Genomic DNA, 113219 nt, shown 5'->3' with positions numbered 1-113219 from the left:
GGACCGGCTCGTCCTGGACGGTGTCCGGCCGGTGGTGCGCGGGCTCTCCGGCCGCGTCGACTCCGTCCACTACCTGCGGCACTGGCTCCGAGGGCCGCACGTGCGGCTCGTGGTCCGCTGCCCGGACGACGTCCTGGAGACGTTCGTGCGCCCGGTCGTGGAGGAGCACGTCGGCCGGTTCCTCGCCGAAGCGCCCTCGACCGCCGGGCTCGATCCGCAGGACCACCTGGCGATGCACCGTCGGCTGGCCGAGCTGGAGGCGGTGGGCGAGGACCTGCTCCCGTGGTACCCCGACAACTCGATCCACTGCCTTCCCGAAGCGGACCCCTCGCCGTCCGCCCGGCTGCTGGCGGACTTCTACACCGACACCAACGAACTGGCCTTCCGCATGACCGAGGACGCCGCGGGGGGTTCGCGGCGGTTGGCGGTCGCGTTCGACCTGATGCTCTCTGTGGCGCACTCCCTGTCGGGGGTCGGGCTCGCCCGAGGAGCGCTGTCCTTCCGTTCACACGCTGAGGCGTTCCTGCACGGGTTCCCGGAGGGCCAGGGGCTGCGCCGGGCCTGGGACGGGCACTACGACCGGTCGGCGGCGAGGCTCGTCGCCCGGGTCCGGGCCGTCGCCGCCGCCCTGGACGGCACGGGACCGGCCGTGCCGTACGTCCGGGAGTGGGCCGACGTCCTGCGGCCGTTCCAGGACCGGGCCAGGGACCTGGCCGCCTCCGAACGCCCGCCGGAGCAGGCCCCGCCGCCCGGCACCACCGCCGAGTTCGCCGACCTGACGAGGATCAGCCCCTTCCACCGGGAGATGTTCGCCAGCGACGCCTGGCAGGAGCAGACCGAGGCGACCGAGTGGTTCCTCGGCTACAAGCTGGTGCTCAACTACACCTACCTGCACCTGACCCGGCTCGGCATCAGCCCGACCGAGCGATTCCTGCTGTGCCATCTGGTCGCGGGCGCGGTGGAGGAGGCGCACGGGATCTCCGCGGTGGAACTGATCAGGACCCTCGCCGACCCGTCGCTGCTGGATCCCGCGGAGGCGGAACGGTGACCGGGACGGACACCGCCGGAGCGATCACCGAACACCTTTCCCTGGTCCCCGGCGTCTACAGCGCGACCGCCCCCGACGGCAGTCTGCGGCTGCTGGCCGGATCCCGGGGCGTCGACCTCGGCAGCGCGGACGAGTGGAAACGCGACCTTCTGCGACGGCTCGCCGCGCGGCCGTGCCAGGCGGGGGAGCTGGCGACGCCCGACGGCGGGGGCGGCGGGGGCGGCGGGCTCCTCAACGCGCTGCGCGCCGGAGGCTGGTTGCGGACGGAACTCCGGGAGGAGACGGGGGAGCCGCTGTACGCCCTGCTGCCGACCGGCCCGCAGCGGGCACCCGCCGCCGACACCGTTCCGAACGCTCTCGCGCTGTCGCCGTTCGCGGTCATCCGCCGCGAACGGGACGGGTCGCACCTGGTCGTCGAGTCGCCCCTGGCCCAGGCCCGCGCACACCTTCACGACCCCGCCCTGCTGGGCCTGCTCGACGGCTCCCCGGGCCCGTTGGCCGAACGGATCCGCCAGGACCTCTACCAGTGCGGGCTGGCGGAGCCGGTCGGGGCCGACGGACACAGGGAGTTCCACCTGCGCCAGTGGAGCGCTCACGAACTGTGGTTCCACCAGCGCAGCCGGATCGGCCGACGCGACCAGATCGGCGAAGGGTACGGCCGCACCCGGTGGGCGGCGGGGCTGTTCGAACCGCTGCCCGACCGGCCCGACCCCTACCCGGGGCCCGTCGTCGAGCTCCCCGTGCCCGACCTGGCGGAACTACGGCGCCGCGACCCCACGCTCGCCGCGGTCGTCGAGGACCGCCGCTCCGTCCGCGTCCATGACGACGACGCCCCGATCACGCTGGAGCAGCTCGGCGAGTTCCTGTACAGGTGCGCGCGGATGCGCACCACCGTCGGCCACGAGGGCGGAGAGGCGTCCGGGCGGCCGTACCCGTCGGGCGGATCGGTGTACGAGCTGGAGCTGTACCCGGTCGTGCGCCTCGCCTCGGGGGTCCCGGCGGGCGTCTACCACTACGACGGCCACGACCACTTGCTCCGGCTCGTCCAGGAGCCCGGCCCCGGCATGTCCCGGCTGCTCGCCACGGCCCGCCAGGGCACCTTCGAGCGGCTCGACCCGCAGGTGCTGTTCGTGGTGACGGCCCGTTTCGGGCGGCTGATGTGGACCTACGAGCAGATGCCGTACTCCCTCGTCCTCAAGCACGTCGGAGTGCTCTACCAGACGATGTACCTCGCCGCCACGGCCATGGGGCTGGCCGCCTGCGGGCTCGGCGGCGGCGACCGCCGGACCCTCAACGAGATGACGGGCACTCCCTACACCGCCGAGAGCGCGGTGGGCGAGTTCCTGCTCGGCAGCCGCCCCGCGGCACGATCGAGAGCGACCGGAGACCATGGGCCTGCTGCTGCGTCCTGACACCTACTACACCAGCTCGGACGACGCGCTGTACCTGCTGACCTATGACGGCCCCGTCGTCGTCGGCGGCGGCAGCGCGCATCCGCTGCTCACCCGGCTGGCGCCCCACCTGGACGGCAGCCGTTCCCTGGACGAGCTGACCGCCGGCCTGACCGGGCCGCGACGGGACATGGTGCGGCAGCTGGTGACCGTGCTCCTCGACAAGGGCGCGATCACACAGCACGACCTGGAACGCCGCCCCGGACCGGCCGGCGGCTACCGGAACGAGGCGTCCTTCCTCGACCACTTCGCGAACGCGCGGACGTTCCACGACTACCGGGCAGAGCCCGCCGTGGTCGTCGGGCAGGGCCACTTGGTGCCCGCGGCCGTGGCCGCCGCCCTGTGCTCGGGGCTGGCCGACGTCCGCGTGGTGACGGGCGAGCCGGAGGCCGGGCCCGGCTGGGCCGCGCGCGGTCGCCGCGACCCCGGCCAGCGCCTCCGCCACCTGCCGTGGGACGACGGCACCGCGGCGGCGCTGGATGGCGCGGGCCTGGTCCTGCATGTCGGCGACCGCCCCGAACCCGACCGGGCACGGCGGCTCGAACGGCTCTGCGCGTCCGCGGGCATCGACCTCTTCCAGGCGTTCCTGCTGGACGGAGCCGTCTGGTCCCTGTCGTCGGGGCCACGGGCGGGTGACGGTCCGGGATGGTCCTCCCTCGCCCGCAGGCACGCGGGGCGCTTCGGCGGCACCGGCGAAGCCGCGCCGGACTCGCCCGCCCTCGACGTCGCCGCCGCGCAACTGGTGCACCAGGCGTTCCGGACGGTCACCGGCGCGGCACGGCCGGCACCGGGAGGGATCGCCCGCCTGGACGGGACCACCCTGAGGCGTGAGCCGCACGCCGCCCTTCCGCACCCCTTCGAACGACCGGCCGAGACGCCGACCGTCGCGGCGTTCCAGGCGCGGACCCGGGCGCTGCGGACGTCCCCGCCCCTGACCCCGGAGACCTTCTCCCAGCGCGCCGCCCGCTGCGCGGACGACGCCCTGGGGATCTTCGGGCGGCCCGAAGAGGGGGCCCTCGCGCAGCTTCCCCTGCACGTGTGCGAGGTGGAGACCTCGGATCCGGTAGGGCTGCTCGGCCCGCGAGACGTCCCGCCGCGCGTCTTCGGCACCGGGCTGGACTTCGCGTCCGCCCGGCTCGCCGCCGCGCTCAACGCGTTCTCCGCGTACGGCTCGCTCATGGTCGACCCACGACGGCTGGTCGGACCCGACCACGAACAGGCCTTCCCCGGGGACGCCGACCCCGACCAGGCGCTGTCGCGGCTCAGGGAGGACGCGCACGACCGCTTCGTCCACGGCTACGCGCTCACCGACGGCCGGGTCCGGCTCGTGCGGGCGTCGCTGGCCTTCCCTGTGCTGAACCCGACCGCCCGGCACCTCCCGGTCCCGCCGGGGGTCGCTTCGGCGTACACCTGGCGGGACGCCGTGACGGCGGGCGTCCTCGCGCACGTCGGACGGCTGACCCTCGAAGAGATGACCGCGGAAGCCCGCCCCCGCCCCCGGATCGACCTGGACACCGCTCCGCTGGACCGCGCCGGGGCCCGCTACCGCGCGATCCTGGCCGCCGTGGACGAGGAGGTCGTCGTGCACGACGTCACCGGGACGCTCTCGGTGCCGACCGTGTTCTGCGACGTGGGCCGGAAGGCCGGGAGCTGCGCCAGCGGCCTCTCCCTCACCGACGCGCTGCGCGCGGCCCTCGCCGAAGCGGTCCTGGGCTATCAGTCACGTCTTCACGGGCAGCCGTCCTACGCGCCGCCGCCCGTCCCCGAACCGCCGCCGTCGTGCGCGAGTGCCCCCGCGCCTGCCGCCGTCGACCTCCAGACCGTCGCGGCCGCCCTGTCCGCGCACGGCCACGAACCCGTCGCCGTCCCCCTCGACCACGACCCGGAAGTGAGCGCCGTGATGCCCAACACCGTGCACGTGGTGGTGGCCGATGGCTGAAGTGCGACTGGTCGGGGAGGGAACGCTCGCCGACTCCATCGCCCGGCTCGACGGCGCGACCCGGACGCCCGCGCACGACCTGCTCGCCACGGCGGGCCCCCACACCGTCATCGTGACCGCCACCGACGCCTGGGACACCGACCTCCGCCCCGAGGCACGGGCGGCGAGCACCGCGCACCGGACGGCCTGGTTGCCCGTGCGCACCGAACTGGGCCGGGTGGTGATCGGCCCGGTGGAACGCGCCGGAGAACCCGGCTGCGTGGACTGCGCCGACCTGCGGCGGCGGGTCAACCGGCTCCACTCCCGCGCCCATGACTCCCTGGTCGCCCACCACCAGCCGGCGTTGCACGGCCGGGCGTCGGCCCTGCTCACGGGACTGGCCGCAGGCGTCGTCGCCACGCTGGTCGACGACGAGGCAGCCCGGCTGGACAAGGACCCGGCCACGGCGCGGACCCGCGACGCCCTGCTCACCCTCGATCTGAAGACCCTGGAGGTGACCAGGCACCCGTTCCTGCCCGACCCCGTCTGCCCGGTCTGCGGAGACCTCCCCGACGACACGGCGGAGGCCGCCGAGATAACGCTCCGGTCGTGGGACAAGAGCGCTCCCGAGCGCTACCGGACGCGGGACATCGCCACCTACCAGGACACGCTGACCAGCACCTACGTGGACCCCGAATGCGGGCTCATCAGGCTGCTGGCCAAGGACAGCGACGCGGGCTCGGTGGTCGCGGCGGCCTGGATGGGGCTGCGGGACGGCGCGACCGAAGGCGGCTACGGGCGGACCCGCAGCTACCAGACCAGCGAACTGGTGGCGATCCTGGAAGCGCTGGAACGCCACGGGGGAATGCAGCCGGGAGGCAGACGCACGACCGTGCACGGCAGCTACGCCGAACTGCGCGACCAGGCCGTCGACCCCCGCGAGCTGGGCCTCTACCCGCCAGACCGCCATCGGGCCGAGGGCTTCCCCTACCGCCCCTTCGACCCCCACCAGCCCTATCGCTGGGTCTGGGGGCACTCGTTCCGGCGCGGCGGACCGATCCTGGTCCCCGAGTCGTACGCCTACTACCGGATCCACCGCTCCCCCGACGGGCCCGCGCCCTTCGTGTACGAGATCTCCAACGGCTGCGCGCTCGGCGGGAGCCCGGAGGAGGCGATCCTGCACGGCATCCTGGAGATCGCCGAACGCGACGCGTTCCTGATGACGTGGTACGCGCGCATGGCGGTGCCGCGGATCGACCTGCGCTCCTCCCGCCGCCGGATCGCCCCGCTCATCGCGGAGGCCATCCAGGCGGAGACCGGCTACACCGTCATGGCCTTCGACATGACGACGGAACAGGGCGTCCCCTGCGTCTGGGCGATGGCCGTCGACCCCGCGGACCGCGCCGGGCTGCCGAAGGCGGCGTGCGCCGGAGGATCCCATCTGGACCCCGAGATCGCGGCGGAGAACGCGCTGAGCGAACTGGCGACGATCCTGCCCGACCTCATCCGCCGCTACCCCGGGCAACGCGACCTCGCCCACCGGATGGTGACCGACCCCTCCCTGGTGACGGAGATGGCGCACCACTCGCTGCTCTACGGAACGCCCGAGGCGTTCCCCCGGCTCGGCTACCTGGTGGACTCACCGCGCACCGTGGACTTCGCCGGAATGCCGCAACCCGAACGGTTCCGCCACCCCGACCTCAGCGATGACCTCCGCGAACTGCTGCGCCGCTACCTCGACGAGGACATGGACGTGATCGTCGTCGACCAGACCACCCCCGAGCTGCGGGAACGGGACCTGTCCTGCGTCAAGGTGATCATCCCCGGCACGCTGCCGATGACCTTCGGCCACGACCGGCGCCGGGTGGACGGGATCCCCCGGCTGCACGAGGTGCCCCACCGGCTCGGCCACCGCGACCGGCCCCTGACGCCCGCCGACGTCAACCCCGACCCCCACCCCTTCCCCTAAGCGAGGAGTACGGCATGCACCTCCAGTTCGTCCTGTGGGACCTGGCCAAGTCGCGCGTCTCCGTCGAGGACCTGCGCGAATACCTCACCGGGTACGCGGTGGACGCCTACTCCCGGCTGCCGGGGATGCGGCTGAAGATGTGGTTCGCCAACCCCGACCGGCAGATCTGGGGCGCGGTGTACCTCTGGGACGGCCTCGAGCACATGGGCGGTCCGGCGCAGGTGACCAAGGCCATCGAGCTGATCGGATACCCGCCCACCTCGGTCGGGGTCTTCGACCTGGAGGCCGTCTCGGAGGGCGTCGGCGCCCCCGCCGGGTTCACCGGGCTCGGTCGGGCCTTCGACCGCTGAACTCCAGGCCCGACCCGCGCATCTTCTGTACGGCCTGGACCCGCGAGGTGACCCCCAGCTTCGTGTAGGCGTTGGTGAGGTGCCGCTTCACGGTGGCCTCCGCCACGAACAGCCGTTCCGCGATGTGCCGGTTGTTCATACCGGCCGCCACCAGCCGGAGGATCTCCGCCTCCCGTTCGGTCAACGCCCCCGGATCCGTCACGGGCCGCAGCTTGCGCAGCGTGCCGACCGGCGCGGACAGCACGAACCGGTCGCCCTCCCGGTGCACCGCGCGGATCACCGACACCAGCTCGTCCAGCCGGACGTCCTTGGCCAGGCAGGCGTGCGCGCCCGACTCCAGCACCTTCCACAGGAACAGGTGGTCGTCCGCGTCGGCCAGCACGACGACCCGGACGCCGGGCGACCGGTCGAGCAGGAGCCGGATCAGCGGGTCGGGGCAGGCGTCCCCGGCGTCGGCGATCAGGATCGTGGCGTGCCGCGCCGCGCCGGGCGGCGGACCGCCGACCACCAGCAGGCCCGGGGTCTTGCCCAGCAGCTCGGCCAGACCGTGCCGGAGCAGCGGCGTGCCGCTCACGACGTCGACCGTCACCTGCTGGGGACCGTCATGCGTGTTCGAAGACACTGTGCTCCCGATCGATGGACGGCGGCCGCGGCGGACGGCGTCCGCCGCGGCCGCCGGGAGACTAGGAGAGGTCCAACCGGCGCAGCAGCTCCACTGCGTCCTCCCGCTTGGCGTCCGGGGCGTCGGCGGCGAGGAAGTCCCGCAGCGCCGCCAGCTCCGCGCCGCCGACCGCCTCCCGCACCTCCGGAAGCCGCAGGATCAGGTCATAGGTGCGGTCGGGGAAGTACTGCCCCTTGGCCGCCGACAGCACGGCCTCGCCGCCGCCGGGCGAGACCACCCCGCCCGCCACCGCCGCGGCGATCGCGACACGGATGTTGACCATCGGCTCGCACAGGGCACGCAACGATCCCGGGTCGAAGGTGATGGCGACCTCGTCATCGGCGTCGACCGCGCCCGACCGGTACATCTCGAAGACCTGTCCGACCCCGACCATGCCCTCCGTGACCAGCTCGGCGGCGCGCAGCGCCCCCATGCTGGACGAGCCGAACACCCGCACCGGCTCCGCGTGCCGGTCCAGGGCGCGCAGCACCTCCTTGGGCGAGATCATCAGCCCCTGGAGGAACTGGCCGTCGATAATGCCGATATGGGTGACGGGCTCCGGCTCGGCGAGCAGGAGGTCGATGTCCCCGCGTTTGACCGGGGGCCGCACCTCCACCGGCGCCAGCCCGGCGATCGTGGCGGCGTCGATGCTGGGCCCGGCGAAGACGACGGCACGGGTCATCGGCCGACCCCCGCCCGTCGGGTCGTCAGCCGCAACGCGGCCTCCCACCGGGCACCGGCCCGGCCGCCCAGCCTGCTCTGGTCGATCGACCAGGACTCGAGCCCCGGCACGATCACCCGGACCACGTGCACCGGGAACCCCGGCGGCGTCCGATCCACCACGATCGCCCTCTCCAGCCCGTTGTCCCGCAGCCGTCCGAGCATCAGCTCGACGTCGTCCATGACGTCCTCGCTGGGGAAGCTCGACACCTCGTCGAAGCGCAACGGCGCCGCGGACTCCCGCCAGGGCCACACCGACCGGTCCAGGTCCCCGGCGCGCGACACATGGTGGCGCCAGTTCCCGATCTCGTCTCCGGGCAGGCTGATGTCCTCCCGCATGCCCTGGATGTCCACCGCCCGGCTCTGCGCTAGCTCGGTCAGCGCCCGGACGACCGCCACCTCGGCGTCCGGGTGTGTGCCGTACCCGGAGTGGCTCGGGGAGAAGGTCTCAGCGATGTCCTCGCCCACCATGGCGGCGAACGACGGGATCCCGATCGAGGAGGTGATGTCCCTGAGGGTCACCGAGAGCCCCGCCTCCTCGAACCGTTCGGCGAACCACCGGGCCGACCGCGGAAGGCTCTCCGGGGCGACGCTCGGATTGCTGTCCTCCAATGCGACCACGGCACCCGCAGGGGCGGACGCCCCCAGCCGGTCGCGCACCATGTGCGCGAGCCGGTTGCTGACCAGGTCCGCCATGGTCAGGGCGTCACGCTCGATGACCTCGCAGAGCGCGTGACAGACAGCCTCCTCGACAGAGTTGCCCGAGGCCAGGCCGTTGGTGGTGCTGATGGAGAAGCACTGGGCCTCATGGAAACGGATGTAGTAACCGGCCAGGCACAGCGGGACGAGGACCGGCTCGTCGCCGAGCAGATCGTGACCCAGCGTCCAGGAGATCGGCAGATCGGGACGGTAGGCGTGGCCGAGGGCGAGATTGTGGTCGGCGGGATCCAACACCGGGCGGCCCGCGGCCACCAGCTCGGCGTGGGAGGCGACCACGTCCGGCGTCCTGGGCTGCCAGGCGGCGAACCGCTCCACCGCCTCCATGATCGCTGACACCCGTGCGTCGTCATGGGTGCGCCCCTTCCCGTTGTACACCGACAACAGGTCGTGGGAGCGCGGCACGATGGCGTTGTGGACGGGGATGCCGACCCGGTCCAGCCAGGTGATGTCGGCGACCCGGCTCACCCCCACGGTCCGCAGGAGCGGCGTGACCCGTTCGAGGGTCCGGGACGCGGAGACCTCCCGGGTGGGCCCTTCCTTGGGCACCTGCCCGCGCAGCTTCACCGAAGCCGCCCATCACCGTTCGACCCCGGCCCCCGACCTGGCCGCCGAGAGAGTTCACCCATCTGAAGCCCCACTTCCTTGAAGACAACGCGACGCCCACCCGTCAATTCCTCGCCCCCCAGTGGGCGAACCGGGCTCTGCAGCGAACGCCCCAATTCTGTGATCACCAGCTTTTCCTGTCATGACCCCCACTCGGGGGTCACCCGAAACCACCGCCCCATCTTGGAAGGGCGTAGCTCGAACTGAGTGGCTGCGTCAATCAAGCGGTGAGTGCGTATTCCTGCTGGTGGCGGGATTGGTGGAGACGGTGTCGCTCGCTTTCGAGGTGAAGTCAGCCTGGGGCGCGGTGCCGGTCTTGTCGACCAGACCGTTTTCCCCGGACCGCTTCCCGCACCCGGCGTGCCCCTTTCAGAGAACCGGGCGCTCCCCAAGTCCCGTTGATCCTGTTCGTCTCCTCATCCTGTGGTCGGCCAGGGGGACGGGATGGCTGTGCCCCGGTAGCGGTAGCGCGTGGTGCTGACCTTCGCGGGATCGAACAGCTGTCTGTCCTCGCTGGCGGGCCACCAGCCGCCGCCGCATTAGCGGCGGCGTAGTGCCTTCCAGGAGATCCGGCGGTGTTTGAACCGCCCCCGGTTTGGTTGGAGGCTCTGATTCTCCCCGCCTTCTGTGGAGTCGCTTTACTTGACTCGTGTGTCTTTGGCCCCACGAGAAGAGGTCGACATGCCACGCAGGGGCTACCCGCCGGAGTTCCGGCGCAAGGTACTGGATCTGGTCGAGTCTCCTCCAGGGCGGCGAACGCCCGGTCGGCGCGGGTCCGGTCCCCGCCGAGCTGCAGCGGGTGATCGCAGGAGACCGCGAACACGTAGTTCAGGCCGCGGCTCTGGCACCGGCCGCGCAGGATCGTGTTGTCGCCGTAGGCCTCATCGCCGGTGACCCACCTGAACACCAGAAGCGGGTCGTCGGCGGCCCGTTCGATCATCTTCCACGCCAGTTCCGGCTTGGTGGCGAACCCGACCTCGGCGGGGACACCGGCATCGGCCAGCCGGGCGGTGTCGGCCTGCCAGGACGCCGGCACATACAGCTCCCGATCGATGAGGACCCGCTGCCTGCCAGGGTTGAGATAGGAGCAGAACACCCCGATCTGACAGTTGGTGATCTTCCCGGCGGTGCCGGTGTACTGGCGTTGGACCCCGGCTGGACCATCAGACGGTCCTGGATCGGCTTCTGGATCAGGAATGTGGTCTTCCGATCACTGCGCCCTCTCGTCCGTGTCGCTGTGACGAAGCTCAACCTTCGATAGCTGCTGACCCTGCCATCCCCCAAGACGAGTGCTACACGATCCAAATCGGGGCTCCCGGCGTGGAGAAGGTCTACCTGCGCCGTCTTGTCTGGCGGTAGCCGGACCGACACCACTCCGCAGAAAAGGGATGTCATCCCCCGAAAAAAACGAGTACGGGAGATGCAGCCGGTCGAATTGAGGCCTGAAGTTTCGGCTGTTGCGCGCGAAGGGCGGCCTTGGTGCCGTGGTTCCGTCGGAGCAGAGTCCAGCTCTTGTCAGGAGTGACCGCTGGCGCAGGCCACTGAGCGAGCCTCGATCGAGTGATGCAGTACTTGGCGGCAAGCCACTCCAACAGAATGCAGCCCTTGCTGGGCTGGACCCTCTGCTAGCGAGATTGCTAGCGGATGATCTTTGGGTGGTGGGGGAGCCGAGGGGACGTGTGCGTCCCGGCGGACGCCTTCAGGGGCCGCCGGGACGCGTTGGTGAGGGGGGGCTAGGCGATCTTTGGGGTGGCGCGGTCGATGAGGGGGGTGAGGTCGAGGCCGGCGGGGAGGGTGCCGAAGGCGAGGCCGTGGTCGCCGGTGAGGCGGGAGGCGCAGAAGGCGTCGGCGACGGCGGGGTGGCCGTGCCTGACCAGGAGGGATCCCTGGAGGATCAGGGCGAGCTGCTCGGTGACGCGGCGGGCGCGAAGCTCGATCGTCGCGACGTCGGTGAGAGAGTCCTTGGCCTTGCGAATCGCCTCGTCCAAGCGGGGGTCGGCGCCTGCGGCGAGGTCGACTTCGTCGAAGAACGCGCCGACCGTCTCGGGTTCTTTTACCATGGCACGAAGGACATCCAGGCTGGCGACGTTCCCTGAGCCCTCCCAGATGGAGTTGAGGGGGCTCTCGCGGAAGAGGCGGGGCATGCCGGAGTCCTCGACGTAGCCGTTGCCGCCGAGGCACTCGAGGGACTCGGCGGCGTGGGACGGCCAGCGCTTGCAGACCCAGTACTTGCTGACGGCCAGGGCGAGGCGCTTGAAGGCGGTCTCGGACGCGTCGCCGCGGACGGAGCGGTCGGTGGCCCCCGCCAGGCGCGTCATCAGGACGGTCGCGGCCTCCGACTCCAGCGAGAGGTCGGCGAGGACGTTGCGCATCAGGGCGTGCTCGGCGAGGTACTTCCCGAAGGACCTGCGGTGCGCGGCGTGGTGGGCGGCCATGGTGACGCCCGCGCGCATCCCGGACGCGGCGCCGATGACGCAGTCCAGGCGGGTCATGTTGACCATCTCGATGATGGTCCGGACGCCGCGTCCCTCCTCGCCGACGCGGTGGGCGACGGCGTTCTCGTACTCGATCTCGGACGAGGCGTTGGACTTGTTGCCGAGCTTGTCCTTCAGCCGCATCAGGCGCAGGGGGTTGAGGGTGCCGTCCGGCAGGACGCGGGGGACGAGGAAGCAGGTCACGCCCGCCTCGGTCTGCGCGAGCGTCAGGAACAGGTCGCACATCGGGGCGCTGGTGAACCACTTGTGGCCGACGAGGGTGTACGTGCCGTCCGGCTGGAGGGTGGCGCGGGTGGTGTTGGCGCGGACGTCCGAGCCGCCCTGCTTCTCGGTCATGGACATGCCCGCGAGCAGGGCGTTCTTGGTGAGCGGGGCGCGCAGGCCGTGGTCGTACTCGGGCTTGGCGAGCAGCGGCTCGTACTGCGCGGCGAGCTCGGGGGTCTGGCGCAGCGCCGGGACGGACGCGTAGGTCATCGAGATGGGGCAGCCGTGCCCGGCGTCCACCCGCCACACGTAGAACTTGGCGGCGCGGGCGACGTGCGCGCCGGGACGGTCGTCCGCCCAGGGCGCGCCGTGCAGGCCGTGCGTCACGGCGACGTTCATCAGCTCGTGCCAGGACGGGTGGTACTCGACCTCGTCCACGCGGTGGCCGTAACGATCATGGGTCCGCAGGACGGGCGGGTTCTCGTTGGCGAGCCGTCCCCACTCCTGGGCCCGCTCGGTGCCGCCCAGGACGCCGAGCTCGTGCACCTCGGGGAGGGCCCACGCGGCGTCCTCGCGGGCGAGGCCGTCGAGCAGCGCGGGGTCGTCCGCGACGTCGTGCCCGATCATCGGGGGGACCTGGTTGAACACCTCGTGGGTCGGCACGGCGGGCTCCTCGCGGACGGACGGGCGCGAACACCTCCGACCTTACATAATCAGGACATATGTAGGGAAGGTGTAGTACCAGTCGGACCGGCCCGGATCCTCCCCGAGGGCGGGTCGGATCTCGTCCCCCCGGTGGATTGTTCGGCGGTCCCGGGGGCATAACGTCGGAAGCATGAGTCAGCCCACCCCGCAGCCGGCGCGGACTCCCGCCACCCCGCCTTCCGAACGGCCTCCGGACCTGCGTCCGGATCCACGTCCTGAGCAGGGGATCCGTGCCTCTGACGCCGAGCGCGAGGCGGTGGTCGAGCATCTCCGCGTCGCCTCCGTGGAGGGCAGGCTGACGTTCGCGGAACTGGCCGAGCGCACCGGCGCCGCCTACACGGCGGTCACCCGCGCCGACCTCGAGGCCGTCGTCGCCGACCTGCCCGGGATGGGCGCGCCCGGCGCCGAGCCCGCCCCCCTGCTGAAGACCCGCCGGTTCAGCGCCGTCCTCGGCGACGTCACCGAGCGGATCGTCGGACGCATCGACGACGAGCTGGAGATCCTGGCCGTCCTCGGCGACGTCAGGGTGGACCTGCGCGCCGCCCACGTCCCGACCGGCGCGGTCAGCGTCGTGGCGAACGCGGTGCTCGGGGACGTCACGGTGATCGTCCCGGCCGGGGCCGTGGTGGAGCTGACCGGGCACGCCGTCCTCGGCGACCGCCGGGTGTCGGCGCGCGAGGCCCCGGCGGGCCCGCACGTCCCGGTCGTCCGGATCCGCGCCAACGCCTACCTCGGCGACATCAAGATCGTCGACGAGGAGCCGGCCCCCTGGTGGTAGGGGACCGGCTCGCTCCTCGCCGAGGTCAGGCGGCGTTCTGGCGGTGGTAGGCGACGCGCGCGCCGAGCCACCCGAAGTACGCGGCGACGCCGACCGCGCCGATCTTGCGGGTCCGCTTCGTGGTGAGGGCGAGGCCGAGCGCGACCTCGGTCGCGCCGTTCCGCTTGATCCACGCCTGGGTGTCCCGGGGGAAACCGGCCCGCGAGATCGGCTCGAACATCTTCGGCGCGGCGAAGTGGGCGGCGCCCGTGGCGGCCAGGGCGATTCCGGCCTTGCGGAGCAGAGCCATGGGGGGACGTCCTCTCATCCTGTGAATTCGTAGTCGTTCAGGTCGAAGGTGCGGGCTCGGCGCCAAACGTACAGACCGGACTGCGGGCGGATGTACGGCGCCTCCCCGCGTTTGTCGAAGTAGTAGCTGTTGGACCGGGCGCAGCTCGGCTGGGCGAGGATCGTCCCGCGCATCCGGCGGCGCATGTCGGCGGTGAAGGCGTCGTGCGGCCCCGGGCGCACCGAGACCCGCAGCGCCCGGCGGCGGCGCGCCTCCACCAGCACCCGGACGATGTGGGTCGTCCCGGCCTCGATGATCGAGAACCAGGACGCGCCGGTCACCGTGTACGGGCCGTTCATCATCCAGAAGTTCGGCGCGAACGGCACCGACAGGCCCTCGAAGGCGTGGTAGCGCTCGAGGTCCCAGTGCTCGCCCAGCTCGACGCCGCCTAGCCCGACGACCGGGAACGGCGGCGTCGCGCCCGGCTCGAGGATCTTGAACCCGGTCGCCAGGACGAGCGTGTCGACGGGCCGCTCCGTGCCGTCCCGGGTGACGATCCCCGACGCCGTGACGCGCGCGATCGGGTCCGTGACCAGCTCGACGTTCTCCCTGGTGAAGGCAGGGAAATAGCGGTTGGAGAACGACGGCCGCTTGCAGCCGAAGCCGTAGCGCGGCGTCAGCCTCCGGCGGATCGCGCGGTCGGGCACCTGCCGCCGCAGGTGCGCGCGGCAGACCAGTTCCGCCGCGCGCACGAGGAACGGCGCCTTGCTGTAGTGGACGATCCCGAGCACCATCACGACCTCGGACGCCGCCGTCGTCACCAGCCGGACGAGCCGCTGCACCGGGGGCAGCAGCCGGAACAGCCGCCGCACCCCGCGCGGGATCGCGAAGTCCACCTTCGGAAGGACCCAGATGGGCGTCCGCTGGTACACGTCCAGGCGCGCGGCGCGCTCGGCGATCTCCGGGATCACCTGGAGGCCGGACGCGCCCGTCCCGATGACCGCGACCCGCGCGCCGCGCAGGTCGTGCGCGTGGTCCCAGCGCGCCGTGTGGACGATCTTCCCCTCGAAGTCCGCCAACCCGGGGATGTCGGGGTTCCTGGGCTGGTCGAGCGGCCCGACCGCGCACACCAGGAACCGCGCGTCCAGCTCGCCGCCGGACGTGGAGACCCGCCAGCGGTGCCCGTCCGGGTCGAAGACGGCCTTCTCGACCCGGGTGCCGAGGCGCAGGTGCGGGCGCAGGCCGTACCTGGTCGCGCAGTGCTCCGCGTAGGCGCGCACCTCCTCACCCGGCGCGAAGGCCCGTGACCAGCGCGGATTCGGCTCGAACGAGTAGCTGTAGGTCGCGGACGGGATGTCCACGGCCACGCCCGGATACGTGTTGTGCCGCCAGACGCCGCCCACGCTCTCCGCCGCGTCCAGGATGACGAAGTCGCGGATCCCGCGCCGCAGCAACTGGATCCCCACGCACAACCCCGAGAACCCGGCCCCGACGATCACGATCTCAGCCATCCGACTCCTCCCGCCCCTGGTGCGCGTCGTGGGCTGGTGCTCGGTCGTGTGCTGGTGTTCGGCGGTGGGCGGCCTGTTCGGCGACGCGCTGGTCGTGGGCGCCGCGGGTGCCGAAGGTCTGGCGGTAGGCGCGGTCGCCGTCCATCAGACGACGGAAGGCGCGGACGACCCCTTCGGGCGCGAGCGCGAGCGCCGGTCCGACGACCGCGAGCCAGCCCGGCACCGGGTACTCGGCCCGCCGCGACACGCAGCTGCGGACGATCGCCTCAGCGACCCGTTCCGGATCGATGGTCGGCAGCCCGCCGCCGAGCCGGACGCCCTCCGTCAGCCCCGTCCGGACGGCCGTCGGCAGGACGGCGCTGACGCTGACCCCGTGCGCCGCCATCTCCTCCCGCACCGACGCCGTCAGCCCGACCGCCGCGTACTTGCTGGCGTTGTAGACCGCCATGCCGGGCAGCGGCAGCTTGCCCGCCAGCGAGCAGACGTTGACGACGTGGCCACGTCCGCGCCCGACCATCTCCGGCAGGACGACCCGCATCCCGTTGACGAGGCCGCGCACGTTGACGTCCAGGGTGGTCGCGCTGACCTCGTCCGGTTCGTCCAGGAACGGGCCGAGCGGCATCACCCCGGCGTTGTTGACCAGCACGTCCACCGGTCCGACCTCGTCCCGCACGGACGCGACGAACGCGGCGAACGACGCCCGGTCGGTGACGTCCAGCCGTCCGGCGAACGCCACCGCCCCGGCGTGCCCGCCGAGGGCGGCGTCGAGATCGGCGGCGGTGCGGGCGACGGCGTCCGCGTCGAGGTCGCCGACGGCCACGCGGGCTCCGCGCTCGGCGAGGAGGCGCGCGGTCTCGCGGCCGATGCCGCGCGCGCCGCCGGTGACCACGGCGACGGCCCCGGGCCGCGCCACGGAGGGATGTCTCATGGGGGGCTCCTTCACTCGGATACCGACGGTATGTGAGTGTTGGATACGTCGTCAACAGGGCCCCGGCCGGGGCCCCGCCGGGCCCGTACACTGCACGTCATGGCACGAGAGAGCGGCCCGACCAGGGCGGAACGGCAGGCGCGCACCCGCGAGCTGCTGGTCGCCACGGCCCGCGACCTGTTCCTGCGGGACGGCTACCACGCCACGACCCTCGACCGGGTGGCCGAGGCGGCGGGGTTCTCCAAGGGGGCCGTGTACTCCAACTTCGCCACCAAGGACGAGCTCTGCCAGACCGTCATCGACGAGGTCCGGGCCGAGCAGGTCGGCGCGGTCATCGAGGCGATCGGCGGCGAGGGCTCCGCCGCGGACCGGCTCGCCGTCTTCGACGCCTGGGCCGAGCGGACCATCGGCGACCCCGGCTGGACGCTCCTGGAGGCCGAGTTCGCGATCCACGCCACCCGCCGCGACCCCGCGCTCCGCGACCGCGTCGCCGAGGGCGCGCGCCACTGGGTCCGGGCACTCGGACGGCTCCTCGAAGAGGAGGCGCGACGGCGCGACCTCGTCCTGCCCCTCCCGCCGGACGAACTGGCCGAGGCCCTGCTCAGCCTCGGCATCGGCCTGGGCCTCCGCCGCGCCGTCGACCCGCAGCTCTCACCACAGGCCCTCACCGACGTCCTACGCCTCTTCCTCCTCGCCTGACCCACGCGACGAGAGCCTGAGGAAATGCCTTCGTGGTCAGACGGCGGCGGCGGCTTCGGCCTCGGCGAGGGCCTCTTCGTAGCGGTGGACGACCAGTTCGGCGACCTCGGGGGCGTCGCCGAGGGCGGGGGAGACGGCCGCCGCGCCCGCCACGAGGGCCTCGTCCCGCACCTTGTCGGTGAAGAACCCGGGCGCGAGGAAGTAGGACGCCACGACGACGCGCGGCACGCCCGCGTCCCGCAGCGCCGCCACGGCCTCGCCCGGCGACGGGCGTGTCGCCGACGCGTACGCGGGCACGACGCCGCGCCAGCCCCGCGTCCGCCACTCGCGCGCGAGGCCCGCGATCGTCGCGTTCGCGGCCGGGTCGCTCGACCCCGCCGCAGCCAGCACCACGACCGTGTCCGGATCGCCGGGCTCCACGCCCACCCCGGCCAGCCGCCGCTCCAGCGCGGCGGTCAGCAGCGGGTGCGGGCCGAGCGTCCCGGCCGTCCGCAGGACGAGCCGGGCGCCCGCCGCGCGCAGCACGGCCGGGATGTCGCACTTGGAGTGGAACGCGGACGTCAGCAGCAGCGGCAGCACCACCGCCGACGTGCCGCCCGCCGCCGCGATCCCGTCCAGCACCGGGACCGGCGCGGGCGGGCAGTGGTCCAGGAACGAGGTGTGGACGGGCACGTCCGGGCGCAGGACGCGCACGGCGTCCATGAGGCGCGTGACGGTCGCGGCGGCGCGCGGGTCCCGCGACCCGTGCGCCACCGCGACCAGCGGCGTCACGCCACCAGGCCCCGGACGGGTCAAAGGTGGATTCCGCATTCGGTCTTGCCCGTCCCGGCCCAGCGCCCGCTGCGCGGGTCCTCGCCCGGCGCGACCGGCCGGGTGCAGGGCTCGCAGCCGATCGACGGGTAGCCGTCGTGGTGCAGCGGGTTGACCAGGATCCCGTTGTCCTCGATGTAGCCGTCCATCTCCTCCTGCGTCCAGTCGAGGATCGGGTTGACCTTGACCATGCCGCGCCGCCGGTCCCACTCCACGACCCGGCGGTCGCGGCGCGCGGCCGTCTCGTCCCGGCGGATGCCGCTGAACCAGGCCATGTAGCCCTCCAGCGCGCGGCCGAGCGGCGCGACCTTGCGCAGGTGGCAGCACAGGTCCGGGTTGCGGCCGTACAGTCGCGGCCCGAGCGCGGCCTCCTGCTCCTCCACCGTCCGGGACGGCCGGACGTCGATCACGTTCACCGGGTACACGGCCTCCACCGCGTCCCGGGTCCCGATGGTCTCGGCGAAGTGGTAGCCGGTGTCCACGAACAGCACGTCGATCCCGGGCTTCACTCGGGACACCAGGTGGATCAGCGCGGCGTCCGACATCGAGGAGGTCAGGCAGATCCGGTCGCCGAACGTCGCCGAGGCCCAGCGGATGACCTCCCGCGCGGGCGCGCCGGCGAGCGCGGTCGCCGCCGACTCGACGATGTCCTCCAGGTCGAGGGTCGGTCTGTCGGTCTCCAGCAGCGTCACGATGACGACTCCTCGCTCTGCGGCCCGGGGGCTCCGGCCTCCCGGGGCGCCCCCACCCCGAGGAACTTCAACTGGAAGGAGCGGACGCAGTCCCGGCAGAACCACGCCCCCTCCCCGGCGCGCGGCTCGAGCCGCTCCTCACCGCAGTACGGGCAGTAGAACGGCGCCGCCCGCCCGCTCACGACGCCACCCCGCCGCCGCGCCCGCCCGCGCCCGCCGCGCGGACGCGCACTTCCGGAGCGCGGCTCACTTGAGGTCCGCCTCGTCGGCGCGTCCGACCCACTCGGCGAAGGTCTCGCCGTCCGTCCGCTGGGCGTCGTAGTTCCGGACGACCCGCTCGACGTAGTCCGTCAGGCCCGCGGACGTGGTCTTCAGCCCGCGCACCTTCTTGCCGAAGGACCGGCCGAGCGCGCCGCCCAGGTGGATCTGGAAGCCCTCCACCTGGTCGCCGTTCTCGTCCACGACGAGCTGGCCCTTGAGGCCGATGTCGGCGACCTGGATCCGCGCGCACGCGTTCGGGCAGCCGTTGACGTTGATCGTGACCGGCTGCTCGAAGTCGGGCAGCCGCTTCTCCAGCTCGTCCACCAGGTCCATCGCGCGCTGCTTGGTCTCGACGATCGCGAGCTTGCAGAACTCGATGCCGGTGCAGGCCATCGTCTGCCGCCGGAACGTGGACGGCCGGACCTGCAGGTCGTGCTCGGCGAGCGCGTCCGCGAGCGCCTCGGTGTGCTCCTCCGGGACGTCCAGGATGACCATCTTCTGCTCGGCGGTCGTCCGCACCCGCCCGGACCCGTACCGCTCGGCGAGGTCGGCGATGACGCCGAGCAGCTCGCCGTTCACCCGGCCCACGCGCGGCGCGAACCCGACGTAGTGGTTCCCGTCCCGCTGCGGGTGGATCCCGACGTGGTCGCGGCGGGGGAGCGGCGCCGCGGGCTCCGGGCCGTCCGGCAGCGCGTGCCCGAGGTACTCGCCCTCCAGCACCTGGCGGAACCTCGCGGCGCCCCAGTCGGAGACGAGGAACTTCAGCCGCGCGCGGTGTCGCAGCCGCCGGTACCCGTAGTCCCGGAAGATCGAGATGACGCCCTTCCACACCTCGTGCGCCTGCTCCGGACGGACGAACACGCCGAGGCTCTGCGCGAACATCGGGTTGGTGGACAGGCCGCCGCCGACGAACACCTGGTAACCGGCCTCGCCGTCCTCGTTCACGACGCCGACGAACGCCACGTCGTTGATCTCGTGGACGGTGCAGTGCGCCGTGCAGCCCGAGAACGCCGACTTGAACTTGCGCGGCAGGTTGGAGAACTCCTGCGAGCCGATGTACCGGTCGTGCACCTCGCGCAGCTGCGGGGTCGCGTCGATCACCTCGTCCGCCGCGATCCCGGCCAGCGGGCAGCCGATCAGCACGCGCGGGGTGTCGCCGCACGCCTCGGTGGTGTGCAGGCCGACGGCCTCGAGGGCCTCCCAGATCGCCGGGACGTCCTCGATCCGGATCCAGTGGTACTGGATGTTCTGCCGGTCGGTGATGTCGGCGGTGCCGCGCGCGTACCTCGTCGCGATGTCGGCGACCGTGCGCAGCTGCGGGCCGTCCAGCTGCCCGCCGTCGACGCGCACCCGCATCATGAAGTAGCGGTCGTCGAGCTCCTCGTCCGGAAGCGATCCGGTCTTCCCGCCGTCGATCCCGGGCTTGCGCTGCGTGTACAGCCCGTACCAGCGGAAACGTCCGCGCAGGTCGGCGGGGTCGATGGAGTCGAAACCGGCCTTGGAGTAGATCTCGATGATCCGGTTCCGGACGTTGAGTCCGTCGTCGTTCTTCTTGTTCTCCTCGTTCTTGTTGAGGGGCTCGCGGTAGCCGAGGGCCCACTGGCCCTCGCCCCGCTGGCGTCTGACGGTGGTGGTGGTCGCAGATGGCACGGCAGGTGGCACGGCGCGTCCTTGGTGTGACGAGGGGACGCGGACGCACCGGCGGTCATGGCAAACGGCCGGCTCGACGCTGAGCGGAAGGTCGGTTCGGGGTGACGCCGATGCGCCACGCGCCCGCTTTCGGCAGTTCGGTCAGTACGAGGCACTCGGTTGGTGCGAGGGCACGGATCGACTACGGCAGGGGCGTGGTCTGGGCGTCACCGACAGATGGCGCTGCTGACCCGGTGAAAGTCCACGTGCCGGCGCATCACCAGCAGCGGGTCCACAGCAGACATGCCTGAACTGTGACACGGGCCGCGGCGGCCTGTCCAGTTCCGTCCGGCATGCGGACGCGTGACATGGCTCATTACGGATATATGTCGATCATGGGCCGGAGGGCGCTCCGCACCGTCGAATCGGTGGCGCGACGCGCCGGGCGGATCACGGAAATGGGTGAGGGGCGGATGTTCCGGGCGGGTGACGCTCTACGGTGGAGGGCGTTGACCGGTGGTTGTCCGGAGAAACCGGGCGGGCGTGCGGGCGGAATGGGCGGATCGTCGGAGGGAACGGGCCACAGGGTGTCCGAATTCGAGTCGGTGCCGGCGTCCGTTCCACGCCAGCGCACGGGAAGCGACACGGCGGGCGGCGGCGCGTCCTCCTCCCCGTCCAACGCGCCGTCCTCCGCGCGGCGGCCGGGTCCGGCGTGGCCGGGCAAGGCCCTGCGGACGGCCTGGGAGCTCGTCCGCGGCACGGTCGTGACCGCGTTCCGGTACCGGGTGACCGGCCTCGCGGCCGAGGCGGCGTTCTTCGCACTGCTGTCGCTGCCGCCGCTGGTGATCGGGCTGGTCGGCATGATGGGGCACGTCAAGGGCATCCTCGGCGCCGAGACCATCGGCGAGATCCGCACCTGGACGATCCACCGCGCTGAGAACGTCCTCACCGGGCCCGCCGTCAAGGGACTGGTCGTCCCGCTGATCGACGACGTGATCCGCGGCGGCCGTCCGGACGTGGTGTCGGTCAGCTTCCTGATCTCGCTGTGGGCCGGGTCCCGCGCCACCAACGTCTACGTGGACACGATCACCATCACCTACGGGCTGTCCGGGGTGCGCGGCGTGGTCCGGACCCGGCTGCGCGCGTTCTTCCTGTACCTGCTCGGCGTGGTGCTGCTGTCGGTGGTGATCCCGCTGCTGGTCGCCGGTCCCGCGCTCGCCCGGCAGGCCGTCCCGCGCAGCTCGGGCTTCGTGGAGATCTTCTACTGGCCGGTCGTGACCACGGTCTCGGTGGTCTTCCTCGCCCTGCTGTACCACCACAGCATCCCCGTCCGGACGGCCTGGTGGCGCGAGCTGCCGGGCGCGGTGATCGCGCTGCTGATCTGGATCGTCGGCAGCTTCCTGCTCCGCTTCTACCTGGCCGGCTCGCTGCGCGGCATCTCGGTGTACGGGTCGCTGGCGGCGTCCATCGCGGTGCTCGGCTGGCTGTACGTGGCCGCCCTCGCCGTCCTGCTGGGCGCGGCCCTCAACAGCGAGATCGACCGCCGCTGGCCGAGCGCGGGCACCCTCCAGGCCCGCGAGCGCGCCGCCGACCCTCCCGAACGTCCGTAGTCCTGGGACCGGGGGACCCGGGCGGACCGATCCTCGATACCGGAGGGTAAAGAAAGCCCAGCAGTGGGCAGGGAAACCTTCAAGTATGTCGTAACCTCGCCAGGTATGGCCCCCAGTGAGCAGACCGGGCGGTTGCGCACCGTCACCGGCGCCGTCGACGCGTCCTCCGTCACCGGACCGGTGCTCGCCCACGAGCACCTCCAGCTGGACCTGCGCTGGCCCACGCGCCCCCAGCAGCTGGACTCCGACCCCCGCCGCTGGCTGGACGAGGAGAAGACCGTCACCGGCGAGCTGGCCGCCCTGCGGGCCGAGCACGGCGTCGGCCTGGTCGTCGACCTCACCTGCTCGGGCATCGGCCGCAACGCCGCCGCGCTGTCGCGGATGGCGGCGGGCGCGCGGGTCGCCGTGATCGCCTCCACCGGCCTGTTCGCCGGACCGTTCCACCCGTCCTACGTGGACGAGCTGGACGAGGTGCGGCTGGCCGAGCGGCTGCTCGCCGAGATCGGCTTCGGCCTGGACGGCACCAGCGCCCTGCCCGGCGTGATCGGCGAGGTCGGCACCTGGGGCGAGGTCCCCACCGAGGCCGAGGAGCGGTGCCTGCGCGCCGCCGCCCGCGCCGCCGAGTACTCCGGCCTGTCGGTCGCCGCGCACGGGCGTCCCGGCCTGGCGCTGCTGGAGGTCCTGACGTCCGCGGGCCTCGCCCCCGGCCGCGTCGCCGTGACCCGGCAGGACCTCGGCGACGACCCCGCCGCGCACCGCAAGATCGCCGAGAGCGGCGCGTACGTCTCCTTCAGCCTCCTGCCCTTCGACCCGGACGCCCCCACGGCGTCCCTGGAGACCCGGATCCGGCCCGTCCTGGACCTGCTGGACGCCGGGCACGCCGACCGCGTCATGCTCGGCAGCGGCGTCACCCGGATGACGCAGGTCACCCGTTACGACGGCCCCGGCTACGGGCACCTGTTCACGACCGTCGTCCCGGCCCTGCGCGCCGCCGGGGCCGACGACGCCACCCTGGACCGGATCCTGCGCGCCAACCCCCTGGCGTGGCTCACCGCCTCGTCCTGATCCCGCTCCCGGCCGCGACCCTCCCCGGGGGCCCGATCTAAGCTGGAGATCCGTCGTGAGCCTCCCGGGGGAGGACGCCATGTCACCCGTGAAGTTGCCGTTCGCGGACAGGCGCCAGGCCGGACGGATGCTGGCCGACCGCCTCGAGCCGCTGGAGCTGGACGAGCCGCTGGTGCTCGCGCTGCCGCGCGGCGGGGTCCCGGTCGGGTACGAGGTGGCGCGGCGGCTCGGCGGCGTCCTGGACGTCCTGGTGACGCGGAAGATCGGGTACCCGCCGGAGCCGGAGCTCGGCGTGGGGGCGATCGCCGAGGGCGGCGACCCCGTCCTGGACGCGGGCCTGCTCGACCGCCTGAGCCTGGACGAGGAGGACCTGGCCGCCACCGTCGCCGCCGAGCGCGCCGAGCTGGAGCGCCGCGTGCGCGCCTACCGGGGGGACCGTCCGCTGCCGGAGATCACGGGCCGTCAGGTCGTGGTGGTGGACGACGGGCTCGCCACGGGCGGGACGGCCCGGGCTGCCCTGGCGGCCGTCCGTCCCCGGAAACCGGAGCGGCTGCTGCTGGCGGTGCCGGTCGGGGCGGCCTCGACGGTGCGGGACATGGCGGGCGAGGCCGACGCGCTCGTGGCCCTCGCGGCGCCCCGGATGTTCAGCGCCGTGGGCCAGTGGTACGAGGATTTCGAGCAGGTCGCGGACGCCGATGTCGTCCTGTTGCTGGAACGCGCCGGAACCACCCGCTGGTAGCGCCGAGTGGATCATGGACATGGCCCGGCGGTACTAGTCCGAAAATGGTCCTGTGCGTTTTCTGAATTCGCCGCCCGGTGCCGTTCCGATGCGGTACGGGAATAATTGTCGCCGAACACGACAACGGCCCCGCCGGAGCGGGGCCGTCACGTATTCAGGGTGGCGTGCCGGGGGCTTGCCGTCAGCGACCTTCGTCAGGAAGGGGCAAGGGGCCTGGGCTTGCTAGGCGGCGTTGGCGCGGCGCATGCGGCGGCGGCGCTCGGAGGCGCGCTCGTCCTCGTTGAGGCCGCCCCAGGTGCCGTACTTCTCCGGCCGGGAGACCGCGTAGTCGAGACACTCGCCGCGGACCGGGCAGCCCATGCAGATCTGCTTGGCCTTGCGCTCACGGATCTCGCGTTCGGGCTGGCGCTCGCCGTCGGGGCCGAAGAAGAGCACGAGGTCTTCCCCCCGGCACGCCGCGGCGTCCTGCCAGCCCCACGAGGGACGAGGGAGGTTTGCCTGCCGACGTACCTGAGCCATGGAACACCCACCTTGGTTGGTTTTACTGAGCAATTTCAGGACATGGACGCTCGACGTGCTTCAGTCGCAAGCGTCCGAAGCGCCGAATGGTCCAACGTCTGGAGTTGCCGCTCTTGTTCCCCGCCCGGATGACCAGGCCTGTGGGGACGAGACGACGGGAGACCCTCGAAATAATGGGGCCTCGGTGAGATTACACGAGGGCCGCCTCGTTGAGAAGGGTGAGGTCGGTAACAAGGTGGGTCTGGAGCTTCTCTTGGCACTCCGGACCGCACCCTCCGGACTCTTCGGTGCGTTCCACGACCACTCGGTAACGGCGGTCTCCGGAGGACACCACCGCCTCATAGGGAGAAGCGCCGGAGAGTGTTTCGACGGTCACTCCCGTCACTTCCAGAACGCCCGTCTCCGCCCGGACGGCGTGCTCGGCCGCCTGGGCCGCCTCCGGCAGTCCGGCCCGTCCGCGGAGGCGATCCAAGACGACTTCCCCGTCCAAATAGGCTGAAACCGCCTTCTCCGCGTCGTCCGGGCCGAGGTTCCCGTAGTAGACGGCGTGCGGGAGGCACACGAGGTTCGCCGCGTAACGGTCTCCGCCGACGTGGGTGGTCTCCCAGACGAGGTCGCCGAACCGGGCCGTGAGGCTCCGCGCGAGCGGAGCGCCCGTCCGCGCGCAGCAGGCGTTCCGCCTACCGTGCGTGCACACGAGGAACACGGGCTCGCCCACCGGCTCGCCCCATCCGGGGGGCCGTCCGACGGCGACGGCCGCGAGGTCGAGGGAGGCGAGCTCCGCGTGGTCGTCCAGCTCGCGCGTCTCGAGCCACACGTCCGAACCCTGGGACCAGCCGACGTACACCCGCAGCGGGGGAGTGGGACGGCGTCCGCGCCCGGCCCGCCGGATGAGCTGGGGCCGCACCCCGGCCGCCAGCGCGTCCCGGACCGCCCGGGCCAGCGCCACCGGCTCCGTCAGCTGCTCGACCCGCTCCGGCCAGGGCCCCGGGTGCTCGATCAGCAGCCAGGCCCGCGCCTTCGTCGTGGCGCTCGCCAGACAGGGCCGTTCCGCGGAATGACTCCCCGGACAGTGCCCGCAACCGCTCTGGCGCGCCAAGCCAGGCCCCCCGTCACCCTCGGTGTTGATTAGGTTAGGTTAACCTCACACGCCGCCGGCCCGCCACGCCGGGTGACCCACGTCATACCTCGCCACGACCGCGCGTCCTCCCCGGCGCCATGCGAGCGCCAGCGGTCCACCATCCCCGCCCCATCCGCCCAGGCGGACGGAGGGAGCGGGCCGGGAACGCGCCGGGGTCAGGCGGCGGGGGAGGTGGCCGTCGCGGGGAGGGCGGCCTGGGCCGCGGCGAGCGCGGCGGTGCGGTCGGCCGGGACCAGGCCGATGCGGGTGCGGCGGTCGAGAAGGTCGGACGCGTCGAGGGCGCCCTCGTGGCGGACGGCCCAGGCGAGCTCGGCGCGCAGGACGGGCAGGCCGGGGACGACGGGCTCCAGGAGCGCGGCGTCCTCGCGGGCCAGGGCGGCCAGGAGCGGGGCCTCCGCGCCGTAGCGCTGGACGAGGCGGCGCGGGGCGTCGAGACGGGCCAGGGCGTCCGGGCGGGCGGCGCCGACCAGCGGGATGCGGGACGTCCGGGACGGCCCGGCGGCGACGCGGCCCGTGGCGAGGACGGCGTCGACGGCGTCCTCGGCCATGCGGCGGTAGGTGGTGAGCTTGCCGCCGACGACCGTGACGACGCCGTCAGGCGAGGTCAGGACGGCGTGCTTGCGCGAGATGTCGGCGGTGGAGCCGTGCGCGTCGTCCAGCAGCGGGCGCAGCCCGGCGAACGCGCCGAGGACGTCGCGGCGGCGGACGGGCAGGTCGAGCGCGGAGTCGAGGATGTCCAGGAGGAAGCCGATCTCGGCGGGCGTCGGCTCCGGGACGTCCGGGACCGGGCCGTCGGCGGGCTCGTCGGTGAGCCCGACGTAGACGCGTCCGTCGCCCTGCGGGATCACCAGCACGAACCGGTTGGACGCGCCCGGGATCGGGATGTGCAGCCCGGAGCCCAGCCCGCCGAGGGACTCGGCGCGCAGGACCAGGTGCGTCCCGCGCGAGGGACGCAGCCGGACGCCGTCCACGAGGCCGCCCGCCCACACGCCGGTCGCGTTGACCACGGTGCGGGCGCGGATCGTGAGTTCGCGTCCGGTCAGCTCGTCCCGGACCTGCGCGCCCGAGCCGTCCAGGCGCAGCGCGCGGACGCGGGTCAGGACGCGCGCGCCGTGCGCGGCGGCGGTGCGGGCGATGGCGGTGACCAGGCGGGCGTCGTCGGCGAGCTGGCCGTCCCAGGACAGCAGGCCGCCGCGCAGCCCGTACGAGCGGAGCGCGGGCGCGAGGCGCAGCGTCTCCACCGGCGACAGACGGCGCGGGCCCGGCAGGAGCGCGCGCGGGGTGCGGGCGCCGAGGCGGAGGGCGTCACCGGCGTGCAGCCCCACGCGCACGACCGCGGCGGCCTGGCGCGACACGAGCGGGGTCAGCGGCATCACGAACGGGAGCGCGCGCACCAGGTGCGGCGCGGTGCGCGCCATCAGGACGCCGCGCTCGACGGCGCTCTCGTGCGCGACGTCCACCTGCCCGGACGCCAGGTAGCGCAGGCCGCCGTGGATGAGCTTGGAGCTCCAGCGGGACGTCCCGAAGGCCAGGTCGTGCGCGTCGATCGCGGCGACGGTGAGGCCGCGCGAGGCGGCGTCGAGCGCCACGCCCGCGCCGGTCGCGCCCAGGCCGACGACCAGCACGTCCACGATCTCGCCGGGCAGCGCGTCCAGCTCCCGCGCGCGGCGCGCGGCGTTCAGGGACGACCTGACAGGGGTCATGGCACCGGCGGGGTGCATGGCGCTGGAGGAGGTCATGGCGCGAGGGTCCTTTCCAGGATGATGCGGAGCTCGGCGTCGAACGCGTCGGAAGTGAGCGCCGGGTCGGCCTCGTCGGAGACGACCCGGCCGGACAGCGCGAAGGACTGCACGACCAGCAGCAGCGCCCGCGCCTGCCGGGCGGTGTCGCCCGCGCGGATCGAGCCGTCGGCGTGCCCGGCGGCCAGCGCGTCCTCGAAGATCTCCAGGAAGGCGGCCTGGCTCGCGCCGAGCCGGTCCAGCAGGTACGGCAGCAGCAGCTCGGGATCGACGTCCAGGATCTTGCGCATCAGCGGATGCCCGCGCAGCTGCGCGACCCCGCTGACCAGCCCGTCCACCAGCAGTTCCCGCACCGGCCGCCCCTCGGCGCCGGCAGCGGGCCGGCCGTCCGTCGAGGGGCGGACGGCGGCGCCGACGGCGGTCCATTCGCGGGTCATGAGGTCGGCGACGATGGTGCGCACGTCCGGCCAGCGGCGGTACAGGGTCATGCGGGAGACCCCGGCGCGGCGGGCGATGTCGGTCAGCGTGGTGCGGCGCACGCCGACGGCGAGGACGCAGTCGCGCGCGGCGTCCAGCACGGCCTGCTCGTCCATCCTGTTGTGACGATTCGACGTCATGTGTCACAGTGTAAGGCAGTAAGCACTTGTAGAGCCAACTTGGAGGAGCCGCGGTGGGAACCCGGGACATGCTGTGGAGCGGCTGGGGCGATCCGGCCCGGGCCACGCCCCTGCCCGAGCCGGTCGTCGGGCTGCTGCGCGACCTGCTGGGCGTGAAGCCGGTGGAGGCCCCGCCGCTCGCCCTGGACGAGATCGTCCCGCCGGAGTCGCGCCTGCCCGGCGCCGCCCGGGACGCGCTCGCCGCGGCCGTGGGCGCCGAGCACATGCGCACCGACGCCGAGACCCGCGTCCGCCACACGCGCGGCAAGTCCACCCCTGACCTGCTGCGCATCCGCGCCGGTCAGGTGGACGACGCGCCCGACGCCGTCGTCCTGCCGGGCTCGCACGACGAGGTCCTCGCCGTCCTCGCGGCCTGCGAGGAGCACCGGGTCGCGGTCGTGCCGTTCGGCGGCGGGACGTCCGTCGTCGGCGGCCTCGCCCCGACCGGCCTCGGCGAGCACGGCGTGACCTCGTTCGTCGCGCTCGACCTGCGCCGCCTCGACGGGCTCGTCGAGCTGGACGAGGTGTCCCGCACGGCCGTCTTCCAGCCGGGCCTGCGCGCCCCGCGCGCCGAGGAGATGCTGCGCGAGCGCGGCTACACCCTCGGCCACTTCCCGCAGTCGTTCGAGTGGGCCACGATCGGCGGGTTCGCCGCCGCGCGCTCCAGCGGCCAGGCGTCCGCCGGGTACGGGCGGTTCGACGAGATGGTCGTCGGCCTGACCGTCGCCACCCCCGCCGGGACGCTCGACCTCGGCCGCGCGCCGAAGTCCGCCGCCGGGCCCGACCTGCGGCAGCTCGTCCTCGGCTCGGAGGGCGCGTTCGGCGTCATCACCTCCGTCCGGGTGCGGATCCGGCCCGTCCCGGACGCGCAGGCGTACGAGGGCTGGCGCTTCTCCGACTTCGAGACCGGCTCCACGGCGCTGCGCGCCCTCGCCCAGGACGGCCCGCTCCCCACCGTCCTGCGCCTCTCGGACGAGACGGAGACCATGGTCGGCCTGGCCGACCCGTCCGGCGTGGGCGGCGGGCTCTCCGCGTCCGGCTGCCTGGTCGTCCTCGGCCTGGAGGGCACCCCGGACGAGATCGCCGCGCGCCGCGAGAAGATCCACGGCGTCCTCACCGGCCTCGGCGGCGAGCCACTCGGCGCGGAGCCCGGCGACAAGTGGAAGCACGGCCGCTTCAATGCCCCCTACATGCGTGACGCGCTGCTCGACGTCGGCGCGTTCGCCGAGACGCTCGAGACGGCCGCGTTCTGGGCCGACATCCCCGCGCTCTACGCGGGCGTGAAGGGCGCGCTCAACGAGACGCTCGCCGCGTCCGGGACGCCGCCGCTGGTCATGTGCCACATCTCGCACGTCTACGCGTCCGGCGCGTCCCTCTACTTCACGGTCGTCTCCGCGCAGGGCCCGGACGCCGTCGCGCACTGGGAGAAGGCCAAGCACGCCGCGAACGACGCGATCCTCGCCGCGGGCGGGACGATCAGCCACCACCACGGCGTCGGCACCGACCACCGCGACTGGTACGCCCGCGAGACCGGCCCGCTCGGCGTCGCGGTGCTGCGGGCGGTCAAGGGGGCCCTTGACCCGTCGGGCATCCTGAACCCCGGCATCCTCTTCCAGGCCGAGGAGTAAACCCCCCCATGACGCCCCCTCGTGTGTTCACCGCCGTCGTCAACCCGACGGCGGGCAGCTCGGCCTCGGCGGCGACGCTGATCCCGCTCGCCCGCGCGCTGCGCGAGGCGGGGGCCGAGCTGGTCGTCGAGTACAGCCGCGGCCTGGAGCACGCCACCGCCCTCGCGCGCGGCGCGGCCGACGCCGGTCACGTCGTGCTCGGCGTCGGCGGGGACGGCATGGTCGGCTGCGTCGGCGGAGCCCTGGTCGGCACGGACGCGGTGTTCGGGATCGTCCCGGCCGGGCGCGGCAACGACTTCGCCCGCCAGCTGGCCATCCCGGGCGAGCCGGACGCCCTCGCCGAGCTGCTGCTGCGCGGCGAACCCCGCGCCGTGGACGCCATCGAGGCCAACGGCGTCCCGGTCCTCGGCAGCGTCTACGCGGGCGTGGACGCCGTCGCGAACCTCAACGCGAACCGGTCCCGCTGGCTGCGCGGCTCGGCGTCCTACTACGTGGGCGCGCTCCGCGCCGTCGCCTCGTGGAAGCCCGCGGACTACCGGGTCACGGTGGACGGGGTGGAGCACCGCTTCCGCGGCTACACCGTCATCGCGGCCAACTCCGGGTACTACGGCTTCGGCCGCCACGTCGCCCCGGACGCCTCCGTCGACGACGGCCTGCTCGACGTGGTCGTCGTCCGGCACGCCCCGAAGCGGATCTTCTTCGCCGTGATGCGCGAGCTGGAGTCCGGATCGCACCTGCACCGTCCGCAGGTCGAGATCCTGCGGGGCCGCGAGGTCCGCATCGAGCTGGACGACCCGGGCCGCGTCCTGCCCTACGGGGCCGACGGGGAGCTGCCCGGCGAACTCCCCGTCACCGCGAAGGTCCTGCCCGGCGCCCTCCGGGTCCTCGCCCCCTGACCGTCCCGCCGCCCCCCGGCCCCTGCCCCCGGGCCCCGCCGTTTCGGGCGGAGACCCGGGGGATCACGGTGGTTGGAGGGGGGACGGCGGCGGGTATCAGGGTGTTGACCTGCGGAGATGAGACTTGCCCAGGGCATTTGGGCGGGTTTACGCGGGCATTACGGACCTCCACTTAGTGTTCTAAGTGCGTCCCGGTTCTGCTGGGACCAGGGCCGTCTGTGGAGGCATCATGAGAAGGCGATTCGTCGCCGTTCTGGGGGGACTCATGATGGCCGCAGGCGCCCTCGCCGTGGTGGCGCCGGTGTCCATGGGGGTGGCACCGGCGCCCGCCGCGTTCGGCGGCACCCGGCCGATCCCCATCAGAAGCGTGATCTGACCTAGGGTTGAAGCCGTGCGAACGCTCCTGAACATCATCTGGCTCGTCCTGGCCGGTTTCTGGATGGCGCTCGGATACGCCATCGCCGGCGTCATCTGCTTCATCCTGATCATCACCATCCCGTTCGGGATCGCCTCGTTCCGCATCGCCGCGTTCGCGCTGTGGCCGTTCGGCAAGACGATCGTGAAGCGTCCGGACGCCGGGGCCCCGTCCTGTGTCGGCAACCTGATCTGGCTGGTCTTCGCCGGGATCTGGCTCGCCTTCGGGCACATCGTCACGGGCGTCGCGCTCTGCCTGACGATCATCGGGATCCCGTTCGGCATCGCCAACTTCAAGCTCGTCCCGGTCTCGCTGACCCCGCTCGGCCGCGAGATCGTCTCGACGGACGACCCCCGCACCTTCGGCGTCGCCTGACCCCCACCCGCCGCCGCGCTCACCCCGGGGCGCACTCGGGGGCACTCCGGGTCCTTCGCCGACATCCGTGTGATAGGGATCACATTCGGGCATCGGTAGCGCATCGGGCCGATATCCAGTTCATTCGGCCGCCGGGTTCTTGGTCAATCGGCCTGCATCGGCCACCTCCGTAAGGCATCGTTGCCGCCGATCACGGTGACATTCGGTAAGGGATCTATTCCCGGAGGTGATCGATGAGCAACGCGGAGTCCCATGGGCCGCCGGAGCCCCCCGGGGGCGGCCTGGACGAGGCGGGCTATCTGGCGATCGAGGCGAGCCCGGAGTTCCGGCGGCTGAGATCGGCGTTCCGCCGCTTCGTCTTCCCGCTGACCGCGGCCTTCCTGCTCTGGTACCTGCTCTACGTCGTCCTGTCGGCCTACGCCCGCGACTTCATGGCCAAGAAGATGTTCGGCGAGATCAACGTCGCCCTCGTCTTCGGCCTCCTGCAGTTCGTGTCCACCTTCCTCATCGCCGTCGCCTACGAGCGCTACTCCCGCGGGACCCTCGAACCCCTCGCCGCCGACGTCCCCACGGACGCTCCCGGCGCGTCCGCCGCGCCGCCCGAGGAGGCGGGACCGGGCCGGACCCGTCCGGCGACCGGCGAGAAGGAGGCCGAGTGAACGCCCACCACGTCCTCGCGGGTGTCACCGCGGCCTCCAAGACCGAGCAGCACCGGACGATCTCCCTCGTCCTGTTCGCGGTCTTCGTGGCGATCACGCTCTACATCACGATCTGGGCCAGCCGCCAGACCCGCACCGCCGCGGACTTCTACGCGGGCGGACGCCAGTTCACCGGCCTCCAGAACGGCCTGGCCATCGGCGGCGACTACATGTCCGCCGCGTCCTTCCTCGGCATCGCGGGGATCTTCGCGCTGTCCGGCTACGACGGGTTCCTGTACTCGATCGGGTTCCTGGTCGCGTGGCTGGTCGCGCTGCTGCTGGTCGCCGAGATGCTCCGCAACTCCGGCCGGTTCACCATGGCGGACGTGCTGGCGTTCCGGATGCGCCAGCGTCCCGTCCGGGCCGCCGCCGGGATCTCCACCATCGTGGTGTCGATCTTCTACCTGCTCGCGCAGATGGTCGGCGCGGGCGCGCTGGTCAACCTGCTGCTCGGCACGCACGGCGAGGCCGCCAAGATCTGGACGATCGTGGTGGTCGGCGCCCTGATGATCTTCTATGTCGTGGTCGGCGGCATGAAGGGCACCACCTGGGTGCAGATCGTCAAGGCCGTCCTGCTGATGATCGGCGCGGTCGTGATGACCGTCTGGGTGCTGTCGAAGTTCGACTTCAACCTGTCGCACCTGCTCGGCGCGGCGGCCGACAGCTCCGGCAAGGGGGACAAGTTCCTCCAGCCGGGACTGAAGTACGGCGCGACCGACGTGTGGTCCAAGCTCGACCTGCTGTCCCTCGGCCTCGCCCTGGTGCTCGGGACGGCGGGCCTGCCGCACGTCCTGATCCGCTTCTACACCGTGCCGAACGCGCGCGCCGCCCGGACGTCGGTCAACTGGGCGATCGGCATCATCGGCGTGTTCTACCTGATGACGCTGGTCATCGGGTTCGGCGCGGCGGCCCTGGTCGGCAGCAAGGCGATCATGGCGCAGGACAAGGGCGGCAACACCGCGGCCCCGCAGCTCGCCGAGAAACTCGGCGGCGGCGCCGGGACGACCGGAGGCGCGGTCTTCCTGGCGATCATCGCGGCGGTCGCGTTCGCCACGATCCTCGCCGTCGTCGCCGGGCTGACGCTCGCGTCGTCCTCGTCGTTCGCCCACGACCTGTACGCCAACGTGTTCAAGCGCGGGAAGACCGGCGAGCGGGACGAGGTGCGGGTGGCCCGCGTGTCGGCGCTGGTCATCGGCGCGATCGCGATCGTGCTGTCGATCTTCGCGCGCGGGCTGAACGTGGCGTTCCTGGTGGCGCTGGCGTTCGCGATCGCCGCGTCCGCGAACCTGCCGACGCTGCTGTTCTCGCTGTTCTGGAAGCGCTTCAACACCTCCGGCGCGGTCGCGGGCATCTACGGCGGCCTCGTGTCGGCGGTCGGACTCGTCCTGCTGAGCCCGATCTGCTGGGGCGGCAAGTCCGCGACCATCCCGAAGGGCAACGCGGACGCGCTGTTCAGCGAGACCACGGTCGCGCCGTTCCACATGCAGAACCCCGGCCTGTTCTCGATCCCGATCGGGTTCCTCTGCGCCTACCTCGGGACGGTTCTGACCAGGGAGAAGACCGACGAGAAGTATGCCGAGCTGGAGGTGCGCGCCCTCACCGGCGAAGGCGCCCACTGACCCGCGCGTCACCCCTCCCGAACCGGCCATGACGGACGTCGCGGACGGCCCGGGCGCGGGAGGCCGAACCGGGTCATCGCGGCTGGCTTGACGATCGGAGAGACCTCCGGGGAAGGTTGGGCCTACCCCCAGCCCCCCGGAGGTCTCTTCATGCATGCCCAGGACCGGCCTCGCCAGGTCGAGAACTCGCGGACCTCCGAGGCCGGGGCCGGGTGGGTGTGCGGACGGCCGGGGACGTTCTCCAGGCTGATGCCCGAGCACGTGCGGGCGTTCTCGTGGCGGCGTCCGACCGTGCTGTGGCGGTCCCGGAACGACGTGGTGGCGCGGTGGTGGGGCGACCCGTCCAACGAGCTGCGCAAGCGGGCGGTGGCGGCGCTGAGCGAGCGCCGGGGCGCTCCCGCGTCGCTCACGATGCACCGTCCGGAGAGCGAGTTCTCGTTCGTCGTCATGGGGGACACCGGGGAGGGCGACCGGTCGCAGTACGCCGTCGTCCCGCCGCTGCTGTCGGTCGGCGCGGACACCGACTTCCTGGTCATCGCGTCCGACGTGATCTACCCGACGGGGGACGCCGGAGGCTACGAGGACAAGTTCTTCCGCCCCTACGCGGGCTACCCGGGCCCGATCTACGCCGTGCCCGGCAACCACGACTGGTACGACGGGCTGCGCGGCTTCCTGAACGTGTTCTGCCAGTTCGACATGGATTGCACGCCGTCCTGGAACGGCCGGTTCTCGTGGCTCGCGCGACGGTTCTGGCGCAAGTCGGGCCAGGTGGACGCGGCGAGCCTGGCCGAGATCCGGTCGCGGTACCGGGGCGCGGCGGGGCAGCGGGCCGTCCAGCCCGCGCCGTACTGGGCGATCGACACCCCGGGCCTGCGGATCATCGGCATCGACACCGGCATCCTCGGCGGCGTCGACGACGAGCAGGGACGTTGGCTGAAGGGCGTGTCGGCGGGCCCGAAGCCGAAGCTGCTGGTGACCGGGAAGCCCCTGGTCGTGGAGGACATGAGCCACCCCTGCGCGATCGAGGGCGGCGGCACCGTGGACGCGATCGTCCGCGACCCGGCGAACAACTACGTCGCGGCGATCGGCGGCGACATCCACAGATACGAGCGGTACCCGGTGAAGGTCGGCGACCGGACGGTCCAGTACGTCGTGTCGGGCGGCGGCGGCGCGTTCATGCACGCGACGCACATCATCCCCAAGACCACGCTCGTGGACGAGCCGGACTTCCGGTGCTACCCGCTGCGCGGGGACTCGCTGTCGCGCTACAGCCACCTGTACGGGCGCTGGTTCCGGATGCCGTGGCTGTTCGACCTGACGCCGAGGGAGGCGACGGCGGCCGTCGAGAAGCGCCTCGGCATCCGGGCCGGGCGCGTGTACGAGGACGAGGAGGTGTCGCTGCGGGCCCGGTTCGTGGCGGCGCTGCTGGGGGTCCCGCGCGGGAGGTGGCGGGGGCCGGGGAAGCCGCCGCGCCTGCCGGTGAAGCGCCTCCCGCAGCGCTTCCGGTCCGAGATGGCCGACTGGGACTCCCCGCCGTTCTTCAAGAGCTTCCTGCGCCTGGACGTCACGGAGGGCGAGCTGCGCGTCCGCTGCTACGCCGTCACCGGCTGCGGCGACCACGAGAACGACCCGCCGATCGAGGACGAGTTCGTCATCCCCCTCGGCTGAGGGACGTTTTGTCGGACCCGGACGGCACAATGTGCTGGTGAGGATCGCCGTCGCCGTTGGGGCCCGAGGCGGGGGAGCGCTGCGGCCCCTCGCCGACGACGGCACGCCCCTGGGGGACGCGGAGTCCGTGCCGTCGCTGGCGACGGCGGTGGCCGAGCGCGAGCGCGCCGACCGTCCGCGCTGGGTGTGGTCGTCGTCCGCGCGGGTGTACCGGGCACTGGTCGAGGCCGGTGTCCGGGTCGAGCGGTGCCATGACCTGGAGCTGGCCGAGAGCCTGCTGTCCGGCTATGACGGCCGGTACGGGGAGCCGCGTTCGGTTGCCGCGGCGTGGGCGCGCCTCCATGGCGAACCCGTGCCGGACGACCGTCCGCCCCCTGCCGAGGCGGGCCCGCAGGCGTCGTTGTTCGATGACGACGAGGAGGACGAGGCCGAGGACCTGGCGCGGATCGTGGCCGTCCACGCGGAGCAGCAGCGGCGGATCGCGGGCCTGCGCGGCTTCGCGCTGCTCGTGGCGGCCGAGTCGGCCGGTTCGCTGATCGCGGCCGAGATGACGCACGCCGGTCTGCCGTGGTCGGTGACGGCGCACGACACGCTGCTGACCGAGATGCTGGGCCCCCGCCCGTCCGGCGGCCTGCGCCCCCGCAGACTCCAGGACCTGGCCGACAGGATCAGCGCCGCGTTCGGCCGCCACGTGAACCCGGATTCGCCCGCCCAGCTCGTCAAGGCGTTCGCGGCGATCGGCCACCAGGTGAAGACGACCCGCGCGTACGTCCTGAAGGAGATCGACCACCCGGCCGTGCCCCTCCTGCTGGAGTACAAGGAACTGTCGCGCCTGCACACCGCCCACGGCTGGACGTGGCTCGACACCTGGGTGCACGAGGGCCGGTTCCGTCCGGAGTACGTGGTCGGCGGCGTCGTCTCAGGCCGCTGGGCCACGAATGGTGGTGGCGCGCTCCAGATCCCGCGCGTCCTCCGCTCGGCGGTCGTGGCCGACGAGGGCTGGTCCCTGGTCGTGGCGGACGCGGCCCAACTGGAACCCCGCGTCCTGGCGGCTCTGGCGGGCGACCGAGCCTTCGCAGACGCCGCCGCCCAGGGCGACCTGTACGCCGCCCTGGCCGACGTGTTCACCCCGTCCGCCGACCTGACCGCCCGCGACAAGGCGAAACTCGCACTGCTCTCGGCCATGTACGGAGGCGGAACAGGCGAGGCGGTGCAACTCCTGGGCGTCCTGAAGAAGCGCTTCCCCGATGCGTTCGAGTTCGTGGAGGCAGCCGCTCAGGCAGGAGAACGCGGACACCTCGTGCGTTCCCGCCTGGGCCGAACCTGCCCGCCACCCTCAGCGGACTGGCGCGAGCTGACGTCCACGGGCGACGACACCCGCTCGGCCTCGGCCGTCCGAAGTCGTGGCCGCTTCACCCGCAACTTCGTCGTCCAGGCGACCGCCGCCGACTGGGCCCTCACCCTGATGGCCCGCCTCCGCCAGCGCCTCACCGCCCTGGGCCCGCCCCACCTGGTCTTCTTCCAACACGACGAGGTCATCGTCCACACCCCGACCCCTTTGGCGGACGAGGTGGTGGACGCGATCGAAGCCTCTGCGAAGGAGGCCGGAGACATCCTCTTCGGCCGAACCTCGGTCGTGTTCCCCATGGAAGCCGCGATCGTCCAGCGCTACTCCGACGCCAAATGACCCCGGCCCGTCAAGGGCTCACCCATGGAGATCGGTGTCGGCGGCGAACAACGTGCCCCGCTCCGTGCCGCCGCCTCCCCGGCGTATGTTCAGGCCCTCCTTGCGGAAGCTGATCCAGCCCTCATCGTCCACCACTCCGCGCACGATTCTGGTCTTCACGATGTCGTGGGTCGCGTAACCGACGACCAGGTGCGTCAGGTGATTGTCGTCCTTTCGATGGACCTTGAGTCCTTCCACGGGGAAGGTGATCCATCCGTCGTCGGCGCTTCTTCCCTGGACCCATGTGGTGTTCACGCCATTGAGGTCGGCCCTGTCGGCGAACACCGATCCCCAGGTCTTCCCGGTCCCCTTGCGTACGTTCAACCCCTCCTTGGGGAAGCTGATCCATCCGTCATCGGCGTTCCGTCCCCGCACCCGTTCGGTGTTGATGCCGGTGGTGGCGGTGAGCGTCTCCAGGACGGGATGGCGCACCTGGACGGTCGTGGTGAGGAAGTGCTCCACCCGGGGCGTGGTCCGGGAGGTGGCGACGAGGGTGTAGGTCGTGGCCCGCCGCGGGATGGCGTCGGCGGCCGGTGACCAGGTGCGCTTCCCGCGCTGGACGGCCGATTCCCCGCCGGGGAACACGATCTTGTAGTCGAAGTCGTCGGACCCGTCCCAGCTCAGCGTGAGGAGGTCTCCGACGTCCAGCATGACCTTGTCCGGGCGGAAGTCACGTGGCGCCGGAACCTCGGTGGCAGCGGCCTTCATCAGCGGCACGGCCGCGAAGCGGACTTCGTACCCTTGCTGGGTCGATCTGGTCTCTCTCACCATCAGTACCGCCAGCCCGCTGGCAGCGGCGACATTGATGTCCTCCAGGGCCAGCACCATGTAGTCGCCGGGATGGAAGGCTTTGGCCCCCGCCGGAGGGGTGGCCTGGAAGGTGTTGGTGCCCTGCACTCGCTGGAATGTCACTGGCACGGTGGCAGGTGGGGTGAGCAACTGGGCGTTCACGTGCGTGTGGGTGTACGTGCCCTTGGGCGTGATCGTGCCGATGTCCGGGGTGAGACCGCCGTCCCCGTTGCCGACGGGCACCGTCACCTCGATCGTGACCCAATCCACCTCCCTGCCGGTGTTGGTGACGACCAGATGCACCTTGCCCTTGGACGGGGACCGTCCGGCCTGTGACGCCTCCAGATACGCCGGTTCGGTGAGGAGGGCGTACGTCAGCATGGTCACGGTCATGGCTCCTTGGTGTGGAGGACGATGTGGTCCCCTCGAGCCAAACCTCAGCCCCCAGACCATGGCAAGAGAGCCCAAGGAGGTCATAACAGGGCGACTCGGCGACATTGTCGCCCTCTTGACACTCGGAAGAGCGGGTCAGCGGTGAAGCCCTGGCCCCGGGCCCGCGCGTCCGCGTGTCCCGGGTGGTCGTCTCCAGAAGATCGTCGTCGTCGGCCAGACCAGTCCCGGGCTCGGCTGCGGACCAAGGCCGCCTCCGACCTCGGAAAGCGAGCGAGGAGGCGGCCACCGTCCAGCGCTACTCGGACGCCAAGTAACTCAGGCCGCGCCGCTGCACCCCAGCGAAAACCAGACCCGCAACCGCCCGTCGTCCAGGACGCCGAACCCCCAGTCGTCGGAGAGCGCTTCCAGGATGGGAAGGCCGCGCCCGCCGAGCCCGCACGGGTCGTCGACGCGGTGCGGCAGCGCCCCGCCACCCTCATCGAGGACGGCCACGCTGACCCGGTCCCCATCGGCTTCGACGCAGACCTCAACCTCCGTCCCGCCGCCGTGAACAACGGCGTTGGTGAAGGTCTCAGAAGTGAGCAGGACGCAGTCGTCCAGCGCGGGATGCTCCTCCCCGAGGACGCTGGCGACCCACCTCCGAGCAGCCGCGACCTGTTCGGTTTTGGACGGGAAGACGTGCCGGTGCTCCACGTCCGCGGTGGCGGTCACCGTGCGGCCCGGACGTGTGCCTGGGCGACGAGGCGACACGGTTCGAGCTGCGCGTCGAGCCCAGCGACCACCCGCTCGAGTTTCCGCACAGACCCGAGGACGTGTCCGGAGCTGTCGAAGAAGAACAGCCGCCCCCGATGCCTGCGCACCCGCACGGACTCGCCGATGTGCGGGACGAGGGGATGGAACACCCGCAACAACCGGGGCCGTTCCCAGGGACGGGACGAGGTCATCCAGCCGTGTTCGGCGAGCGTCCAGGCGAGCCGTCCGAGGTGGTGGTCCTCAACGTCCGCGCGCACAGCCCGCACGCCCGCCTTCCGTCGTATTCTCATGTACGTCCTCCCAGTGAGGATGGGCCGCGCGGCCGGGGGAGGGCTCCAATCCACACCCGGCCGCGCGGCGGCTTCGAACCCGGTGGCGGATCTCCCACCGGCGAGTGATCACTATCCGTGTTCACTCGGTTGCGCTCATTTATCGTGAACCCGCTGCGGCTCTCCTGTCCATGCATCAGTGCAGTTGGTCCATGATTTTTTGGAGATCCGGTTGCAGCGCTACGAGCGGCTGCCGCATGCTCCCGTCATGACCGGTATCAAGAGCCCTACGGTGCGTCACCGACGCCTGGCCCGTGAGCTGCGCAGGCATCGCGAGCGAGCCGGACTCACCACGGAAGCGGCCTCCGACCGGCTCGGCTGGTCGCGAACCAAACTCGTCCGCTTCGAAGCCGCACGCACACGTCCGACTCCCGCCGATGTGGGTGCGGCACTCGACCTTTACGGCGCTGACCTGCCAGAGCGCGCGGCGCTCATGGAACTCGCGCGGCAGGCGCGTCAACGCGGATGGTGGACCGCCTACTCCGATGTATTCCAGTCCTCGTTCGTGGCCCTGGAGGACGAGGCGTCAAGCATTCATGCATGGCATCCGCAGGTCATCCCCGGCTTGCTTCAGACCGACGCTTACGCACATGCCGTGATCTCGGCAGCGGACGAGAATGTCGACCGTACGACGTGGGAGCGACGCCTTCAGGCCAGGCTGGCGCGTAGGGCGCTGCTCTCGCGTCCAGCGGCGCCAACGCTTCACGCTGTGTTGGATGAAGCCGTCATCAGGCGTTCTCCCACCACTCCGGGTGTGATGGCCGAGCAGTTGCTCTCGTTGGTGGCCGCAGCCCGACGCCCCAACATCACCTTGCAGGTGATGCCGTTCTCAGCGGGCATGCACTCGGGATTGGACAGCGGATTCGTCGTTCTCGGATACAGCGAGCCGGAAGATCCCAGCGTCGCCTACATCGAGACCATCGGCGGCGAGCTCTATGTCGAGAGTTCGATCCATGTTGATCGGATTACGATGTCCTTCGAACGCATTCGCAATGCGGCGTGGTCGCCAGGCGAGTCGGTGGCCTTCATCGCTGCGACGGCCAAGGAGGTCTCCCGACATGGCGAGCACGCCTGAAATCTCCAACCTGGACTGGCGTAAGAGCACCTACAGCACGCCGACCGGCTCCGACTGCGTGGAGGTCGCGGACGCCGGTTCGCGTGTCGCCGTCCGCGACTCCAAGAACCCGAGCGGCCCCAAATTGATCGTCCATCCCGCCGACTGGCACGCGTTCGCCACTGCGCTCAAGGAGCGTGGGACGACATGAGCGTGAGGCTCAGCCCCCGGGGCGTCTGGCGCAAGAGCACCCACAGCACTCCGAACGGCTCCGACTGCGTCGAGGTAGCCGATGTCGCCGTGGCCAAGCTCGTCCGGGACTCCAAGGACCCAGAGGGCCCGATGCTGTCGGTCTCCTCGGCCGACTGGCGCGCGCTCGTTGTCACCCTCAAGGACGGGACGACAGCATGAGCGCAAACGCAGCTTCCCGAATCACCTGGCGCAAGAGCAGTCATAGCTCTCCGCAGCATTCTGACTGCGTCGAGATCGCGAGCCTAGGTGCGGTGATCCTGGTCCGTGACTCGAAAGACGCCGCCGGCCAACGCCTCGCGGTCTCCGCTTCAAGCTGGCAGGCGCTTGTCTCGGTGGTCAAGGGGCGCTCCCACGCGTAAGCGGGCGGCGTCCCGGCGGTTTGGAACGGCCCCTCACCCACTGAGGCTCCGCGCGAGGCTGACCGGCGGACGGGTCGGGTCACCCAGCCAGGTGACCCGGCTGTTCCGTGTCCCCACGACCTCCCCTGCGGCTTCCTTGCGAACGGCCCGCCGCACCTCCCCCCACTTCCCAGGCGGTCCGCCATCCGGCTTGATCTGGTCGGCGGGCCGACCTCGCGTCCCGACCCCCTCTGTGCCTCCGCTGTTGTCGAAGGCGTGGGGCATTGCTGGGATCATGCCGGGATGCGCGCAATTGATGATCTTGTCAACACGGACGATCCGGCCTGGCCGGGACTGCGGGATGTTCTCGCCGCCAGTGCGGTCGGGCCGAGCGTGCTGCCCGTGGAACGGGAAGAGGGGCGGCGGTGCCTGCTGCAGTTGCAGGTCACCGCCAGATCGACTCTGGGTGGCTTCGTGTTGAACTGCGGCGGCCTGCTGCTCGACGACGGCTGGGTCCGGGTGTACGGCGGCGGTTCGAGCGGTGCCGCCGGAGGTCTGCCGAGCCTTGGCGAGGTCAACGGCTTCCCCGGCCTGTTCGATCCGGCGTGGCAACCGGCGGGTGGACTGGTGGTCGCCCATGACGTGCTGGGTGGCGTGTTCGCGCTGAACGGCCACGATCCGGCGGCGGTCGGCAGGCCGGGGGCTCCCGGGGAGATGACCTATTTCGCTCCGACACGTTGGAATGGGAGGCGCTGGAGGCGGGATACTCCGCGTGGATCTCCTGGCTGGTGTCCGGTGCGCTCGACGTCTTCTACCAGGGACTGCGGTGGCCGGACTGGCGCGCGGAGGCCGCCGCCCTGACCACGTCGCAGGGCCTCTCCGTGGTTCCTTTCCTGTGGACGAAGGAGGCTCACCGAGACCTCTCGGCGACCAGCCGTCGCGCCGTCCCGATGCGTGAGGTACTCGGCATGGCCGCCGACTCCTCGCGGCAGATGGGCCTGACCGATCCCGGCTTCCTCGGAGAGGCATAGCCCAGGGCGCCTCGGCGGCGCCGCCGTCGACGTCGTGTGGAACACGACGAAGAGCGCCGCCGCCTCGGCCGTGGAGTCCGGAAGGGCCCGGCCGGTGTTCCTGGGCGCGATCGACAAGACCGTGCCCGCCGAGCTGGAGGCGCACCGGTCGCGATGACCTGGCCACCCGCAAGACACCGCTCATCCACGAGTGGCCCAGTGGCATGGCCAAGAGCTAGCCGGGGAACGTCCCGGAACTGGAGACGTACAGGCGGACACCGCCCGGACTCAGTGGGCCGACCACGCCCTTGCCTGGGAAGCCGACGTCCTGCGGGCTCAGAATCACCAGCATGGGGTAGATCTGGACGGTCTGGCCGAGGACCCGGCGGATCTCTTGGAGCGTCCCGATGTCGGTCTGAGCCCCCATGCTCGCCGCGTTGCCGTCCCTGAGCGCCTTCCACTGCGTGAGGATCAGCGGGTGGCGGCTGTCGACCAGGACCTCGTGCGGCATGTTGTAGGCGATGTCGAACGCCCGGTCCGGGAACGGCTTCGCGATGTACTCGCGCTGGTAGCTCGGGGCCTGCGTGCCGCGATGGGCGATCTGCCAGCACAGGAACTGCACGGTGGCCCACTGTTCCCAGCCGCCGCCCTTGAGGTTGCATGCCTTGTCGATGAGGGGAGCTTCGGCCTGGTACCAGCCGTTCAGGTCGTCGAGTAGGTCCTTTTCTCCGATCGCAGTGGGCACGGTGCCCTCCCCTTCGGGGGTCGAGGACGCCTCGGCGGCGTCGTCGCCTTCACTTCAAGCCCGAGCCCCCATAGGGGTCAAGCGCCCGGGCAACATGTGGTCAGCCACGACCATGCGTTGCTCGTCCGCGGCGTACCGCCCGTGGCGCGCCCCGTCATGATGACCCAGCTCGCGAGACCTCGCGGCCACCCTGGCGGTGACGAGGCGGCTCGATCTGACCGACGAGCAATGGGCGCTTTCGCTGTTGAGTGAGCAGACCGTCACCTGGGCGTGAGAGCACCCACAGCTAAGCGGACCACTCCGACTGTGTGGAGGTCACCGGCGGGTGGCCGGTGCGTCGGCGTCCGTGACTCCAAGGATCTCGACGGGTCGCGACTGGCCGTCCCCACCGTCGAGTGGCGCGCTCACCACCGCGGTCAAGGGGCGTCCGTCCGCATGAGTGCTCATGTGGATTCCCGGTGAGCGCGGCCAGTGAGGACGCTCCCCGGCTCGGGATGATCGCTCGCCTCGTGGCTGAGTTGAGTGACTTCCTGGCCGAGCCGGTCGAAGTGGTCGACCAATTGCTCATGGACGCCGACGAGTACTCCTACCACGGGTTCTCGTGCTCCATCCGGAGCGCGCCCCCACGCGGCACTTTCCAACTCTGCTGGGAGGGGGACCTGATCACGCACCTGCGCGAGGGGACCTTCGACACGTTCGCCCGTTCTGCACCTCTACAGCGGTAATAGACGTCTCCTCGCCCGCGACGAGATGAACCTCAGCGTCCTCCAGCTCGCCTATGAAGGATCACCGAACTCCAGCGGCAGGTGTGGACGGATCCTCAGTGGGCCCAGGACGCCCACGACGCCGACACCCCTGACGTCCGCGCCTGCAAACCCACAGTCCAGATTTTCCGTGCGAAACGTAAGTACTGAATGTGGGATTGTTTCGCCTCAGGGGCATCATTCTTGGGTTTGCTGTCATCTGGCCTTGTTCGGCTTGGTAGATTTCTAGGCGGGAGGCACGAAAGAGCGCCATGCAGTTGCCCAATCTTGGACATCTTGCGAATTGCCGCCAAGGGCTCGAATGAATGCGTCCAGTGTCTTGAGGCGTTTTGGCAATGAATTACTGCGGAGTACATTGCGGTATGTGCTGTACGAGGGGCCATCGGGAACTCTGTTCTTCATATCGCGAAAACTTGGCCGCCCCGACCAGTCGTAATAGTTTCGCAGAAGATAGATCAGTTCTTTCGAGTTTTGTGCCGTGAGGGGATCTGGCTTTCGCTCATGCCCAACAACGTCAGGTATGATAGTTGAGCTTGCTCGAGTATCGCTTGCCTTCGGGCCTTCTTGAGTGTTGATCATCTCCATTTCCGCTACTTCTACTGTGGCGGCTTTGACGGCATCCTCTGCTTCGGTTGCTCGCCGCTCCATGATGTGCTTTGCCCGTTGAATGTTCTCGTATCTAACGCTGGCTTCTTGGAGATTATCGAGCAGCTTTCGCAGGTCCCTGATATTGCGATCCGGATCCAGGGCGAGCAGGCTGACCGATGTGCGTGACAACCATCCGTTGTCGGGGACCTCGTAGGATCCGGAGAGCATTAGCCATAGCTCCTCGGTGCTGATCAAGGCGCGAGAGGCAATGTTTGAAGGCTGCTCACCTCTGCTGACGCGACGCTGGAAGGATTCGCACAGGCGAACCGTGAGGAGTGCTTTCGCCTCGTAAAGCTCCTCGAGGGTTCGAGCTTGATCGCCGGAGAGTTGCTCCTGATCCACTCGGACTTGGCGGAGTTGAGCTTTGGCCAGCCCGAGTTTCTGGCTGGGGTGGCTTCGGCTACTTTCCCGGGGGTTGACTCTTGTCATGCCCAGCGGGGTGTGTTGGTGCCGCCGCTGCCGCTGTCGTTCGGATGGCGTCCGATGGTATGAGCGATGAGTGCGCCGCCGATCCCAAGGGACAAGGTGAAGAGCAGGGCGTATGTGCCAGAGTATCCCTGGTTCATCAGAAAACTGCACATAGTGGCCATCGAGCTCGTGACGGTGCCGGCTCCACCCATGGAGGGCGGTCGATGGGGGCCGTGGTGAGGGGAGGAGGTGCTGGCGCTCGAAGGGCTTCGTGGCTCCATCGGGTTGTCTCCTTGGGCTTGCTTTCTTTGTGGATCGGGCGAGCCTTGTTGACATTTCAAGATCGCGAAGGTGGAGTTCGCGACCGGAGTTGCGTTCGAACATCATGCCATGTCTTCGGGCGTATTGCTCAAGGGTGGCATTGTCATCTTGGAGAGGTGGAGGATCCTCTACCGGAGGACGTGTTTCTGTCCCCGAAGGTTCGTCCTGGTGATTATTGTTCAACTTTGATGAACCGTGTTGTTGAAATTCGGGGAGTGGGGACTGTTGCTGTCTAATCCGGGAGGTGGTTGCGGCAGTCCAACGCGATCATGGCAAGAGTCTCTGTGTGCTTGACCGTGGATCGGGCGAGCTGGAGACATTGGTGCCCATGTGGCACTGGGTGGGTCCAGGCTGCTGGGTGGAGCCTCAGCCTGGACCTACCGCTCATGACCGGAAGCCCAAGCCGTGGATGCTGCCATGTGTCGACCCTGGTGGGCTGCGCTTGGGCAGACTTGCCGGTCCTCCGGCTGTCTGAGCGAGGCGTTCCTCTGTCTCGCTGCCGACGTTGCGGGTCTGCTTGCTCGTGCCGTCGCACATGGAGCAGAGCGTTTCCGTGCTTGCCCGTGGTCACGTCCTGACGGGGGTGTCGGGGGAGTCGAGCCATACGTACTGGCCGTCCGGGGTGACGGTGAGGCCGAACCGGTCAGGGCCGGGACGGTTCCAGGCGTTCCATCGGTGGACGGCATCCTCCAGTTCGTCCCAGAGGTCGCGTGGGCCGCGTTGCGTCACGTCCGCCTCGGGCGCGTCGGGCGGGAAGACCGCCAGTGCGTGCGAGTCGCCGTGCCGGACTGCGACGTGCAGGGTGCCGTCCGAGTGGGCGGCGGCGCGGCCCCGGACGTCCGGGAGGAGGCCCGCGATGGTCAGGGCCAGGCCCTCCGGGGCGGACGCGAAGTCGTGCGGATCGAGCGTGCTCACCGATTCGCGGGGCTCGCCGGTGATCGGGACCTCGGGTGGACGCTGGGCACGCATCAGCATGAATCCGGACGGCCCGTGGAAGCGTCCGGTCGCGACACCATCGACGACGGTCAGCCGCGCGACGTGACCCGTCTGCCACCCGGGCATCCACGGCAGCACGATCACGCCGCCGGGCTTCGACTGCCTGACCCACTCATACGGGATGCGCGTGACCCCGCACGTCACGTGGACGCGATCGTAGGGGGCGCGCTCGGGGTGTCCGAGCGCGCCGTCACCGACGATGACGGACGGCGCGAGTCCGACGCTCCGCAGGTTCGAACGGGCCCGCGCCGCGACGGCCGGGTCGATCTCGACGCTGACGACGTTGTCCGGACCGAGCCGCGCGGCGAGCAGACCCGCCGTCCAGCCCGTGCCGGTGCCGATTTCGAGGACGACGTCGCCCTTGTCGGCGGACAGCAGGTCGAGCATGGAGAAGACGAGGCTCGGAGCCGAGCACGAACTCGTCGCCACGGCGAACGGGGCAGCGGGCTTGTCCTCGATGTCGAGCACGCCGTCATCGAGCTGGACGGCGATGGCGGCGTTGGAGCGCACCGCGCGCCACCAGCCTTCGGGGTCGAGATCGCGATCGATCCACGACGTGGGACTGCCGGGCAGCACCCCGAGCAGAGCAACCGCCGGAACGAACCTCTCCCGAGGCACGGCACGGGCGGCCTCGGCCCACGCTTCTGCAACGTTCACCCCGTCGAAGTCCACCTGATCATTGTCTTCGCCGACCGGACAGCGAGCAAGCAGTCACCCACCGTTGTCACGAGAGGTGAACGCGGCAAAAGCAGCGCCGCCTCCGGTGGGGCCGAAGGCGGCAGGGGGTCAGGCGACGGCGGTGGCTTCTAGTTCGATCATGAGGGTGGGGATGGCCAGGCGGGTGACGCCGAGCATCGTGGTGGACGGGGCGACTCCGGCGGCGCCCAGGCGGGACGCGAGGACGCCGTAGTGCTCGAAGAGGCGGTCGACGTCGGTGGTGTAGACGTTGAGCCGGACGAGGTTCGCCAGGGACATTCCGGCCTCGGCGAGTACGGCCTCCAGGTTGTCGAGGCTCAGCGCCAGCTGCGCCGCCATGTCGTCGGCGTGCTGGGGCTTGCCGTCGGCGCTCATCGCGGTCTGCCCGGCGCAGTGGAGGGTCCGGGTCTCGCCGGAGACGAGTTCGCCCTGGTTGTAGCCCATCTCGACCGACCACGGCCACGGGTTGATCGCCGTTCGCGCCATTGTCATTTCAGCTCCGTTCGGTTCGGTGGCCGCCATCGCCGGCGACGTGGACAAGCCTCCCGGGGAATCACGACATCCTGTGTCATGTATTCGGATAGCGTTTTCGTATGCGCGCTGACCGGCTGGTTTCGCTGGTGCTGTTGCTGCGTCGGCACGGTCGGTTGACGGCGGAGACGCTGGCCCGCGAGTTGGAGGTGTCCACCCGTACCGTCCTGCGGGACATCGAGGCGCTGTCGGCGGCCGGGGTCCCGGTCTACGCCGAACGTGGACGGCACGGCGGGTTCTCGTTGCTGCCCGGGTTCCAGACCGAGCTCACCGGCCTGAACCATGACGAGGCGCTCGCCCTGCTGATCGCCGGGTCACGGCGGGGCGCGCAGGCGTTCGGCCTCGGCTCGGCGCTCGCGTCGGCGATGCTCAAGGTGGTCGACGCGCTGCCGGGAAGCCATCGGGACATCGCGTCCGACGCGGCCCAGCGGCTGCTCATCGACCCCGAGGCCGACCTCCTCTCGCGGCGGCAGGTCGCCGAGGAGGTGTCGGACGCCGTGATGGCCGAGGTCCGGCGCGCGGTGCTCGCCGGGAACAAGCTGCGCGTCCACTACGCGCCCTGGGACCAGGGCCCGGAATGGCGCACGGTCGACCCGATCGGCCTGGTCACCGTCCGCGACCAGGGCTACCTGCTGGCCACGCGGTCGGGCGCGGACCGCACCTACCGGCTGTCCCGGATCCTGGCCGCCGAGGAACTCGACGAACCCGCCGAGCGACCCGACCAGGTCGATCTGGGCCAGGCGTGGCAGGAGCGCAGCACGCGCTTCCGGGCCGGGGACGACCAGGTCAGCGTGTTGTTGCGGCTGAACCCGACGCGGCGGGAGGAGCTGGTGGGCACCGCGCTGGCCGTCCTCGCCGAGGAACCCGACGCGGACGGCTGGCTGCGGCTGGAGGTCACCTTCCAGGATCAAAGGCACGCCGAATGGGCGCTGTGGCAGCTCGGCGCGGGCGCGGAGGCCCTGACGCCGCAGTGGCTGCGCACCGCCCTGCGCGACCGCGCCGCCGCGCTCGCCGTCCGCTACGAGACCTGAGGACGGGGTCGTTCACCAGCGGTCCCAGCGGAGGACCTGGTCGCGGGGGACACGGGGCGCGGGCTTGAAGTCGGTGCCGATCGTGTAGGCGAGGGGGATGAACGCGGCGAGCATGACGTCCTTGTAGGGGACGCCCAGTGTGGCGGCGAGTTCGCGTTCCAGTGGTCCTTGGGCGTTGGTCCATGTGGTGCCGAGGCCGCGGGCGCGGGCGGCGAGCATGAAGCTCCACGCCGCGGGCAGGATGGAGCCCCATGTGCCGGACTGGACTGCCGCGGAGGCGCGGTCGGTGCGTCCTTCGATGGCGGGGATGACGAACGCCGGGACGCGGTGGATGTTCTCGGTCAGGTGCCGCAGCCCGTCGAACACGCCCTGGGTGGAGCGCGGCGAGTGGTTCATGCGGCGGATGTCGTCCTTGGTCAGCGGCTGAGCCCTGAGGGCGGCCACCGCACCGGCCGCCCTCGGGGGGCTACGCGCCGCAGGTGGAGGTGGTGGGAAGGACGCCCGTGATGAGGTAGTTCGTCTGCTCGGTGCGGGCGCAGGCGGAGTTGAGGAACGTGGTGTGGCCCGCGATGTCGGCGACGAGCAGGTGGCTGCCGGGGATCTCGCGGTGCAGGCCCTCCGCCCAGACCAGCGGGGTGGACGGGTCGTACCGGGTGCTGGTGATCAGGATCGGCGGCGTGCCGGTGATCCGCTGCGGGGCCCACGGGTCGGACGCCGGGACGGGCCAGGACGCGCACAGGTCGGTCAACATCCACGCCTCGGACGCGCCGCCGGTGTGCGGGGCGATCGCGCGGGCGTGCGCGAGGCGGGACGCGGCGTCGGCGTAGCCGCGTAGCTGCGGCGGGAAGCTCTGGCAGCCGATGGCCGCGTAGGAGTCCTGCGTCTGACCGATGGCGGAGTTGTCCGCGAGGACGGACGCGTCGCCCGCTCGTGCGCGCGCGATGCCGTCGCCCAGCAGCGGCCAGGTCGAGGGGATCACGGTGGACGAGCTGATCAGCAGGAGATTCGGCAGGACCAGCTGGATCGCCTGGTCGTCCACCGTCGTCGCGCCGCCCGTGGCTTTCGGGGCGGGGATCGGCGTGCGGGCGGCGCGGGCGACCAGGTCGTCCCAGACCTTGACGACGTCCTGCCCGTGCAGCGCGCACGACGTGGACGCCGAACACCACGCGGCGAACCGTCCGAACACGTCGGACAGCGCCGACGCCTCGTCGTAGAGGAAGTCACGTGGGCTGACGGCGTGGTCCATCGCGCCGTCCAGCACCATCGTGCTGATGCGTTGCGGGAACAGGCGGGCGTAGGTCGAGCCCAGGTACGTACCGTAGGAAAGTCCCAGGTAGCTGACCTTCTTCTCGTTGAGCGCGGTACGGATCGCGTCCATGTCGCGAGCCGCGCTGACGGTGTCGACGTTGGCGATCAGGCCGGGCGCGGAGTTCTTGATGCAGGACGTCCCATAGGTCCTGCTCTGCCGACGCACCGAGGCGAACTGGGCGGATGAGTTCGGGAAGGCGGGGACCTTGGCGGACAGGCCGGGCTCGTCGCACTTCACGGCGGTGCTCGCGCCGACGCCGCGCGGGTCGAAGCCGATGATGTCGAACCGGTTCTGGAGCGGGGACGGCATGATCGCGCGTCCGGCTTCGGCGATCAGCTCGGCGCCGGGGCCGCCGGGGCCGCCGAAGTTGACCAGCAGGCTTCCGAGGCGGTGCTCCTGGTCGAGCGCGGGTAGGCGGGACAGGCGCAGCGTGATCGTCCGTCCGCGCGGATCGGCCCAGGACAGCGGAACCCTGATGTCCGCGCACTGCGGCGGGTTGGGCCCTGGCCCGGCGTCAGGGCACGGGCCCCAGACGGGCGCGGCGGACGGCGCGGCGAGCACCGGTTCCGAGAGCGAGAGGGCCGTCGCGGAGGCCGCGGTCAGCCCCGCGACGGCGAGTGTCACCAGACGTGATCTCCTCATGCGACGGACGCTACAGAGCCCGCCCCGCCCCGCTCATCCCTCCTCGGGCGTATAGGCGATCAGCTCCTGGGATGAGCCGACCCCGTATCCGGCGGAGGGCGTGACCGAAGCGGGGGCGGCCGGTGGTGGCCGCCCCTCGGGGCTAGACGCCGCAGGTCGGGATGGTCGGGAGTTTGCCGGTGATGAGGTATTTCGTCTCCTCGGCGCGGGCGCAGGCGGAGTTGGTGAAGCCGAGGTGGCCGGTGACGTTCGCGACGAGCAGGCGGCTGCCGGGGATCTGGCGGTGCAGGCCCCGGGCCCAGACAAGCGGGGTGGACGGGTCGTACCGGGTGCTGACGACCAGCGTCGGCGGGACGCCGGTGATCTTCTGCGGGGCCCACGGGTTGGACGCGTGGAGCGGCCAGGACGCGCACGCGGCCGTCACGAGCCACGCCCCGGACGCGCCGCCGGTGTGCGGGGAGAGCGCGCGGGCCCGCTTCAGCCGGGCGGCGATGTCGGCGTAGCCGTTGAGCTGGGGCGGGAGGTCCTGGCAGCTGATCGCGGTGAAGGCGTCCTGGGGTGTTCCGGCCATGGAGTTGTCGGAGAGGAGCGACGCGTCCCCGGCTCGTGCGCGCGCGATGCCCTCGCCCAAGGTCGGCCAGGACGACGGAATCAGCGTGGACGCCGGGCCGGTGACCAGCAGGTTCGGCAGGGCCATCCGGATCACCGCGTCGTTCGCCGTGCGTTCGCCGACGGTGGCGTTCGGGGCGGGGATCGGCGTGCGGGCGGCGCGGGCGAGCAGGTCGTCCCAGAGCTTGAGGACGTCTTGACCGTGCAGCGTGCAGGAGGCCGACGCCGAGCACCACGCGGCGAACCGGCTGAACACGCGCGACGTCGAGGACGCCTCCTGGTAGAGGAGGTCGCGCGGCGTGATGGTGTGGTCCACGGCGCCGTCCAGTGCCATCGTGCGGACGCGGTCCGGGTACAGGCGGGCGTAGGTCTGCGTGATGAGCGTCCCGTAGGAGAGCGCCAGGAAGTTGAGCTTCTTCTCCCCGAGGGCCGTGCGGACGACGTCCATGTCGCGGGCCACGCTGACGGTGTCGACGTTGGCGACCAGGCCGGGCGCTGAGTTCTCGACGCAGGACGTTCCGTAGGCCGCGCTCTGCCGCTGCAGCGACGCGAACTGCGCGGGGGAGTTCGGGAAGACCGGCACCGTGGACGGCAGGGCGGGGCCGGTGCACTTCACGGCTGTGCTCGCACCGATGCCGCGCGGGTCCACGCCGACGATGTCGAACCGCTTCTGGAGCTCGGCGGGGATCAGCGCCCGTCCCTGTTGGGCGGTCAACTCTGCGGACGGCTCGCCGGGCCCTCCCAGGACGAACAGCAGCGTCCCGAGCCGGTGCTGCGGATCGAGCGCGGGGAGACGGGACATGCGCAGCGAGACAGGCCGTCCGTGCGGATCAGCCCACGACACCGGGACCTTGATGTCCGCGCACTGCGCCGCAGCGCCGGGCTCGGGACATGCGCTCCACTCGGGCGCGGCCACAACGGACGGCGCGGCCGACGCGACGCCCGGCAGTGACGCGGCCGACGGCGCGGCCGACGCGACGCCCGGCAGTGACGCGGCCGACGGCGCGGCGGACGCGATGCCCGGCAGCGACGCGGCGGTCGCGACCAGTGCGGCGACACCGCCTGTGAACCAACGTGGATTCCTCATGCTCAGGACGCTAGGCGGGCCGTCCGCGGCGGCTCATCCTCCAGCGGACCGAACCCGCCCTGAGGCGACGGCGGTAGCCGCGCCCCTGGAACGGCCTGACCTGGGACGCGCTACTGCCGCCGCAGCAGCCTGCCTGAGCCCGAGGTTCAGGGCTTGGCGAACTGTTCGACGAGGACGGCGTAGCCCTCGTCGCCGTGTCCCTTGGCGACGGCGCGTCCGGCGATGGCCTTGATGAGGTTCGGCAGCTCGGCGCTGACACCGAGGGACTCGCTGGCCTCGACGAGGTGGTGCATCGCGGCGACGTGCCCGTCGAGCGTGGAGTCCAGGACGGGGTACTCGCCGTCGTCCACCTGCCGCGCGTAGCCGGTGAGCCAGGCCGCGACGGTCTCGACGCCCTTGACGGCGATCGGGGCGAAGGCGGTGGCGTCCACGCCCGCGGCCCTGAGCAGCGCGGATCCGTGCAGGAAGCCGTTCAGCATGTTCCACATCAGGCTCAGCGCGGCCATCTCGTGGAGCGGGGTGAGGGTGTGGTCGTCGCCGAGGTGCCGCGCCCCGGATCCGAGGCTCAGCAGCGTCGGCTCGTGCGCGTCGTAGGCGGAGCGGGGGCCGCTGTGGACGATCCAGGCGTCCCCGCCGACGGCGTCCGGCGCGGCCATGATCGCTCCGTCGAGGTAGGCGGCGCCCCGGCTCTCCGCCCAGGCCGCCATGTCGCGCGCCGCGTCCACCGTCCCGGACGTGAGGTTCACCAGGACGCGTCCCTCCCAGTCGTCCGGCGTGTCTTCGAGCAGGCCGCGGACGGCCGTGTAGTCCGTGACGCACACGACCACCAGCGGACTCGCCGCCACGGCCTCGGCCGCCGAAGCGGCCTGCGTGGCCCCTTGCGCGACGAGTCCGTCGGCCTTCGACGCCGTCCGGTTCCAGACGGTCGTCGGATGCCCGGCGCGCAGGAACGCCGAGGCCAGCGCCTGCCCCATCAGCCCCAGGCCGATGACGGTGACCGGTGCCTTGTCGTGGTTGTTCATGATTCCGTCCTTCGCTCGTGGCTCGTTGCCCGTGGCAGAATCCTGAACGTTCACACCGGTATGAAGGTCAAGGGGGACGAACCGTGCGGATCGGTGAGCTGAGCCGGAAGACCGGGGTGAACTCGCACCAGCTGCGCTACTACGAGACGCAGGGCCTGCTGAAGCCGGAGCGCGGGCCGAACGGCTACCGCGAGTACGGCCCCGGGACCGTCCTGGTCGTGACGCAGATCCGGCGGCTGCTCGCGGCCGGGCTCTCCACGCAGGACATCGGGTACATCCTGCCCTGCGCCACCGGCCCGGACGTGGAGGTGGAGCCGTGCGCCGAACTCATCGACATGCTCCGCGCCCGGCTGGACGGCCTGGACGACCGCATCGACACGCTCTCCCGCACCCGCGCGTCCCTCAGCGACTTCATCACCGCCACCGAACGCCACCCCGCACCCGCCTGAGCGCGGGGGCTGGGCGGTCGCGGGGGGTCGCCTTAGGTCATGTGCGGACGGCGACCAGGGCGTGGGTGGTGAAGTGCATGGTGAAGGAGCCGCCCAGGGCGTCGACGGCGTCTCCGAGACCGTCCAGGAGGTCCTGCATCTTCGGCGCGGGGATGCGCGGGGCGATGCCGGTGGTCGGGATGTGGTCGAGCCACTCGTCGCGCGTGTAGCGGAGCTCCCAGGCGTACTCCCACGTCTCGGGCTCGGCGAAGGCGGACGTCGCTCGGATGCCGTCGGACGCCTTGTCCACGATGGACGCGTGCCCGCTCGCGGCGGCCTGCGGACGGGTGAAGGCCGCCAGTTCGGGGACGACGCGCGCGTAGACGGCCGCGAACGCCTCGGCGGCCTCCGGCTCGGGGTCGAAGATGTGCCAGAACGCGGCGAGCACGCCGCCGCGGCGCAGGACCTCGGCGGCCTTCGCCGCTGCGGTGTCCGGCTCCAGCCAGTGCCAGGTCGTCGCGGACACGACGGCGTCGAACGTCCGGCCCGACGCGTCCCACTCCTCGAACCTGGCGACCTCGACGTCCAGGCCGCGCGAGCGGGCGAGGTCGGCCATGCGCGCGTCCACGTCCACGCCGAGCACCGCGCAGCCCGCCGCCTGGAACTGGCGGGACGCGATGCCGGTGCCGCAGCCCACGTCGAGGACGTCGCGTCCGGGCGCGGCGGCGACGATCCGGTCGATCAGGGCCTGCGGGTAGGAGGGGCGGGCGCGGTCGTAGCGCGCGGCGGCCGAGCCGAACGACTCGGCCATGTCGCGGGCCTCGTGCGCCTCGCCTCCTTCGAGGGGACGGGGGCTTCCGGAGGGTAGAGTGGGCATGCGCCCACATTAGTGGGCACATGCCCACTCGACAAGGAGGACGACGAAGCATGCCTACCGGGGTGGCCCTCCGCGATCCGCGCGAGCAGCTGTTCGAGGCCGCCGAGCGCGTCCTGCTGCGGGACGGCCCGAGCGCCCTGACCAGCCGCGCCGTCACCACGGAGGCCGGGGTCGCCAAGGGCGTCCTGCACCGGCACTTCACCGACTTCGACGACTTCCTCGCGGGACTCGTCGAGGACCGGGTGCGCCGCGTCGAGGCTCAGCGCGGCGACCTGGTCGCGGCGGCCGGGACGGGCGAGGTGATCGACATCCTCACCGGCGCGCTCACCGACCTGTTCAGCCCGGTGGTCGTCGCGATGGTCGCGCTCGTCACCTCGCGGGACGGCCTGCGCGCCCGGCTGCGCGCCGCCGGACACCCCGGGCTCCCGGTGCTGACCCACGGCGCGGACATGATCACCGCCTACCTGGAGGCGGAACGCGCCGCCGGGCGGATCGCCCCGGGCGCGAGCGCCGAGATGCTCGCGCTGATGCTCATCGGCAGCGCGCACATGCACTTCACCAGCGGAGACGGCGGCGGCGAGACCATCCGCGAGATCGTCTCCACCACCGTCGTCCTGGCCGCCTGACCCCGGACCGGGAGACGGCCGCAAGACCGAGACCCGAACACCGCCGAGGCGTCCACAAGGCGCGTTCACGACGGTCTCCTGGAAGGTGACCGCCCAGGTCTGCTTGACGAGCGCGAAGCACCGCCGAGGCGGCCACAAGCGCCGCTGAGGCGGCTACGAGGCGGCGGTTCTGGCGGCCTGTTCCAGGGTGTTCCGGTACTCGTCCCACCACTTCGCGTCGCTCTCGGGCATGTTCTCCCGGCCGAGGCGCATCCCGACGGTGTTGTCGATGAGTTCGCGGACGATGTCGGCGTGCCCGGCGTGGCGGTGCGTCTCGACGGCGACGTGGACGATGATCTGGTCGAGCGTGACGTCCGCGCGCTCGTCCGGCCACCAGGCGACCCGGCCCGGGGCGTCCAGGGGGAGTTCGGCGATCGTGGCGTCCGAGAACGCGCGGACCCGCTCGTACAGGGCGAGGATGTCGGCGCGCGACTCGTCCGGGGTGGCCCACATGTCGGCGTTCTTCTCGGCGGTGTCGTCCATCCACGGCAGGTGCTCGGGGAAGGCACGCCCGAAGGTCTCGCCGAAGTAGACCGACTCGACCCCGGCCAGGTGCTTCACCAGGCCCAGGAGATTGGTCCCTGTCGGTGTCATGGGACGCCGGACGTCGTACTCGGACAGCCCTTCCAGCTTCCAGAGCATGGCCTCGCGCCCGAAGTCGAGGTACTGGCGCAGGTGGGTCTTGGTGTCTGGTTTCGTCATGCGCACAGTCTGGCGAACGGCGCGCCCCCGGCGAACCGATTAACCCGCCCGGCGAATCGATCAACGAACCCCACGAGCCGGTCACCGACCCCCGCGAGCCGGTCACCCGCTCCCGCGAGCTGGTCAACGGCTCCCGCGAGCCGGTCAACGGCCCCGCGAGCCGATTGACGGGCACCGGCGAACCAATTGACGGCTCGCGGCGAACCGATTGACGGCTCGCGCGAAGCGGTCAACGGCCGCCGCCGGACGCCTCCCTGGCGACGCGTTCCAGTTTCTCGCGGTGGCGGGCCCACCAGGCGGCGTCGCCCTCGGCCATGTTGGCGCCGTCCGCGCGCTGGCCGGTCGAGCCGTCCACCAGCTCGCGGACGATGTCGGCGTGCCCGACGTGCCGGTGCGTCTCGCCGATCACGTGGACGAGGACGCGGTGCAGCGTCTGCTCCGGCCGGGTCCCCCAGGGGACGCGTCCGACCGCGTCCAGGTCCAGGTCGGCGATCGTCGCGTCCGAGTGCCGCCACACCGCGCGGTAGCCGTCGAGGATCTCCTCCCGCGACTCGTCGGCGGTCGCCCAGAGGTCGGCGTTCGGCTCGGCGTCACCGGCGAACCAGAGGGCGGGGCCCTCGACCGGCCGTCCGAAGGTCGTGCCGAAGTAGGCCGCCTCCGCGCCCGTCAGGTGCTTGACCAGGCCGAGCAGGTTCGTCCCGGTCGGGGTCAGCGGACGCCGGACGTCGTACTCCGGCAGGCCGTCCAGCTTCCAGACCAGGGCGTCCCGGGCGTCCTGGAGGTAGAGCAGCAGGTCGGCCTTGGCATCGAACGCGATCATGACGGTCATTCTGGCGGCGGTCGGGCGTGCGGGGCGAACTCGGCCGATCTGAGTACTTGAGCGGATGTGCGGCGGCGTCACGGGGACCGATCATGGGCGTGTGCGTCGATTCACGCCCCTCGCGGGCCTCCTCCTGTTCGCGCCCGTGCTCGCCTCGGGGTGCGGGCTCATGCCGTCCGCCGAGGACAAGGCCGCCTCGGTGGCCCGTGACAGGGCGGGCAGGATGGCGTTCGTCCTGCGCACCTCGACCTCGCTCGAGCGCGCCGAGGACCTCGGCCGCCGCGCGTCCGAACTGAACAACGCCGAGGTCATGAAGGTGACCGGGACGTCCACGCGCGACCGCGGCGGCGTGCAGATCATCGTCCGGGTCGAGGGGCGGTCATCGACGTTCGACAACCAGGACATCGTGGTGAAGCGGTGCTTCGAGATCGGCTTCGACCACCGCACGGACGACCAGGGGGCTCCGCCGCAGGTCGAGTGCCCGGCCGGCGCGCCGCTCAAGTTCGGCCCGTGGCCGAAGGGGGCCGCGCTGCCCTCCGAGGCCCGGCTGCGCAAGGCCGTCCCGGCCGTCCCGAAGGGTGGCCGGGCGGACGAGGCGAAGATCCGCGCCGCCGTCGCCGGGATGCGCCTCGACCCCAGGATCACGGCCGACTACCTGACCGTCGGCGACACGGTGGGCGTCTCGCTGACCGCTGCGCCGCTCTACACGAACACCGCGCTCGACTGCGTCCTCGTGCGCGTCGCGCCAGGAAAGACGTCCGTGTTCGTCCCGTCCAGAATCCAGCGCATGCCCGGTGAGGGCGGATGCGGCCCGGCCAACGCCGTCAACCCCCTCCCACCCCCGCACTGACCACTGCCCCCCCCGCGCGCCGACCGCCCGGCGCTGACCGCTGGCGCTGACCGCTGGCGCTGACCGCTGGCGCTGACCGTCCGCGCGCTGACCGTTCCGCGCTGCACGCCCCGCGCGCTGACCCCCGCGCCGACTGTCCCGCGCTGCACGCCCCGCACTGACCGCGCCGCGCGGATGGTCCGCGCGCTGACGGCTCTGGCCGAGTGTGTGCGCTGACCGTCGCTGGGGGTGCGGTGTCCGTGAACCTGATCGGGGGGTGCGGGCGACAACGGGTGTGCGAACCTCGACAACGACCCGAGAGGGACGTCATGATCCACGGGACACGCTCATGACGCCCGCCCCCAGACCCGTCCCGGCGACGGCCTCCGCGCACGCCGAGGACCTCGACGACGCCGCGCTGATCGGACGCTCGCTGGACGAGCCCGAGTGGTTCGCGGTGCTGTTCGACCGGCACGGCGCGCGGATCCACGACTACGCGGCGCGGCGGCTCGGCGTCCAGGCGGCCGAGGACCTCACGGCGGAGGTGTTCTACACCGCGTTCCGCCGCCGCGCCGCCTACGACCGCGAGTACACGAACGCGCGCCCCTGGCTGTACGGGATCGCCAGCCGGCTCATCGCGCGTCACCGCAGGTCCGAGGAGCGGTACCTGCGGGCGCTGCGGCGCACCGGCGTGGACCCGCTGCCCGCGCCCGAGGACGAGGCCGTGGTCGAACGCGTCGCGGCGCAGGCGGAGCGGCGGCTCGCGGGGGCCGTCGCGAAGCTGAACCCGGGCGACCGGGACGTCCTGCTGCTGGTCGCGTGGGGCGACCTGACCTACGAGGAGGTGGCGTCCGCGCTGGAGGTGCCGCTCGGGACCGTCCGGTCGCGGCTGTTCAGGGCCCGCCGCAAGGTGCGCGCCGCACTGGAGGAGGACGCCCGATGAACGACAACGACGCGACTGGGGGTGGACGGCCGGTGAGCGGCAGCGATGCGACTGGAGGTGGACGGAAGGTGAGCGGCAGCGACGCGGCTGGAGGTAGGCGCTCGGTGAGCGGCAGCGGTGCGGTTGGAGGTGGGCGGCCGATGAATGACGTCCACGCTCTGCACGACCCTGAGGCTTCGCGGGAGCTTGACGTGCTGCGTGGGCTGCGCGGGGACATGCCGCCGATGGACGAGTCCGTCCGGGACGGCATCCGCGCCAACCTGCTCACCCTCGCCGACGACGACGCGATGCCGTTGGGCGCACCGCGTGTGCCGCGCACGCGGAAGGAGCGGCGGGCCGTCCTGCCGATCGCCGCCGCGGTGCTGCTGACCGTCGGGATCGGCGCGGGCATCGCCGTCGTTCGGGACACCGGCGGCGGGCACTCCGGCGTCCAGGCGGGGACGTACCGGACACCGGGCATGCACCAGTGGGTGTACACGCGTACCTTCCAGGCGGCCGGTTTCGACATGAACACCTGGTACAAGGGCGTCGACCCCGCCACGTCGGAGACCAGCGAGATGTGGCGGCGCGTGGACGGCCAGGGGCAGGCCAGCCTCGACCGGAACGGAAAGCTGAGCGTTCGCGTCATTGACTCGAAGGCGAAGGGCGGGGTGCCTCTGGTCATGCCCACGGAACTGACCAACCGGATTGCGGAATACGAGAAGTTCCCCACCGACCCCGACGCCCTCCTCCGGCGCCTCACCACCAAACAAAAGCTCCGTCCGGTGAAGCGCACCATCCCCGGGAACGGGTCGTTCTCGATCATCGGCGGGAGTGGCCCGACCGGCTTCGAAGCCGTCCGGGAGATGCTCCGGTACCCGCTGCCCCCCGGACTTCAGAAGGCCCTCTACCAGGTCCTGCCGCGGATTCCGGGTGTCGTGGTCCGGCCCGGGATCACCGACTTCGCCGGACGCCGCGGCGTCGGCTTCAGCTTCACCACCCAGGGCGGCGACCGGAACACCCTGATCATCGATCCGGTGACCTACCGGTACCTGGGGATCGTCGAGGACGCCGTCGCCGACTACCGCAGCGGCGGCAGCCTGGTAAGGAAGGGGACCCTGCTGCTCAGCGACGCGGTGGTCGAATGCAAGATCGTGAACGAGGCAGGACAGCGCTGATCGCGCCGTTCCGGCAGGCCCGGGGGAGTCGCCGTCGCCGGTGCGCGTGGTCCGGTGACCGTTCTCCAGGCCACGCGCTCCTCGGCGGTCAGGACGTCCTCGATGCGGGCCAAGCCGTCCGCTGCGCCTTCTGCGACGAGGTCGGGAAGACGCGCCTCGAAAGGCTGTCGGTAACGACGAACCCCCGCTGCGGCGTAGGGCGCGCGGGGGTTTCGGGCAGAGAACTCGCCGGTTGCGGTCAGCTCTTTTCTGGGGCCGCCGGCCCGGTCCCGGCCCCCGCCGACGCCGATCCAGCGTCCGCCGACGCCGATCCAGCATCCGGCGATGCCGATCCAGCCGCCAGTCCTGATTCGGGTTCCGGCGGTGCCGAGTTGGGGGCTGCGATTCGGGCCAGGGTGTACGAGGGACGGTCGTTCAGTGCCGCGACGTCCAGGAAGGATGTCTGCCGGTACGCGGCCGTGATGGACTCCAGCTCGTGCGGGGACAGGACGTCCTCGATGCTGTGGAAGCCGTGCGGCGCCCGCTGCTCCACGGTGTGCAGGACGCGGTCGGCGGGCATGTCCCGGCACGCCAGCACGATCGAGTTGACCGTCTCCCTGCGGGCCGCCTCGTACTGCGCCAGCCCCTCGTCCGGGTCGCCCGCGCGGGCCAGCTCGTAGGCCAGCGACCGCGCGTCCAGGACGGCCTGGGAGCCGCCGTTGGAACCGATCGGGTACATCGGGTGGGCGGCGTCGCCGAGCATCGTGACGCGTCCGTGCGTCCAGCGCGGCAGCGGGTCCCGGTCCACCATCGGGTACTCGAGGATCTCGGCCGTGCCCTGGAGCATCGCGGGGACGTCCAGCCAGTCCCACGTCCAGTCGGCGAAGTGCGGGAGCAGGTCGGACAGCCTCCCGGCGCGGTTCCAGTCGGCCTTCCCGGCCGTCTCGCCCGGCGCCCTCACCTCGGCGACCCAGTTGAGCAGGGCGTTCCCGTGCGCGCGCTCGTGCCGCGCCGAGATCGGGTACACCACGAGCTTGGCCGTGGCGTTGCAGCCCGCGACCAGCATCGTCCGGCCGTCCAGGAACGGCCCGCCCGGCGTGACGCCGCGCCACATCCGGATCCCGTTCCAGATCGGCGCGCCCTCGTCCGGGTACAGCGTCCTGCGGACGGTCGAGTGCAGGCCGTCCGCGCCGACCAGCACATCGGCCTCGACGGTCTCCTCCGCGCCGGACGCGCGGTCCCGCAGCGTCGCGCGCACGACGTCGCCGACCTGCTCGAACCCGACCAGCGCGGTCCCGGTGCGGACGCGATCCTCGCCGAGCCGCTCCAGGACGGCGTCCAGCAGCGCCATCTGCAGCTCGCCCCGGTGGATCGAGTACTGCGGCCAGCGGTAGCCGAGCGCCGTGCCGCGCGGCTCGGCCCAGATCAGCCCGCCGTGCCGGTCGTGGTGCACCATCTGCGACGTCGGGATGCCCAGGTCGGCGAGGTCGTCGCCGAGCCCGAGCTCGGTCAGCTCCCGCACCGCGTGCGGCAGCAGGTTGATGCCGACGCCCAGCGGACGCGGCACGACCGCCTCGACCAGGGTCGCCGTGATGCCGTTGGCGTGCAGGGCGAGCGCCGCGGTCAGCCCGCCGACGCCCGCCCCCGCCACCAGGACGTGCACTGTCCGCGCCCTACTTGGACGACCGTCGCCGCGAGCGCGTGGCCGTCTGCGTGGCGGCGCTCTTCCCCCGCGGCCTGCGGGCCGTCGCCGCGGCCTCCTTCACGGGCTCCCCGGCGGCCTTCTCCGGCGTCTCGGCCTTCTCGGCCTTCTCCGCGTCCTCCTTGGAGTCCTCCTTCGCGAGCTCGCCCGCATCCTCGGAGGTCTCCTCGGAGTCCTTGCCGGACGCGTCGGACTCGTCCGCCTTTTCGTCCGTGCCGGTCTTGGCTTCCGCGTCGGCCTTCTGCTCGTCCGCGTCCGTGACCTCGACCTTGGACTTGGCGTCGGCCGCCGCGTCCTCGGCCTTGTCAGCGGCCTCGCCCTTGTCGTCCTCGGCCTTGTCGGCGGTGGCTTCGTCGGCCTTCGCGCTCCCGGCCTCGTCCTTCGCGGCTTCGGCGTCGACGTCGGCCTTCGCCATCTCGGCGGCGGCCTTCTCGGCCTTCGCCTTCGCGCGACCGCGCCAGCGGCTCCGTGTGCCCTCGGCCTTGGCGACGTCCTTGGCTTCCTCGACCTCGGCCTTCGCGTCGGTCTTGGTCTCCTCAGCCTCCGACTTCGCGTCGGCCACGGCTTCCTTCGCCTTGGCCTTCACGTCTTCGGCTTCGGCCTTGGCGTCGGCCTTGGTCTCGTTGGCTTCGACCTTCGCGCTGTCGGCCTTGGCCTTTGCGCGTCCGCGCCTGCGGCTCCGTGTGCCCTCGGTCTTGGCTTCCTCGGCCTCGGCCTTCGCGTCGGTCTTGGTTTCTTCGGCCTCGGCGGTCGCCTCGACCTTGGTTTCCTCAGCCTCCGACTTCGCGTCGGCCACGGCTTCCTTCGCCTTGGCCTTCACGTCTTCGGCTTCGGCCTTGACGTCGTTCTTCGTCTCGTCCGCCTCGGCCTTCGCGCTGTCGGCCTCCGCCTCCGCCTCGGGCTTGGCCTCGGCTTCGGCGGTGGCCTTCTCGACCTTGGCCTTCGCGCGTCCCCGCCTGCGGGTCCGCGTGCCCTCGGCCTTGGCGACGTCCTTGGTCTCCTCGGCCTCGGCCTTCGCGTCGGTCTTGGTCTCCTCGGCCTCCGACTTGGCGTCGGCCTCGGCGTCGTTCGCGGTGGCCTTCACGTCTTCGGCTTCGGCCTTGACGTCGTTCTTCGTCTCGTCGGCCTCGGCCTCTGCGCCGTCGGCGCCGGCCTCCGCCTCGGGCTTGGCTTCGGTCTCGGCGGTGGCCTTCTCGGCCTTGGCCTTCGCGCGTCCGCGCCTGCGGGTCCGCGTGCCCTCGGCCTCGGCCTTCGCGTCGGTCTTGGTCTCCTCGGCCTCGGCGGTCGCCTCGACCTTGGTCTCCTCAACCTCCGGCGTCGCGTCGGCCTCGGCGGTCTTCCCGGCGTCGGCGTCGGCGGCGGTCGCGGTGGCGGCGCCGCGGACGAAGCGTCCGACCTCGGCGCGCAGGCGGATGAACTCGGGGTCCGCGCGGGTCTCGATCTGGTCGCGCTCGGCGGGCAGGCCGACGGGGAGGTCGGCCCGGACGCGCGCCGGGGACTTGCCGAGGACCACGACGCGGTCGCCGACGTAGACGCTCTCGTCGATGTCGTGGGTGACCAGGAGGATGGTCATCTTCTGCGAGCGGTGCAGGGCGAGGACCAGGTCCTCCAGGTCCTCGCGGGTCTGGGCGTCGACCGCGCCGAACGGCTCGTCCATCAGCAGCAGGGACGGCTTGTACGCCAGGGCCCGCGCGATCGCGACGCGCTGCTGCATGCCGCCGGACAGCTGCCAGTGGTACTTGCGGCCCGCGTTCTCCAGGCCGACCTCGGCGAGGGCGGTCTCCGCGGCCTCGCGGCGCTCGGACCGGGACAGGCCCTTGCGCTTCAGCGGCAACGCCACGTTGTCGCGGACGGTCATCCAGGGGAACAGCGAGCGGCTGTAGTCCTGGAACACCACGGCGAGGTCGTCCGGGACGCCGTGGACGGGCGCGCCGTTGAGGGTGACCGTGCCGCCGGACGGCTGGATCAGCCCGGCGATGCAGCGCAGCAGCGTGGACTTGCCGCAGCCGGACGGGCCGACGAGGCTGACCAGCGAGCCGTCCTCGACGGTCAGATCGAGGCCGTCGATCGCCGTGTGCCCGTCGGCATAGGAATGAGTGAGGTCGGCTATCTCGAGCACGAGCGTCCTCTTCTCGGAGTCGTTGGGTGAGGACCGGGGCCGCCCGCGGGACGGGCGGCCCCGGTGCGTGTCACTGGGCCCAGGGCTGGTACATCGGGGTGTTGTCCGAGGCCACCGTGACGTCGAGCAGGTGCGGCCCGTCGGCGGTCAGGGACTCCTCCAGGGCCTTGTCGAGCTCGTCCGGCGAGGAGAGCCGCCGGCCCGGGACGCCGAGGCCGGCCGCGACCGTGGCGATGTCCAGCTCGGGGATGTCGGAGCCCGGCGGGTTCTGCATGCCGAGCCGCCGCCCGAGCGCCTTGACCGCGCCGTACCCGCTGTTGTTCAGGATGACGATCGTCAGCGGCACGTTGTGCTGCGCCGCCGTCCACAGGGCCTGGATCGAGTACATCATCGAGCCGTCGCCGATGACCAGGGTGATGCGCTCGCCCGACCCCGACTGCGCGGCCTGCAGCGCCCGGCCGACCGCGACCGGGAGGCCCCAGCCGAGGGCGCCGCTGCCGGTGGTGAGGAAGCCGCCGGACCGGTTGATCGGGACGCGCGCGTGGAACGCGTCCCGGTAGCTCGGCACCTCCTCCACGATCACGGTGCCCTCGGGCAGCGCCGCCCGGAGCCGGTCGAGGACGAGGCCGACGTCCATCGGGTCGGTCGCGACCGGCGTCGCGGGCAGGGCCCGCGGCTCCGGCGCGGTGCGGCCGAGCCGGTCGGCGGCCTCGTCGTCGATCAGCCCGAGCAGGGCCGTCACCGCGGGCTTCACCGTGGTGAGCAGGCTCGTCCCGGTCGGCGCCCACGCGGTCTGCTTGGGATCGCAGTCCAGGTGGAACAGCCGCGCGTCCGCCGGGACGAACGGACCCTCGCCGTGCACGTGGTAGGCGAACACCTGCGCGCCGAGGACCACGATCAGGTCGTGCTCGGCGAGCCGCCCGACGATGTGCTCGCGGACCGGCGGCAGGAAGCCGCGGAACAGCGGGTGCGTCTCGTCGAACCCGGACCGGCCCGACAGCGGCGCGATCCACACGTGCGAGCGGGTCCGCTCGGCCAGCTCGACGACCTCGGGCATGGCCCGCTCGTCGTCCACGCCGGACCCGACGACCAGCACCGGGTTGCGGGCGGTGTTCAGCGCCTCGGCGAGGTTGCCGAGGGCCTCGGGCGACGCGGTGAAGTCACCGTGGACCTCGCGCGCCTCGACCGGCTCGGCCGGCTTGTCCCAGTCGTCCTCCGGGATGGAGAGGAAGACCGGGCCGCGCGGGTGCGTCATCGCGATCCGGTGCGCCTCGGCCAGCGCGACCGGGACGTCCTCGGCGCGCGCGGGCTGGATGCTGGACTTGACGTACGGGCGCGGGAACTCGGCGGGCTCGTCGGCGCCGAGGAACGGGCGGTACGGCAGCATCGCCCGTCCCTGCTGGCCCGCGATGATCACGACGGGCACGCGGTCCCGGTAGGCGTTGAAGACCGCTCCGAGCGAGTGGCCCACGCCGCCCGCGGAGTGCAGGCTGGCGAGCGCCGCCCGGCCGGTGCCGAGGGCGTGCCCGGCGGCGGCCGCGACCGCGACCGTCTCCTGGAGGGCCAGGACGTACTCGAAGTCTTCGGGCCAGTCGGTGAACATCTTCAGCTCGGTCGAGCCCGGGTTGCCGAAGATGGTCGTCATGCCCGCCCGACGGCAGTAGTCGTAGAAGGCGTCTCGGACCGTGTATTCCGTCATGACGGAGATGTGCCTTTCCGCTAGCTCAGGACTGCGCGTTGAACAGCAGCGACTTGATGTCCGGCTTCTGCTTGAGCAGCTTGGCCGCCGTCATCAGGTCGACGACCCGCTGGAGTCGCGTCTCGTTGTTGGAGGTGGGGTAGCCCGGCAGCGTGATGACCGGGGCGACCTGCGGCGGGATGTGGGCGTAGCCGGGCAGCACCTGCTCGACCTGCTTGCGGTCGCTCGCGGCGATGGCCTGCGCCTTGAGGATGGCGCGCTGGAAGGCGGCGGCCACCTTGGGGTTCTTGGAGACGAACTCCTGGGTGGAGACGTAGCCGGAGATCGGCATGTCCTTCACCGGCTCGCTGCCGCCGTCCACGACGACGCGGTCGCCGTTGCTCTTCTGCGCGTCGGAGAGGAACGGCTCGACCATGTGCGCCGCGTCCACGTCGCCCTTGTCGAGCGTCTGGGCCATCGTCGGGAACGCGACCTTCACGTACTTGACCTTGGTGGGGTCGACGTTCTTGGAGCGCAGGATGGCGTCCAGCGTCAGGCTCTGGATGTTCTGCGGGATGTTGACCGCGACGGTCTTGCCCTCGAGGTCCTTCGGCTCCTTGATCGGGGAGTTCGACTTGACCACGACGTTCATCATGTTCGAGGTCAGCGTCGCGCCCTCGCTGAGGATCTTCAGGTGCAGGGCGCCCTGGTCGTTGGCCTGGAGGAAGCTGACGTAGTTCGCGCCGGCGATGACGTCGACGTCGCCCTTCTTCAGCGCGGGCATCGCCAGGATGGACTGCTGCACCGGCTTGACGGTGACCTTCAGGCCCTCGGCCTCGAAGTACTTCTTGGACTGCGCGATGTAGAGCGCGGCACCGTCCACCAGGGGAAGGGAGGCGACGGTGATCTTTCCGCCGTGCTCCAGGCCCTTGCCCTTGGCGTCGTTGTCGTCCCCGCCGCAGGCGGCGAGAGAGGACCCGGCGAGCGCGAAGCCCGCCACAGCGGCGGTGAGTCGACGAAGCGACCGCATGTGTACTCCTAGATGGGTGCGGGGGAGGGGGCTAACGGGGTCTCGGGGGAGCGGCGGGGGGACGGGGGACAGGGGTGCCGGGAGGGCGGACCGGACCGGTGGTGCGGCCCGGGACGCCCGTCCCGGCGGACGCGGCGCGGCGGCTCAGATCTCGATGCGGCGGGCGGCCAGGTGCCAGGCCAGCGCGCGCCGCTCGACGGCGGTGAGCACCGCGTTGAGGATGTACCCGAGGATGCCGAGCAACACGACGATCGCCCACACTGTGGGCAGGTCGGACTCGGCCTGCGCGTTGCTCAGCTCGAAGCCGAGTCCGTCGCGGGTGCCGGGCAGCAGCTCCGAGAAGACCATGAGGATCAGCGACAGCGACAGCGACAGCCGCAGGCCGGCGAAGATCTTCGGCAGCGCCGAGGGGATGATCAGCCTGCGCAGCCGCGCGAGGGGCGACAGGCGGAACACGCGGGCCGACTCGACCTGGAGCGGGTCCACGGTGCGGGCGCCGTCGGCGGTGTTGATGAGCACCGGCCACACCGCGCTGAACACGATCGAGGTGACCTGCATCGTCGAGCCGATGTGCATCAGCACCATGAACAGCGGCACCAGCGCGGGCGGCGGGATCGCGCGGACGAACTGGAACACCGGGTCCACGTAGGCGTACACCCGCTCGGACCGTCCGAGCAGCATTCCGAGCACCGCTCCGAGGAGCGCCGACAGCGCGAACGCCACGGCCATCCGGGCGAGGCTGGGAAGGATGTTCCCGGTGGCCTCCTTGTTGAGGAAGAGCCGGTCCGCCCCGGCGGTGAACCACATGTGGTGCATCTGCTGGAGGATCTTGGACGGCGGCGGGAAGAACGTGTCGTGCGCGGCGCGCGCGCCCCACTCCCACAGCCCGGCCGCGAGCGCGAACACCAGCCAGCGGTCCAGGACCGCGCGCAGTGCCCGCCAGGCGAGTCCGCGACGCGGACGTCCGGTCGCTACGGCGGTCATCGGCCCTCCCGGAAGTGCCAGTGGAACAGCCGCCGCTCGCCGAGCATGAGCAGGACGTTCACGATCAGGCCGAGGCAGCCGGCCCAGACCGTCCCGGCGAGGACGTCCTCGGTGCCGCCGAGCGCGATGGCGGCCTGGCCGATGAAGTTGCCGAGGCCCTCGCCGAACCCGGACAGCACCTCGGTGCCGACCGCGAGGATCAGCGCGATCGAGGCGGCCAGCCGGACGCCGGTGTAGATGAACGGCGCGGCGGCGGGCAGCACGGCGCGCCACAGGATCGCCAGCGGGCCGAAGCCGAACGCGCGCAGCGTCTCCTTGGCGAGCGGGTCCACGTCGCGCAGCCCGTAGAGGGTGTTGAACAGCACCGGCCACACGGCGGCGTAGGTGATCAGCGTGACCTTCATCTCGAGGCCCGAGCCGAGGATCAGCCCGACCAGCGGGATCAGCGCCACCGACGGGATCGGCCGCAGGAACTCCACCAGCGCGCGCGCCGCGGTGTTCACGTACGGCACGGTGCCGAACAGCAGGCCCAGCGGGACGGCGATGACGATCGCCAGCAGCATGCCGAGGCCCCAGGCTTCGAGCGTCGCCTTCAGCTGGACGAACACGAAGTCGTGGTCGCGGGCCAGTTCCGCCGCGCGCGAGAGGACCTTGGACGCCGGCGGGAAGTTCTCCTCGCTGACCAGGTGCGCGCGCCCGAGCGCCTCCAGGGCGCCGACCGTGACGAGGACTCCGACCAGACCGCGGACGAACCGGCCACGGCGGGTCATCCCGCCGGATCCGGAACCGCGGCGGCGGGTGCGGCGGCGGGCCGCACGAGCGGGAGCGGCGGTCGCGGTGTCGGCCGAGGAGAGATCAGCGGCGGCCGTCATCGGCCCGCCGTCCTCGCCGAGACGTCCGCCGAGGACGGTCCGGCTACGCGTTCGACCAGTCCAGCGCCGACGTCGACGCCTGTAACACTGGTCCCAGGGCCGGTTCCGGCGTTATCACGCCTCGACCGATTCATCTCGTTCCTTCGGTACTCGGAGGGGGCGGCGGGCGGTGCGGCCAGGGGGGTGGGCACCGGCGCCGTGTGCCGATCGAGCTGGTTTTACTTGATCGACAGCGGTCGGACCATATCGCAAACAGGTGGGTATCGCCGCAACCCTCTTCCGCCTTCTTAGCTGGTCGAACAGTTGTTCGATTAGTGCCTTCCGGGGCTCCGGCGAGGGTGGCGGGAATGGGAGGGAAAACCGTTGGGGGGAGGGGCTCGCGGCGCCGCGCATTGACGTCCCGGGCGACTCGCGGCGGGTCTTCCCGGGCGCGATCTCCTACTCGGAGTAACGGAGCCGGGGCGCTCGGTGTGGGTTCGTTCGGGTGCTTTGTCCTGGGACATAAAGGCAGAAATCGGACATACTGCACACGTTTCGCAAGGTCAGCCCGCGAAGATCGCCAAGTTGTGCTTCTCTTTGCGGCGATTCCCCTAATGTGCTGCAATGTCGGGCGCAGCGGAGGGCGTCCCGCGGTGGCGCGTGTCGAAAGCGCCCCGCTCGCCGGTCGCGTCCGCCACTGGCGCCTGGACTCCGGCGTCCGCGGACCGGACGGCCGTGAACGGCACAGTAAGTGAGAGGGTGTAAACGCCAAGTGCGCAATCGAGCGGGCGATCCGGCATCGGAGGCCCTGCCGGACGAAGGCCCCCGGGCAGGGGGCTCCCGGGCCGTGCCCGGCGACCGCCCCGTCAACGGGGAGCGGTCCGAGGCTGGTGCGGCTCCGGAGAGCCCGGCCACCGCGAGCGTCCCGGCGCCGGACGGCCGTGGCGGCGGGAGCAGGTTCAAGCCGTCGAACTGGCGCGTGCCGGTCCGGCTGGTCGCCCTGATCCTCATCCCGACCGCCGTCGCCGTCGTCCTCGGCGGGCTGCGGGTCCTCAGCGCCCAGCAGGACGCGAGCGACTACGCCAAGGTCGAGCGGATGGCGGAACTGGGCGGCAGCGTCACCGACCTGGCCCACGAGCTCGGCACCGAGCGCGACCTGTCCGCGGGTTACATCGCCGCCGGACGGCCCGCCGGCGGCAAGGCCCCCGTCACCCAGCAGTACGCCAAGGTGGACCGGGTCGCCGCGGAGGTGCGCAAGCGCGCCAGGACCGTCGTCTCGTCCGACGGCGAGAACGACGTCCGCGCCCTGAACACCCGCCTCGAGGGACTCGCCGCGCTGCGCCAGCTCACCTCGGCGCGTGTCCCGGCCGACACGGTGACCACCAAGTACACCGAGATGCTCGGCGAGGTCATCGCCTACCTCGACGGCATCTCCACCGCCACCAACGACCCCGGGCTCACCACCGACACCCGAGCCCTCGCCGCGCTCAGCCGCGCCACCGAGCAGGCGTCCCTGCAGCGCGCGGTCCTGCTCACCGGCCTCGGCACCGGCCGCCTCAACACCGACGGCCTGCGGGGCCTGCTCGACGCCCGCGCCCAGATGGACGGCGACCTGGCCAACTTCCGCACCGCGGCCCACCTGTCCCAGCGGCAGCTCTACGACGACACCGTCATCGGCCCCGACGTCGACCGCGCCGCCGAGTACCGCGAGCGCGCGCTCACCGAGAGCCTGCGCGGCGGCAAGCTGCGGCTGATCCGCGGCGGCGGCGACAGCGAGGCGTGGCGCAAGGCCATGACCGGCACCGTCGACAAGATGTACTCGGTGCAGCGCAAGATGGTGGACGGCATCATCGCCTCCGCCGGGCAGCGCAAGAGCGACGCCCAGCAGTCGGTGATGGTGCAGGGCGCGGTCGTCGCCGGCGTCCTCATCGCGGTCCTGCTGTTCACCCTCGGCGTCGCCCGCTCGCTGGTCCGCCCGCTGCGCCGCCTGAAGGACGGCGCGCTGGAGATCGCCGGCACCCGGCTGCCCGGCCTGGTCGACCGGCTCCGCGACCCGGAGGCCGCCGCCCAGGGCATCGAGGTCGAGCCGATCGATGTCAACTCCACCGACGAGATCGGCCAGGTGGCCCGCGCGTTCGACGAGGTCCACCGCGAGGCGGTGCGGCTCGCGGCCGACGAGGCCGTCCTGCGAGGCAACATCAACGCGATGTTCGTCAACCTCTCGCGCCGCAGCCAGACCCTCATCGAGCGCCAGCTGCAGCTCATCGAGGAGCTGGAGCAGAGCGAGCGCGACGAGGAGCAGCTGGCGAACCTGTTCCGCCTGGACCACCTCGCCACCCGCATGCGCCGCAACAACGAGAACCTGCTGGTCCTCGGCGGCCAGGACCAGGCCCGCCGGTGGACCCAGCCGGTCCCGTTCATCGACGTCGTCCGCGCCTCCCTGTCGGAGGTCGAGCAGTACGAGCGGGTCGAGGTCCGCGTGCACGGCGACATGACCGTCGCCGGGCCCGTCGTCAACGACCTCGTCCACCTGCTCGCGGAGCTGGTCGAGAACGCCACCGTCTTCTCCGACGGACGCACCCGTGTCACCGTCTCCGGCCAGCGGCTCAGCGGCGGCGGCGCGATGCTCCAGATCACCGACAACGGCGTGGGCATGACCGCCGACGAGCTCGAGCAGGCCAACTGGCGCCTGGCGAACCCGCCGGTCATCGACTTCTCCGCGGCCCGCCGCATGGGCCTGTTCGTGGTCGGCCGCCTCGCCATCCGGCACGGCATCCGGGTGGAACTGCGCATGGCGCAGGGCGGCGGCCTCACCGCGTTCGTCATGCTGCCCGACCACGTCGTCAGCCCCGCGGACAACGCCGGCGTCGGCACCCGCGGCGGCGGCGCGGCCCAGATCGAGGGCGCGGCCGTCCCGGCGCTCGCCGCCCCGACCGCGACCGTCGTGGAGGAGCGCCCCGGCGCCGCCCAGGACGACGGATACCCGGCCCGTCCGGACGCCGACGGCTTCGGCTCGTCGCGCTTCGGCGAGAACGGCGCCCGCTTCGAGGGACGGCACGGCCGCCGCTTCGGCGACACCGGCCCGCAGCCCGTCTTCGGGGGCACCGGCGACCAGCGCGACCTCGGCGCGACCGGCGTGAACGGCGCGACCGGCGTGAACGGCCTGGGACACGCCAACGGCGACCTCACCGAGACCCGGATGGACGGCCCCGTGGGCGGTTCCTCCGCGCGTCCGCCCGCGCCGCGCGCCGACCAGGAGGACCCGACCCGCAGCACCACCTCCGGCCTGCCCGTGCGCCGTCCCGGCGCGCAGCTGCCCGGCGTGGGGAGCGGGGCCTCGGACGACGTCTTCCAGCCCGCCGACCGCGGCGGCCAGGACCAGCGCGGCGCGTCGACGCCCGGCGCGTCCGGCCAGTGGCCCGGCGACCCGGCCGACCGTCCTTCCACAGACCGTACGCAGCACGACCGGTCCGCCCCGGCGGACCGGAACCCCGCCGAGCCGTACGCCGGAGACCCCGGCCACACGGCACCGCTGCCGCCACGCTCCGAGAACCCCGAGCCGGCCCCGGCCCGCCGCGCGTTCTCGTGGGACACCGGCCCCGTCAGCGCCATCCCGGAGGAACCGAACATCCCGGAGGACGCCATTCCGGAGCAGACCAACCGGCCTCAGGCCCAGCCCCCGGCCAGGCAGCCGCGCGCGGACGCGTCGCACGCCGCGCAGCCGCCCGCCCCCGCCGCGCCCCCGGCCCCCCGCGCGAACCGCGCCGCCGAGGCCGGACCGCCGGCCTCGCCCGGGCGGCCCGGCCGCCCGCCCCGCTCGCCGATCTTCGAGGCGATGCAGTCGGAGTGGTTCCAGCGCGGCGCCGAGCCGAACCCCGACGCCGACCCGGTGCGGGGCTGGAAGGCCGCCGGCGACGAGGGCTTCCAGGCCGTCGAGGCGCTGCGCGAGCCCGTCCAGGGCAAGAAGACCGACGCGGGGCTGCCCAAGCGGGTCCCCGGCCGCAACCGCGTTCCCGGCGCCATCGGCGCCCGGAACGGCGCGAACGGTGCCCAGCCGGCCGCCGGCGGCGCGGCCCAGGCGCCCGCCCCGCAGCAGGGCCTCGGCCCCGCGCGGGCGGCCGACGGACCGCCCGCGGACACGGTGCGCAACCGGTTCGCGAGCCTGCAGCGTGGCGTCCAGCGGGGACGCACCGAGACCCGTGGCGCGACCCCCGACCTGCCCGGAGCGGGGTCTGCGGACAGCGGTACCACAGGTGAAGATCCGTCGCACAGGAGCGGCGGAGAGACAGGAGGCACGCGGTGAGCGGGCAGGATCTCAACTGGTTGGTGACGAACTTCGCGGACCGTGTCCCGAAGGTCGCGCACGCCGTGGTGGTCTCCTCCGACGGATTGCCGATGGCGTACTCGGCGGGCTTCCCGCCGGAGCGCGCCGACCAGCTGTCGGCGATCGCCTCGGGGCTGATGAGCCTCACCCAGGGCGCGGCGAAGATCTTCGACGCCGGCGGGGTGAACCAGACCGTCGTGGAGATGGACCGCGGACTGCTGTTCGTGATGTCCATCGCCAACGGGGCGGTGTTCGCGGTGCTGGCCGCGCCGGACTGCGACCTGGGCCTGGTGGCCTACGAGATGACGCTCCTGGTCGAGCGCGTGGGTCGTGTGCTGACCCCCGCGCTGCGCACCGCCGAGCAGCAGCCCCCCTACGCCGGTCACCCGGGGTCGGGCATGGGCGCCGGGCCGGCCCGGTACTAGCGGACCCTGAACACGGAGGTCGGTGCGATGGATCAAGGTGGTTCCTTCGGTCCCGGAGCGGGCGGCGGCCCGCCGGGATGGCACGGTGACGTCCCCCAGGGCGGGCACAGCGGCGGCTACCCCGTGCCGGGGCAGCAGCCGCACCCGGGACAGGGCCGCACGCCACGGCACGGCGGCGGCGAGTCCGGAGGGGAGACCAGCTCGCTGGTGCGCCCCTACGCGGTCACCGGCGGCCGGACCCGGCCCCGGTACGACCTCGCGATCGAGGCGATGGTGACCGCCGCGCCGCATCCGCCGCGCGACATCTCCTCGTTGACCCCGGAATACCGGGCGATCATGGACATCTGCCGGACGGCGCGGTCGGTGGCCGAGGTGTCGGCACTGCTGCGGCTGCCGCTCGGCGTCGCACGCGTCCTCGTCGCCGACATGGCCCTGGAGGGCCTGCTCCGGCTGCACCAGTCCCGCCCGGCGGGCGCGCAGCCGGACATCCGACTGCTTGAGAGGGTTCTGAGTGGGCTTCGGAAGCTATGACCAGCCGTCAGCTGCGGCCGCGCCCGGGGACGGGCCGGAGCTGACCTCGGTCAAGATCGTCGTCGGCGGCGGCTTCGGCGTCGGCAAGACCACGTTCGTGGGTTCGGTGTCGGAGATCATGCCGCTCACCACCGAGGCCGTGATGACCGCGGCCAGCGCCGACGTGGACGACCTGTCGGCGGTGCCCGACAAGACGACCACGACGGTCGCGATGGACTTCGGCCGCGTGTCGCTCGACAGCGAGCTGATCCTGTACCTGTTCGGCACGCCGGGCCAGCACCGCTTCTGGTTCATGTGGGACGACCTGGTCAAGGGGGCGATCGGCGCGGTGGTGCTGGTCGACACCCGACGCCTCGCCGACTGCTTCGCCGCGGTCGACTACTTCGAGGAGCTGGGCCTCCCCTTCGTCGTCGGCGTCAACGGCTTCCACGGCGAGTTCCAGTACGCCAAGGAGGACATCCGCGAGGCGCTGTCGGTCAGCTCGCACGTGCCGATCGTCGAGTGTGACGCACGCAACCGCGAGTCGACGAAGAAGGTCCTGATCACCCTCGTCCAGCATGCGCTGTCCATGGTCGGTACGCACTGACCAGGGAGCGTTGAACGGGGATTCGGCGCGCGAACGACCGTGTGAGGCTGACGCCATCGCACGGTCGTTCGCTTGTGCCCGTCTTCGCCCCGTGCCGCCCGTCACCGTGCGTCCGGTGCCGGTCACTACGGTCGCGTAGGAAATATGCACGATGCACTATTAGTTCCTAGGTGATCGAAGTACTTGGACCTGCACGAGGAACGGCTTTATGGGTGACGCGGAGAGCATCGGCACGTTCGTTGCCATTGGGGACAGCTTCACCGAGGGGATGAACGATCCCGTCCCGGGGCTGGACGACGTGTTCCGGGGGTGGGCCGACCGGGTGGCCGAGCACCTCTCGGCGGGGAATCCGGAACTGCGGTACGCCAATCTGGCCGTGCGGGGGAAGCTGCTGCGGCAGATCGTCCAGGACCAGGTGCCGCGCGCGGTCGGGATGTCGCCCGACCTCGTCACGTTCTGCGCGGGCGGCAACGACATCATCCGGCCGGGCGGCGACCCGGACGCGCTCGCGATCGAGTTCGACGAGGCCGTCCGGACGCTGCGTGGGACGGGCGCGCGCGTCGTGCTGTTCACCGGGTTCGACCCGCACGGCCTGCGGTCCGGGAAGCGCATCCGCGGCAAGGCCGCGACCTACAACATGCACCTGCGCGCCATCGCCGACCGGCGCGGGTGCGACGTGGTCGACCTGTGGGCGCTGATGCCGGTGTTCAACGACCCGCGCGCCTGGTTCGAGGACCGGCTCCACCTGTCGTCCGAGGGGCACCGGCGGCTCGCGCTGCGCGTCGCCGACGTGATCGGGGTCCCGGTGGACGGCGACTGGAACGAGCCCTGGCCCCCGCTCGACACCGGTGACTGGCTGACCCAGCGCCGCGAGGACGTGCACTGGGCCCGCACCTACCTGCTGCCCTGGATCGGACGCCGCGCGACCGGACGCTCGTCCGGCGACGGGCGCACCGCCAAGCGTCCCGACGCGCTTCCGCTGCAGGGATGCGGGTCGTCGCAGCGGTCGCGCGTCCGCTGAGCGCGCCCGCCGGCCGGGTGTCGACCAGGGTGTCGACCGGGGTTCGGTGGCGGAGCGGTCACGGAATGCGGTGTGAAGCCGGTTCCGGGGGTCTCCGCGTGGTTACAGTGCTGTCGTGGCTTCCCCCCGGCTTCCGTCTCACCTTCAGCTGCTGTTGACCGACGAACCCGTCCTGGACGTGTACGCGTCCGGCCCCTGGAGGGTTCCCGACGGGCTCTACAAGGAGATGCGCGAACGCGCCGTCGCCTTCAACGCCGACGAGCGGGCGGTGGTGCTGACACGGCGGCTCAGCGACTTCTACGGGCCGGGGACGTCCGCGGCGGGGGCCGAGCTGTGGTCGCTGCTGACGTTCCTCCTGGGAGCCGGGTCGGTGCGCGCGGGCAACCGCGGGGACGTCGACTTCGAGCTTCTCGGCGACCTGCTCGCCGACCCCGAGTCGCCGGTGCGGCATCCGCTGGCGTGGTTCTCCCAGGGCGGACGGTGGCGCCCGCCCGGCCTGTGGCTGCCCGAACCGGCCGGGGACGACCCGGAGCGCCGCGCCGTGATGTTCGAGCTGGGCCGTGCCGCGCTGGACGTCCTCGCCGGTCTCGCGCCCCTGGAGGAGCGGCGGCTGGCCCTGGCCGGGCTGTTCGACCGGTTCCACGAGCGTCCGGAGCTGCGCGAGCTCGCGATGAGCACCCCGCGCGACCGGCTGGAGGAGGTCTGGGCCGCCGAGCTGACCGAGGACGAACTGGCCGCCCTGCCCGAGCTCGCCGGTCCGGTCGCCTACCTCACCTGGGCCTGTGAGGGGCTCGCGGCGGCGCACGGACGGCTCGCGCGGGCGGCGCACGGCGCGGAGCCGTTCGAGGTCGCGTTCGCCCGGCTGCTCGCGGCGGGCGAGGTCCCCGAGGCTCCCGCCGAACTGGCCGTCCCGCTCGGCGCGGACGGCTACGGCGACGTCGCCGACCGGCTCACCGCCGAGACCGGCGACTTCGACCCCGACCTCTGGCAGACGCGGCTGCGCGGCTGGCTCGCGCGCGGCCTGGTCGCCGGGGAGGCCGACGCGTGCCGCGCCTGGCTCGACATGGCCGCGCGCGTCACCGGGGCCGTCCAGGGCCTGCCGGGCGTCGCGGTGAACCCGCGCTGCCGCCTGCCGGTCGGGCACTTCCAGGAGGACCTGCGGCGGCTGTTCGCGCTGCGGCGGGTCGCCAACCCGCTGCGCGACTCGCTCGCGGGCCATCCCGTCGGACGTCCCGCCGCCGGTGACGCCTCGGAGGCCATGGCCGTTGACGAGCACGACTTCGAACCCGTCGTCGGGCAGCCCGACCTCGTGCGCGCGATGCGCGTGGCGCTCGCCGACCGCGCGGCCGGACGGCGTCCCGTCCGGATGCTGATCGCCGGTCCCGAGGGCAGCGGACGCACCGACGCCGCCGACCTGCTCGCGGAGAGCCTCGTGCGGCTCGGCGCGGTCCGTTCCGTCCTGTGGATCTCGGACCAGTCGTTCGCGTCGCTCGGCGTGAGCGAGGCCGTCATGTGGCTGTCCTCGCGCGTGCGCGAGTGCGTCGAGACGCGTCTGCTCCTCGTCGTGGACGACCTGGAGCGCCTCGCGTCCGCCGAGCGCTGCGGACCGGCCGCCGTGGAGGAACTGCGCCGCCTCCTCGCCCGCTCGCCCTCCCTCGACGTCGTCGCGCTCTGCCGGACGAACGGAGACCGGCGCCTGCTCGACCTCAACCCCGCCCTCGTGCGCGCGTTCGACGTCGTCCGGACACGCGACCTCACCGAGGACGGCCTCACCGAGCTCTTCCGCCGGGCCGTCTCCTCACGCGGCGCGACGGCGCCCCCGGATGTGGCGCGCGCGGCGGGTGTCCTGCTCGTGCGCACGCCCCCGCGCGGGAACCTGCGCGGGTCGCGCCTGGCCGACTACCTCGCCGCCGAGTCCGTCGCCGCCGCCCGCGCCCGCCTCGCCACCGCCGAAGCGACGCCGGACGGCGACGCGACGCCGGGCGGTGGTGCGGCGCCGGGCGGTGGCGCGACGCCGGACGGAGGCGAGATCGTCCTCGCGCCCGCGGACCTGCCGTCCCGCATCACGCCCACCGGAGCCGCCGAGACGGTCCCCGCCGACCCGGCCGTCGAACTCGCCTCGTGCGTGGGCATCGAGCCGGTGAAGCGCGAGGTGGAGGCGCTGGTCGCGGAGGCGCGCGCCGAGCGGCTGCGGCGCGAGGCGGGGATGCCGGTCGCGTCCCGCCCCCGGCACCTGGTGTTCACGGGCAACCCCGGCACCGGCAAGAGCCGCGTCGCGCGCGTCCTCGGCCGGATGTACGCCGACCTGGGCAGGCTGTCCACGGGCGTGCTGGTCGAGACCGACCGCGCCGACCTGGTCGGGGAGTTCCCCGGCGAGACCGCCGCGAAGGTCCGCGCCGCCGTCGAGCGCGCCCTCGGCGGCGTCCTGCTGGTGCGCGACGTGCACGTCTTCGCGACCGCCGAGGGCGCGCGTGGACGCGAGGCCGTCGACGTGCTGCTGTCGGCCGTCCAGGCCCACCCGGACGACCTGCTCGTCGTCCTCACCGGCCCGGAGGCCGAGCTGAACGGGCTGCTGCGCTCGCACTCCGACCTCGCCGCCACGTTCCCGCGCGTCGTCCGCTTCCCGGACCTCACCGACGACGAGCTCGTCGAGGTGTTCGCGCGGCGCGCCGCCGAGACGGGGTTCGCGCTCGCGGGCGGCGTCCTCGCCGAGATCGGACGGCTCGTCCGCGCGGCGCCGCGCGAACGCGACTTCGGCAACGCCCGGCTCATGGTCGACCTGCTCGACCGCGCCGTCGCGCTCCAGGGCCGCCGCGTCCTCGCGGACGGCGTGGTCGACGAGACCGAGTCGCTGGACGAGATCCTGCTCGCCGACGTCCCGGACGCGCTCGGCCCCGCGCGCGACGCGCTGCCCGGCGACCCGGTCGCCGCGATCGAGGCGCTCGTCGGCCTGGAGGTGGTGAAGGCCGAGGTCAGGGCGCTGGCCGCGGAGGCGCGCGCCGAGCCGATGCGGCGCGACGCCGGGGTGACGCAGAACGCGCCCGCCCGCCACATGGTCTTCACCGGCAACCCCGGCACCGCCAAGACGACCGTCGCGCGCCTGATCGCCGCCGTGTACGCGCGGCTCGGGCTGCTGTCGTCCGGGCACCTGGTCGAGGTCACCCGCGCCGACCTGGTCGCCGAGTACGTCGGGCAGACCGCGCCGCGCGTGCGCGCGGCCGTCGAGCGCGCCCTCGGCGGCGTCCTGTTCGTGGACGAGGCGTACACGCTCGCCGCCGCCGGGAGCGGGGGAGACCGGCTCGACTTCGGCCCCGAGGCCGTCGCCGAGCTGCTGAAGCTCATGGAGGAGCACCGCGCCGACCTGGTCGTGATCGTCGCCGGGTACGCCGACCCGATGGAGCGGTTCCTGTCGTCCAACCCGGGGCTGCGCGACCGGTTCCCGCGCGTGCTGAGCTTCCCCGACTACTCCGAGGACGAGCTGGTCGCGATCTTCGAGTCGATGGCCGGGGCCGCCGGATTCCGGCTCGCGGACGGGCTCCCGGGCGCCGTCCGGCGGCGGATCGCGGCCCAGCCCCGGGGCCCGGAGTTCAGCAACGCGAGGTTCGTCCGAAACCTGCTGGACGCCGCCATCGCCCGCCAGGCGCAGCGGATCACCGCCGAGCCCTCCGGAGGCGCGGAAACGCCCACGTCCGCGGAGGTCACGCTCCTGCGGCCGGAGGATCTGCCGCCCGTCCCGCCCGCTCGCCGGAGCGCAGAGGAACGGCACGGCCACTACTTGTAGTGCCAACAATGTGTAAAGTACTCCGACCGAAAGCCGGGTAGGTGTCCCTGAGGGGCCCTTCGCCCGAACCGCTGGGATGCGCCGGAGGTAGCACGCCTCGTCCGGGCATGTCAGTGGAGGAGATGACCGGCGACCGCGACAAATCATGCGCTGGTGGGACGCACGTCACGCCGGTGGTTGTCTAGGGTCGACATCCATGACCGAAGTCCGGCCCAGGGCCGGACGCGAGACAGGAGGAGCGTCGTGCATCAGGGAGCACCGGTCGGGGGGCACGACCCCTACGCTCGGGATCCGTACGCACCCGGTCCCCCCGACGAGGACTTCGCGCCGCGACGCCGTCGCCGGCGGCGCTGGCCGAAGGTGCTGGGCGGGGTGCTGCTCGTCCTGGTGCTGCTGGTCGTCGGCGGCTACTTCTACCTGGACTCGCGGCTCAAGCGCGAGGACGTCCTCACCGACTACGCCGGACGCCCCGCCGACACGCCCGGCACCAACTGGCTGATCGTCGGCTCCGACAGCCGCGAGGGCCTCAGCCGCCAGGACGAGAGGAACCTCGCCACCGGGCACGCCGCGGGCCGCCGCACCGACTCGATGATGCTGCTGCACTACGGCTCCGGGGGGACGACCCTGGTCAGCCTCCCGCGCGACTCCTACCTGCCGATCCCCGGGCACGGCTCGAACAAGCTGAACGCCGCCTTCGCCTTCGGCGGGCCGAAGCTGCTCGTCCAGACCGTCGAGCAGGCGACCGGCGTGCGCGTCGACCACTACGCCGAGATCGGCTTCGGCGGGTTCGTCGGCGTCGTGGACGCCATCGGCGGCGTGAACATCTGCGTCAAGGACGCCATCAAGGACCACAAGGCGGGCCTCGACCTGAAGCCCGGCTGCCAGGACCTGGACGGCAAGACCGCGCTCGGCTACGTCCGCACCCGCAAGTTCGCGCGCGCCGACCTCGAGCGCGTCGAGCACCAGCGGCAGTTCTTCGGCGCGCTGATGAAGAAGGCGACCAGCCCCGGCGTCATGCTCAACCCGTTCGACAGCATCCCGCTCGCGATGAACGCCACGAGCAACTTCCGCGTCGACAACGGCGACCACCTGTACGACCTGGTCCGGATGATGTGGGCCATGCGCGGCGTGACCGGCGGCGACGGCGTCACCACGACCGTCCCGATCGGCGGCACCGGCAGCAGCCCCGCCGCCGGTTCGTACATCACCTGGGACAAGACCCGCGCCGGTCAGCTGTTCGGCGCGCTGAAGCAGGACCAGCACGTCCCCGCGAACGTCGTCACCAAGTAGCCCGTCACCAGGCAACCCGTCACCAAGTGGCCCGTCCGCGTTCCTGCCGCGCGTCCCGCCCGAGGCCCAGCCCCGGCCGGGACGCGCGGCGCTTTTCAGCCGCCGAGCGCCCCCCGCGAACGCGGTGAGCGCTGCCCGGAAACCGTGCGGGAAGCGCATGCGCTTCGGCCGGGGATGTGGGGGTCGCGGAGGCGCGGCGGGGTGTCCGGATAGAGTCGGCGCATGTCCGATGAGAAGGCCGCCGTCGACCTGGACTCGCTGTCCACGGTCGAACTGCACGACCGGGCCGTGAAGTACGCCCGGGAACACCGTGATCTGCGTTTCCTGTGGAACCTGCTGAGGTCGATCCCGGCCGCCGCCGCGTCCCTCGGCGAGGACGAGCGCGCCGAGTACGACATGCTGCACAGCCTGTCGCTGCTCCAGGAGGCGATGCACTCCGGCGAGGGCGAACTCGGCCAGGCGCTGCGCCCGGTCTATCTCGACTACCTGGCGAAACACGGCGGCGGCGCCTGACCGCGCCTTTTCTCCCGTCCACGTCCCCCATGGACGGCCCCTTCCGGCGCGGCGACGCGCCGGATGCGCGGGCCGTCCTGGCGCGGCCCCATACGGCCTGACGTGGTCTTTACGTTGCGTTGATCCACCCTCGTCCGGCATGGGGCATTACCCTGAGTAGTAGCTTCATTGCAGAGGGTGGGGGCCGTGAACAAGAAGCATCTCAAGCTGGCCGCGATCGCGTTCGTGGTCTGGTACGTCGTCAGCAGGCCGGAGGGCGCGGCCAACCTGGTGAACAGTGCTCTCGGCGGTCTCGGCAGCGCGGCGGAATCGCTTTCCCAATTCGTCAGCGCCATTCCTTAGCCGGTCCGGCGGCGGCGTCCCGTGACGGGGACGACCGCCTGGCCCCGTGCCCCTCAGGGCGCGGGGCTCTTTTCATGGTCGGGCGGGATTCGCGCGCTACGGAGGAGTTCTGGGGAGTCCTGTGGGTTTCTTGATGGAGGCGGTGGTGGCGACACGGCCGGGACGCCGTCTCTCCGTCCCCCGATCCGCATCCGGTTTCGTCGCCGAGTCGCAGGTGGGACACGGTTTCGCCGGTGGGGTAAGGGATCTCGCGCACCTGTGGGCAGGCGCGGACGGCCTCGTCACAGTAAAATCCCGCTAAGCGGCCAGCCGCAGACGGACACAGTGAGATCGGGTCAGTGTGTCGCTGCGCTACTCCAGGGACGGCGCAAGTGCTAAAGAAGAACTTCCGCTACGTGGCCATCGCCTTTGTCATCTTCTACCTCCTCAGCTCACCGACCGCTGCGGCCCATGTGGTCAACAACGCGTTCTCCCAGCTCGGACGGGCGGGCAGCCAACTCTCCTCGTTCGTGAACGCGCTCGGGACCTGACGCGCGGCCCCCCGTCCTGTCGTGGCGCGCGTCCGGGACGGGTGGACACAGTGCTCCCTCGCACGGGCGTTCCGGCGCGCACCGGTGCGGACGTGTCGCGGGAGATCGTCCTAGGATCGTCCCCATGACTGTCTACGACGTGGAAATCGACGGTCTGCGGGGCGGCTCCGCGGACCTCGGGCAGTACCGGGGCAAGGCCGTCCTTGTCGTCAACGTCGCCTCCAAGTGCGGCCTCACCCCTCAGTACGCGGGCCTGGAGCGGCTCCAGGAGCGGTACGCCGAGCGCGGCTTCACCGTCCTCGGCGTCCCGTGCAACCAGTTCATGGGCCAGGAGCCGGGCACCGCGGAGGAGATCGAGCGGTTCTGCTCGACCACCTACGGGGTCACCTTCCCGATGACCGAGAAGATCGAGGTCAACGGCGAGCACCGGCACCCCCTCTACGAGCGGCTGGTCGGCACACCCGACGGCGAGGGGCACACCGGCGACATCCGCTGGAACTTCGAGAAGTTCCTGATCGCCCCGGACGGCGCGGTCGCCGCCCGCTTCGCCCCGCAGACCGAACCCGAGGCCGGCGAGGTCGTCTCCGCAATCGAGAAGAACCTTCCCGGCGCCTGACCCCCGTCCGGCCCCCTGACCTGTCCCTTTCGAGTCCAACGTCCGGCGCCCGTGGTGCGTGTCACCTTGCCGGTATTCGACGTCGCGTCTAGCTTGAGGAGTCGTCGGACACGGCGTGGAGGTGCACCATGGGCGGCTGGACCGCGGCGGACATCCCGGGTCTGCGAGGCCGTAGGGCGGTGGTGACCGGCGCGAACAGCGGGCTCGGCTACCACACGGCGCTGCAGCTCGCCCGGCACGGCGCGGCCGTGACGCTCGCCTGCCGCAGCGTCGAGCGCGGCCAGGCCGCGTTCGACCGGATCCGCGCCGCCGTCCCGGACGCCGAGCTCGAGCTCGTCCCGCTCGACCTGGCCGACCTCGCCTCGGTGCGCGCGTTCGCCCGGCGGCAGGCCGACGAGCCGCTCGACCTCCTCGTCAACAACGCGGGCGTCATGGCCCTGCCGAAGCGCACCACCGCCGACGGCTTCGAGATGCAGTTCGGCACGAACCACCTCGGCCACTTCGCGCTGACCGGCCTCCTGCTGCCCGCGCTCCGCGCCGCCGCCGCGCCCCGCGTCGTCACCGTGACCAGCGCGATCGCCTGGACGGGCCGGATCCGCTTCGACGACCTCCAGGGCGAACGCTCCTACAACCCGTGGCTCGCCTACGGCCAGTCCAAGCTCGCGAACCTGATGTTCACCAGGGAACTCGCGCGGCGCGTCCCGGACGTCACGAGCGTCGCCGCGCACCCGGGCTACGCGTCCACCAACCTCCAGGCCGCGGGGCCGCGCATGGCGGGCCGTCCGCTGATGGAACGCCTCGCCGCCGTCGGGAACGTCGTCATCGGGCAGTCCGCCGCGATGGGTGCGCTGCCGTCGCTCTACGCGGCCGTCATGCCGGACGTGACGCCGGGCGCCTGCTACGGCCCGCGCTTCTTCCAGTACCGCGGCAGCCCGGCGAAGGTCATCACGCCGCCGCAGGCCAACAGCCTCGAGACAGCGCGTCGGCTCTGGGAGGTCTCCGAGAAGCTGACCGGCGTCGCCTACTGACCGCCGCCGCCCGGCTCAGGCGCGCGGCGGAGTCGGGCGGTGGACGGCCGTCCGTTCGGTGACTAGACGGGAGTGGGGCCCTCTTCGAGGGACCAGTCGAGCGTCGCGGGGAGCGCGCCCTCCATGGTGAGGAGCCAGCGCTTGACCTCGATGCCGCTGCCGCCGCTGTACCCGCCGATCCCGTTGGACGCCACGACGCGGTGGCAGGGCACGATGAGCGGGATCGGATTGGAGCCCATGACCTGGCCGATGGCCTGCGCGTTCACGCCCGCCTCAGACCGGTCGCCGAGCCCGCCGTAGGTGATCGTCTCGCCCCACGGGACGCGGTGGAACAGCGTTCCGAGCACCTGGCGCTGCAGCGGGTTGGTGAGCCGCCAGTCGATCGGGACGGTGAACGCGTGCGGGTCGCCGCCGAAGAACGCCTTCAGCTGGAGCAGCGGCTCGGCCAGCCGGGCCGGGTCGTCCACCACGGGCAGGCCGAGACGGCTCTGCGCGCGGGCACGCGTGCCGGGCGCGTCGCGCCAGGTCACCATGGCGACGCCGGTCTCGGTCGCGGCGACCAGCAGTCGGCCGAGCGCCGTCTCGGCCGAACCGAACGCCACTGTCTCGGTCATGCTCTCCACTCTCCGGGGCTGGGGGATCCGCCGCGACCACCGTACGCGGATCCCCCGACATTTCACCGTTCCGGGTTCAGGGTCCGCTGGAGGCGGACGGCCTCCCGGACGAGCCGGCTCGACCCGCCGCGCGCCGCGACGTCCGCGAGGCCGGGGACCTCGGCGCGGGCGCCCATGGTCGCCGCGCGGACGCCCACGGTCTCGGCGCAGCGCGCGGCGAGCTGCAGCAGGTCGGCCAGGCCCTTCGGCGCGTTCGTCGCCTTCTCCGTCGCGACCCTGGCCAGCAACGGCGGCAGCGCCGCGCGCGCGATGTCCCAGACCTCCGCGTACGCGCCCGCGTGGACGGCCTCGCCGAGGACGTCGGTGATCCGGTTGAGCTTCACGCCGTCCAGCTCCACGAGCGTCGCGATCGCCGCGCCCAGGTCGGCGGCGGGAAGCAGGTTCCGCGACGCGAGGACGAGCAGCGCCTCCAGCGCGAGGGAGCGTCCCGCCGCCTGCTTGTCGGACGCCGCGTACGCGAGCACGGCGCCGGTCGCCGGACCGGCGGGACCGTCCGCCTCGGCGAGCGCGAGGACCGCGTCGCCGATCTCCGGACGCTCCCACGAGGGGTCGCCGACCTCCGGCACGCCGGACACGGCGGGGAGCAGGTGCGCGGCGGCGAGTTCGCGGTGCGACGGCAGCATCCGGGGCACCACGTCGTAGCCGGACCAGTATCCGAGCGTGGGGAGGCTGTTCCAGTACTCGCCCCTCGGCAGCGCGTACAAGGGCCGCACGATCTCGAGCGGCGCGGCCGTCGCCAGGGGAGAGGACGCCGCCAGAAGACGGGTGCTCGTGATCTCGAGTGGGCGGAACGTGTATCTGCGCCGGACGGTGACCGGCGCGACGCTGACCTCGGAGAGGGGCGGGGCGTCCGAACCGAGGTACTCCGCCAGCGACCGGCCCGGCCCGGACGTCAGGCCGCCCGCCCGCCTCAGGGCGTCGGAGCCGACCGTGCGCGGGGTGCGGAGCAGCGCCTGGCCGAGGTCGGCGGGGCCGATCTCCAGGCCGTCCGCCTCGTACCGCAGAGCGCGGTCGACCAGGACGTCCGGATCGATCAGGCCGTTCGCCTCGGTCGGGGTGGCCAGCAGGAACGGCTTCCAGCCCGGGCTGTCGAGCGCCTCCAGCATCCGCCGGATCAGGAAGCGGTAGGGCAGCGGATGCCGCGTGTCGTGGCGCTCCCAGGGATCCGGCGTCGCTCGCGACATCTGCCTGAGCCGGGAGCGCATCACCTTGGCGAGGGCCCGCACACCGGTGGTCTCCGGGGGCGGGGTCAGGCTCCCGAAGGCGAGCCCGACCAGGTACAGCGGAACCTCCTCACCGGACTGGTCGTGGACACGATTGAGGAGCCACGGATGGGTGTTCGCCACCTGGGCCAAGGCCGTGCGCGTGGCCTCCGGATCACGGTGCCCCTGCTCGACGATCCCCGTCATGACGCGTTCCAGGTCGCCCCATCCGGTGCCCTGCCAGACCATCAGCTCCTCGGCGAGCTCGCCGGGCGAGCCGATCGGCGGTGCCGGGGCGGGCGGCGTATAGGGCGGGAGCGAGTCGACCGGTCGGCCCGGAGCTTCCTTCTCCTCTGGGAGGGCGGCGCCGGGGATCAGGGCGCGGAGGTCGGCGGGAAGGTCCGCGCTCGCGGCGACGGCGGCCTCGCGCGTCGGCGCGGACGCCCCGGCCGCGTGCTTCGCGACGAGCTTCACCGCGCGTTCGCGCAGGTCGAGCGCCTCCGAGGCGAACAGCGGCAGGACGGCGAGGACGGCGGCGTCCTGGCGTCCGTGGGGGCGGGCCGTCTTGCCCATCCACACCAGCGCGGACTTGACCAGCCGCTTCTCGGGACGGAACGCGGCGGCGTCCGCGGCTTCGGCGAACGTGGCGAGCGGGATCGGGGACGCCTCGTCCACGCGCCGGATCTCCCGCAGCGCCAGGTCGGCGATCGGGCCGGGCGCGGCGGGCAGCATCCGGACGAAGTCGCGCAGCCGCGCCGCCGACTCCTCGGGCGTCGGGGCCAGCTCGTCGTGCAGCGCGCAGAACCAGCGGAGATCCTGGATCCGCCCGCCGCGCAGCAGGCGCCGGACGCACCGGTCCAGCACGTCCTCGCGCCGGACGCGGCCGGACGCCGTGAGTTCGGCGACACCCTTCGCCCAGCCCTCGTGACCCGCGCCGTCCACCTCGAACACCCGGGGGAGCAGCGTGTCGGTGAACGGGTCGTCGGCGAGCTTCTTCGGGTGGGCGGCCCATTGCGTCCAGCCGAGCACGAACGTGTCGTTGGTCGGAGGGACCCCGCCCGCGCGCGGCACGAGCGCCGCGATGGCCCTCCACAGGCCCTCGTGCTGCCAGCGGGTGCGCAGCCGCCCGGCCGCCCGCTCCACGACGTCGGCGACCCACTCGTCCGGACGGTCGGCCACGGCGTCCACCAGCGGAGCCTGCCGGGTGCTGCGCCCGTCGGCGGCCCAGCGGCGCGTCCACCAGAGCAGGTCCGTGCGCGCCATCCAGTTCGCCGCGGCCGACGCGCCGCCGATCGTGGCGAGCCCGGCCAGCAGCAGCGCGTCCGCGACCGGCCCGTCGATCAGCCCGTACTGGGACTGGTCGCGCACCTCGCGCAACAGCCCCGGCAACTCCTTCGCGACGGTTCTCCGCTCAGCGGTGCCGAGCTCCGCGATGAGGCTCAGGACGTCCTCGGAATCGCCCTGGCGGATCGCCTCCCGCACCTGCGCGTTCACACTCGCTCCTCAGAAGACACGGACGGCGCGTCGGCCTCGGCGGGGTTGCGGGCGATGCGGACGGCGAGGACGTGCTTGCACGGCCCCCGGCCACCGCGATGGTCCAGCCACCAGGGGCAGGTGCAGGAGACGCGGTCGCCGTCGAGGCGGACGAGCCGCACCTCCTCGGTCGTGACCCGCGCCAGCTCCGGCGCCTCGAAGCGGACCGCGCCCGCCTCCACCAGGGCGTGGGCGGCGCGCAGGCGCGGGTTCATCGCGGCCACGCGCTTCGGGTCGTACGGCAGCTCGCGGTGGAAGTGCGCCGCCTCGGCCAGGTCGTAGCCGACACGGCCGGACGTCCCGAGCTGGGTGAGCGCCGCGTGCGTGCGCGCGGGAGTCAGGCCCGCGCCGGCGGCGAGCAGGTCGGCGTCCAGGCGCGGCTCGAACGCCAGCAGCGCGCCGACGAGATCGGCGTCGGCGGCGGTCTCGTCGGCGGCAAGGTCGTCCAGGACGGCGCCCTCGCCGGAGAAACCACGGGACGTCTCGGGCGAGAGCGTGAGCACGTACCGCATGCCGGGCAGCTCCAGCTCCCACGCGGACGCCACAGGCGAAGCCCCGGCGGCGACCGGCGGACCGTACACGCGCAGCGCGCGGGCGAAACGCAGCAGCGGCAGCAGCGTCGCGAGCCGGTGCGTCCCGGCCAGGCACACCGCGCCCGGCCCCGGGCGCGGTGTCAGCCGCAGCGTCCGGCCCGCCGGGGTCGCCCACAGTGTGCCCGCGCCGCGGCCACGCCCGGTGTCGTTCGGCAGGCCGCGCACGAACCGGACGGCCTCGGCGGCGGGCAGCTCGGCCCGCAGGTCGAACCCGGACGCGATCACCTGGACCTCGGCGAACCCGCGCAGCCAGCGGTCGGGCAGCGGCACCTTCTTCTCGACGGTCGCGCCGTCCAGCGTGGTGACGACCAGCTCGCCCGTCCCGACCGCCAGGTGCAGCGGGTCGTCGCCGCCCACCCGGGCCAGGGCCTCGCGCAGCGGGCCGTTGACGTCCACGTTGGTGGTGCCGAGGTCGACGACCTCGCCGTCCAGCGCGTCCTGGAGGACGTCGAGCCGGGCGTAGACGCCGCCGCACGCCGAGAACGACTCCAGCCGGAGCCGGTCGCCGTTGCAGGTGACGACCGGGTCGCGCAGGCCGGTGGGCTGCGGCCGGTGGTAGCGGCTCCGCGCGACGTCGGCGAGCCCGAGCAGCCCGGCCGCGGCCGGAGCCGCCCGGGTCAGCAGCCCGCTGAAGAAGTGCGGATGGTCCGTCCGGCCGCCCGACGCGGTGGTCCCGCCGGAGGTCGACAGCCCGAGCCCCGCGCCGGTGAGGGCGGACGGCTGGACGTACTGGAACGCCTGTGCGCTGGTCATGCGCCGGAATATAGAAGCCCCCAGTGACAACCCGGCCGCGCGTCCCGCCGCCGTCCGGCCGCCCCCGCGCCGCGGCGACGCGAGGGCGGACGGATCAGAGCTGGCCGGGGAAGAGAAGCGCCAGCTCGGCCGGGTGGTCGGCGACGAGGCACAGCTCGTCGTCGGTGAGCGGGCGTCCCGTCATCGCGTTGCACAACTGGACGAGCTGGAACGACAGTTCCGGGTCGGACGGCTCGACGCCCAGTTCGTCCATCACGTGGCGGAATCCGGCGCGTCCGCCGTACTCGCCGGTGAGGACGACGCGTCCGCGTCGCGCGTGCAGGTCGTCCGGGAACGGGCCGAGGGTGCTCTCGTCGAACAGCTCGTAGTTCCCGTGGTCCTTCAGCGCGCCGTCGGCGTGGATGCCGGACTCGTGCGCGAACGCGTTGATCCCCGCGCCGACCTGGTTGTAGGGCAGGGGCTGGCCGAACGCGTAGCCCGCCCAGAGCGCGAAGCGGCGCGCCCAGGACAGGTCGAGCGCGTCGCCGATCTCGGCGTCCACCCCGAAGGCGTGCTCGAACGCCAGGATCGTGGACAGCAGGTCGGCGTTCCCGGCGCGTTCGCCGATGCCGTTCACGCAGGTGTTGACCCACGCGTCCTGCCCGGCCTCCAGGTCGCCGAGCGCGCCGGACACCGAGTTCGCGACGGCCATGCCGAGGTCGTTGTGGCAGTGCGTCTCGACCGGCATCTCGATGACGGCGGCGAGCTTGGCGAACCGCTCGCGGATCCGTCCGGGGCTGTCGCCGCCGATCGTGTCGCAGTACCGGACGCGGTCCGCGCCCGCCTCCTTGGCGGCGAGCGCGAACTCGTGCAGGAAGCCGTCGTCGGTGCGCGAGCCGTCCTCGGCGTTGACGCCGACGGTCTCGACGCCGCCCGCCTTGGCCGCCCGCACCGCCGCCTGCGCCTCCCTGATGATCGACGCCCGGTCCAGCTTTCCCCGGAACTTGTTCGCGATCATGTAGTCGGACGTCGAGATCGACAGGTTCATGTGCCGCAGGCCCCGGCCGGACGGCGACCGCACCTCGAGGGCCTTCTCGACGTCGGCCGCGACGCCCCGGCACCAGCCGGACAGCCGCAGGTCGCCGAACGCCCCCGCCTCCGCGAGCGCCAGCTGCGCCCGGACGTAGGGGACCTCGTGGAACAGGAACGGGAACCCGATCTCCGACTGCGCCACGCCGAGGCGGCCCAGGTGGAGGTTGACCATCGTCTTGCCGAACTTCGAGAGCCCGGTGCGTGCGGTCTGGACGCCGTCCCGGTTGGTGACGTCCAGGAAGTGAATCTGAGGCATGCCCTCAGATTGACAGCGGAATCCATATGTATCAATATTGATCATAATCAACATCGATCGAGAGGACGGCCAGGTGGGAGAGTGGATCGACGCGGCTGCCGCCGCCGAACGCCTCGGTGTGAAACCCGCCACGTTGTACGCCTACGTGAGCCGGGGCGTCCTGCGCCGCCGCCGGGACGAGGCGGGCCGCCGCTCGCTCTTCGACGCGGCCCAGGTCGAGGAGCTCGCCCGCAAGGGCAGGCCGCGGCGCGGGCCCGCCCCGTCCGAACTGGCCATCGAGTCGTCCGTCACGGCCCTCGGCCCGGACCGTCCCTACTACCGGGGCCGCGACGCCCTCGCCCTCGCCACCGGCCACCCCTTCGAGGCCGTCGCCGAATGGCTCTGGACGGGCGACCCCGCGTCCCTCGACACCGTGTCCCTCGAAGCCGCGTCCCAGGGGTGGCGGGCCCCGGAGGAGGGGCTTCGCGCGGCGCGGGCGGCACAGTCCGGCCTGCCGTCCGGGATCCTCCCGCTCGACCGCCTCCAGGTGATCACCACGGCCCTCGCCGTCACCGACCCCCTGCGCGTCCACATCGACCCCGAAGGCGTGCTCGTCACGGCCCGCTCCCTGATCGCGGGCCTGGTCGACGCCCTCCCTCCCGTCACCGGCCCGGCCGACGACGGGGGACGGGGGACGATCGCCGGACGGCTGTGGCGGGCGCTGTGCCCGGACGAGCCGTCCCCCGGCCTGCTGCGGGCGTTCGAGGCGGCGATGGTGCTGCTCGCCGATCACGAACTGGCGGCGTCGACGCTGGCCGCGCGGGTCGCGGCGTCCGTGCGGGCCGATCCCTACGCCGTGGTCACGGCGGGCCTCGGAGTGGTGAGCGGGCCCCTGCACGGCGGCGCGTCCTACGCGGCGGAACGCCTGTTCGCCGAGGTCGGGGAGCCCGGACGGGCCCCGCGGGTGATCGGCGACCGGCTGCGCGCGGGGGAGCGGATCCCCGGATTCGGGCACCCGGTCTACAAGTCCGGCGACGGGCGCGCGACCGTCCTGCTGGGCCTCGTCCGGGACGCGGCGCCCGGCCACCCGCGCGTCGCCGTCGCGGACGCCGTCCTCGCCGAGGCGAAGCGGCGGCGGCTGCCCGAGCCCAACATCGACTTCGCGCTGGCCCTGCTGGGCGGCGTCGCCGGGCTCGTTCCGGGCGCGGGCGAGGCGGTCTTCGCCGTCGCCCGCGTCGCGGGCTGGCTCGCCCACGCCCTGGAGGAGTACGGAGGCCGCTCCCCGCTCCGTCCCCGTGCCGTCTACGTCGGCCCGCCCCTCCCGGACTGACCCGCTCCGGCGCGTCCGCAGGCCCCTCACCTGGGACGTCGCGGGGGCGACATGCGGGCGGCGTGCTCGGGCGGGGGTCTGCACCGATCGCGGGGAGGCGGGGGTACGCTCGTGGCGTGCGCAGGTTCTTCACTCCCGCCTGGATCGGGCTGCATACGATCGCGATCGTGCTGTTCGGGGCCTTCATGGGCTTCGGCTGGTGGCAGTTCGACCGCGCGCAGGCGGGCAACGACCGGAGCTGGGGCTACACCTTCGAGTGGCCGCTCTTCGCGATCTTCGTCGTGGTGATGTGGGTCAAGATGATGCGGGACGAGGTGACCGGCGAGGAGACCATCCCCCGGGGCCCCAAGGTGATCGAGGAGCCCGCCGAGAAGGCGGTCACCCGGCAGATCATCGAGCGGCAGGAGAGCGAGGACCCCGAGCTCGCCGCCTACAACCGCTACCTGAACCGCCTCAACTCGCAGACCGGACGCCGCGACTAGGCGCACGCACGCGGGCGGGCCGGACCAGGTCGCCCTGAGGGAAAGAACGCAAGCGAACGCGCCGTGGGGCGCGCTGAGAAGGGTGTGACTCGTGGAAGCGGCCATCAAGCGGTACCGGATCATGGCGCTGCTCGTCGGCGTGATGCTGCTGATCCTGGTCTTCGTCGCCATGCCGCTGCGCTACATCGGCGACCAGCCCGGCGCGTCGGCGGTCGTCTCGCCGATCCACGGCCTGCTGTACATGGTGTACCTGGTCACGGCCTTCGACCTCTACCGGCGGGCCGGATGGCCGCTGCAGAAGATGGTCCTCATGGTCGCCGCCGGCCTGGTGCCGTTCCTGGCCTTCTACATCGAGCGCCGGGTCGTCGCCGACGCGCGCGCCGAGCTCGAGCGCGGGGCCGTCACCGCCGAGGCGTAGCGCCCGCCGCGCACACCGCGCTCACCGATCGTCCGAAGGCCGCCCTGTTCGCAGGGCGGCCTTCGACGTGTCACGACCTCTGGACGCGGGGTCCCGCCCGCCTTATTGTTTGACTCGGTCAAGCATTAAGGCGAAAGGGAGCGTCATGCCGTCACCCGCCCACGACGTCGCGACCGTCCGGGACTTCAACCGCTTCTACACGCGCGTCCTCGGGCTGCTGGGCGACGGCCACGTGCGCACGCCGTACTCGCTGACCGAGGCGCGCGTGGTGTTCGAGCTGGCGCAGCGTCCCGAGACCGAGGTGCTCGCGCTGCGCCGCGCCCTCGACCTGGACGCCGGGTACCTCAGCCGGATGCTCACCCGGTTCGAGGCCGACGGCCTGGTCGAGCGCGAGCGGTCCGCGGACGACGCGCGCCGCCAGCTCGCCCGCCTGACCGACCGCGGCCGTGAGGTGTTCACGCTGCTGGACGAGCGGTCCGCCGCGCAGATCCGGGCCCTGCTCGACGGGCTGACCGGCGAGGACCGAGCCCGCCTGGTCGACTCGATGCGCACCGTCCGCGAGCTGCTGGACGCGTCCGACCCCGTCGCTCCGGGGCCTGGCGGGGAGCTCGTGCTGCGTCCCCTTCGTCCCGGCGACCTGGGGTGGGTCGTGCAGCGCAACGGCGAGCTGTACGCGTCCGAGTGCGGGTGGGACCGCGGCTACGAGGCGCTCGTCGCCCGCGTCGTCGCCGAGTACGTCGAGCGGCACGACGCCGAGCGCGAGAACGCCTGGATCGCCGAGCTCGGCGGACGCCGCGTCGGCAGCGTCTTCTGCGTCGCGCGCGACGCGACGACCGCCCAGCTCAGGCTGCTGATCGTCGAACCCGACACGCGCGGCGCGGGCGTCGGCGGCAGGCTCGTGGACGAGTGCGTCCGGTTCGCCGCCGCGTCCGGGTACGCGCGCATGGTCCTCTGGACGACCGCCCTCCAGGAGCCCGCCCGCCGCATCTACGCCCGCGCGGGCTTCCAGCTCGTGGACAAGGAACAGCCGTCCGACCGCTTCGGCGACACCGTTCACGGCGAGACCTGGGAACTCACCTTGAGCTAGCCCACACCGGCCGCCCTGCGACGGACCGCTCCCGGGCGGCGCGGCAGCGGGACGCGCCGGGAGGCGCGGCTACGCGGGACGCGCCGGGAGGTGCGGCTACGCGGGGCGCGTCGGGACGGGCGGGGACGCGGAGTGTGTGGGGTGGGCCGGGCCGGCGGCGGTGCTCAAGGTCGCCGCCGGCCCGGCGGTGGAGGACGTCGATGCCGCGGGGGCGGGCGGCACCGGCATCCGCAGATCGCCGGACGTGGCGGCGGGCGCCGCCGGAACCGGCGTCGCCCCGGCCCGGCGGGCGCGCGGCCCTCCGGGCGGGGCGGTGTGCACGCCCGCGGACACCGTGGGGGAGGTCGGCGCCGCGGGCGAGTCGGGGCCTGCCGCCGCACCGCGCTCCCGCGACGGCAGGCCGTTGTTCCCCTGGTGGCCACCGGTGGCTCGCGCCGTGCCGGGGACCGGACCCGAACCGGTAGGGCCGAGGACCCGAGGTGTGTCGCCGGAGGTCACCGGGAGCGCGCGCACCGCGTCCCCGGGGGGACGGTGCTCCGCGTGGACCGGCGCTTCGGGAACGCCCTCGGCCGTACCGACCGGGCCGTGCAGGGAGTCCTTCGCGAGCTCGGACGGCGTCCGGCCGGGGGGACGCGGGAACGGCGGGACGGGGGTGGCCCTCCCCGTCCGCGTCATGCCCCGCATCCTGGCCTCCCCCGGTCGGCGGACGGGACGTCCGGCCTTTGGCGGGCCGTTGACCTTCACCGTCACTCACTGTCACGAACTCGATGCGAGAGGTACCCCCCGATCATGTGGCCGTAAACCAAGGTCAAGAAAGTTCCTGGCGCTGGCCTGCGCTTTTGACCGGCCGCGCCCGGAAACTGCGGGAAGGTTCAACCGTCCCTGGAGCGGACGCGGCGGGCGGGCCGTTCTAGCCCTCGGAGGCGAGGTCCTCGGCGAGGAGGTCCATGAGCAGGCTGTCGTGCCAGGTGCCGTCGTTGCCGCGTTCGGCCTTGCGCATGACCCCGACCGGCCTGAAACCGACCTTCGTGTAGGAACGGATCGCGGCCGTGTTGTCCGCCGCCGGGTCGATCGTGATCCGGTGGTGGCCGTGGTCGCGGACGATGTGCCGGACGAGCGTCCGGAGCGCGTCCGTGCCGAGGCCGCGTCCGTGCAGGTCGGCGGCCAGGTAGAGATCGATGGAGGCGTGCCGGTAGTCCGGCTCCTCCTCGGCCTGCCACTGGATCCAGCCGGCGGTCCGGCCCTCGTGGACGATCACGTAGTGGTGCCCGCCGTCCTCGGCGAGGTCCTCGGCGACGGCCTTCTCCATGTCGTCGCCGCCCCGCCACCAGCGGAACACCTCCGGTGCGCGACGGATCGCCGCCAGCGCCGGAATGTCGCCTTCGTTCGCCGGACGCAGGATGACCCGCTCGCCGCTCAGAGTCTGGTCCATGCCCGAACGCTAACGCCGTCCGCCTTGGGAGGCGACGTGGTTTCGGCCGGGCGCGCGTCGGCGACGCGGGTCGTCAGCGGGCGCCCGGCCGCTCTCACTCCTCGATCGCGCCGCCGAGCCCGCGCAGGTGGCGGCGGAAGGTGAGGGACGGGTCCTCCCGCCGGGCCTTGAGGAAGTCCGCGAACGCGAGCTGGTCGCGCAGGGGCTCGCCCGCCCGGACGCGCTCGGCCTGCCCGCGCTCGGTGTCGCGGATGCCCCGGGCCAGCGCGGCCAGCTCGTCCACCCGGCCGGACGGCACGAACAGGACTCCGTCGTCGTCCGCGAACACGGTGTCGTCGCTGGTCACCGTCCACTCGCCGACCCGCGCGGACGTCAGGGCCTCCGGCGGACGCTCCGTCACGCCCAGCGGTCCCGTGGGGATCGACCCGAGGCTGAACACCGGCAGGCCGATCGCGCGGATGTCGGCGGTGTCGCGGTGCAGGCCCCAGATCACGACCCCGGCCAGCCCCGCGGCCTTCGTCTCCAGGACGACCAGGTCGCCGACGCACGCCTCGTCCAGCCGCCCGCCGTTGTCGACGACGAGGACGTCACCCGGTTCGGCCTGCTCGAACGCCTCCAGGAAGACGTCCACGCTGCCCACGTGCCGCGCGGGGAGGACGCGCCCGGCGACGCGTCCGCCGGACGTCACGGAGCGGGTTCCGGCGGGACCGCAGCGCACCGGGACGTCCGCCCGGACACAGGCGTCGGCCACGTGCGCCGTCGTCAGCCCGGCGAAGGCTTCGGCGGCGGTCACGCGTGCGACCGCTTCGGCGCGATCGACTCGGCGACGTTCGCCCGGTCGGAGGCTAGATGGGACGTGAGCTCCATGCCGTTCCTCTCCTGTCGAGGTTTCCGGTGCGTCCGCCTCGTGCGCGCACGCGTGTGACGGACGCTACAGAGACAAGCCGAACAACCCCCGGCCGATTCCCGCTCACGCGGACGGGGTCAGGCGTCCGGAAGGCTCCACAGGTGGACGGCGGTCCGGTCGGCGGAGAGCGTCCACCAGGCTTCCTTGCCCGCCGGCCTCGGCGACCCCGAGACCGGTCGCGGATATCTGACGCGTCCGCGGACGGTCATCGTGTCCAGACCGACCAGCCAGTGCCGTGGAAGGTCGGTGGGATGCTCGGTTCCGACAATGGCGAGGCCGTCGTCCGGCATGGCCCCCTCGAAATCCCACCAGACGCGCTCGTCGCCCTCGTAGAAGAGCTCGGACGGGGCCGTGTCGTGGTTCAGGCGGCGCAGCTCCCCGCCGTCCGGAAGGCCGTTCAGGTAGAGGCCCCACTGCCCGGTGTCCGTGATCAGGAACCGTTCCCCGGACGGGCCGACATCAAGGAGCACCTCGTCGACGGAGCTCCGGACGCTCAGCTCGGCTCCGTCCCAGTGCCCCCACAGGACGGGCGAGGTCTCCTCTCCTTGGGCGACGCTCATCCCCATGCGCGACGAATCCGGATGCGGGAGCTGGAACGAGGCGGACCCGACGGTGCCGGTCGAGGCCCGTCCCAGCACCTGACCGTTCCCGGCATCGAGGACCAGCCACTCCTCCTGGACGTCGTCCTCCACCTGACGGCGGACGTGCGCCCACACGAGCCCGCCGTCCGCCGAGAACGCGGCCGAGCCGCTGTCCGCGCGGGCGTGGTCCTCGTCGTCCGCGTACTCGGAGAACGAGAGGTGCTCCTCGGCGCACACGACGGCCGACCAGCACCCGTGCCGACGCTCCCAGAGCAGGGTCCCCTGCGAATCCACGGCCCGCAGCGCATGCACCCCGGCGAACACGGCGACGTCCCCGCCAGGTGAGACCGCGACCGTCCCGTACCGCCGAGACCAGGGCGCCGGAAACCGGACGACCGTCCCCGCCTTGTCGAAGTCGAGAACGGCCAGCTCGGCGTCCCCCCGCTGCACCAGAAGCCTGCGATCGGCCCAACGCACCACCTGCGGGACGTCCGCCGCCACGAGATCGAGCGGAGCGTCCACGGTGGCCACGAGCCGGGCGAACCGGTCCTGAGAAGCATCAATCGGCATGGACGAATCCTGCCAAATCGAGCGAGGCGGTCGTCGGAGCGCATGTCAGCCATGAGTTCCGACGACCGCCTACCACCTCACCGACGGCCTGAGGTGCGGGTCACGCGGCGAAGAGCTTGACGTAACTCCACTCTCCGGAGTGGTAGGCGACGCTGACGATGCCGTCGGTCACCTCGCTCACCTTGTCGGCGACCCGTGGGACGAGTGCCTCGCGGGGGAGCGGGATCCTGCCGAGCAGACGGCCTGTGCGGGACTCGAAGACCCCTACCTGCTGCTCGTCCTGAACGTCGATCCTGTCGGTGGCGTCGGTGTGGGTGAGCACCGTGTAGAAGCGCCCGCCGGAGAAGGCGAACTCGTCCTTCGCGCCGCGGAACCCTTCGGGCAGGCGCACGGTCCACAACGGCTTGTCCGTCCGCGGATCGTCCGCGCAGAGGTAGGGGCGGGTGTCATCGCCCGGTTTCGCGTGGGGAGCCGAGCACAGGCTGACTCTGATGGAACCGGAACCCTTCTCGCGTTCGTCGTCCGAAAGGCCCTTGAGCGAAGGAACCTGCCTGATCACGCGGCCCGCTGTCGCGTCGACCAGCGTGTAGCCGTCTCTTCGGTTCCTGGACAGCGCCAGCAGCCGATCGGAGACCTTGGTCACGTCCACGAGATCCGCGACGGGGTCGGTGCCGGGCATCAAGGCCCTGAGATCGAGTCGCCATCGCCGGTGGCCGGTGGCGTCGAAGGCCGTCAGGTGCCCGGGGTCCTTCACGCTGCGGCATTCTTCCCTCGCGACGAGGGTGTCGGCGACGGGAAGCACCTGTTGGACCGTGGGCTCCAAACCGATCATGCAGCCGCTGTTCGAGAAGGAGTTGGTCCGCCAGCGCTCACGGCCGGTTTCCCGGTCCAGGAAGCTCAGCCATCCTGAGAGCCGGTGGTTCCGCCACGTGGAGGTGCTGACGCTCACCGGGCCGGTGGCGGAAATGTGCAGCCGTGGACTGCTGAGCCCCTCGCGCATGCCCTTGGTGAGCTGCCAATGCCAACGCGCCTTCCCCGGACGGATGTCCACGCGTTCGACACGGCCGGATTGCCATCGGACGAACACCGAGCCGGTTCCGTCCGGTTCCCATTCCACGACCACGTCGTCGTGGCGGCGGTACTCCCAGTAGACCTTGCCGGTGTGGAGGTTGATCGCGCGGAGGCGGGAGCCGCCGTCCTCCTGCAGCGCCAGTCCGCCGGTGACCTTCACCGTTCCCTGGAGTGTGGCCAACAGCCGGGCCGGTCCCACAGGAGGGCCGGTGGCGACCGGAGCGGGGAAGGCGCCGAACGGCCCCCGAATCCCGTCGCGGGACTCGTTCGTCGCGTACACCGTCACCGCCGCGAACACGGCCGCCAAGAGAGCGAACAGAATCAGGCTGGGATGCCTTAACAGCAGCGCACGCTTCCTTTTGCCTCCTGATATCCGAACGGGAATCCCGGCCGATGAGGAACGCTCGACTTCGGACATGGTTTCTACCTTTCGTTCTGGTGGAAGGGGACGGACGGAGATCACGCGGCGAAGAGCTTGGCGTACCGCCCGTCCGGAGAGCGGTAGGTGACGCTGACGATTCCGTCGGCCACGTCGCTCACTTCGACGGCCACTTCCTGCGGGATGGGTGTCGCGCCGCCCTGGGAGAGCGGGATCCGGCCGAGCAGGCGGCCTGTGCGCAGGTCGAAGACCGCCACCTGCTGCCGGTCGGGGACATCGACCTCGTCGGTGAGGCCGGTGTGGGTGAGCACGGCGTAGAGACGTCCGTCGAAGGTGGAGAACCTGTCCCCCGCCCTGCGAAAACCTTCCGGCAGGTGGACGGTCCACAGTCGCTTGCCCGACAGATCCTGCGCGCACAGGTACGGACGGGCGAGATCGCCCGCCTTCGCGTCGGGCGCCCAGCACGCACTGACGTTGAGGGGACCGGTCGGTCTCTCATCGTTCTTGTCCGGGATGCTCGCCTGGTCAGGGATCTCCCTGGCAGCGCGGCCCGTGATCGCGTCGACCAGGACGTCGCCCTGGCCGTAACCCCGATTGGTCAGTGCCAGCAGGCGATCATCGATCTGCGTCAGGTCCACGTTGTACGTCCGGTCGGCGGGGGAGGCGGCCAGCGTTCTGAGATCGAGCTGCCAGCGTCGGTGGCCGGTGGCGTCGTAGGCCGTCAGGCGGCCGGGATCACGCTCGCCGCGGCAGTCCTCCGTCACCACGAGGGTGTCGGCGAAGGGGAACGCGTGCTGGACGCTCTCCTTGGACCCGACCGCGCAGGCGGTGTCCGAGAACGCCTTGGTCCGCCAGCGCTCACGGCCGGTCTCACGATCCAGGAAGAACAGCCATCCCTCGTACTGGTGGTGCTTCCATCCGGCGGTGCCGACGGTCACCGGGCCGGTGCCGGAACCGCTGAGACGCACACCGTCGCCGAGGCCGCGCAGGCTCCCGGCGAACCGCCGATGCCAACGTGGCTTGCCCGAACGGACGTCCACGCGTTCGACGCGGCCGGAGTCCCACGCGATGAACACGGCACCGGCGGGGTCCAGGTCCCATTCCGTGATGGTGTCGTCCCGGCGGACCTCCCAGTAGACCTTGCCGGTGTGGAGGTTGATCGCACGGAGGCGGGAGGCGTCGTCCTCCTGCAGCGCCAGCCCACCGGTGATCTTCACCGTCCCCCGTAGAGTTGCCAGCTGCCGGGCCGGTCCCAAGGGGGGATGGGTCGCGATCGGAGCGGGGAAAGCGCCGAACGGGCCCAGCACCCCGTCCCCGGACATGGCCGTCGCGTAGAACACCGCGCCCGCCGCGAGTACGGCCGCCAAGACGGCGGCCACGGTGAGCCTGGGACGCCGTAAAGGCAGCGCGCGTTTCCTTTCGCCCGCTGATGTGCGCTCGGGGGCGTCGGCCGGGGAGGAGTGCTCGACTTCGGACATGCGGACTGACCTCCTGGATCTGGTCGGGGAGTCGGACGAGGTCACTCGGCGAGCAACCGGGTGGGTTCGTAGCCGTCCTTCGCCGGTTCGTCGACCACCACCGTCCGATCATCGAGCCGCATCACCTCGAGGTAGGTGAACCGCTCCTCCGCGCCGAGGTCGACGCCGAGCCGCCAGCGCTGTCGGCCCGCCGCGTCGTAGGCGGTCAGAGACGCGCCGCCGGTGCAGTGACGGGTCACCACCAGGTTGCCGGCCACGTGCAGAGGAGGCTTGTTCTCCTCCGAGTCGGCGACAGCGCAGCCGGAGGTCTGATCTGGGATGTGCCGCCAGCGTTCACGACCGGTTCTGCTGTCGAGTGCGACCAGCCCTCCGTTCCCGCCCTCGACGTTGGCGATGCTGACCAAGCCGGTGCCGGGGTCGTTGGTGATGATGTCGCCAGGGAGACGCTTATGCCAGCGGACCTTGCCCGAACGGACGTTCACGCTCTCCACACGGCCGGACTTCCAGAGGATGAAGACCGTGCCGGCGGCGTGGTCCAGATTCCAGTCGAGAATCCGGTCGTCGTCCCGGCGGTCCTCCCAGAAGACCCTGCCGGTGCGGATGTTGATCGCGTTGAACCGGGAGACGCCTCCCTGAAGGCCGAGTCCGTCATGGATCGTCACTCGTCCGAGGACGGCGGTCAGCGGCCGAGCGGATCCCAGCGGAGCCTGGGCGGCGATCGGCCCGGGGTAGGGGCCGAACGGCCCGCGCGTCCCGTGTTGGGGCCTGGTCTGCAGGTGATGCGCGGCGGTCGGGGTGACCAGGGCGGTCAGGAGGGCGAGGGCGATCAGGCGGGTGCGTCGGAGGGGGAGTAAGCGGCTCCTGCGCTGTTCTTCCGGTGGTCTGGGGGACGTGGCGGACGGGGAGGGGCGCGTGGGCTCGGGCATGGTGGGGCCTCGCTTTCCATCGGTTTCGCCGGAGTTGATCACGCTACCGGGGATGATCTTGGTCGCCGGGGCGGGGCGGTGATCGTGGGGAGCGGGGACGGTCGGCTGGACGTTGTGCGGGTGGGGGCGTCGGCGTCCAGGGGGCGCGGGGGCGGTCGGGCGGGTGTCCGGGATTCTGATCGCTGAGAGCGAACGTTGCTGAGGAAATTAATCCGTGCTCCGTTTTCTTGAGTGTGGATGACTCAACCCTGCGGGGTTCGGGTTCCCGAGAGACTTGGAGCTGAGAGCATGAGCGAGACCCTGACGCTGCCGGTGCTGCCCCTGGACGACGGGGCCGTTCTGCCGGGCATGGTCGTTCCCTTCGACCTGTCCGAGGGCGAGGTGCGCGCGGCGGTCGAGGCGGCCCGGGCGGCGGCCCAGGCCAAGGGACCCGGCATCCGCTCCGCGGTGAAGCCGCGCGTGCTGCTGGTCCCCAGGCTGAACGGGCAGTACGCGGCCGTCGGCACGCTCGGCGTGATCGAGCAGGAGGGACGGCTGCCCGGCGGCGAGCCCGGCGCGGTCGTGCGCGGCGTGTCCCGCGTCCGCATCGGCATCGGGACGACCGGTCCGGGCGTGGCGCTGTGGGTCGAGGGCCAGGAGATCGAGGTCCCGCCCGCCAACGGGCGCGCGCACGAGCTGGCCAAGGAGTACAAGGGCCTGGTCAGCGCCATCCTGCAGAACCGCGGCGCCTGGCAGGTCGTGGACGTCGTCCAGAAGATCGAGGACCCGTCCGAGCTCGCCGACAACGCCGGATACGCCCCCTACCTGAGCGACGAGCAGAAGGTCGAGCTGCTCGAGACCGCCGACACGGTCGAGCGGCTGACCCTGGTCATCGGCTGGGCGCGCGACCACCTCGCCGAGCTGGACGTCGCGGAGACCATCCGCAAGGACGTCCAGGAGGGCATGGAGAAGACCCAGCGCGAGTTCCTGCTCCGGCAGCAGATGGACGCCATCCGCAAGGAGCTCAACGAGCTGAACGGCGACCCGGCGGACGAGGAGGACGACTACCGCGCCCGCATCGAGGCCGCCGACCTCCCCGAGAAGGTCCGCGAGGCCGCGCTCAAGGAGGTCGACAAGCTGGAGCGGTCGTCCGACGCCTCCCCCGAGGGCGGCTGGATCCGCACCTGGCTCGACACCGTCCTCGACATCCCGTGGAACGAGCGCACCGAGGACGCCTACGACATCGCGGGCGCGCGCGAGGTCCTGGACGCCGACCACGCCGGGCTCGACGACGTCAAGGAGCGCGTCATCGAGTACCTGGCCGTCCGCAAGCGGCGGTCCGACCGCGGCCTCGGCGTCGTCGGCGGGCGGCGCAGCGGCGCGGTCCTCGCCCTGACCGGTCCTCCCGGCGTCGGCAAGACGTCGCTGGGCGAGTCCATCGCCAAGGCCATGGGACGCGATTTCGTGCGCGTCGCGCTCGGCGGCGTCCGGGACGAGGCGGAGATCCGCGGCCACCGGCGCACCTACGTCGGCGCGCTGCCCGGACGCGTCGTCCGCGCGATCCGCGAGGCGGGCTCGATGAACCCGGTCGTCCTGCTGGACGAGATCGACAAGGTCGGCGCGGACTACCGGGGCGACCCGACCGCGGCGCTGCTGGAGGTCCTCGACCCCGAGCAGAACCACACCTTCCGCGACCACTACCTGGAGGTCGAGCTCGACCTGTCGGACGTGCTGTTCCTCGCGACCGCCAACGTCGTGGAGGCCATCCCCGGGCCGCTGCTCGACCGGATGGAGCTCGTCCAGCTCGACGGGTACACCGAGGACGAGAAGGTGACGATCGCCCGCGACCACCTGCTGCCCAAGCAGCTGGAGAAGGCCGGGCTGGAGCCGTCCGAGGTCGCCTTCGACGACGAGGCGCTGCGGAAGCTGGCGTCGGAGTACACGCGTGAGGCGGGCGTCCGGTCGCTGGACCGCGCGATCGCCCGCGTCCTGCGCAAGGTCGCCGCGAACGTCGCGCTGGAGAAGAGCGCGCTGCCGCTCACGGTCGGCGAGACCGGGCTGAAGGACTGCCTGGGCCGTCCCCGGTTCACCCCGGAGGCCGAGCTCAGCAGGTCCGAGCGGCGGACGGGCGTGCCCGGCGTCGCGACCGGCCTCGCGGTCACGGGGGCGGGCGGCGACGTCCTGTACATCGAGGCGTCCCTGGCCGACAAGGAGACCGGCGACACCGGCCTCACGCTCACCGGCCAGCTCGGCGACGTGATGAAGGAGTCGGCCCGGATCGCGCTGTCCTACCTGCGCTCGCGCGGCGCGGAGCTGGAACTGCCGGTCGGCGACCTGAAGGACCGCGGCGTGCACGTCCACGTGCCCGCCGGAGCCGTCCCGAAGGACGGGCCGAGCGCCGGGATCACCATGACCACGGCCCTCGCGTCCCTGCTGTCGGGCCGTCCGGTCCGCTCGGACGTCGCGATGACCGGCGAGGTCTCCCTCACCGGCCGGGTGCTGCCGATCGGCGGGCTCAAGCAGAAGCTGCTGGCCGCCCACCGGCTCGGCATCACCACCGCGATCGTCCCGAAGCGGAACGAGCCCGACCTCGAGGACGTCCCGGCCGAGGTGCTGGAGGACATGACCGTCCACGCGGTCAGCGACGTCCGGGAGGTGCTGGAGCTGGCCCTCGAGCCCGCCAACACCCCGGTCACCGTCTGACCCCGTCCCCGCCGGTTCGTCCGGTTCCGGAAGGCCGCCTCGCCCCTGTGTGAGGCGGCCTTCCGCCGTTCTCAGAAGGGGAAGCGTCCCTTGCGGGCGTCCTCGATCCACGGGATGACGCGCAGCGCCTCGTCGCCGACGCCCATGAGCGCCACCCCGCCGGGCGCGGACGCGTGGCCGTGGGCCGCCACGTCCGAGACCCAGTGGAACACCGGGACGCCGAGGGGGAGTCCCAGGTTCTCCGCCGCGTGGGTCTCCACGATGACGATCCGGTCATGTCCGGCGAACGCGCCGGGCAGCGCGTGCGCCGGGTCGGCCATCCGCTCGGCGACCGCCGCCCTCTGCGGTGTCGGGGGCCAGCGGTGCAGGTCGTGCAGGGGTGACTCACCGGCGAGGAGCTCGAACGGACGTCCGAAACGGTCGATGACGTCGGCGTGGGCGCACCTGCGGGCGAGCGACAGCCCGAACGCGCGGGCCGTCGGGTCGCCTCCGACCAGGACCAGCGACCAGCCCGGGATCTCGGGGAAGCGCGCCAGGCTGCGGCCCGCCGCGTCCTCCAGCAGGGCGTTCCACCGGCTGGTGCCGACGGCCCGCCGCGCCGCCGCGAACGCGAGCGGCCCGAGCCCGCTCGCCGCCGCCTCGGCAGGGTCGGCGATCCGCTCGGCGATCTCCATCGCGTCCTCGAACGGCGTGCCCGCGCGGTCGATCCGCCGCAGCGACGCGATGACGTCCCGCAGCGGCGGCTCGCCCACGTTCTCGTACTGGAGACGGCGCCCGTCCAGCGCGCGCCGGAACACCTCGGCCTGGCGCGCGTCCCCCGGGACGGGGTGGACGAGCCGGATGACGTCCCCGAACCGGAACGGCCGAGGCGGCGGCAGCCCGTCCCAGGGCTCGCGCGCCCAGGCCGCCGGGGGAAGGTTCAGGTGCCGTCCGCCGGTGTCGTACCGGGCGAGTCCGGCTTCGTCGTAGAGGCGGACGACGGCGTCCGCCACGCCGCGTTTGACCGGTTTCGGAGTCGCGCGTCCGTAGAGGCCCTGCCACGCGGCGACCAGGTGCCCCGGATCGTCCGCGCGGCGCAGCACGGACGAGACGACCTCCCGTGACCGTCCGTTCTGCCGCCGCTCCAGCCGCTCCCGGACGAACGCGCACGCGCCGACGATCGCCGGGACGCGCAGCGGCGTCTCCGTCCGCAACCAGAGCAGGAACCGGGCCGTCCGGTCGGGGTCGTCCGCCGCGGCCCTGCGCACGAGCAGCAGGAACCGCTCGCGGTCGTCGCGCGGCCACAGGAAGAACCCGTCGGCGAGCGCGATGCGGCTCAGCGCGAGCGTGAACAGTTCCTCGATGACGGCCTCCCCGGGTTCGCGTTCGCGGCCGGAGGCCCGAGAAACTCGGAGACAGGCGGGTTTTCGTCGGAGTCTTCGGCCGTCCTGCCTCGTGGGCAGGGCACACCCGATCTCTCCCGGAGCGCGACCATCGCCTCACACCGGGCCTCCGTCCGCGAACGCAGGGGAAAGCTATCGGCGGCCTACGACAAAAACCGCTCGACCATCGGAACCAGCTCGGGCCGCCTCGTGACCGCCTGGTGCGTGGTGCCCGGCAGGACGGCCAGCCGCGCCCCCGGGATCAGCCCGCGCATCTCGATCGCGTGCTCCAGCGTCACGAAGTCGGCGTCCCCGACCACGACCATCGTCGGGACGCTGATGCCCCGCAGCCTCTCCTCCGGCCAGCCCGGAAAGCCCTGCACGGCCTTCGACGTCTTGGCCGTCAACGCCCCGAAGTGCCCCGGATCGGGCGCGACCCGGAAATACGTCTCGCGCATCTCGCGGTAGTCGTCCGCGGTCGGCATCAGCTCGGACGTCTCCCACAGCTCCGGATCGCTGATCTCCGGGTGGTAGCCGTCCGGCCGGAACGGCGCGGACGCCGCGACCAGCGCCGACACCCGTCCGGGATGCTCCATGGCGAGTTGCAGCGCGACGAACGCCCCCAGGCTGAACCCGAACACCGCGGCCCGCTCGATCCCGAGGTGGTCGAGCAGTCCGCGCACGTCCTCGGCCAGCCCGTCCACCGTGATCGGACGGTCGATGTCGGCGGTGTGCCCATGCCCCTGCAACTCGGGCGCGATCACCCGGAAGTTCTTGGCCAGCTCAGGCAGCATCGCCGCGAACGACCCCTCCACCGTGAGCAGCCCGCCGTGCAGCAGGACGAGCGGCTCCCCCTCCCCATGCTCCTCGTAGTACATGTTCAGCCCGTTCACCTGGGCGTATCCGGCGCTCATCGAATCCCTTCCGGCTGGACTCGGGGATGTGGACCGGCGCGACCCGGAAAACTCGTCGCGCCGTACGGACAGGGCATGATCTCGTGCGTCCATGGAAGCCCTCATCCGAGCCGTCCACCCCGATGCCGAGATCGTTGGGCTGATCCCGCGCACCGGCGGCGAGAGCGCCCCCGTCGTCGAGGTCGTCTGCGCGAACCCCTCCGTCCGCCTGATCGTGAAGACCTTTCCGGACGACCAGGGCTGGAAGCTGCTGAAGGAGTGCCGCGTCTACGGCCTCCTGCCCGACGACGTCCCGACCCCACGCGTCCTGCACGCCTCGCGCGACCCGCTGGCCATGGTGTTGACGTCCATCACGGGCCGCCCCCTCACCGAAGTCTCGGAATTCCTTCCAGCGGACGCCCTGGGCTCCCTCTACGCGCAAATGGGACGCATCCTCGCGGTACCAGAAGGACTGCACTCTGTTGGCGGCGAAGAAGTAGTCGCGAAAAGTCGTGTTCAGCGGCATGCCGAGGCGTTCTCTGATGTCGTCGAAGACCCAGTCGGGGTCGGCCAGTTCGGCGATGGTCGGCACGTCGAGAACCGCTCGATCGACCTTGATGCCGGTGCCGGTGTTCAGTTCTTCCAGGGCCTTCGCGCACCGGTCCAGATAGCCGTCCGACATGGTTCTCCCAAGGAAATCGGTGACGGAGCAGGCAGATCCTAAGGGGGCACGTCCGTCATTCGAAGTTTTCCCAGGTCGTGCCCAGGGACCGATGGTGGTCTGCGTGGAGCGTCGGGTCGTCCATCTGCTGGCCGATCCGGATTCGGGGATCAGCGTCGATCAGGCTCGGCGCGGGTGAAGTGGGAGCGGTAGGCGGTGGGGGTCAGGCCGGTTCGGCGGCGTAGGTGGACGCGGAGGTTGGCGGGGGTGCCGAGGCCGGTGGCTCGGGCTATGGCGTCCAGGCGGAGTTCGCCCTGCTCGATGAGGCGGCAGGCGAGGGTGACGCGTTCGGCGGTGAGCCAGGCCAGGGGAGTGGTGCCGAGTTCGGCCTGGAAGCGGCGGTGGAGGGTGGCGGGGCTGGTCGAGGCCCGGGCGGCGAGGTCGTGGACGGTCAGCGGACGGTCGAGGTGACGCTGCGCCCAGGCCAGGACGGGGGCCAGCGACGCGTCCGGGATGTCGGGCACCGGACGTTCGATGAACTGCCGCTGCCCGCCGTCCCGGTGGACGGCGAAGACGAGGCGGCGGGCGACGGTGTTGGCGACCTCGGCCCCGTGGTCGCGGCGGATCAGGTGCAGGCCGAGGTCCAGGGCGGCGGCGCTCCCGGCGGCGGTCAGGACGTCGCCGTCGTCGACGAACAGGACGTCCGGCTCCAGGCGCACGGACGGGAACCGGGCGCGGAACGCGTCGGCCCAGCGCCAGTGGGTCGTCGCGCGGCGGCCGTCCAGGACGCCCGCGGCGGCCAGGGAGAACGCGCCCGTGCAGAAGCTCACCAGGCGGGCTCCGCGGGCGGCGGCGGCCTTGATCGCCGCCAGGACGGGCGCGGACGGGGCCGTCTCGGGGTCGGGACGGTTCGGGACGATGACGGTGTCGGCGCGGCCGACGGCGTCCAGGCCCGGGACGTCCGACATCGTGAACAGGCCCGCGTGCATGGCCACCGGCCCGGCGGCGCTGAGCGTGAAGTCGTACCACGGGACGTCCAGCTCCGGACGGCGCAGACCGAACAGCTCGGTCGCGACGCCCAGCTCGAAGGGGTTCGAGCCGTCTTCGACGATCATCACGACGCGGTGCGAGGATCCTTGCGACATACGCGATTCCTAGCACTCACGCGCGGCGCGCGGCGAACGGCAGGGTTCACGCATGAGCGATGAACCGATCGACCTGCAGGACGCGCTGGCCTCGTTCAGCGAGATCTGGAGCCCGCGCATCGTCACGCGGGTGAACGACTACGACATCCGTGTCGCCAAGGTGGCGGGCGAGCACGTCTGGCACGTGCACGACGACACCGACGAGTTCTTCCTCGTCCTCGACGGCGCGCTGAACATCGGGCTCAGGGACGGAACCGGAGGCGAGCGGACGGTGACGCTCCCCAAGGGGTCGGTCTTCGTCGTCCCGAAGGGCGTCGAGCACAAGCCGTCCGCGCCGGACGGCGCGTCGATGCTGGTGTTCGAGCCGTCCGGGACGCTCAGCGTCGGCGACCGTCACGAGGAGGTTCCCGACTACGTGGACGTGACGACCGGGCACCCGCTAACGCGGAGTTAGGCGGAAGATGCGCAGCTCACGATGGGCGCGCTCCACATAGCGGTCGTAAACGGGCCACACCTGGATGAGCCGGGGCCACGCCTCGGCGCGCTCGGCGTCGGTCAGCAGGTGGGCGGCGACCGGCGTCGTCCGTCCGCGGAAGGACACCTCGGCGTCGGGGTTCTTGAGGAGGTTCGCCGTCCAGGCGGGGTGCTTCTCGCGGCCGAAGTTGGAGCCGACGACCAGCCACGTGCCGTCCTCCTCGGGACGGCACGCCAGCGGCACCTGACGGCGGCGGCCGGTCTTCGCGCCGGTCGTCGTCAGCAGGAGGCTCGGGACCAGGGCCTGGCCGAGCAGGATCCGCCCGCCGCTGATCCGGTGCAGCGCGCGGTCCAGCGGCGGGACGACCCGGGGGCCGACCTTCGCGAACCACGGAGCGCCCGAGATGTACCGGAACAGCGGGCCCAGGGTGCGCTGGACGAGCGTGGGCATCGGCTTCTCCTGAGTGGGAAGGGGTTCCGCGGCGGGGCCGGGCGCGTCCGGGCCCAGGCGGCCCGCGTGGCGGGCCTTGAGGTGGCCGGACGCGGCCAGCCAGCGCAGGCCGTCCGCCACGGTCGACTCTACGGGCCGGAGCGTGAGGTCCAGGGCCGCCAGCGTGGGGGTGTCGTCGGTCGGGACGAGGCTGACCATCATCTGCGCGGCGTCCCTGGTCAGCGGGTACTCGAAGGGGCGGACGCGCTTCGCGGCGTCCAGGACGCGGCCCAGCCCGACCATGACGGCCCCCGGGACGCGCATCCGGCGGCACGGGACGCCCGTGAGCGTGTCGCAGAGGTCGGCGATCTCCGGCCAGGTCAGGAAGGTGCCGCCCAGAGGCCAGCGCTCCCCGCCCCGGGCGGTCGTGACGGCGCGGGCGAGGGCCTCGGCGAGGTCGCGGACGTCGATGACGCCGACGCCGCCGGGCGGAAGCGGCCAGGCCAGGTTCAGCGCACCGGCCAGCCCCTCCGGCAACGCGTCCAGATGCGGCTGGTGCGGGCCGCAGACGCCGCCGGGATAGACGATCGCGACGGGCGCGCCGCCCGACTGCACCTCGCGCACGTACCGCTCGGCCGCGACCTTGGACCGGCCGTAGTCGGTGTGCGGGCTGGCCAGCGGGCTCTCGGGGGTGATGCGCGGACCGTCCGGCGGGACGAACACCGCCACCGACGACACGTGCACGACGGGCGACAGGCCGCGCGCGACCGCCTCGCCGACGACGTTGCGCGTGCCGGTGACGTTGGCCGACACCAGGTCGCCCGCCGGGCCGGTGACGCCGATCGCGGCGGCGGCGTGGATCGCGGCGTCGCAGCCGTCCAGCGCCCGGGACACCGCCTCCGCGTCCAGCATGTCGCCCCGGATGAACTCGACACGGGACGGATCGACGCCGAGCGTGGCGAGGGTGCGTGCGGCCCGCTCCGGATCCCGGACGAGCGCGCGCGGCTCGTGTCCGGCGGCCAGCAGGGCGACGACGGTGTGCGAGCCGACGAAGCCCGAGCCACCGGTGAGGAACACGCGCATGAAGGCAACCTAGCGCTTGGTCTCACCGCGCGGAAGCCCGCCCCACACCGAACGAACCACGCAAGCTAACCCCGCACGGGACGCCCGAGCGGACGGGTGCGCGTGGACGTTACTCGGGTGGGTTCCGGTCGCGCCCTAACGGCGGGCGTGCCATGGCCGGGTCGTTGACGGGTATGGAACGCTCCAGCACACTCGGGGCTCACCCACCCCCGCCCGGGAGGGAACATGAGGATCGCACTCGCCGGCGCGGGCCGGATCGGCGCGCGGCACGCCGCCGCCCTGGCCCGCTCGCCCCACGTCACCGAACTCGTCATCGCCGACGCCGATCCGCGCCGGGCCGCCGTCCTGGCCGACCGCCTCCGCTCCACCCACTCACCCCCCACCCCCTCCGCCGACGCCCACGAGCGCGTCCGCGATGACGTTGCGCTCTCGGTGTCAGTTCGTGCGCTTCGGGGTGTGGACGGGTTGTTCGAGGCGCGTCCGGACGCGTTCGTCGTGGCCGCGGCCACGGACGCGCACGCGGACCTCGTCGGGCGCGCGATCGCGCTCCGGACGCCGGTGTTCTGCGAGAAACCGCTCGCCCCGGACGTGGATGGAACGCTCCAAATCGTCCGGGACGCCGAGTCCGCGCAGGTCCCCGTCCAGGTCGGGTTCCAGCGCCGGTTCGACGCCGGGTACCGGGCCGCGCGGGACGCCGTGGCGTCCGGGCGGCTCGGCTGGCTGCACACCGTCCGGTCGTGCGGGTTCGACCCCGCGCCGCCGCCCGCCGACTACGTGCCGCACTCGGGCGGCCTGTTCCGCGACTGCATGATCCACGACCTCGACTCCGTCCGGTACGTGACCGGACGCGAGGTCGTGCGGGTCGTCGCGGCCGGGGCCAACCGGGGCGACGCGTTCTTCCGCGAGTGCGGCGACGTGGACACCGGCGCGGCCCTGCTCGTCCTGGACGACGGCACGCTCGGCCTCCTCGCCGCCACCCGGTACAACGCGGCCGGGTACGACGTCCGGCTGGAGGTGTTCGGGTCCAAGGACAGCGTCGTCGCGGGCCTCGACGACCACACCCCGCTCACCCCGCTGCCAGGCGGCGACGCGGAACGGCGCGGGACGGCCTACAGCGGCTTCCTGGAGAGGTTCACCGCCGCCTACGACGCCGAACTCGAGGTGTTCCTCCAGGTCGCGGCGGGCGCCACCGCCAACCCGTGCCCGCCCGGGGAGGCACTCGAGGCGTTCTACCTCGCCGAAGCGTGCGACCTGTCCCGGCGTGAGGGACGCGCCGTGGACGTCGAGGAGGTGCGCCGGTGAACAAGGCGAACGCCCCGAACGCCGGACACGAGGCCGACGATCTTCTGCGCATCCAGTCTCAAGTACCCCTCCCGCCCGTCGAGAAACAGCCGTGACCTGGAGGGGAGAAGCCGCCAATATAGGGCCCAGCCGATCGCCCACCCCCAACGAACGGAGACCGGCCCGTGAGGACACCGACGACACGCGGACGACTGCTCACCCTGACCACCGCCGCGCTCGCGCTGACCGCCGCGCTCGCCGGTTGCAGCAGCTCAGGGGGGAAGAAGGCGGAGGAGAGCGCGAGCCCCGCGGGCGGCGGCGGCCCCCGGCTGAAGATCGCGATGGTCACCCACTCGGGCGCGGGCGACACGTTCTGGGACATCGTCCAGAAGGGGGCGCAGGCCGCCGCGGCCAAGGACAACGTGCAGTTCCTCTACTCGGCCGATCCCGACGGCGGACGGCAGGCCCAGCTCGTCCAGACCGCGATCGACCAGAAGGTGGACGGCATCGTCGTCACCCTCGCCAAGCCGGACGCGATGAAGGACGTCCTCGCCAAGGCCGCCGCCGCGAAGATCCCGGTCGTGTCGATCAACTCCGGCGCGGACGCGTCGGCGAGGCTCGGCGCGCTGGTCCACTTCGGCCAGGACGAGAGCGTCGCGGGCGAGGCGGCCGGTCAGCAGCTGGCGAAGATCGGCGCGAAGAAGGCGCTGTGCGTCGTCCACGAGCAGGGCAACGTCGGCCTGGAGGCGCGCTGCGCGGGCGCGAAGAAGACCTTCGGCGGCTCGATGCAGAACCTGTACGTGACCGGCACGAACATGCCGCAGGTCAAGTCGGCGATCACGGCGAAGCTGCAGGCCGACAAGGGCATCGACGGCGTGCTCACGCTCGGCGCGCCGTTCGCCGCGACGGCCGTCCAGTCGGCGAAGGAGGCCGGGAGCACCGCGAAGATCGGCACCTTCGACATGAACAAGGACCTCATCGCGTCCATCAAGGACGGCTCGATCCAGTTCGCCGTCGACCAGCAGCCCTACCTCCAGGGCTACGAGGCCGTGGACGAGCTGTGGCTCCTCAGGAACAACGGCAACGTCCTCGGCGGCGGACGGCCCGTCCTCACCGGCCCGGCGATCGTGACCAAGGACAACGCCGACCAGATCGCCCCGTTCGCCGAGCGGGGCACCAGGTGACGCAGGCCACCACCGGGCCCGCCGCGGCGGACGAGCGGGTGGCGCGGCGCGATCCGCTGCGCCGCCTGCTCGTCCGGCCCGAACTCGGCGCGCTGATCGGCGCGGTCGCGCTGTTCGTGTTCTTCTCCGCGACGGCCGACGCGTTCCTGCAGACGTCGTCGTTCTCGACCGTGCTGTACGCCTCGTCCACGTTCGGGATCATGGCGGTCGGGGTGTCGCTGCTGATGATCGGCGGCGAGTTCGACCTGTCGGCGGGCGTCATGGTGACCAGCTCCGCGCTGGTCGCCTCGCTCGTGTCGTTCCAGCTCACGCTGAACGTGTGGGCGGGCGTGGCGATCTCGCTGGCGGTCACGCTCGCGCTCGGCGTCCTGAACGGCCTGCTCTTCGTCTGGACGAAGCTGCCGAGCTTCATCGTCACGCTCGCGACGTTCCTCATGCTGGCCGGGGCGAACCTCGGCGTGACGAAGGCGGTCACCGGGAACGTCGCGTCCGACTCGATCCGCGACATGGACGGCTTCGCCAGCGCGAAGGACGTGTTCGCGTCCGAGGTCGACATGGGCGGCGTGAACGTGAACGTCACCGTGTTCTGGTGGATCGCGTTCACGGTCGTCGCGACCTGGATCCTGCTGCGCACCCGCGCCGGGAACTGGATCTTCGCGGTGGGCGGGAACGCCGACAGCGCCCGCGCGGTCGGCGTCCCGGTCGCCCGGACGAAGATCGCGCTGTTCGCCGGGGTCGCGTTCTGCGCCTGGTTCTCCGGGATGCACCTGCTGTTCGCGTTCGCGACCGTCCAGTCGGGGGAGGGCGTCGGGAACGAGTTCTTCTACATCATCTGCGCGGTGATCGGCGGATGCCTGCTGACCGGCGGCTACGGCTCGGCGATCGGCGCCGCGATCGGCGCGTTCATCTTCGGGATGGTCAACAAGGGCATCGTGTACGCCGACTGGAACCCCGACTGGTTCCGGTTCTTCCTCGGCGCGGCGCTGCTCGCCGCGACCGTCGTCAACCACCTCGTCCGCCGGAGGGCCGAACGGTGACCGCCCTGGTGAAGCTGACCGGCGTCGGCAAGGACTACGGCAGCGTGATCGCGCTCCGGGACGTGTCGCTGGAGGTCGCCGCGGGCCAGGTGGTGTGCGTGCTCGGCGACAACGGCGCGGGCAAGTCCACCCTCATCAAGATCGTCGCCGGGCTGCACCGGCACGACTCGGGCACCTACGAGGTGCAGGGCGAGCCCGTCGCGTTCTCCTCGCCCCGGGACGCGCTCGACCTCGGCATCGCGACCGTCTACCAGGACCTCGCCGTCGTCCCGCTCATGCCGGTCTGGCGCAACTTCTTCCTCGGCTCGGAGAAGCGCAGGGGCCTCGGGCGGCTCGACGTCGACTTCATGCGCCGCACCACCCGGGACGAGCTGCTCGCCATGGGCATCGACCTGCGCGACGTCGACCAGCCGATCGGCACCCTCTCCGGCGGCGAGCGGCAGTGCGTCGCGATCGCCCGCGCCGTCTACTTCGGCGCGAAGGTCCTCGTCCTGGACGAGCCGACCGCGGCGCTCGGCGTGAAGCAGGCCGGGGTCGTGCTGCGCTACATCGTCCAGGCGCGCGAGCGCGGCCTCGGCGTCGTGTTCATCACCCACAACCCGCACCACGCCTACCCGGTCGGCGACCGCTTCCTGATCCTCAACCGGGGCCGTCCGATCGGCTACCACGACAAGGACGACATCACCCGCGAGGAGCTGACGGCCCTCATGGCGGGCGGCGCGGAACTGGAGCAGCTCGCGCACGAGCTGGAGGCCACCGGCAGCACCGCGACCGCCCGCGCCCTCGACGAGGAGGCCCGCACCCTCGGCCTCACCGACGACTGACGTCGACCTAAGCCTGACCCTCAGGACTGACGTCGAGGACGGCTTCGCCGGGGGGCGATCGCCCCCCCCCGGCGAAGCCGTTCCCGCCGTGCTACGTCCAGGTCGCCTTGGCGAGGACCTTGTCCAGGTCCGGCGTCCGCCAGAAGTCCACGATGATGATCTTCGAGTCCGGCAGGTACCAGATGCGCTCGGTGTAGGACGTGGACGTCTGCTTATCGAAGCCGCGCTCGTCGGTCGACCTCCGCGTCCAGCAGGGGACCGTCCACTCGAAGTACTGCGCCCTGTGCGAGCCGACGTCGGCGAACCCGCTCACCGTCCGGCGCGCGCCGTGCGCGGCGTCCGACACGCGCAACTTCGCGTCCGCGGGGCAGTCCATGCCCTTGTCCTCGACGAACAGGCCGCCGAACGGGGTGTTCGGCGTGAAGCGATCGGCCAGGTACTGGTCGCCGTGCTCGAAGAAGCTGGGGCCCATCACCAGGTAGCCCTTGCAGTGCGACAGGTCGTAGGTGCTGAAATGGCCCGGCGACGTCGGGGCGCAGCCCCCGGCCTGCGCGACCAGGTTGCTGTCCCGGAACGTCTGCGTGGACGTGCCCATCACGATCGGGTGCAGGGCCCACGGCACGGGGGCGCGGAGCGAGATCCGTCCGACCGTCATCGCCTTCGTCGGCGGCGCGGACGCCGCGACGTGCCTCTTCGGCGCAGGCTTGACGGCCTGGTAGACGCCGTAGCCCGCGCCCGCCGTCGCGACGATCGCGGTCGCCGCGATCGCGACGCCCGCCTTCCCGCCGAGCAGGCCGGACACCCCCGACGCCGACGCCGACGCGCCCCCGGCCCCCGCCGACCCCGCACCCGCGCTGCCCGCGCCCGCAGTGCCCGCTCCGGCCGACCCCGCCCCCGCAGCGCCCGCGCCAGCCGATCCCGCGCCCGCGCCCGCCGCTCCGGCTCCGGCGGCGCCCGCCCCGGCGCCCGCTCCCGCGCTGAGGGCGGCGAGGGGGAACAGCGAGGCCAGCGCCATCGCGATGCCCGCGAGGAGGTGCGCGCCGCGCGACT

At 72.1% G+C, this 113219-nt stretch carries 105 protein-coding genes and 1 pseudogene (2 of these 106 only partly in view); 54 read left to right on the top strand and 52 right to left on the bottom strand.

The window, feature by feature from the left end; genetic code table 11:
* The 5 genes in view from P696_RS0118965 to P696_RS0118945 are tightly spaced (at most 14 nt apart) and all read left to right on the top strand, a layout consistent with a single transcriptional unit that may run on beyond the window.
* Positions 1-1048, top strand: partial view of a thiopeptide maturation pyridine synthase gene (locus P696_RS0118965; protein WP_026413554.1) — the 3' portion only. 44 nt of this gene lie to the left of the window's left edge; the window shows 1048 of its 1092 coding nt (coding positions 45-1092); its start codon lies off the left edge, out of view; it ends in the stop codon at positions 1046-1048.
* The gene (locus P696_RS46635) at positions 1045-2460 is read left to right on the top strand and encodes a SagB family peptide dehydrogenase (protein ID WP_051467871.1); all 1416 of its coding nucleotides are present in this window, start codon (positions 1045-1047) and stop codon (positions 2458-2460) included. Before P696_RS0118965 ends, P696_RS46635 begins: the two co-directional genes overlap by 4 nt.
* A complete protein-coding gene (locus P696_RS0118955; RefSeq protein ID WP_026413553.1) occupies positions 2438-4438 on the top strand; it encodes a YcaO-like family protein in 2001 nt (666 codons plus the stop codon). The genes P696_RS46635 and P696_RS0118955 overlap by 23 nt, the downstream gene beginning before the upstream one ends.
* Positions 4431-6386, top strand: coding sequence for a TOMM precursor leader peptide-binding protein (locus P696_RS0118950; RefSeq protein WP_026413552.1), 1956 nt, complete (start codon positions 4431-4433; stop codon positions 6384-6386). Before P696_RS0118955 ends, P696_RS0118950 begins: the two co-directional genes overlap by 8 nt.
* A 14-nt stretch (positions 6387-6400) precedes the next feature.
* Positions 6401-6736: a hypothetical protein gene (locus P696_RS0118945; protein WP_026413551.1), complete on the top strand. Its 336-nt coding sequence runs from the start codon at positions 6401-6403 to the stop codon at positions 6734-6736.
* On the opposite strand, the gene P696_RS46630 is transcribed toward P696_RS0118945, so the two are convergent.
* From P696_RS46630 to P696_RS0118925, 5 genes are all read right to left on the bottom strand, one after another.
* Positions 6705-7310, bottom strand: coding sequence for a response regulator transcription factor (locus tag P696_RS46630; RefSeq protein WP_157429797.1), 606 nt, complete (start codon positions 7308-7310; stop codon positions 6705-6707). The two genes, P696_RS0118945 and P696_RS46630, sit on opposite strands and share 32 nt — an antisense overlap.
* 109 nt (positions 7311-7419) lie before the next feature.
* On the bottom strand, positions 7420-8079 hold the full coding sequence (locus P696_RS0118935; RefSeq protein ID WP_026413550.1) for a TfuA-like protein: 660 nt from the start codon (positions 8077-8079) through the stop codon (positions 7420-7422).
* The gene (locus tag P696_RS0118930) at positions 8076-9401 is read right to left on the bottom strand and encodes a YcaO-like family protein (protein WP_026413549.1); all 1326 of its coding nucleotides are present in this window, start codon (positions 9399-9401) and stop codon (positions 8076-8078) included. The genes P696_RS0118935 and P696_RS0118930 overlap by 4 nt, the downstream gene beginning before the upstream one ends.
* 331 nt (positions 9402-9732) lie before the next feature.
* Positions 9733-10536: a transposase gene (locus P696_RS57475; RefSeq protein WP_084337772.1), complete on the bottom strand. Its 804-nt coding sequence runs from the start codon at positions 10534-10536 to the stop codon at positions 9733-9735.
* A 637-nt stretch (positions 10537-11173) separates the two neighbouring features.
* Positions 11174-12802, bottom strand: a complete 1629-nt coding sequence (locus P696_RS0118925; RefSeq protein ID WP_026413548.1) for an acyl-CoA dehydrogenase family protein — start codon at positions 12800-12802, stop codon at positions 11174-11176.
* 172 nt (positions 12803-12974) lie between these two features.
* Here P696_RS0118925 and P696_RS46625 point away from each other — a divergent pair, with 172 nt between their 5' ends.
* Positions 12975-13622, top strand: coding sequence for a DUF1707 SHOCT-like domain-containing protein (locus P696_RS46625; protein WP_245627723.1), 648 nt, complete (start codon positions 12975-12977; stop codon positions 13620-13622).
* 25 nt (positions 13623-13647) lie between these two features.
* Here P696_RS46625 and P696_RS0118915 read toward each other — a convergent pair whose 3' ends face one another.
* Genes P696_RS0118915 through P696_RS46620 form a run of 3 tightly spaced genes read right to left on the bottom strand, consistent with a single transcriptional unit; the run spans position 13648 to position 16329 of the window.
* The gene (locus tag P696_RS0118915; RefSeq protein WP_026413547.1) at positions 13648-13911 is read right to left on the bottom strand and encodes a hypothetical protein; all 264 of its coding nucleotides are present in this window, start codon (positions 13909-13911) and stop codon (positions 13648-13650) included.
* 14 nt (positions 13912-13925) lie between these two features.
* Positions 13926-15401, bottom strand: coding sequence for a flavin-containing monooxygenase (locus tag P696_RS0118910; protein WP_026413546.1), 1476 nt, complete (start codon positions 15399-15401; stop codon positions 13926-13928).
* Positions 15394-16329, bottom strand: coding sequence for an SDR family oxidoreductase (locus tag P696_RS46620; RefSeq protein ID WP_084337770.1), 936 nt, complete (start codon positions 16327-16329; stop codon positions 15394-15396). The genes P696_RS0118910 and P696_RS46620 overlap by 8 nt, the downstream gene beginning before the upstream one ends.
* 99 nt (positions 16330-16428) lie before the next feature.
* Between P696_RS46620 and P696_RS0118900 the strand changes: the two genes are divergently transcribed.
* Positions 16429-17028: a TetR/AcrR family transcriptional regulator gene (locus P696_RS0118900; protein ID WP_026413545.1), complete on the top strand. Its 600-nt coding sequence runs from the start codon at positions 16429-16431 to the stop codon at positions 17026-17028.
* A 36-nt stretch (positions 17029-17064) separates the two neighbouring features.
* Here P696_RS0118900 and P696_RS0118895 read toward each other — a convergent pair whose 3' ends face one another.
* The 4 genes from P696_RS0118895 to P696_RS0118880 form a co-directional block, all read right to left on the bottom strand.
* Positions 17065-17838, bottom strand: coding sequence for a sirohydrochlorin chelatase (locus P696_RS0118895; RefSeq protein ID WP_026413544.1), 774 nt, complete (start codon positions 17836-17838; stop codon positions 17065-17067).
* Positions 17820-18530 carry a phosphoadenylyl-sulfate reductase gene (locus P696_RS0118890; RefSeq protein ID WP_026413543.1) on the bottom strand — a complete coding sequence of 237 codons (711 nt, stop codon included), beginning with the start codon at positions 18528-18530 and terminating at the stop codon, positions 17820-17822. The genes P696_RS0118895 and P696_RS0118890 overlap by 19 nt, the downstream gene beginning before the upstream one ends.
* Positions 18527-18712, bottom strand: coding sequence for a hypothetical protein (locus P696_RS0118885; RefSeq protein ID WP_026413542.1), 186 nt, complete (start codon positions 18710-18712; stop codon positions 18527-18529). The genes P696_RS0118890 and P696_RS0118885 overlap by 4 nt, the downstream gene beginning before the upstream one ends.
* A 64-nt stretch (positions 18713-18776) precedes the next feature.
* Complete coding sequence (locus P696_RS0118880) at positions 18777-20453, bottom strand: nitrite/sulfite reductase (RefSeq protein WP_026413541.1); 1677 nt, start codon at positions 20451-20453, stop codon at positions 18777-18779.
* 554 nt (positions 20454-21007) lie between these two features.
* Here P696_RS0118880 and P696_RS46615 point away from each other — a divergent pair.
* The 3 genes from P696_RS46615 (at position 21008) to P696_RS46610 (ending at position 23834) form a co-directional block, all read left to right on the top strand.
* On the top strand, positions 21008-22030 hold the full coding sequence (locus P696_RS46615; RefSeq protein ID WP_245627722.1) for a YihY/virulence factor BrkB family protein: 1023 nt from the start codon (positions 21008-21010) through the stop codon (positions 22028-22030).
* Positions 22031-22135: 105 nt separating this feature from the next.
* The gene (locus P696_RS0118870) at positions 22136-23095 is read left to right on the top strand and encodes a phosphotriesterase family protein (protein ID WP_026413540.1); all 960 of its coding nucleotides are present in this window, start codon (positions 22136-22138) and stop codon (positions 23093-23095) included.
* 79 nt (positions 23096-23174) lie between these two features.
* Entirely contained in the window at positions 23175-23834 is a 660-nt protein-coding gene (locus tag P696_RS46610; protein ID WP_034485703.1) for a phosphoribosyltransferase, read from the top strand.
* Positions 23835-24056: 222 nt separating this feature from the next.
* On the opposite strand, the gene P696_RS0118860 is transcribed toward P696_RS46610, so the two are convergent.
* The 4 genes from P696_RS0118860 to P696_RS0118845 all read right to left on the bottom strand — a co-directional run bounded on the left by P696_RS0118860 (position 24057) and on the right by P696_RS0118845 (position 27850).
* Positions 24057-24353, bottom strand: coding sequence for a WhiB family transcriptional regulator (locus P696_RS0118860; RefSeq protein ID WP_084337764.1), 297 nt, complete (start codon positions 24351-24353; stop codon positions 24057-24059).
* Between the two features lie 190 nt (positions 24354-24543).
* On the bottom strand, positions 24544-25452 hold the full coding sequence (locus tag P696_RS0118855; protein ID WP_026413538.1) for a sucrase ferredoxin: 909 nt from the start codon (positions 25450-25452) through the stop codon (positions 24544-24546).
* A 197-nt stretch (positions 25453-25649) separates the two neighbouring features.
* Entirely contained in the window at positions 25650-27197 is a 1548-nt protein-coding gene (locus tag P696_RS0118850) for a glycerol-3-phosphate dehydrogenase/oxidase (RefSeq protein ID WP_034485869.1), read from the bottom strand.
* A gap of 32 nt (positions 27198-27229) precedes the next feature.
* Positions 27230-27850, bottom strand: coding sequence for a TetR/AcrR family transcriptional regulator (locus tag P696_RS0118845; RefSeq protein WP_026413536.1), 621 nt, complete (start codon positions 27848-27850; stop codon positions 27230-27232).
* Between the two features lie 68 nt (positions 27851-27918).
* Between P696_RS0118845 and P696_RS0118840 the strand changes: the two genes are divergently transcribed.
* The 7 genes from P696_RS0118840 (at position 27919) to P696_RS0118805 (ending at position 36875) form a co-directional block, all read left to right on the top strand.
* Complete coding sequence (locus tag P696_RS0118840; protein ID WP_026413535.1) at positions 27919-29517, top strand: FAD-binding oxidoreductase; 1599 nt, start codon at positions 27919-27921, stop codon at positions 29515-29517.
* An 8-nt stretch (positions 29518-29525) separates the two neighbouring features.
* On the top strand, positions 29526-30413 hold the full coding sequence (locus P696_RS0118835; RefSeq protein ID WP_026413534.1) for a diacylglycerol/lipid kinase family protein: 888 nt from the start codon (positions 29526-29528) through the stop codon (positions 30411-30413).
* A 391-nt stretch (positions 30414-30804) separates the two neighbouring features.
* Positions 30805-31203, top strand: coding sequence for a YccF domain-containing protein (locus P696_RS0118825; RefSeq protein WP_026413533.1), 399 nt, complete (start codon positions 30805-30807; stop codon positions 31201-31203).
* A 233-nt stretch (positions 31204-31436) separates the two neighbouring features.
* Entirely contained in the window at positions 31437-31862 is a 426-nt protein-coding gene (locus P696_RS46605; protein ID WP_051467868.1) for a DUF485 domain-containing protein, read from the top strand.
* Complete coding sequence (locus P696_RS0118815; protein WP_084337762.1) at positions 31859-33520, top strand: solute symporter family protein; 1662 nt, start codon at positions 31859-31861, stop codon at positions 33518-33520. The genes P696_RS46605 and P696_RS0118815 overlap by 4 nt, the downstream gene beginning before the upstream one ends.
* Positions 33521-33670: 150 nt before the next feature.
* Positions 33671-35188, top strand: a complete 1518-nt coding sequence (locus P696_RS0118810; RefSeq protein WP_026413531.1) for a metallophosphoesterase family protein — start codon at positions 33671-33673, stop codon at positions 35186-35188.
* 37 nt (positions 35189-35225) lie between these two features.
* Positions 35226-36875 (top strand): bifunctional 3'-5' exonuclease/DNA polymerase, encoded by a 1650-nt coding sequence (locus P696_RS0118805; RefSeq protein ID WP_026413530.1) that lies wholly within the window; start codon positions 35226-35228, stop codon positions 36873-36875.
* An 18-nt stretch (positions 36876-36893) separates the two neighbouring features.
* Here the strand turns inward: P696_RS0118805 and P696_RS0118800 are convergent, their stop codons facing one another.
* From P696_RS0118800 to P696_RS0118790, 3 genes are all read right to left on the bottom strand, one after another.
* On the bottom strand, positions 36894-38090 hold the full coding sequence (locus P696_RS0118800; protein ID WP_157429796.1) for a hypothetical protein: 1197 nt from the start codon (positions 38088-38090) through the stop codon (positions 36894-36896).
* A 321-nt stretch (positions 38091-38411) separates the two neighbouring features.
* A complete protein-coding gene (locus P696_RS46600; protein WP_051467867.1) occupies positions 38412-38807 on the bottom strand; it encodes an ATP-binding protein in 396 nt (131 codons plus the stop codon).
* The gene (locus tag P696_RS0118790; protein WP_157429795.1) at positions 38804-39139 is read right to left on the bottom strand and encodes a hypothetical protein; all 336 of its coding nucleotides are present in this window, start codon (positions 39137-39139) and stop codon (positions 38804-38806) included. The genes P696_RS46600 and P696_RS0118790 overlap by 4 nt, the downstream gene beginning before the upstream one ends.
* Positions 39140-39317: 178 nt before the next feature.
* Between P696_RS0118790 and P696_RS0118785 the strand changes: the two genes are divergently transcribed.
* The 6 genes and pseudogenes from P696_RS0118785 to P696_RS58800 all read left to right on the top strand — a co-directional run bounded on the left by P696_RS0118785 (position 39318) and on the right by P696_RS58800 (position 42010).
* Complete coding sequence (locus tag P696_RS0118785) at positions 39318-40253, top strand: helix-turn-helix domain-containing protein (RefSeq protein ID WP_245627720.1); 936 nt, start codon at positions 39318-39320, stop codon at positions 40251-40253.
* A complete protein-coding gene (locus P696_RS0118780) occupies positions 40237-40443 on the top strand; it encodes a DUF397 domain-containing protein (RefSeq protein ID WP_026413526.1) in 207 nt (68 codons plus the stop codon). Before P696_RS0118785 ends, P696_RS0118780 begins: the two co-directional genes overlap by 17 nt.
* Positions 40440-40643, top strand: a complete 204-nt coding sequence (locus P696_RS0118775) for a DUF397 domain-containing protein (protein WP_026413525.1) — start codon at positions 40440-40442, stop codon at positions 40641-40643. Before P696_RS0118780 ends, P696_RS0118775 begins: the two co-directional genes overlap by 4 nt.
* The gene (locus P696_RS54570; protein ID WP_084337760.1) at positions 40640-40843 is read left to right on the top strand and encodes a DUF397 domain-containing protein; all 204 of its coding nucleotides are present in this window, start codon (positions 40640-40642) and stop codon (positions 40841-40843) included. The genes P696_RS0118775 and P696_RS54570 overlap by 4 nt, the downstream gene beginning before the upstream one ends.
* A 282-nt stretch (positions 40844-41125) precedes the next feature.
* Positions 41126-41853 (top strand): annotated as a pseudogene (locus P696_RS59355) (DUF2625 family protein).
* Positions 41854-41887: 34 nt separating this feature from the next.
* Positions 41888-42010, top strand: a complete 123-nt coding sequence (locus P696_RS58800; protein ID WP_281174958.1) for a hypothetical protein — start codon at positions 41888-41890, stop codon at positions 42008-42010.
* Positions 42011-42067: 57 nt separating this feature from the next.
* Here the strand turns inward: P696_RS58800 and P696_RS0118760 are convergent, their stop codons facing one another.
* Complete coding sequence (locus tag P696_RS0118760; protein ID WP_026413524.1) at positions 42068-42577, bottom strand: hypothetical protein; 510 nt, start codon at positions 42575-42577, stop codon at positions 42068-42070.
* A 270-nt stretch (positions 42578-42847) separates the two neighbouring features.
* On the opposite strand from P696_RS0118760, the gene P696_RS59505 reads away from it, so the two are divergent.
* Positions 42848-43039, top strand: coding sequence for a DUF397 domain-containing protein (locus tag P696_RS59505; protein WP_483756977.1), 192 nt, complete (start codon positions 42848-42850; stop codon positions 43037-43039).
* 47 nt (positions 43040-43086) lie between these two features.
* A complete protein-coding gene (locus P696_RS0118755) occupies positions 43087-43302 on the top strand; it encodes a hypothetical protein (protein ID WP_157429794.1) in 216 nt (71 codons plus the stop codon).
* 264 nt (positions 43303-43566) lie between these two features.
* Here P696_RS0118755 and P696_RS56040 read toward each other — a convergent pair whose 3' ends face one another.
* The 3 genes from P696_RS56040 to P696_RS0118745 all read right to left on the bottom strand — a co-directional run bounded on the left by P696_RS56040 (position 43567) and on the right by P696_RS0118745 (position 46896).
* Entirely contained in the window at positions 43567-44418 is an 852-nt protein-coding gene (locus P696_RS56040; RefSeq protein ID WP_157429793.1) for a hypothetical protein, read from the bottom strand.
* Between the two features lie 867 nt (positions 44419-45285).
* Positions 45286-46386, bottom strand: coding sequence for a methyltransferase domain-containing protein (locus P696_RS0118750; protein WP_034485698.1), 1101 nt, complete (start codon positions 46384-46386; stop codon positions 45286-45288).
* Positions 46387-46500: 114 nt separating this feature from the next.
* Positions 46501-46896 (bottom strand): RidA family protein, encoded by a 396-nt coding sequence (locus P696_RS0118745; protein WP_026413521.1) that lies wholly within the window; start codon positions 46894-46896, stop codon positions 46501-46503.
* A 107-nt stretch (positions 46897-47003) separates the two neighbouring features.
* On the opposite strand from P696_RS0118745, the gene P696_RS0118740 reads away from it, so the two are divergent.
* Positions 47004-47972 (top strand): helix-turn-helix transcriptional regulator, encoded by a 969-nt coding sequence (locus P696_RS0118740; RefSeq protein WP_026413520.1) that lies wholly within the window; start codon positions 47004-47006, stop codon positions 47970-47972.
* Between the two features lie 12 nt (positions 47973-47984).
* Here P696_RS0118740 and P696_RS46585 read toward each other — a convergent pair whose 3' ends face one another.
* From P696_RS46585 to P696_RS0118720, 4 genes are all read right to left on the bottom strand, one after another.
* On the bottom strand, positions 47985-48416 hold the full coding sequence (locus P696_RS46585; RefSeq protein WP_245627718.1) for a nitroreductase family protein: 432 nt from the start codon (positions 48414-48416) through the stop codon (positions 47985-47987).
* Between the two features lie 22 nt (positions 48417-48438).
* Positions 48439-49923: an alpha/beta hydrolase gene (locus tag P696_RS46580; protein ID WP_064744062.1), complete on the bottom strand. Its 1485-nt coding sequence runs from the start codon at positions 49921-49923 to the stop codon at positions 48439-48441.
* Positions 49924-50065: 142 nt separating this feature from the next.
* On the bottom strand, positions 50066-51619 hold the full coding sequence (locus P696_RS46575) for an alpha/beta hydrolase (RefSeq protein WP_051467864.1): 1554 nt from the start codon (positions 51617-51619) through the stop codon (positions 50066-50068).
* Positions 51620-51765: 146 nt separating this feature from the next.
* Positions 51766-52641: an NAD(P)-dependent oxidoreductase gene (locus tag P696_RS0118720; RefSeq protein ID WP_026413519.1), complete on the bottom strand. Its 876-nt coding sequence runs from the start codon at positions 52639-52641 to the stop codon at positions 51766-51768.
* 83 nt (positions 52642-52724) lie between these two features.
* On the opposite strand from P696_RS0118720, the gene P696_RS0118715 reads away from it, so the two are divergent.
* Entirely contained in the window at positions 52725-53090 is a 366-nt protein-coding gene (locus P696_RS0118715; protein WP_026413518.1) for a MerR family transcriptional regulator, read from the top strand.
* Positions 53091-53127: 37 nt separating this feature from the next.
* On the opposite strand, the gene P696_RS0118710 is transcribed toward P696_RS0118715, so the two are convergent.
* On the bottom strand, positions 53128-53946 hold the full coding sequence (locus P696_RS0118710) for a class I SAM-dependent methyltransferase (RefSeq protein ID WP_026413517.1): 819 nt from the start codon (positions 53944-53946) through the stop codon (positions 53128-53130).
* Positions 53947-53996: 50 nt separating this feature from the next.
* Between P696_RS0118710 and P696_RS0118705 the strand changes: the two genes are divergently transcribed.
* Positions 53997-54572 carry a TetR/AcrR family transcriptional regulator gene (locus P696_RS0118705; RefSeq protein ID WP_084337756.1) on the top strand — a complete coding sequence of 192 codons (576 nt, stop codon included), beginning with the start codon at positions 53997-53999 and terminating at the stop codon, positions 54570-54572.
* Positions 54573-54725: 153 nt separating this feature from the next.
* On the opposite strand, the gene P696_RS0118700 is transcribed toward P696_RS0118705, so the two are convergent.
* On the bottom strand, positions 54726-55313 hold the full coding sequence (locus P696_RS0118700) for a DinB family protein (RefSeq protein WP_026413515.1): 588 nt from the start codon (positions 55311-55313) through the stop codon (positions 54726-54728).
* Positions 55314-55542: 229 nt separating this feature from the next.
* Positions 55543-56133 carry a DinB family protein gene (locus P696_RS0118695; RefSeq protein ID WP_026413514.1) on the bottom strand — a complete coding sequence of 197 codons (591 nt, stop codon included), beginning with the start codon at positions 56131-56133 and terminating at the stop codon, positions 55543-55545.
* A gap of 100 nt (positions 56134-56233) precedes the next feature.
* On the opposite strand from P696_RS0118695, the gene P696_RS0118690 reads away from it, so the two are divergent.
* The 3 genes from P696_RS0118690 to P696_RS52635 all read left to right on the top strand — a co-directional run bounded on the left by P696_RS0118690 (position 56234) and on the right by P696_RS52635 (position 59062).
* Positions 56234-56983 (top strand): hypothetical protein, encoded by a 750-nt coding sequence (locus P696_RS0118690; RefSeq protein ID WP_026413513.1) that lies wholly within the window; start codon positions 56234-56236, stop codon positions 56981-56983.
* A 328-nt stretch (positions 56984-57311) separates the two neighbouring features.
* Positions 57312-57905, top strand: coding sequence for an RNA polymerase sigma factor (locus P696_RS46570; RefSeq protein ID WP_051467863.1), 594 nt, complete (start codon positions 57312-57314; stop codon positions 57903-57905).
* Between the two features lie 140 nt (positions 57906-58045).
* Positions 58046-59062: a CU044_5270 family protein gene (locus P696_RS52635; protein ID WP_026413512.1), complete on the top strand. Its 1017-nt coding sequence runs from the start codon at positions 58046-58048 to the stop codon at positions 59060-59062.
* Between the two features lie 238 nt (positions 59063-59300).
* On the opposite strand, the gene P696_RS46560 is transcribed toward P696_RS52635, so the two are convergent.
* The 6 genes from P696_RS46560 to P696_RS0118650 form a co-directional block, all read right to left on the bottom strand.
* On the bottom strand, positions 59301-60704 hold the full coding sequence (locus P696_RS46560; protein WP_064744061.1) for a flavin-dependent oxidoreductase: 1404 nt from the start codon (positions 60702-60704) through the stop codon (positions 59301-59303).
* A gap of 10 nt (positions 60705-60714) precedes the next feature.
* A complete protein-coding gene (locus P696_RS59350) occupies positions 60715-62862 on the bottom strand; it encodes an ABC transporter ATP-binding protein (RefSeq protein ID WP_211245796.1) in 2148 nt (715 codons plus the stop codon).
* A 70-nt stretch (positions 62863-62932) separates the two neighbouring features.
* Positions 62933-64561 carry a benzoylformate decarboxylase gene (gene mdlC, locus P696_RS46550; protein ID WP_034485696.1) on the bottom strand — a complete coding sequence of 543 codons (1629 nt, stop codon included), beginning with the start codon at positions 64559-64561 and terminating at the stop codon, positions 62933-62935.
* 25 nt (positions 64562-64586) lie between these two features.
* The gene (locus tag P696_RS0118660) at positions 64587-65570 is read right to left on the bottom strand and encodes an ABC transporter substrate-binding protein (protein WP_051467862.1); all 984 of its coding nucleotides are present in this window, start codon (positions 65568-65570) and stop codon (positions 64587-64589) included.
* A 144-nt stretch (positions 65571-65714) separates the two neighbouring features.
* Complete coding sequence (locus tag P696_RS0118655) at positions 65715-66554, bottom strand: ABC transporter permease (RefSeq protein WP_026413510.1); 840 nt, start codon at positions 66552-66554, stop codon at positions 65715-65717.
* Positions 66551-67426, bottom strand: coding sequence for an ABC transporter permease (locus tag P696_RS0118650; protein ID WP_245627717.1), 876 nt, complete (start codon positions 67424-67426; stop codon positions 66551-66553). The genes P696_RS0118655 and P696_RS0118650 overlap by 4 nt, the downstream gene beginning before the upstream one ends.
* 826 nt (positions 67427-68252) lie before the next feature.
* Between P696_RS0118650 and P696_RS46545 the strand changes: the two genes are divergently transcribed.
* The 12 genes from P696_RS46545 (at position 68253) to P696_RS0118590 (ending at position 82392) form a co-directional block, all read left to right on the top strand.
* The gene (locus tag P696_RS46545; protein WP_051467861.1) at positions 68253-71708 is read left to right on the top strand and encodes a sensor histidine kinase; all 3456 of its coding nucleotides are present in this window, start codon (positions 68253-68255) and stop codon (positions 71706-71708) included.
* Positions 71705-72154, top strand: a complete 450-nt coding sequence (locus P696_RS0118640; protein ID WP_026413508.1) for a roadblock/LC7 domain-containing protein — start codon at positions 71705-71707, stop codon at positions 72152-72154. The genes P696_RS46545 and P696_RS0118640 overlap by 4 nt, the downstream gene beginning before the upstream one ends.
* A gap of 27 nt (positions 72155-72181) precedes the next feature.
* Positions 72182-72685, top strand: a complete 504-nt coding sequence (locus P696_RS59345) for a DUF742 domain-containing protein (protein ID WP_084337754.1) — start codon at positions 72182-72184, stop codon at positions 72683-72685.
* Between the two features lie 40 nt (positions 72686-72725).
* Positions 72726-73271: a GTP-binding protein gene (locus P696_RS46540; protein WP_034485841.1), complete on the top strand. Its 546-nt coding sequence runs from the start codon at positions 72726-72728 to the stop codon at positions 73269-73271.
* Between the two features lie 208 nt (positions 73272-73479).
* Positions 73480-74292, top strand: coding sequence for an SGNH/GDSL hydrolase family protein (locus tag P696_RS0118625; RefSeq protein WP_026413506.1), 813 nt, complete (start codon positions 73480-73482; stop codon positions 74290-74292).
* A gap of 154 nt (positions 74293-74446) precedes the next feature.
* On the top strand, positions 74447-78073 hold the full coding sequence (locus tag P696_RS52630; protein WP_051467860.1) for an AAA family ATPase: 3627 nt from the start codon (positions 74447-74449) through the stop codon (positions 78071-78073).
* Positions 78074-78316: 243 nt separating this feature from the next.
* Positions 78317-79363, top strand: coding sequence for an LCP family protein (locus P696_RS0118615; protein ID WP_084337752.1), 1047 nt, complete (start codon positions 78317-78319; stop codon positions 79361-79363).
* A 222-nt stretch (positions 79364-79585) separates the two neighbouring features.
* On the top strand, positions 79586-79876 hold the full coding sequence (locus P696_RS0118610; protein WP_026413504.1) for a hypothetical protein: 291 nt from the start codon (positions 79586-79588) through the stop codon (positions 79874-79876).
* 186 nt (positions 79877-80062) lie between these two features.
* A complete protein-coding gene (locus P696_RS56955) occupies positions 80063-80218 on the top strand; it encodes a hypothetical protein (RefSeq protein WP_170026506.1) in 156 nt (51 codons plus the stop codon).
* A gap of 371 nt (positions 80219-80589) precedes the next feature.
* A complete protein-coding gene (locus P696_RS56950) occupies positions 80590-80748 on the top strand; it encodes a hypothetical protein (RefSeq protein WP_170026504.1) in 159 nt (52 codons plus the stop codon).
* A gap of 124 nt (positions 80749-80872) precedes the next feature.
* A complete protein-coding gene (locus P696_RS0118595; RefSeq protein WP_026413503.1) occupies positions 80873-81364 on the top strand; it encodes a glutathione peroxidase in 492 nt (163 codons plus the stop codon).
* Positions 81365-81492: 128 nt separating this feature from the next.
* Entirely contained in the window at positions 81493-82392 is a 900-nt protein-coding gene (locus P696_RS0118590) for an oxidoreductase (protein WP_026413502.1), read from the top strand.
* 62 nt (positions 82393-82454) lie between these two features.
* On the opposite strand, the gene P696_RS0118585 is transcribed toward P696_RS0118590, so the two are convergent.
* The 4 genes from P696_RS0118585 to P696_RS46530 all read right to left on the bottom strand — a co-directional run bounded on the left by P696_RS0118585 (position 82455) and on the right by P696_RS46530 (position 88474).
* Entirely contained in the window at positions 82455-83006 is a 552-nt protein-coding gene (locus P696_RS0118585) for a methylated-DNA--[protein]-cysteine S-methyltransferase (RefSeq protein WP_026413501.1), read from the bottom strand.
* A gap of 62 nt (positions 83007-83068) precedes the next feature.
* A complete protein-coding gene (locus P696_RS0118580; protein WP_026413500.1) occupies positions 83069-85762 on the bottom strand; it encodes a DUF7824 domain-containing protein in 2694 nt (897 codons plus the stop codon).
* Entirely contained in the window at positions 85759-87147 is a 1389-nt protein-coding gene (locus P696_RS0118575; protein WP_026413499.1) for an SWIM zinc finger family protein, read from the bottom strand. The genes P696_RS0118580 and P696_RS0118575 overlap by 4 nt, the downstream gene beginning before the upstream one ends.
* A 94-nt stretch (positions 87148-87241) precedes the next feature.
* Entirely contained in the window at positions 87242-88474 is a 1233-nt protein-coding gene (locus P696_RS46530) for a LeuA family protein (RefSeq protein WP_034485694.1), read from the bottom strand.
* 73 nt (positions 88475-88547) lie between these two features.
* Here P696_RS46530 and P696_RS0118565 point away from each other — a divergent pair, with 73 nt between their 5' ends.
* The 4 genes from P696_RS0118565 (at position 88548) to P696_RS0118550 (ending at position 91770) form a co-directional block, all read left to right on the top strand.
* Positions 88548-89783 (top strand): citrate/2-methylcitrate synthase, encoded by a 1236-nt coding sequence (locus tag P696_RS0118565; protein WP_026413498.1) that lies wholly within the window; start codon positions 88548-88550, stop codon positions 89781-89783.
* Positions 89784-89899: 116 nt separating this feature from the next.
* Entirely contained in the window at positions 89900-90265 is a 366-nt protein-coding gene (locus P696_RS0118560; protein ID WP_026413497.1) for a hypothetical protein, read from the top strand.
* Between the two features lie 91 nt (positions 90266-90356).
* Positions 90357-90683: a DUF3817 domain-containing protein gene (locus P696_RS0118555; protein ID WP_026413496.1), complete on the top strand. Its 327-nt coding sequence runs from the start codon at positions 90357-90359 to the stop codon at positions 90681-90683.
* Between the two features lie 145 nt (positions 90684-90828).
* Complete coding sequence (locus P696_RS0118550; protein WP_026413495.1) at positions 90829-91770, top strand: bifunctional helix-turn-helix transcriptional regulator/GNAT family N-acetyltransferase; 942 nt, start codon at positions 90829-90831, stop codon at positions 91768-91770.
* A gap of 96 nt (positions 91771-91866) precedes the next feature.
* On the opposite strand, the gene P696_RS0118545 is transcribed toward P696_RS0118550, so the two are convergent.
* From P696_RS0118545 to P696_RS0118515, 7 genes are all read right to left on the bottom strand, one after another.
* Positions 91867-92445 (bottom strand): hypothetical protein, encoded by a 579-nt coding sequence (locus P696_RS0118545; RefSeq protein ID WP_026413494.1) that lies wholly within the window; start codon positions 92443-92445, stop codon positions 91867-91869.
* Between the two features lie 235 nt (positions 92446-92680).
* Positions 92681-93202 carry a GNAT family N-acetyltransferase gene (locus P696_RS0118540; protein WP_026413493.1) on the bottom strand — a complete coding sequence of 174 codons (522 nt, stop codon included), beginning with the start codon at positions 93200-93202 and terminating at the stop codon, positions 92681-92683.
* A gap of 94 nt (positions 93203-93296) precedes the next feature.
* The gene (locus P696_RS0118535; protein ID WP_026413492.1) at positions 93297-93995 is read right to left on the bottom strand and encodes an RraA family protein; all 699 of its coding nucleotides are present in this window, start codon (positions 93993-93995) and stop codon (positions 93297-93299) included.
* Positions 93996-94186: 191 nt separating this feature from the next.
* A complete protein-coding gene (locus P696_RS0118530) occupies positions 94187-95260 on the bottom strand; it encodes an AsmA family protein (protein ID WP_026413491.1) in 1074 nt (357 codons plus the stop codon).
* A gap of 100 nt (positions 95261-95360) precedes the next feature.
* Positions 95361-96749: an outer membrane protein assembly factor BamB family protein gene (locus tag P696_RS0118525; RefSeq protein ID WP_084337750.1), complete on the bottom strand. Its 1389-nt coding sequence runs from the start codon at positions 96747-96749 to the stop codon at positions 95361-95363.
* 41 nt (positions 96750-96790) lie between these two features.
* A complete protein-coding gene (locus P696_RS0118520) occupies positions 96791-98188 on the bottom strand; it encodes an outer membrane protein assembly factor BamB family protein (RefSeq protein ID WP_157429792.1) in 1398 nt (465 codons plus the stop codon).
* A 41-nt stretch (positions 98189-98229) separates the two neighbouring features.
* Positions 98230-99114 (bottom strand): outer membrane protein assembly factor BamB family protein, encoded by an 885-nt coding sequence (locus P696_RS0118515; RefSeq protein WP_084337748.1) that lies wholly within the window; start codon positions 99112-99114, stop codon positions 98230-98232.
* Positions 99115-99402: 288 nt separating this feature from the next.
* Between P696_RS0118515 and lon the strand changes: the two genes are divergently transcribed.
* Positions 99403-101796 (top strand): endopeptidase La, encoded by a 2394-nt coding sequence (gene lon / locus P696_RS0118500; RefSeq protein WP_026413487.1) that lies wholly within the window; start codon positions 99403-99405, stop codon positions 101794-101796.
* A gap of 71 nt (positions 101797-101867) precedes the next feature.
* Here lon and P696_RS0118495 read toward each other — a convergent pair whose 3' ends face one another.
* Both P696_RS0118495 and P696_RS0118490 read right to left on the bottom strand, forming a co-directional pair.
* Positions 101868-103043, bottom strand: coding sequence for a hypothetical protein (locus tag P696_RS0118495; protein WP_026413486.1), 1176 nt, complete (start codon positions 103041-103043; stop codon positions 101868-101870).
* Positions 103044-103321: 278 nt separating this feature from the next.
* Positions 103322-104071 carry an alpha/beta fold hydrolase gene (locus P696_RS0118490; RefSeq protein WP_026413485.1) on the bottom strand — a complete coding sequence of 250 codons (750 nt, stop codon included), beginning with the start codon at positions 104069-104071 and terminating at the stop codon, positions 103322-103324.
* Between the two features lie 91 nt (positions 104072-104162).
* Here P696_RS0118490 and P696_RS0118485 point away from each other — a divergent pair, with 91 nt between their 5' ends.
* Positions 104163-104774, top strand: coding sequence for a phosphotransferase family protein (locus tag P696_RS0118485; RefSeq protein ID WP_026413484.1), 612 nt, complete (start codon positions 104163-104165; stop codon positions 104772-104774).
* A 107-nt stretch (positions 104775-104881) separates the two neighbouring features.
* On the opposite strand, the gene P696_RS0118480 is transcribed toward P696_RS0118485, so the two are convergent.
* Complete coding sequence (locus P696_RS0118480; protein ID WP_084337744.1) at positions 104882-105826, bottom strand: helix-turn-helix domain-containing protein; 945 nt, start codon at positions 105824-105826, stop codon at positions 104882-104884.
* A gap of 82 nt (positions 105827-105908) precedes the next feature.
* On the opposite strand from P696_RS0118480, the gene P696_RS0118475 reads away from it, so the two are divergent.
* Complete coding sequence (locus P696_RS0118475; RefSeq protein ID WP_026413482.1) at positions 105909-106310, top strand: cupin domain-containing protein; 402 nt, start codon at positions 105909-105911, stop codon at positions 106308-106310.
* Here the strand turns inward: P696_RS0118475 and P696_RS0118470 are convergent.
* Positions 106296-107843: a nitroreductase/quinone reductase family protein gene (locus tag P696_RS0118470; RefSeq protein ID WP_026413481.1), complete on the bottom strand. Its 1548-nt coding sequence runs from the start codon at positions 107841-107843 to the stop codon at positions 106296-106298. The two genes, P696_RS0118475 and P696_RS0118470, sit on opposite strands and share 15 nt — an antisense overlap.
* A 225-nt stretch (positions 107844-108068) precedes the next feature.
* Here P696_RS0118470 and P696_RS0118465 point away from each other — a divergent pair, with 225 nt between their 5' ends.
* The 4 genes from P696_RS0118465 to P696_RS0118450 all read left to right on the top strand — a co-directional run bounded on the left by P696_RS0118465 (position 108069) and on the right by P696_RS0118450 (position 112169).
* Positions 108069-109145 (top strand): Gfo/Idh/MocA family protein, encoded by a 1077-nt coding sequence (locus P696_RS0118465; RefSeq protein ID WP_026413480.1) that lies wholly within the window; start codon positions 108069-108071, stop codon positions 109143-109145.
* A gap of 164 nt (positions 109146-109309) precedes the next feature.
* Positions 109310-110308 carry a sugar ABC transporter substrate-binding protein gene (locus P696_RS0118460; protein WP_051467859.1) on the top strand — a complete coding sequence of 333 codons (999 nt, stop codon included), beginning with the start codon at positions 109310-109312 and terminating at the stop codon, positions 110306-110308.
* Positions 110305-111345, top strand: coding sequence for an ABC transporter permease (locus P696_RS58190; protein ID WP_026413478.1), 1041 nt, complete (start codon positions 110305-110307; stop codon positions 111343-111345). The genes P696_RS0118460 and P696_RS58190 overlap by 4 nt, the downstream gene beginning before the upstream one ends.
* Positions 111342-112169: an ATP-binding cassette domain-containing protein gene (locus P696_RS0118450; protein WP_026413477.1), complete on the top strand. Its 828-nt coding sequence runs from the start codon at positions 111342-111344 to the stop codon at positions 112167-112169. Before P696_RS58190 ends, P696_RS0118450 begins: the two co-directional genes overlap by 4 nt.
* Positions 112170-112260: 91 nt before the next feature.
* Here the strand turns inward: P696_RS0118450 and P696_RS52625 are convergent, their stop codons facing one another.
* Positions 112261-113219 carry the 3' portion of a serine/threonine-protein kinase gene (locus P696_RS52625; protein ID WP_051467858.1) on the bottom strand. The gene runs 778 nt beyond the window's last position, so the window shows 959 of its 1737 coding nt (coding positions 779-1737); the start codon falls outside the window, past its right edge; the stop codon is at positions 112261-112263.

It is taken from the genome of Actinomadura oligospora ATCC 43269 (assembly GCF_000518265.1).
Taxonomy (GTDB): domain Bacteria; phylum Actinomycetota; class Actinomycetes; order Streptosporangiales; family Streptosporangiaceae; genus Spirillospora; species Spirillospora oligospora.
Note: the sequence above shows the minus strand (reverse complement) of the source record. Positions and strands in the feature narration are given on the sequence as shown.

What these genes read in the sequence shown, in the direction of transcription:
- P696_RS0118955 (WP_026413553.1), top strand. Translation starts at nt 2,438, where the DNA reads ATGGGCCTGCTGCTGCGTCCTGACACCTACTACACCAGCTCGGACGAC.
- P696_RS0118950 (WP_026413552.1), top strand. Translation starts at nt 4,431, where the DNA reads ATGGCTGAAGTGCGACTGGTCGGGGAGGGAACGCTCGCCGACTCCATC.
- P696_RS0118945 (WP_026413551.1), top strand. Translation starts at nt 6,401, where the DNA reads ATGCACCTCCAGTTCGTCCTGTGGGACCTGGCCAAGTCGCGCGTCTCC.
- P696_RS0118935 (WP_026413550.1), bottom strand. Translation starts at nt 8,079, where the DNA reads ATGACCCGTGCCGTCGTCTTCGCCGGGCCCAGCATCGACGCCGCCACG.
- P696_RS46625 (WP_245627723.1), top strand. Translation starts at nt 12,975, where the DNA reads ATGAGTCAGCCCACCCCGCAGCCGGCGCGGACTCCCGCCACCCCGCCT.
- P696_RS0118915 (WP_026413547.1), bottom strand. Translation starts at nt 13,911, where the DNA reads ATGGCTCTGCTCCGCAAGGCCGGAATCGCCCTGGCCGCCACGGGCGCC.
- P696_RS0118910 (WP_026413546.1), bottom strand. Translation starts at nt 15,401, where the DNA reads ATGGCTGAGATCGTGATCGTCGGGGCCGGGTTCTCGGGGTTGTGCGTG.
- P696_RS46620 (WP_084337770.1), bottom strand. Translation starts at nt 16,329, where the DNA reads ATGAGACATCCCTCCGTGGCGCGGCCCGGGGCCGTCGCCGTGGTCACC.
- P696_RS0118900 (WP_026413545.1), top strand. Translation starts at nt 16,429, where the DNA reads ATGGCACGAGAGAGCGGCCCGACCAGGGCGGAACGGCAGGCGCGCACC.
- P696_RS0118895 (WP_026413544.1), bottom strand. Translation starts at nt 17,838, where the DNA reads ATGCGGAATCCACCTTTGACCCGTCCGGGGCCTGGTGGCGTGACGCCG.
- P696_RS0118870 (WP_026413540.1), top strand. Translation starts at nt 22,136, where the DNA reads ATGGCCCCCAGTGAGCAGACCGGGCGGTTGCGCACCGTCACCGGCGCC.
- P696_RS46610 (WP_034485703.1), top strand. Translation starts at nt 23,175, where the DNA reads ATGTCACCCGTGAAGTTGCCGTTCGCGGACAGGCGCCAGGCCGGACGG.
- P696_RS0118860 (WP_084337764.1), bottom strand. Translation starts at nt 24,353, where the DNA reads ATGGCTCAGGTACGTCGGCAGGCAAACCTCCCTCGTCCCTCGTGGGGC.
- P696_RS0118850 (WP_034485869.1), bottom strand. Translation starts at nt 27,197, where the DNA reads ATGACCCCTGTCAGGTCGTCCCTGAACGCCGCGCGCCGCGCGCGGGAG.
- P696_RS0118845 (WP_026413536.1), bottom strand. Translation starts at nt 27,850, where the DNA reads ATGACGTCGAATCGTCACAACAGGATGGACGAGCAGGCCGTGCTGGAC.
- P696_RS0118840 (WP_026413535.1), top strand. Translation starts at nt 27,919, where the DNA reads ATGCTGTGGAGCGGCTGGGGCGATCCGGCCCGGGCCACGCCCCTGCCC.
- P696_RS0118835 (WP_026413534.1), top strand. Translation starts at nt 29,526, where the DNA reads ATGACGCCCCCTCGTGTGTTCACCGCCGTCGTCAACCCGACGGCGGGC.
- P696_RS46605 (WP_051467868.1), top strand. Translation starts at nt 31,437, where the DNA reads ATGAGCAACGCGGAGTCCCATGGGCCGCCGGAGCCCCCCGGGGGCGGC.
- P696_RS0118810 (WP_026413531.1), top strand. Translation starts at nt 33,671, where the DNA reads ATGCATGCCCAGGACCGGCCTCGCCAGGTCGAGAACTCGCGGACCTCC.
- P696_RS0118790 (WP_157429795.1), bottom strand. Translation starts at nt 39,139, where the DNA reads ATGAGAATACGACGGAAGGCGGGCGTGCGGGCTGTGCGCGCGGACGTT.
- P696_RS0118780 (WP_026413526.1), top strand. Translation starts at nt 40,237, where the DNA reads ATGGCGAGCACGCCTGAAATCTCCAACCTGGACTGGCGTAAGAGCACC.
- P696_RS0118775 (WP_026413525.1), top strand. Translation starts at nt 40,440, where the DNA reads ATGAGCGTGAGGCTCAGCCCCCGGGGCGTCTGGCGCAAGAGCACCCAC.
- P696_RS54570 (WP_084337760.1), top strand. Translation starts at nt 40,640, where the DNA reads ATGAGCGCAAACGCAGCTTCCCGAATCACCTGGCGCAAGAGCAGTCAT.
- P696_RS56040 (WP_157429793.1), bottom strand. Translation starts at nt 44,418, where the DNA reads ATGACAAGAGTCAACCCCCGGGAAAGTAGCCGAAGCCACCCCAGCCAG.
- P696_RS0118745 (WP_026413521.1), bottom strand. Translation starts at nt 46,896, where the DNA reads ATGGCGCGAACGGCGATCAACCCGTGGCCGTGGTCGGTCGAGATGGGC.
- P696_RS0118740 (WP_026413520.1), top strand. Translation starts at nt 47,004, where the DNA reads ATGCGCGCTGACCGGCTGGTTTCGCTGGTGCTGTTGCTGCGTCGGCAC.
- P696_RS46580 (WP_064744062.1), bottom strand. Translation starts at nt 49,923, where the DNA reads ATGAGGAGATCACGTCTGGTGACACTCGCCGTCGCGGGGCTGACCGCG.
- P696_RS46575 (WP_051467864.1), bottom strand. Translation starts at nt 51,619, where the DNA reads ATGAGGAATCCACGTTGGTTCACAGGCGGTGTCGCCGCACTGGTCGCG.
- P696_RS0118720 (WP_026413519.1), bottom strand. Translation starts at nt 52,641, where the DNA reads ATGAACAACCACGACAAGGCACCGGTCACCGTCATCGGCCTGGGGCTG.
- P696_RS0118710 (WP_026413517.1), bottom strand. Translation starts at nt 53,946, where the DNA reads ATGCCCACTCTACCCTCCGGAAGCCCCCGTCCCCTCGAAGGAGGCGAG.
- P696_RS0118705 (WP_084337756.1), top strand. Translation starts at nt 53,997, where the DNA reads ATGCCTACCGGGGTGGCCCTCCGCGATCCGCGCGAGCAGCTGTTCGAG.
- P696_RS0118700 (WP_026413515.1), bottom strand. Translation starts at nt 55,313, where the DNA reads ATGACGAAACCAGACACCAAGACCCACCTGCGCCAGTACCTCGACTTC.
- P696_RS0118695 (WP_026413514.1), bottom strand. Translation starts at nt 56,133, where the DNA reads ATGATCGCGTTCGATGCCAAGGCCGACCTGCTGCTCTACCTCCAGGAC.
- P696_RS46570 (WP_051467863.1), top strand. Translation starts at nt 57,312, where the DNA reads ATGACGCCCGCCCCCAGACCCGTCCCGGCGACGGCCTCCGCGCACGCC.
- P696_RS52635 (WP_026413512.1), top strand. Translation starts at nt 58,046, where the DNA reads ATGAATGACGTCCACGCTCTGCACGACCCTGAGGCTTCGCGGGAGCTT.
- mdlC (WP_034485696.1), bottom strand. Translation starts at nt 64,561, where the DNA reads ATGACGGAATACACGGTCCGAGACGCCTTCTACGACTACTGCCGTCGG.
- P696_RS0118660 (WP_051467862.1), bottom strand. Translation starts at nt 65,570, where the DNA reads ATGCGGTCGCTTCGTCGACTCACCGCCGCTGTGGCGGGCTTCGCGCTC.
- P696_RS0118655 (WP_026413510.1), bottom strand. Translation starts at nt 66,554, where the DNA reads ATGACCGCCGTAGCGACCGGACGTCCGCGTCGCGGACTCGCCTGGCGG.
- P696_RS0118650 (WP_245627717.1), bottom strand. Translation starts at nt 67,426, where the DNA reads ATGACGGCCGCCGCTGATCTCTCCTCGGCCGACACCGCGACCGCCGCT.
- P696_RS59345 (WP_084337754.1), top strand. Translation starts at nt 72,182, where the DNA reads ATGGATCAAGGTGGTTCCTTCGGTCCCGGAGCGGGCGGCGGCCCGCCG.
- P696_RS0118625 (WP_026413506.1), top strand. Translation starts at nt 73,480, where the DNA reads ATGGGTGACGCGGAGAGCATCGGCACGTTCGTTGCCATTGGGGACAGC.
- P696_RS0118610 (WP_026413504.1), top strand. Translation starts at nt 79,586, where the DNA reads ATGTCCGATGAGAAGGCCGCCGTCGACCTGGACTCGCTGTCCACGGTC.
- P696_RS0118595 (WP_026413503.1), top strand. Translation starts at nt 80,873, where the DNA reads ATGACTGTCTACGACGTGGAAATCGACGGTCTGCGGGGCGGCTCCGCG.
- P696_RS0118590 (WP_026413502.1), top strand. Translation starts at nt 81,493, where the DNA reads ATGGGCGGCTGGACCGCGGCGGACATCCCGGGTCTGCGAGGCCGTAGG.
- P696_RS0118585 (WP_026413501.1), bottom strand. Translation starts at nt 83,006, where the DNA reads ATGACCGAGACAGTGGCGTTCGGTTCGGCCGAGACGGCGCTCGGCCGA.
- P696_RS0118575 (WP_026413499.1), bottom strand. Translation starts at nt 87,147, where the DNA reads ATGACCAGCGCACAGGCGTTCCAGTACGTCCAGCCGTCCGCCCTCACC.
- P696_RS46530 (WP_034485694.1), bottom strand. Translation starts at nt 88,474, where the DNA reads ATGCCTCAGATTCACTTCCTGGACGTCACCAACCGGGACGGCGTCCAG.
- P696_RS0118550 (WP_026413495.1), top strand. Translation starts at nt 90,829, where the DNA reads ATGCCGTCACCCGCCCACGACGTCGCGACCGTCCGGGACTTCAACCGC.
- P696_RS0118545 (WP_026413494.1), bottom strand. Translation starts at nt 92,445, where the DNA reads ATGACGCGGACGGGGAGGGCCACCCCCGTCCCGCCGTTCCCGCGTCCC.
- P696_RS0118540 (WP_026413493.1), bottom strand. Translation starts at nt 93,202, where the DNA reads ATGGACCAGACTCTGAGCGGCGAGCGGGTCATCCTGCGTCCGGCGAAC.
- P696_RS0118530 (WP_026413491.1), bottom strand. Translation starts at nt 95,260, where the DNA reads ATGCCGATTGATGCTTCTCAGGACCGGTTCGCCCGGCTCGTGGCCACC.
- P696_RS0118525 (WP_084337750.1), bottom strand. Translation starts at nt 96,749, where the DNA reads ATGTCCGAAGTCGAGCGTTCCTCATCGGCCGGGATTCCCGTTCGGATA.
- P696_RS0118520 (WP_157429792.1), bottom strand. Translation starts at nt 98,188, where the DNA reads ATGTCCGAAGTCGAGCACTCCTCCCCGGCCGACGCCCCCGAGCGCACA.
- P696_RS0118515 (WP_084337748.1), bottom strand. Translation starts at nt 99,114, where the DNA reads ATGCCCGAGCCCACGCGCCCCTCCCCGTCCGCCACGTCCCCCAGACCA.
- lon (WP_026413487.1), top strand. Translation starts at nt 99,403, where the DNA reads ATGAGCGAGACCCTGACGCTGCCGGTGCTGCCCCTGGACGACGGGGCC.
- P696_RS0118490 (WP_026413485.1), bottom strand. Translation starts at nt 104,071, where the DNA reads ATGAGCGCCGGATACGCCCAGGTGAACGGGCTGAACATGTACTACGAG.
- P696_RS0118485 (WP_026413484.1), top strand. Translation starts at nt 104,163, where the DNA reads ATGGAAGCCCTCATCCGAGCCGTCCACCCCGATGCCGAGATCGTTGGG.
- P696_RS0118480 (WP_084337744.1), bottom strand. Translation starts at nt 105,826, where the DNA reads ATGATCGTCGAAGACGGCTCGAACCCCTTCGAGCTGGGCGTCGCGACC.
- P696_RS0118475 (WP_026413482.1), top strand. Translation starts at nt 105,909, where the DNA reads ATGAGCGATGAACCGATCGACCTGCAGGACGCGCTGGCCTCGTTCAGC.
- P696_RS0118470 (WP_026413481.1), bottom strand. Translation starts at nt 107,843, where the DNA reads ATGCGCGTGTTCCTCACCGGTGGCTCGGGCTTCGTCGGCTCGCACACC.
- P696_RS0118465 (WP_026413480.1), top strand. Translation starts at nt 108,069, where the DNA reads ATGAGGATCGCACTCGCCGGCGCGGGCCGGATCGGCGCGCGGCACGCC.